The sequence below is a fragment of the Ferruginibacter paludis genome, assembly GCF_030409685.1.
Lineage (GTDB): Bacteria > Bacteroidota > Bacteroidia > Chitinophagales > Chitinophagaceae > Ferruginibacter > Ferruginibacter paludis.
Map to the genome: position 1 here is coordinate 346,030 of NZ_JAUFQJ010000004.1, position 115,343 is coordinate 461,372.

95 protein-coding genes (2 of these 95 only partly in view) are annotated in these 115,343 nt (G+C 42.1%); 48 read left to right on the forward strand and 47 right to left on the reverse strand.

Annotated elements, in window-relative coordinates:
- Positions 1-674, forward strand: partial view of an RloB family protein gene (locus QWZ08_RS07235; RefSeq protein ID WP_290336619.1) — the 3' portion only. Its footprint begins 388 nt before the window's first position; the window shows 674 of its 1,062 coding nt (coding positions 389-1,062); its start codon lies beyond the left edge, outside the window; it ends in the stop codon at positions 672-674.
- A 178-nt stretch (positions 675-852) separates the two neighbouring features.
- On the opposite strand, the gene QWZ08_RS07240 is transcribed toward QWZ08_RS07235, so the two are convergent.
- Positions 853-1,716, reverse strand: coding sequence for a DUF885 domain-containing protein (locus QWZ08_RS07240; protein WP_290336620.1), 864 nt, complete (start codon positions 1,714-1,716; stop codon positions 853-855).
- A gap of 493 nt (positions 1,717-2,209) precedes the next feature.
- On the opposite strand from QWZ08_RS07240, the gene QWZ08_RS07245 reads away from it, so the two are divergent.
- From QWZ08_RS07245 to QWZ08_RS07260, 4 genes are all read left to right on the forward strand, one after another.
- Positions 2,210-2,827, forward strand: a complete 618-nt coding sequence (locus QWZ08_RS07245; protein WP_290336621.1) for a fibronectin type III domain-containing protein — start codon at positions 2,210-2,212, stop codon at positions 2,825-2,827.
- A 695-nt stretch (positions 2,828-3,522) separates the two neighbouring features.
- Positions 3,523-3,789, forward strand: coding sequence for a helix-turn-helix domain-containing protein (locus tag QWZ08_RS07250; protein ID WP_290336622.1), 267 nt, complete (start codon positions 3,523-3,525; stop codon positions 3,787-3,789).
- A 772-nt stretch (positions 3,790-4,561) separates the two neighbouring features.
- The gene (locus tag QWZ08_RS07255; protein ID WP_290336623.1) at positions 4,562-4,891 is read left to right on the forward strand and encodes a hypothetical protein; all 330 of its coding nucleotides are present in this window, start codon (positions 4,562-4,564) and stop codon (positions 4,889-4,891) included.
- A 14-nt stretch (positions 4,892-4,905) separates the two neighbouring features.
- Positions 4,906-5,814 carry a hypothetical protein gene (locus QWZ08_RS07260; RefSeq protein WP_290336624.1) on the forward strand — a complete coding sequence of 303 codons (909 nt, stop codon included), beginning with the start codon at positions 4,906-4,908 and terminating at the stop codon, positions 5,812-5,814.
- 327 nt (positions 5,815-6,141) lie between these two features.
- Here QWZ08_RS07260 and QWZ08_RS07265 read toward each other — a convergent pair whose 3' ends face one another.
- Together QWZ08_RS07265 and QWZ08_RS07270 are read right to left on the reverse strand one after the other, a co-directional pair.
- Positions 6,142-6,429: a hypothetical protein gene (locus tag QWZ08_RS07265; protein WP_290336625.1), complete on the reverse strand. Its 288-nt coding sequence runs from the start codon at positions 6,427-6,429 to the stop codon at positions 6,142-6,144.
- A 454-nt stretch (positions 6,430-6,883) separates the two neighbouring features.
- Positions 6,884-7,834, reverse strand: coding sequence for an MBL fold metallo-hydrolase (locus QWZ08_RS07270; RefSeq protein WP_290336626.1), 951 nt, complete (start codon positions 7,832-7,834; stop codon positions 6,884-6,886).
- A 522-nt stretch (positions 7,835-8,356) separates the two neighbouring features.
- Here QWZ08_RS07270 and QWZ08_RS07275 point away from each other — a divergent pair.
- Positions 8,357-8,722 carry a hypothetical protein gene (locus tag QWZ08_RS07275; RefSeq protein WP_290336628.1) on the forward strand — a complete coding sequence of 122 codons (366 nt, stop codon included), beginning with the start codon at positions 8,357-8,359 and terminating at the stop codon, positions 8,720-8,722.
- A gap of 155 nt (positions 8,723-8,877) precedes the next feature.
- On the opposite strand, the gene QWZ08_RS07280 is transcribed toward QWZ08_RS07275, so the two are convergent.
- From QWZ08_RS07280 to QWZ08_RS07345, 14 genes are all read right to left on the reverse strand, one after another.
- Positions 8,878-10,167, reverse strand: a complete 1,290-nt coding sequence (locus QWZ08_RS07280; RefSeq protein WP_290336629.1) for a hypothetical protein — start codon at positions 10,165-10,167, stop codon at positions 8,878-8,880.
- Between the two features lie 44 nt (positions 10,168-10,211).
- Complete coding sequence (locus tag QWZ08_RS07285) at positions 10,212-11,723, reverse strand: FAD-binding protein (protein WP_290336630.1); 1,512 nt, start codon at positions 11,721-11,723, stop codon at positions 10,212-10,214.
- 12 nt (positions 11,724-11,735) lie between these two features.
- Positions 11,736-12,083, reverse strand: a complete 348-nt coding sequence (locus tag QWZ08_RS07290) for a hypothetical protein (RefSeq protein ID WP_290336631.1) — start codon at positions 12,081-12,083, stop codon at positions 11,736-11,738.
- Positions 12,084-12,391: 308 nt separating this feature from the next.
- The gene (locus QWZ08_RS07295) at positions 12,392-12,817 is read right to left on the reverse strand and encodes a GRAM domain-containing protein (protein ID WP_290336632.1); all 426 of its coding nucleotides are present in this window, start codon (positions 12,815-12,817) and stop codon (positions 12,392-12,394) included.
- Between the two features lie 169 nt (positions 12,818-12,986).
- Positions 12,987-14,147 carry a glycoside hydrolase family 172 protein gene (locus QWZ08_RS07300; protein ID WP_290336633.1) on the reverse strand — a complete coding sequence of 387 codons (1,161 nt, stop codon included), beginning with the start codon at positions 14,145-14,147 and terminating at the stop codon, positions 12,987-12,989.
- Positions 14,148-14,287: 140 nt separating this feature from the next.
- Positions 14,288-15,577 carry an L-fucose:H+ symporter permease gene (gene fucP / locus QWZ08_RS07305; protein WP_290336634.1) on the reverse strand — a complete coding sequence of 430 codons (1,290 nt, stop codon included), beginning with the start codon at positions 15,575-15,577 and terminating at the stop codon, positions 14,288-14,290.
- A gap of 111 nt (positions 15,578-15,688) precedes the next feature.
- Positions 15,689-16,537, reverse strand: a complete 849-nt coding sequence (locus tag QWZ08_RS07310) for a fumarylacetoacetate hydrolase family protein (RefSeq protein ID WP_290336635.1) — start codon at positions 16,535-16,537, stop codon at positions 15,689-15,691.
- Positions 16,538-16,543: 6 nt separating this feature from the next.
- Positions 16,544-17,776 carry a DUF6786 family protein gene (locus QWZ08_RS07315; protein WP_290336637.1) on the reverse strand — a complete coding sequence of 411 codons (1,233 nt, stop codon included), beginning with the start codon at positions 17,774-17,776 and terminating at the stop codon, positions 16,544-16,546.
- Positions 17,777-18,009: 233 nt separating this feature from the next.
- A complete protein-coding gene (locus QWZ08_RS07320; RefSeq protein WP_290336639.1) occupies positions 18,010-19,308 on the reverse strand; it encodes an MFS transporter in 1,299 nt (432 codons plus the stop codon).
- Positions 19,309-19,337: 29 nt separating this feature from the next.
- Entirely contained in the window at positions 19,338-20,012 is a 675-nt protein-coding gene (locus QWZ08_RS07325) for a bifunctional 4-hydroxy-2-oxoglutarate aldolase/2-dehydro-3-deoxy-phosphogluconate aldolase (protein ID WP_290336640.1), read from the reverse strand.
- A complete protein-coding gene (locus QWZ08_RS07330; protein ID WP_290336641.1) occupies positions 20,005-21,021 on the reverse strand; it encodes a sugar kinase in 1,017 nt (338 codons plus the stop codon). The genes QWZ08_RS07325 and QWZ08_RS07330 overlap by 8 nt, the downstream gene beginning before the upstream one ends.
- 164 nt (positions 21,022-21,185) lie before the next feature.
- Positions 21,186-21,908, reverse strand: a complete 723-nt coding sequence (locus QWZ08_RS07335) for a glucosamine-6-phosphate deaminase (RefSeq protein WP_290336642.1) — start codon at positions 21,906-21,908, stop codon at positions 21,186-21,188.
- A 120-nt stretch (positions 21,909-22,028) separates the two neighbouring features.
- Positions 22,029-22,571, reverse strand: coding sequence for an alpha/beta hydrolase family protein (locus tag QWZ08_RS07340; protein WP_290336644.1), 543 nt, complete (start codon positions 22,569-22,571; stop codon positions 22,029-22,031).
- The gene (locus QWZ08_RS07345) at positions 22,495-22,875 is read right to left on the reverse strand and encodes an alpha/beta hydrolase family protein (protein ID WP_290336646.1); all 381 of its coding nucleotides are present in this window, start codon (positions 22,873-22,875) and stop codon (positions 22,495-22,497) included. The genes QWZ08_RS07340 and QWZ08_RS07345 overlap by 77 nt, the downstream gene beginning before the upstream one ends.
- 956 nt (positions 22,876-23,831) lie before the next feature.
- On the opposite strand from QWZ08_RS07345, the gene QWZ08_RS07350 reads away from it, so the two are divergent.
- Positions 23,832-23,954 (forward strand): hypothetical protein, encoded by a 123-nt coding sequence (locus tag QWZ08_RS07350; protein ID WP_290336647.1) that lies wholly within the window; start codon positions 23,832-23,834, stop codon positions 23,952-23,954.
- 501 nt (positions 23,955-24,455) lie between these two features.
- On the opposite strand, the gene QWZ08_RS07355 is transcribed toward QWZ08_RS07350, so the two are convergent.
- On the reverse strand, positions 24,456-25,241 hold the full coding sequence (locus QWZ08_RS07355; RefSeq protein WP_290336648.1) for an SDR family NAD(P)-dependent oxidoreductase: 786 nt from the start codon (positions 25,239-25,241) through the stop codon (positions 24,456-24,458).
- Positions 25,242-25,549: 308 nt separating this feature from the next.
- Between QWZ08_RS07355 and QWZ08_RS07360 the strand changes: the two genes are divergently transcribed.
- The 8 genes from QWZ08_RS07360 (at position 25,550) to QWZ08_RS07395 (ending at position 38,375) form a co-directional block, all read left to right on the forward strand.
- Positions 25,550-25,774: a hypothetical protein gene (locus tag QWZ08_RS07360; protein ID WP_290336649.1), complete on the forward strand. Its 225-nt coding sequence runs from the start codon at positions 25,550-25,552 to the stop codon at positions 25,772-25,774.
- A gap of 1,545 nt (positions 25,775-27,319) precedes the next feature.
- Positions 27,320-30,547, forward strand: coding sequence for a SusC/RagA family TonB-linked outer membrane protein (locus tag QWZ08_RS07365; RefSeq protein WP_290336651.1), 3,228 nt, complete (start codon positions 27,320-27,322; stop codon positions 30,545-30,547).
- An 18-nt stretch (positions 30,548-30,565) separates the two neighbouring features.
- On the forward strand, positions 30,566-32,023 hold the full coding sequence (locus QWZ08_RS07370) for a SusD/RagB family nutrient-binding outer membrane lipoprotein (protein WP_290336653.1): 1,458 nt from the start codon (positions 30,566-30,568) through the stop codon (positions 32,021-32,023).
- A gap of 176 nt (positions 32,024-32,199) precedes the next feature.
- Positions 32,200-34,104 (forward strand): sensor histidine kinase, encoded by a 1,905-nt coding sequence (locus QWZ08_RS07375; protein ID WP_290336654.1) that lies wholly within the window; start codon positions 32,200-32,202, stop codon positions 34,102-34,104.
- Positions 34,105-34,142: 38 nt separating this feature from the next.
- A complete protein-coding gene (locus QWZ08_RS07380; RefSeq protein WP_290336655.1) occupies positions 34,143-34,577 on the forward strand; it encodes a response regulator in 435 nt (144 codons plus the stop codon).
- A 250-nt stretch (positions 34,578-34,827) separates the two neighbouring features.
- The gene (locus tag QWZ08_RS07385; RefSeq protein ID WP_290336656.1) at positions 34,828-35,439 is read left to right on the forward strand and encodes a DUF4142 domain-containing protein; all 612 of its coding nucleotides are present in this window, start codon (positions 34,828-34,830) and stop codon (positions 35,437-35,439) included.
- A gap of 282 nt (positions 35,440-35,721) precedes the next feature.
- Positions 35,722-35,886 carry a DUF1328 family protein gene (locus QWZ08_RS07390; RefSeq protein ID WP_290336657.1) on the forward strand — a complete coding sequence of 55 codons (165 nt, stop codon included), beginning with the start codon at positions 35,722-35,724 and terminating at the stop codon, positions 35,884-35,886.
- A 305-nt stretch (positions 35,887-36,191) separates the two neighbouring features.
- A complete protein-coding gene (locus QWZ08_RS07395; RefSeq protein ID WP_290336658.1) occupies positions 36,192-38,375 on the forward strand; it encodes a catalase in 2,184 nt (727 codons plus the stop codon).
- A gap of 143 nt (positions 38,376-38,518) precedes the next feature.
- Here QWZ08_RS07395 and QWZ08_RS07400 read toward each other — a convergent pair whose 3' ends face one another.
- A complete protein-coding gene (locus QWZ08_RS07400; RefSeq protein WP_290336659.1) occupies positions 38,519-38,854 on the reverse strand; it encodes a response regulator in 336 nt (111 codons plus the stop codon).
- A gap of 466 nt (positions 38,855-39,320) precedes the next feature.
- On the opposite strand from QWZ08_RS07400, the gene QWZ08_RS07405 reads away from it, so the two are divergent.
- Together QWZ08_RS07405 and QWZ08_RS07410 are read left to right on the forward strand one after the other, a co-directional pair.
- The gene (locus tag QWZ08_RS07405) at positions 39,321-40,760 is read left to right on the forward strand and encodes a hybrid sensor histidine kinase/response regulator (protein ID WP_290336661.1); all 1,440 of its coding nucleotides are present in this window, start codon (positions 39,321-39,323) and stop codon (positions 40,758-40,760) included.
- A 183-nt stretch (positions 40,761-40,943) separates the two neighbouring features.
- Entirely contained in the window at positions 40,944-44,216 is a 3,273-nt protein-coding gene (locus QWZ08_RS07410; RefSeq protein WP_290336663.1) for a two-component regulator propeller domain-containing protein, read from the forward strand.
- 96 nt (positions 44,217-44,312) lie between these two features.
- Here QWZ08_RS07410 and QWZ08_RS07415 read toward each other — a convergent pair whose 3' ends face one another.
- A complete protein-coding gene (locus tag QWZ08_RS07415; protein ID WP_290336665.1) occupies positions 44,313-45,209 on the reverse strand; it encodes a helix-turn-helix domain-containing protein in 897 nt (298 codons plus the stop codon).
- 195 nt (positions 45,210-45,404) lie between these two features.
- Here QWZ08_RS07415 and QWZ08_RS07420 point away from each other — a divergent pair, with 195 nt between their 5' ends.
- From QWZ08_RS07420 to QWZ08_RS07440, 5 genes are all read left to right on the forward strand, one after another.
- Positions 45,405-47,036, forward strand: a complete 1,632-nt coding sequence (locus tag QWZ08_RS07420) for a carboxylesterase/lipase family protein (RefSeq protein WP_290336666.1) — start codon at positions 45,405-45,407, stop codon at positions 47,034-47,036.
- Positions 47,037-47,230: 194 nt separating this feature from the next.
- Entirely contained in the window at positions 47,231-48,082 is an 852-nt protein-coding gene (locus QWZ08_RS07425) for an aldo/keto reductase (RefSeq protein ID WP_290336668.1), read from the forward strand.
- Between the two features lie 48 nt (positions 48,083-48,130).
- Complete coding sequence (locus QWZ08_RS07430; RefSeq protein ID WP_290336670.1) at positions 48,131-49,246, forward strand: alpha/beta hydrolase; 1,116 nt, start codon at positions 48,131-48,133, stop codon at positions 49,244-49,246.
- A gap of 80 nt (positions 49,247-49,326) precedes the next feature.
- Positions 49,327-50,337, forward strand: coding sequence for an alpha/beta hydrolase (locus QWZ08_RS07435; RefSeq protein ID WP_290336673.1), 1,011 nt, complete (start codon positions 49,327-49,329; stop codon positions 50,335-50,337).
- Positions 50,338-50,404: 67 nt separating this feature from the next.
- On the forward strand, positions 50,405-51,475 hold the full coding sequence (locus tag QWZ08_RS07440; protein WP_290336674.1) for a carboxymuconolactone decarboxylase family protein: 1,071 nt from the start codon (positions 50,405-50,407) through the stop codon (positions 51,473-51,475).
- A gap of 26 nt (positions 51,476-51,501) precedes the next feature.
- On the opposite strand, the gene QWZ08_RS07445 is transcribed toward QWZ08_RS07440, so the two are convergent.
- The gene (locus tag QWZ08_RS07445; RefSeq protein WP_290336675.1) at positions 51,502-52,413 is read right to left on the reverse strand and encodes a helix-turn-helix domain-containing protein; all 912 of its coding nucleotides are present in this window, start codon (positions 52,411-52,413) and stop codon (positions 51,502-51,504) included.
- Between the two features lie 347 nt (positions 52,414-52,760).
- Here QWZ08_RS07445 and QWZ08_RS07450 point away from each other — a divergent pair, with 347 nt between their 5' ends.
- The 16 genes from QWZ08_RS07450 to QWZ08_RS07525 all read left to right on the forward strand — a co-directional run bounded on the left by QWZ08_RS07450 (position 52,761) and on the right by QWZ08_RS07525 (position 68,707).
- Positions 52,761-54,722: an alpha/beta hydrolase-fold protein gene (locus QWZ08_RS07450; protein ID WP_290336676.1), complete on the forward strand. Its 1,962-nt coding sequence runs from the start codon at positions 52,761-52,763 to the stop codon at positions 54,720-54,722.
- A gap of 41 nt (positions 54,723-54,763) precedes the next feature.
- Positions 54,764-55,480 carry a LolA-like protein gene (locus QWZ08_RS07455; RefSeq protein ID WP_290336677.1) on the forward strand — a complete coding sequence of 239 codons (717 nt, stop codon included), beginning with the start codon at positions 54,764-54,766 and terminating at the stop codon, positions 55,478-55,480.
- A gap of 226 nt (positions 55,481-55,706) precedes the next feature.
- A complete protein-coding gene (locus tag QWZ08_RS07460; RefSeq protein WP_290336678.1) occupies positions 55,707-56,558 on the forward strand; it encodes an aldo/keto reductase in 852 nt (283 codons plus the stop codon).
- A 45-nt stretch (positions 56,559-56,603) separates the two neighbouring features.
- The gene (locus QWZ08_RS07465; RefSeq protein WP_290336679.1) at positions 56,604-57,005 is read left to right on the forward strand and encodes a nuclear transport factor 2 family protein; all 402 of its coding nucleotides are present in this window, start codon (positions 56,604-56,606) and stop codon (positions 57,003-57,005) included.
- A gap of 189 nt (positions 57,006-57,194) precedes the next feature.
- Positions 57,195-57,680 carry a nuclear transport factor 2 family protein gene (locus tag QWZ08_RS07470; RefSeq protein ID WP_290336680.1) on the forward strand — a complete coding sequence of 162 codons (486 nt, stop codon included), beginning with the start codon at positions 57,195-57,197 and terminating at the stop codon, positions 57,678-57,680.
- 32 nt (positions 57,681-57,712) lie between these two features.
- Positions 57,713-58,867: an aldo/keto reductase gene (locus QWZ08_RS07475; RefSeq protein ID WP_290336682.1), complete on the forward strand. Its 1,155-nt coding sequence runs from the start codon at positions 57,713-57,715 to the stop codon at positions 58,865-58,867.
- A gap of 6 nt (positions 58,868-58,873) precedes the next feature.
- Positions 58,874-59,479 (forward strand): flavodoxin, encoded by a 606-nt coding sequence (locus tag QWZ08_RS07480; protein ID WP_290336684.1) that lies wholly within the window; start codon positions 58,874-58,876, stop codon positions 59,477-59,479.
- A 29-nt stretch (positions 59,480-59,508) separates the two neighbouring features.
- Entirely contained in the window at positions 59,509-59,916 is a 408-nt protein-coding gene (locus QWZ08_RS07485; RefSeq protein ID WP_290336685.1) for a c-type cytochrome, read from the forward strand.
- A gap of 40 nt (positions 59,917-59,956) precedes the next feature.
- Positions 59,957-60,415, forward strand: a complete 459-nt coding sequence (locus QWZ08_RS07490) for a (2Fe-2S)-binding protein (protein WP_290336686.1) — start codon at positions 59,957-59,959, stop codon at positions 60,413-60,415.
- Between the two features lie 43 nt (positions 60,416-60,458).
- Positions 60,459-62,714, forward strand: a complete 2,256-nt coding sequence (locus QWZ08_RS07495) for a xanthine dehydrogenase family protein molybdopterin-binding subunit (RefSeq protein WP_290336687.1) — start codon at positions 60,459-60,461, stop codon at positions 62,712-62,714.
- A gap of 280 nt (positions 62,715-62,994) precedes the next feature.
- Positions 62,995-63,945, forward strand: a complete 951-nt coding sequence (locus tag QWZ08_RS07500) for a sugar phosphate isomerase/epimerase family protein (protein WP_290336688.1) — start codon at positions 62,995-62,997, stop codon at positions 63,943-63,945.
- Positions 63,946-63,992: 47 nt separating this feature from the next.
- Complete coding sequence (locus QWZ08_RS07505; RefSeq protein WP_290336690.1) at positions 63,993-64,376, forward strand: hypothetical protein; 384 nt, start codon at positions 63,993-63,995, stop codon at positions 64,374-64,376.
- 206 nt (positions 64,377-64,582) lie between these two features.
- Positions 64,583-64,984 carry a putative quinol monooxygenase gene (locus QWZ08_RS07510; protein WP_290336691.1) on the forward strand — a complete coding sequence of 134 codons (402 nt, stop codon included), beginning with the start codon at positions 64,583-64,585 and terminating at the stop codon, positions 64,982-64,984.
- 106 nt (positions 64,985-65,090) lie between these two features.
- The gene (locus tag QWZ08_RS07515) at positions 65,091-66,077 is read left to right on the forward strand and encodes an aldo/keto reductase (RefSeq protein ID WP_290336692.1); all 987 of its coding nucleotides are present in this window, start codon (positions 65,091-65,093) and stop codon (positions 66,075-66,077) included.
- A gap of 10 nt (positions 66,078-66,087) precedes the next feature.
- Positions 66,088-66,492 carry a (R)-mandelonitrile lyase gene (locus tag QWZ08_RS07520; RefSeq protein ID WP_290336693.1) on the forward strand — a complete coding sequence of 135 codons (405 nt, stop codon included), beginning with the start codon at positions 66,088-66,090 and terminating at the stop codon, positions 66,490-66,492.
- A gap of 370 nt (positions 66,493-66,862) precedes the next feature.
- Complete coding sequence (locus tag QWZ08_RS07525) at positions 66,863-68,707, forward strand: sensor histidine kinase (protein ID WP_290336694.1); 1,845 nt, start codon at positions 66,863-66,865, stop codon at positions 68,705-68,707.
- A 510-nt stretch (positions 68,708-69,217) separates the two neighbouring features.
- Here QWZ08_RS07525 and QWZ08_RS07530 read toward each other — a convergent pair.
- From QWZ08_RS07530 to QWZ08_RS07565, 8 genes are all read right to left on the reverse strand, one after another.
- Positions 69,218-71,953 (reverse strand): family 78 glycoside hydrolase catalytic domain, encoded by a 2,736-nt coding sequence (locus QWZ08_RS07530; protein ID WP_290336695.1) that lies wholly within the window; start codon positions 71,951-71,953, stop codon positions 69,218-69,220.
- Between the two features lie 122 nt (positions 71,954-72,075).
- Positions 72,076-73,611 carry an ADP-ribosylglycohydrolase family protein gene (locus tag QWZ08_RS07535; protein ID WP_290336696.1) on the reverse strand — a complete coding sequence of 512 codons (1,536 nt, stop codon included), beginning with the start codon at positions 73,609-73,611 and terminating at the stop codon, positions 72,076-72,078.
- Between the two features lie 90 nt (positions 73,612-73,701).
- Positions 73,702-74,385 carry a DUF2071 domain-containing protein gene (locus QWZ08_RS07540; protein WP_290336697.1) on the reverse strand — a complete coding sequence of 228 codons (684 nt, stop codon included), beginning with the start codon at positions 74,383-74,385 and terminating at the stop codon, positions 73,702-73,704.
- Positions 74,386-74,528: 143 nt separating this feature from the next.
- Positions 74,529-75,038: a hypothetical protein gene (locus QWZ08_RS07545; protein WP_290336699.1), complete on the reverse strand. Its 510-nt coding sequence runs from the start codon at positions 75,036-75,038 to the stop codon at positions 74,529-74,531.
- 70 nt (positions 75,039-75,108) lie between these two features.
- Positions 75,109-77,277, reverse strand: coding sequence for an outer membrane protein assembly factor BamB family protein (locus tag QWZ08_RS07550; protein ID WP_290336701.1), 2,169 nt, complete (start codon positions 77,275-77,277; stop codon positions 75,109-75,111).
- A gap of 54 nt (positions 77,278-77,331) precedes the next feature.
- Positions 77,332-78,390, reverse strand: a complete 1,059-nt coding sequence (locus QWZ08_RS07555) for a GTP-binding protein (RefSeq protein WP_290336703.1) — start codon at positions 78,388-78,390, stop codon at positions 77,332-77,334.
- Positions 78,387-78,749 carry an FKBP-type peptidyl-prolyl cis-trans isomerase gene (locus tag QWZ08_RS07560; protein ID WP_290336704.1) on the reverse strand — a complete coding sequence of 121 codons (363 nt, stop codon included), beginning with the start codon at positions 78,747-78,749 and terminating at the stop codon, positions 78,387-78,389. The genes QWZ08_RS07555 and QWZ08_RS07560 overlap by 4 nt, the downstream gene beginning before the upstream one ends.
- Entirely contained in the window at positions 78,749-81,376 is a 2,628-nt protein-coding gene (locus QWZ08_RS07565; protein ID WP_290336705.1) for a GH116 family glycosyl hydrolase, read from the reverse strand. The genes QWZ08_RS07560 and QWZ08_RS07565 overlap by 1 nt, the downstream gene beginning before the upstream one ends.
- Before the next feature lie 348 nt (positions 81,377-81,724).
- Here QWZ08_RS07565 and QWZ08_RS07570 point away from each other — a divergent pair, with 348 nt between their 5' ends.
- Positions 81,725-82,972, forward strand: coding sequence for a GAF domain-containing sensor histidine kinase (locus tag QWZ08_RS07570; RefSeq protein ID WP_290336707.1), 1,248 nt, complete (start codon positions 81,725-81,727; stop codon positions 82,970-82,972).
- Between the two features lie 192 nt (positions 82,973-83,164).
- Here QWZ08_RS07570 and QWZ08_RS07575 read toward each other — a convergent pair whose 3' ends face one another.
- Entirely contained in the window at positions 83,165-83,359 is a 195-nt protein-coding gene (locus QWZ08_RS07575; RefSeq protein WP_290336708.1) for a hypothetical protein, read from the reverse strand.
- A 474-nt stretch (positions 83,360-83,833) separates the two neighbouring features.
- On the opposite strand from QWZ08_RS07575, the gene QWZ08_RS07580 reads away from it, so the two are divergent.
- Together QWZ08_RS07580 and QWZ08_RS07585 are read left to right on the forward strand one after the other, a co-directional pair.
- Positions 83,834-84,268: a DUF6526 family protein gene (locus QWZ08_RS07580; protein WP_290336709.1), complete on the forward strand. Its 435-nt coding sequence runs from the start codon at positions 83,834-83,836 to the stop codon at positions 84,266-84,268.
- A 43-nt stretch (positions 84,269-84,311) separates the two neighbouring features.
- Positions 84,312-84,770: a DUF1810 domain-containing protein gene (locus QWZ08_RS07585; RefSeq protein ID WP_290336710.1), complete on the forward strand. Its 459-nt coding sequence runs from the start codon at positions 84,312-84,314 to the stop codon at positions 84,768-84,770.
- A gap of 13 nt (positions 84,771-84,783) precedes the next feature.
- Here the strand turns inward: QWZ08_RS07585 and QWZ08_RS07590 are convergent, their stop codons facing one another.
- The 3 genes from QWZ08_RS07590 to QWZ08_RS07600 form a co-directional block, all read right to left on the reverse strand.
- Positions 84,784-87,867: a PVC-type heme-binding CxxCH protein gene (locus tag QWZ08_RS07590; protein WP_290336711.1), complete on the reverse strand. Its 3,084-nt coding sequence runs from the start codon at positions 87,865-87,867 to the stop codon at positions 84,784-84,786.
- 216 nt (positions 87,868-88,083) lie between these two features.
- Positions 88,084-88,764 (reverse strand): (d)CMP kinase, encoded by a 681-nt coding sequence (cmk, locus tag QWZ08_RS07595; RefSeq protein WP_290336712.1) that lies wholly within the window; start codon positions 88,762-88,764, stop codon positions 88,084-88,086.
- Positions 88,765-88,903: 139 nt separating this feature from the next.
- Positions 88,904-91,456 carry an ATP-dependent Clp protease ATP-binding subunit gene (locus QWZ08_RS07600; protein WP_290336713.1) on the reverse strand — a complete coding sequence of 851 codons (2,553 nt, stop codon included), beginning with the start codon at positions 91,454-91,456 and terminating at the stop codon, positions 88,904-88,906.
- A gap of 256 nt (positions 91,457-91,712) precedes the next feature.
- On the opposite strand from QWZ08_RS07600, the gene QWZ08_RS07605 reads away from it, so the two are divergent.
- Together QWZ08_RS07605 and QWZ08_RS07610 are read left to right on the forward strand one after the other, a co-directional pair.
- Positions 91,713-92,087 (forward strand): STAS domain-containing protein, encoded by a 375-nt coding sequence (locus tag QWZ08_RS07605; protein WP_290336714.1) that lies wholly within the window; start codon positions 91,713-91,715, stop codon positions 92,085-92,087.
- 79 nt (positions 92,088-92,166) lie between these two features.
- Complete coding sequence (locus tag QWZ08_RS07610) at positions 92,167-93,069, forward strand: ribonuclease Z (RefSeq protein ID WP_290336715.1); 903 nt, start codon at positions 92,167-92,169, stop codon at positions 93,067-93,069.
- Positions 93,070-93,195: 126 nt separating this feature from the next.
- Here the strand turns inward: QWZ08_RS07610 and QWZ08_RS07615 are convergent, their stop codons facing one another.
- From QWZ08_RS07615 to tkt, 9 genes are all read right to left on the reverse strand, one after another.
- Positions 93,196-94,371 (reverse strand): alpha/beta hydrolase, encoded by a 1,176-nt coding sequence (locus tag QWZ08_RS07615; protein WP_290336716.1) that lies wholly within the window; start codon positions 94,369-94,371, stop codon positions 93,196-93,198.
- A gap of 27 nt (positions 94,372-94,398) precedes the next feature.
- A complete protein-coding gene (dapA, locus tag QWZ08_RS07620; protein WP_290336717.1) occupies positions 94,399-95,283 on the reverse strand; it encodes a 4-hydroxy-tetrahydrodipicolinate synthase in 885 nt (294 codons plus the stop codon).
- Positions 95,284-95,394: 111 nt separating this feature from the next.
- Entirely contained in the window at positions 95,395-96,198 is an 804-nt protein-coding gene (locus tag QWZ08_RS07625) for a murein L,D-transpeptidase catalytic domain family protein (protein ID WP_290336719.1), read from the reverse strand.
- 299 nt (positions 96,199-96,497) lie between these two features.
- On the reverse strand, positions 96,498-97,238 hold the full coding sequence (pgl, locus tag QWZ08_RS07630) for a 6-phosphogluconolactonase (RefSeq protein WP_290336721.1): 741 nt from the start codon (positions 97,236-97,238) through the stop codon (positions 96,498-96,500).
- Entirely contained in the window at positions 97,238-98,752 is a 1,515-nt protein-coding gene (zwf, locus tag QWZ08_RS07635) for a glucose-6-phosphate dehydrogenase (protein WP_290336723.1), read from the reverse strand. The genes pgl and zwf overlap by 1 nt, the downstream gene beginning before the upstream one ends.
- Positions 98,753-98,884: 132 nt before the next feature.
- Positions 98,885-100,345 carry an NADP-dependent phosphogluconate dehydrogenase gene (gene gnd, locus QWZ08_RS07640; protein ID WP_290336724.1) on the reverse strand — a complete coding sequence of 487 codons (1,461 nt, stop codon included), beginning with the start codon at positions 100,343-100,345 and terminating at the stop codon, positions 98,885-98,887.
- Positions 100,342-100,971 (reverse strand): HAD family hydrolase, encoded by a 630-nt coding sequence (locus tag QWZ08_RS07645; protein WP_290336725.1) that lies wholly within the window; start codon positions 100,969-100,971, stop codon positions 100,342-100,344. The genes gnd and QWZ08_RS07645 overlap by 4 nt, the downstream gene beginning before the upstream one ends.
- 9 nt (positions 100,972-100,980) lie before the next feature.
- Positions 100,981-101,424: an RpiB/LacA/LacB family sugar-phosphate isomerase gene (locus QWZ08_RS07650; protein ID WP_290336727.1), complete on the reverse strand. Its 444-nt coding sequence runs from the start codon at positions 101,422-101,424 to the stop codon at positions 100,981-100,983.
- Between the two features lie 252 nt (positions 101,425-101,676).
- On the reverse strand, positions 101,677-103,713 hold the full coding sequence (tkt, locus tag QWZ08_RS07655) for a transketolase (RefSeq protein WP_290336728.1): 2,037 nt from the start codon (positions 103,711-103,713) through the stop codon (positions 101,677-101,679).
- 507 nt (positions 103,714-104,220) lie between these two features.
- On the opposite strand from tkt, the gene QWZ08_RS07660 reads away from it, so the two are divergent.
- Positions 104,221-104,601 (forward strand): nuclear transport factor 2 family protein, encoded by a 381-nt coding sequence (locus QWZ08_RS07660; RefSeq protein ID WP_290336730.1) that lies wholly within the window; start codon positions 104,221-104,223, stop codon positions 104,599-104,601.
- A 19-nt stretch (positions 104,602-104,620) separates the two neighbouring features.
- Here QWZ08_RS07660 and panD read toward each other — a convergent pair whose 3' ends face one another.
- The 5 genes from panD to QWZ08_RS07685 form a co-directional block, all read right to left on the reverse strand.
- On the reverse strand, positions 104,621-104,965 hold the full coding sequence (panD, locus tag QWZ08_RS07665) for an aspartate 1-decarboxylase (RefSeq protein WP_290336731.1): 345 nt from the start codon (positions 104,963-104,965) through the stop codon (positions 104,621-104,623).
- Between the two features lie 109 nt (positions 104,966-105,074).
- Positions 105,075-105,788, reverse strand: coding sequence for a 3-keto-disaccharide hydrolase (locus tag QWZ08_RS07670; protein WP_290336732.1), 714 nt, complete (start codon positions 105,786-105,788; stop codon positions 105,075-105,077).
- A gap of 33 nt (positions 105,789-105,821) precedes the next feature.
- Complete coding sequence (locus QWZ08_RS07675; RefSeq protein ID WP_290336733.1) at positions 105,822-107,957, reverse strand: outer membrane protein assembly factor BamB family protein; 2,136 nt, start codon at positions 107,955-107,957, stop codon at positions 105,822-105,824.
- 93 nt (positions 107,958-108,050) lie between these two features.
- On the reverse strand, positions 108,051-108,938 hold the full coding sequence (locus QWZ08_RS07680; RefSeq protein WP_290336734.1) for a sugar phosphate isomerase/epimerase family protein: 888 nt from the start codon (positions 108,936-108,938) through the stop codon (positions 108,051-108,053).
- A 332-nt stretch (positions 108,939-109,270) separates the two neighbouring features.
- Positions 109,271-109,831: a hypothetical protein gene (locus QWZ08_RS07685; protein WP_290336735.1), complete on the reverse strand. Its 561-nt coding sequence runs from the start codon at positions 109,829-109,831 to the stop codon at positions 109,271-109,273.
- Between the two features lie 430 nt (positions 109,832-110,261).
- On the opposite strand from QWZ08_RS07685, the gene QWZ08_RS07690 reads away from it, so the two are divergent.
- The 4 genes in view from QWZ08_RS07690 to QWZ08_RS07705 are tightly spaced (at most 32 nt apart) and all read left to right on the forward strand, a layout consistent with a single transcriptional unit that may run on beyond the window.
- Positions 110,262-110,852 carry an RNA polymerase sigma factor gene (locus QWZ08_RS07690; RefSeq protein WP_290336736.1) on the forward strand — a complete coding sequence of 197 codons (591 nt, stop codon included), beginning with the start codon at positions 110,262-110,264 and terminating at the stop codon, positions 110,850-110,852.
- Between the two features lie 11 nt (positions 110,853-110,863).
- The gene (locus QWZ08_RS07695; protein WP_290336738.1) at positions 110,864-111,604 is read left to right on the forward strand and encodes a hypothetical protein; all 741 of its coding nucleotides are present in this window, start codon (positions 110,864-110,866) and stop codon (positions 111,602-111,604) included.
- A 32-nt stretch (positions 111,605-111,636) separates the two neighbouring features.
- Entirely contained in the window at positions 111,637-113,040 is a 1,404-nt protein-coding gene (locus tag QWZ08_RS07700) for a S8/S53 family peptidase (protein WP_290336739.1), read from the forward strand.
- A 1-nt stretch (position 113,041) separates the two neighbouring features.
- A protein-coding gene (locus QWZ08_RS07705) for a CHAT domain-containing protein (RefSeq protein WP_290336740.1) crosses the window boundary here: on the forward strand, positions 113,042-115,343 show its 5' portion. The gene runs 467 nt beyond the window's last position; only the first 2,302 of its 2,769 coding nucleotides appear in the window; the start codon lies at positions 113,042-113,044; its stop codon lies beyond the right edge, outside the window.

Below are 115,343 nucleotides of genomic sequence, written 5' to 3' on the forward strand. Positions count from 1 at the left end.
GAGGAAGAAAGGTCAATATTGCTTTTTCAAGTATGGCATTCGAATATTATTTACTCTTAAATTTTGAGCAAATTTATTTTCCGTTTAATAGAACTGAATGCAGGACTACAGGAAAAAATAAAAAATCAATAGAATGTGGGTCAAACCAAAATTCTCTGGATTGCCAGGGAAAGGAATGTATTAATGGTTATGCATCAAGCAAAGGGTATTGGAATAATTCTAAAGGGGTTACTTCTCTTTTTCCATTAATAAAAACCCGCCTTCAAACTGGCTTTGAGAATTCGGTTTGGCTACGAGCGCAGAGTAATGTTCGAGAAACAGGTATTGAAATTTATAACCGAAATCCGTATGTTAATTCAGACGAACTAATAAAAAGACTTACTGGTAATTCATGGACTTGGTTAAATATTGGTGAAAGCTATAATTTCAGACAAATAGAAATTTCATTAGACGCTGCACAGATGAAATTGGTAAACAATTCTAACGTAACTGAAATAATACCGGCGGCTGCTTTTACAAAGGTTTATTCAAATGGCAAACGTAAAACTTTTGGAGATCGAATGCTTTTATATCCAGGTGACACATTTGTTATAGATTTATTGACAGAAAAATCTTATGAACATCTATATTCTATCTTTTATTTTGAAAACAAAAATCTAATGTTTAGTATCTAATTTTTACTTTGCTAAACTAGTAAACCTAGAGCGATGGGGGGATGCTATTTTTGTTTTGATAACCTACAACCGCTTCCATAAAAGCCCAATAAAGTTATATAGTACAAGAGTGCGACGCCAATGCAGTTGATTAATGAATCAACTGCCCGGACAAAAAAATATTTATACCGCAAACAACCTACTGCTGTTGCTTTGACCAGTTGTCCATCTTTTTTTCCAGCAGGTCGAGCGGCAGGCAGCCGTCTTTGAGTAACTCGTCGTGGAAGTTGGCGAGCTTAAATTTTTCGCCTAACTGGCTTGCGTATTTTGCCCGGAGAGCGCTGATTTTTAAGGCACCGGTTTTGTAACTGAGGGCCTGCCCGGGATAGGCCATGTAGCGTTCTATTTCGGCGGTGGCGCCCTCGGTGCTGATGGCTTCGTTGGCCGTCATGTATTGGATGGCTTGCTCGCGGCTCATCTTACCGGTGTGCATGGCCACGTCTATCACCAGGCGGATGGCACGGTGTATCTCGTCGCCGAGGGCGCCCATGTGCTGGTAAGGGTCGGTATACAACCCCAGCTCCTTGCCGAGACTTTCGCAGTACAGGGCATAGCCCTCGCCATAAGCGCCGTACCAGATAAACTGCCTGAATTTGGGCAGGGCGGCATTTTCGGCCTGCAGCGAACCCTGGTAATGATGACCGGGAATGGCTTCGTGCAAAAACAGGCTTTCCATACCACTGGTGGTGTTAAACTTGGTAGCATCTAAAATGGGGATATAAAAAATACCGGGGCGGGTGCCGTTGGCCAAACCGGGGTAATACTCCGCACTGGCACTGGCGGCACGAAAGGCTTCGGTTTGCCGGATCTCGAATTTGGTTTTGCGCACGCGGCCAAACATGGTTTTTAACCGGAGTAAACGCACAACCGCTTCAATAAGCCCCTCAACGGTAAACAGTACAAGAGTGCGACGCCAATGAAGCTGCACATTGCAACAATGTTGGGACAATACTGTATTTAAAACCTCGCGGTTCGGCAATGATGGGCCGTTGTACGTGAGCAAAAGCTATTTGTATGCAGGATAAAGCCATTTGTTTGCGGGCATTGGCCTGTTGTTTGTCAGCAGAAGTGATTTGTTTGCTGTCAAAAACGTTTTGTACACCGTCAGCAGCTTTTTGTTGTATACTTTTTTTGTTTTGTTAGTATACAGCAGCCTTTTGTTTGTTGTACTTCGGGCTTTGTTAAACAACATAGCCGTTCTGTATGTTGTCAAAAGATTTTTGTTATACAACATAGCCGTTCTGTATGTTATCAAAAGAGTTTTGTTGTTGATCAATGGTCGATAGTAAACAGACAATGGCTAATATTTACTGTTGCGCCGGATTCTTCCGGCGTTCCGGGCGGGCATTCGGACGGTTTTTTACAGTTTGCCGCAAACTATTTTGCAGCAGTTTGTGGAAGTTTGCAGCAGTTTGTGACATGGCTACAATAAATAATACTTCGGCGGGTTATAGCTTATTCCACGCTTTTGTGGGCCTAACCTAAAACTTATTTTTATGAAAATGCCGGGTATTAACACGAGCTTTAGCCGTTTATCGGACGCGGATTTTGAAACCACTGCAAGGCACATTAACACGAGTATGCAGGGCAATGCGAACTTCCCCAACCCTAACCCATCGCTGGCCATTGTTGATGCGGCTGTTACCCGCTACAGCAACGCCCTTGTTGCGGCGAAAGACCTGGGTAAAAACAGTGTGGCGGAAAAAAATGAGAGTCGCCTGGCGCTGGAACAGGTGCAGCGCCTGCTGGGCCTGTACATTATGAATGTGAGCAACGGCAGTATTACGATGCTCACCAGCAGTGGCTACCCGCTGAGCAAGGAACCGGGTAAGGTTTACCTGGAGGCGCCGCAAAACGCGTCGCTCACCAACGGGGTAACAAGTGGCAGCCTGGTGAGCCAGGTGCAGGCGGTAAAGGGTGGCAAGGGCTACAATCATCAGCTGAGTACTGAACCTCCTACTGATGCTACCGTTTGGCAAAACAACCTGAGTACCACCAGCAAGTATGTGTTTACGGATCTGCTACCGGGCAAGCAATACTGGGTAAGGGTGGCGGTGAGCGGCAGCAGGAATCAACTGGTGTATAGTAGCGTGGTTAGTTTGTTTGCGCAGTAAGAAAGCTTAAGGCTTAAGGCGGAAAGCTTAAGGCTGATTTGAGCGGAGGTGTCTCTGCCTGGTTTGGGATTGGTTTGCTTGTTCAGGCTGCCCGCCTGTTTTTTTCTGCTTTGGCTGTTGCAGCTGCGGCTTTGCCTTTTTAATTTTTACTTTTTTCCTTTTTACTTTGCGTGTTGACTATTCAATGTCGTTTAATTTATTAGTCCGGAGAATGATTGAAGCGCCCATTGCAATTTGTTGCTGCTTTTCTATTTGCTGTTTTCGCCTCCTCAGCCGGCGGGCTGCGTAACTGGAACGCTGCTGCTTTTGCTTCTTTCAAAAAAATATGCTGCGCATTTTTTTGAATTCCGGCTGGCCGGAACCGAAGCAAAAGATGCAGCTTATCCAGTTACTGTTTTAAACTCGAAACAGGACTTGTAAACTTCATGCCTTTTTGTAAAGTATTACTATCGGGATAAATTTTAATGGTTTAAGTAAACGACATTGATTGACTATTGCCTACTGCATACTGCCTATTGACTATTGCCTACTGCTTTTTGCTTTCTGCCTTAAGCCTTCAGCTTTCCACCGTCAGTTTAAACATTTCTCTCATAAAGTTTGCATTTTACAAACAAATTAGCTTTATTTATACTTCATTCGTTACCTCTGGGCCGCTTTGCTGTTATTTTATCTAAACCTAAAAAACAATTTTGCGAATGCCTAAACCTTACAAAAAACGTATCCTTAAAACTATTCCTCCTGCTAACGATCCTGCGCCTGTGGCCGATGCGGCATTGCCGAATGATTTACTGACCAATAAAGAAGCTGCATTTTTTTTACGCATCAGCGAACGGTCGCTGAAAATAATCCGTGACGAGGGTAATATAAAATACATCCAGAAACGCCCGAATTGTAAAGTGTTTTTTGATCAGGCGGTGCTGCAACAATATCTCCGGGAAAACCAGCATCTGGGGCGGACCTGAATCCTGTCCCCACAAACGAGTACCCCTGGCCTCGCAGGGTTTGTTACTTTGATACGACGAGCGGGCGCTCTGCCACCTGTAAGGGTGTGGAGCGCCCTTTTTTTGTAGCGGAGATGGAACGCTGATTTTAGCGAAGGATGGAACGCGGATGACACGGATTGGGCGGATGAGGGCAGATTTTTAAGGTGATCATTTTTTTGTCTGAACTGTGATTTATTTGATTGTTGTGATTTTTATGATGTGCGAATTGGGGGAGACTGCATTTTAATCATGTGAATCATAAAATCATAAAAATCATGTTCAGACTGTTGTGGTGATTAGCGGATTGGGGAGGTACTGCATTTTAATCATATTAATCATAAAATCACAAAAATCATGTTCAGACTATTGTGGTGATTAGCGAATCAAGGTGCACTTCATCTTTAATCATGTGCCTCATTAGAAAATACAACACTACATCCCAAATTGGATGCGGATAAAAATAAACCCCGTGCGGAAGCGGGTGCCGGCTTGCATTTGTAGAATCTTTATTGTAAGTTTAAAGTAAGCTGGCTTTGCATTTTTAAAAACCTGGCTGTTCATTTTTTACAAACATTCCATCCTGGTTATTTGGTACTTAAGCCGGGTAAATTCCTTTAAAAAACCAGCCCTTAGTAAAGTATCGTTTCTTAAGTTGTTAAAACCCACTGCTCAACCATTTTACTGTACAAGCCATTGTATGAATCAAACCCCCGAAACAATATACCTCATTTCATTTTCAATGATTGTTGTTATGAAAATCATCTGCTTTATTTTGGGGTATAAAACAATTAAGCTTGGCTACAACCTTATCTCTGCCGGGGTTAAAGGTGAATTTAAATTTTCTTCCAGCTTTGCCGGTTTTAAAGCAGACCTCGCAAGTGTATCGCCCGGACTGTTGTTTGTAGCACTTGGCATTATGCTGATTACCATTGCCATTTACATTAACAAAACAGTAAGTTACTACAATACAAAAAGCAATACTACCATCACTAAAGACTCAACAGCCACGTCCAAAACTACAACGCCGGTGGTGCCTATGAAAAAGGTTGACAGCAATGAATTGAAATCTGTGTTTCACTAATTAAACCAACATGTATGAAACTGCAACACATTACAAAGCCGCTGTTATTTTTTGTTGTGCTGATTGTTTTATTCAGCAAAAACAAAGCGCTTGGCCAGGATACTGCCAGGGCTCAGGATTTTTTAGTTCAGGGAATAACCTCCTTTAACAACAATGATTTTGAAACTGCCTTAACCAGTTTTAAAAACAGTATACACGAAGTACCGGCGGCTTTTACGTATTTCATGCTGGCTGCTGCCAGTTTTAATACCGCCAGTTATCCCGATGCAAAAATGTACGCAAACAAAGCACTTGTTTTTACACCGCCGCCTTTAAAGCCGAACCGCCGGGGCGATGCACGTTATATAAGAAAAGCAGCCGACTCAATGCTGCACCTGCCGGTTGTCGTTGTGCAGGAAACGCATACTAACACAAGTACAGGTGTAACGAGCCAGCCAATGACAATGCGTCCGCGTATTGACATAAAGAGCCCGAAAGGCACTGAAAGCCCTTTAACGGTACATGCGCTTACAACGGGGGCTGCAATGTTGCATGAACCAATGTTAACTGAACGGCAAAATACAATCGTACATTCTACTTTCCATGCTGATTTAGAAAAAAGCGGCCAGGCGACCGAAGGCGATTTTTGGTGGAACGTTTATGATGCAAACACGGCAAGCATTGTTCCGCAAAATGGCGCCAGGTTTTACCTGTTGGGTACCTGCGCTTCGTGCTACGATAATGTAACTTTAGCGCAGCTAAAAGAAAATGAGGCAAAGGGATTGTTTACGGGCAACTCAATTGACAAGCGCTATGTAAATAGCGGAACGCTGATAGCATATATTACAAGAAACCATTTTTATGGCGTAATGAAAATTGAAAGTTTTATTGTGGGGCGTGGTGTAGATATGTCGTTATCATTTAAAACGTTTGCTGCTCAATGACGCCACTCACCACTCAACTCTCACCACTCACCTCTCCACTTACCGTCATAAAAAAGCCGCCTCATTTGTTGAGACGGCGCTTTTATACCATAATCCTGAATGACTATATCTTTGGGAAAACCCTTTTTAATTTTAACTGCGGTGATGTTGTTAGCTGCTTTTCGTTTTCCTCTCTTCGTTCATCATCGCTTGTACAGTATACAAGTCCTAAACTGTGCCAGTAACACAACACATTGATTGTAACTGCTGTATATTTTTTACAGGCGTGTTATTTTCCATTTTCGGGATGCAAATGGCACAAACCGGAATTGCATTCTTTGTTGCCGGCTAGTGTTTCATTCTGTGCGGCGTGTCTTTCGGTACATGACTGGTATCTCTGCCGGCGCTGCGATTGGTGCCTATGGCTGCAGTGTCTGTTAAGTTAGGGGCTGGATTGGATGTGCCTGCGGCCGTATTACCATTGCCGGATGTTGGGCCGGTTGGTTGCGTTTGCATGGTATCCATTTTACCGGTAGGCATGGTGTCGGTGGTAGTGTTTGTGTCTGACGTGCCGCCGTTGCTGCAGGCTGCCAGCACAACCATTGCTGAAATGGCGAGGATGGTGTTTCGTTTCATGTGTGTGTTTTTTAGTTCACAATACTGTCTGCAAATTAACGGCCATGAATGTTTTACTGTACACTGAGGAAGGTATTGCCCCGGCTGTTGGGTAACTATTACCTTGTGCGTGGAAGGGGTTGGATTGCGGTGATGTTGTAAGCACTGTGATTTGTTTGATTGGTGTGATTTTTAGGATCGGGGGGATTGCATTTTTAATCATGGCCATTTGCAGTTGTCTGAACACGATTTATTTGATTGCCATGATTTACACGATGGGCCAATTGGAGGGTTACTGCATTTTGTCATAGCTATCTGCATTTGTCTGAACTTTGATTTGTTTGATTGTTGTGATTTTTATGATGAGCGAATTGGGAAGGTGCTTTTTAATTATAGTAATCATTTTTTGTCTGAACTATGATTTGTTGAATTGTTGTGTTTGGATTACTAATGGTTGGTTACGCCAATGAGGGTTTTATTTTTCTCCCCATCGTTTTATAGTGACGGTATCGCCAACTGAGAAATTCATTAAGTCCTCACCTACTACAAACGGACCTGAATAATTCAATTGGGTAAGTTTAATTATTTCATCAGGTGAATGCCCATACAGGCGCACAATGTGATCATACACCGCAAGCTTTGGCTGAACAGCTTTAAAAACCCTGCACGCCTGTTCAGGTGTTGTGTGATGTGCCAGTATGTGATATTTGGGATCGGTTACTTTTAATGTGCCTGGAGCAATAACCACTTCATGCACTAACAAATCTGTTCCTTTTGCAAACCTGATAAGATTTGCTGAATAACGCGTATCTCCTGACAGCACAACAGCATGTCCGGCATATTCTATTCTATATCCAAAAGCCGGAATTACAGGGTAATGGTCTACTAAAAATGCAATCACTTTTACTCCATTTTTTTCATACACAATACCTTCCTTTATATCAGTGGTTACTAATTGGCCTCCTTCAATGGCTACGTTATCATCCTCCACCCTTATTTTCATATCAAATGCATACGCCTTCTGCAAGTAATCAGTCATTTGCCTGGCGCCGGCTGGCCCAAACACGGGCAAGGGCGTTTTTCGGTCGGTTATAAGCCACCCTGTAAGCCACAAGTCGGATAACCCTACAATATGATCGGAGTGAAGATGTGTAAGAAACAAGGCATCCAGGCTGTCATACTCTATCTTCAACTGTCGTAACCTTTGCAGGCATCCCCTGCCAGCATCAAATAATAAAACAGTGTTGCCTGCCTGAACAAGTGTGGAGGGTCCAAAGCGGTCCATCAGCGGTTGTGGTGTGCCAGTACCAAGTAGTGTAACTTTTATAGCAGTCCCGTTAAGGGAACTATCTTTATTTGTGTTGACTTGTGCGGAAGAAACAAGAAAAGATAGCAAAAGAACTGAGGTGAAGTAAAGTCTCGCCACTGTTTGTATAGTTTAGATGCGTTACCAAATTACCTCTCACGTAGCATATCTAAAAATCTGCAAATTGAACACGAGACGTATATTGATGCTATTATGAAAGTAAAACAAAAAAAGTGATAATGAAAATCAATTCGTCAATATTATTCAACTCCAATTGTCATTAGGGCAATCTCCCGTTGGGTGCAAACAACTCTTCAAAACATCTAAATTGTTGAATTATTGGTTGTTGGATTGTTGTGGTTGGTGAATTGATATGCTACTGTATCTTTAATCATGGCCATCATTGAATCACAAAAATCATGCTCCAACTTCTGTGCGATTTTCGCATTTGGTGAGGGCTTCGGATGGTCATGAAACACAACCCTGTTTCGGGGAATTGATGTATAGTATGAATAACAACGGAACGCCTGCAAAAGTGTACATTTGTTTCGGCTAAAAGATTGCGCAACATTTCTTCGCTGTGCATCGGCACACAATGACTTCAGACAAATAAATAAACTGTAACATCTAAATCTTACCACCGTGGACAAATTGCAGCAACATTATATAGCACACCAGGCAATATACCGGGTGTGTTGTGTATTTATTATACTCGTTGGCATGGGAGGTTTTTATGAAAATAAAATGCCTGTAGTTGGATTCTTTTGGGCAGGTTTTGTGGCTACTGTATATTGGCTCATTAAAACTGGAAAATTTAAAACATTTGCCACCAGGGGTTGTGTTATTGGCGTACTGATTGATTTTTTTTTGCTGTATACACTGCATAAAATCCATCCTGAAGAAGACATTGCAGGAATTGTGATTATTAGTTTACTGTTGAGCGGATTCCTTTTCGCATTGACAGGTTATTTGATTCAACATGTATTTTGGAAGAAGAAGATGGCCTAAAAATAAATGAACCATCCCCCATCAAGTTGACTGGTATCTTTTTTTCACTGCTGGTACGCATCTGATAACGTACATTTCCGGCAGGCCACCATTGCATCTCATCACCAGGACCGAAACCATATTCCGAAGCAATATTTTTTAAACTGCATGCCCCATCAATACATCAGCCGGCTAAAAGGTATACCTGCAGCAATACCTACCGTTGTTCGTTTGCCACGGCCCTGCAGGTTGGTAACAACATGCCCCATATCAAAAAAAGCCACGTAGCATTCAAAAGTAACAGCAGGTGTTTTTTTGCTGTTGATCAGCACAATGGGTACACCTACCCTTGCGTTGAGTAAATTGTCTTTGCCAATATGTTGTTCGGCCATTACACTAAAACCAACATGCGAATTGGTGGGATAATAAACAATGCGCCCAAGTATTGCCGGCGTAATAAAAGTTTGATACCGACCCATGTACACTTTCTCTTTCTTAGCCAGCGTAAGTGTATCCGTACCACCCATGTTTGTATAAGCAGCCGGATTTATTTTAGCAACGCCATAACTTAATTTGGAATTATTCAGCAGCAGGCTGCCGCCAAGCGTTACAAATAACCTGCCCCAATGGCTGCCTTCCCAAAGCCTGGTATGTGCCAGCATCAATTGAATAGGATAACTGTGTTTTTGCGTAAACGCAGCAGGAATGGCGGGCGCAACAGTGTAGGTGGGTGCAATGATAGGGATAGTGGCCGTAAAGCTGGTATAACCAAAATTGATGGTTTTAAAATAAGCTGTTTTGGTAAGCAGTTCCGCCTGTTGTGTAGCAAAGAGGGCCTGGTATTTTTCCTTTAAATCCGCATAAAAATTATTTTGTATCAATGCCCTGGCACTGTCCACATTTGCTCCATTGATATCAGCTGCTGCTACCCTGTTCAATGCTGTATTAAAACCAGCTGTCTCTTTCTCAATAGCTGATTCCAATGTATGAACAAGCCCGGCCCGCAATGCATTCATGAATTGCTGTTGGTAAGCATCAGACTTCGTTTTTACTTTTGCAAGCCATTTATAATTAATTGTAAGCCCCAGTTCATCATCGAATCGTCTATCTAAAAAACCAGCACCAATACTATTTACATTGGCGTTGAACCCCACGCTTAACAAGTTTTTCAACGGCTCGTCCCTGCCGCCGGGCGTTTGAAAATTATGGTTCACCGTAAAGATGCCATCGGTGGAATTGAAGGTTACATAATTGGTAAAGAAGGACAGTACATCGCTGCCCGCCAGATAGCCCGTTTTATCTGCCAGGAAAACATTCATGGCACGGTTGGAAATAACAGCACCGCCGGTTTGATTAACAACCTCCCTGTTGATCAGCCTTATTTCGGCAGCAATACTGTCGCCGTTTTGGCCGGCACACCTATACACTATCAAAAAAAACAACACAACAAAAAAAACACGGGGCATGCAACAATTTTAATGTACAAAATAAAGGCAGCTGGAGTGATTGCTTACATCACCTGGTCCAGCCCCCATTCAGTAAGCAATGGATTGGTAAATACTTTCAGGCTACCGGCACCGAGCAATTTATTCCTGCACTTCATCCAGGTGATTGCATTATCGCCATACATTTTTGCAATACGGTCACCATTCAGTTCATTCATTTTACCCCAGTGAAAAGTAAAAGGAATACCCTCATCCTCCAACCGTTGCCATACTGCTGTATAAAAGCTTTTGGTATCGTCGGAAAAAGCGGCATCCAGTTCCAGGATACAGGTATAATCAAAACGCGTAAATGCAAGTGTAGCTTTTGATTTTTTGATAAAGCGGTAAGCGTACAAGCCTACAAACGGCCCGTGCGTTTTATTCATTTCAAATAATATTTCTGTTACCCGGTTTACCTGGTTAAGCGGTATCCCAATGGCAGCGCTCAGTAGTTTTCCATGCAGGGTGGTATTACTAAAAATCTCAGCAAGCGTACCGTATTGCTTTTCGTACGGCTGGTACACACCTGCCAGCAGTTTATTCACTATTACCGGCACCAGTGCAGGCACAGCCGATGTGAGCTTGCCGATAAAACAGGGTGCATCATCGCCGGGCCCTATGCCATCTGCATTGCTGGCCGCTTTAACATAATCTGTGCGGTAAGGTCTTTTGTAAAAAGTAAATACATATGCACCATTATCCATATCATACGGGTTAAGCACTACCGAAAAATGGAACGGCCTTTCGTTACCGCAGGGCAGTGCAGCATTGCTGAAATCCAGGGTTGACATCAACCCTTTTAATGTGTCATCATAGGGCATCCGGCGCATGTAAGTCTCCAGTAAAAACAGCGGTTCAGTTTCCAGCAGCACGCCATGAATAAAACCAAAACTGCCAAAACTTACCAGGGCGCAATTAAACAAATCATCATCCTGCACCAGTGTGGTATTTAGTTTATTTAGAAATGATTGGGTAACAACCGGGGCTGACTTTCTTTCGAGCCAAACATGTTTATCCGGGCCGGTAATAATGTGCATGCCCACTACATAATCCTGCACCGCACCTACATCAATGGATGAGCCATGGGCCCCCGTAGACATAGCGCCCACAATGGTTTGACCATTGCTGGCACCGGAGGTTTTCAATGACAACCCTTCAGGCCGCAGGTCCCGGCTCAACTCCCAAACGCCGTTGCCGCACTGGGCAAAAATCAGGTTGTTGATATCCCCTTTATACGATTTTTTTACGCTCTGCCGGGTAAGGGTTAAGGTGGTGTTCAGCTGTTTGGTATCCAGCATAATACCATCTTTACAGGTGGCAATTTTTGTCCACGACCACCCGGCGCCGAGTGAGCGAAAAGGCGTTCCTGCCTGTATTGCATCTCCAATCATTTTTTGCAGCGCAATGGTGGCATCGTTGTAACTGTCCAGTGCGCCCATGTCAGGATCGTTGCCCGCAATATAGAGTTCTTTGATGTTCTCTGTAAAAATCTCATGCTTGTTTTGCCACTGCTGCTGGCCCATTGAAACTATTTTCATGCTAATTGATTTTTATAAGCTACCGGTTTTTTTACAAGGTTTACTGCATCTCCACTGCATTTTCACAGGGCACCAAATACCCAGGGTAACAACAGTAATGGCGGCATACCCGAGATTCGTTTTAACAATCACCTCCGACAGTCCGTTTACCCCCAGCGAATCGCAAACGGGCGTATGTATCTCTGCAGGTTTTTGTACCAGTCCCCAAAAAAAGGCATGTGCAGTAACGGGTTTGGAAAGTTCGGAACCTGCCTGTGCATTGGTGGCAACGCGGTAAGTGTAACAGCTGCTAAAAGAGAATGCCGCGGATAAAAGGCATACAGAAAGTATATTTCTGGCACAGGTAAAGTGTAATGGCATAATTAAAGTTTTGAACTTAAAAAATGATTTGCTTATTTCCTGTGGATAGAGTGGTGTTTCTTTGGCCGGATTAAATTACAGTTTATTATTCATTTTTTCAACAGGCAGGTTGTATTATTTAGTAACCAGTAGGTTTCTGTATGTCACCGGTATTTCATCAGCACCCGGCAATAAAAAAGCTGCTGCATTAGTGCAACAGCTTTATGAAAGACATTTATATTTTTATGACTCTGTGTTGAATTGACCAGCATTTAATTAAACTACAGTCGATATTGAGAATGGAATAAATTTTTAGATTATTTGTAATGTTATTGCAAATGCAGATATTGTGAATCGTTCTTTTTCGGCAGTTGGTTAATCCATTCATCTATTTGCTGAACTACAAATTTTTCAGTTTTATTGTGAAGTGTCGTTACCAATAAACCTTTATTGATTAATCCCCATATCTTATATCTTTCAACTTGCCCGATATCTGACAGATTGATTGAGCGTTCATGATTTTGTATATTGAACTTGTGAGATTTAAATACCAGTCGCTGGTTGGTCAGGTATAGCTTTCCACCTACGCCTTCGGCACCTTTGAAATGATTGGCACCCGTTTCAAACAAAATGCTTTCATCTGTAAGGGTGTTAATTTTTGTTCCCTTCAACAACAATTCAGAGTCTGCAAAAAATCCCATCATCCAGCCAAACAAAACTCCTGCTACAGCTCCACCCGCTAACCCCGATGCCATTGTTGTAAATATATTCGGGAACGTTAGACTGGGATGACCTAACAAGTCCTGGACAATGAACGAAACAGCCATTAAGACTCCGAAAAATAGTCCTGATTTAAATCGGTGTCTTTTATCCATTTTGTCAGATTATTGTTGAATTAATGCCTCTGCAATAAAATCAATCTTTCTAATTTACTTCCAGCTGATCTTTGGACGGTAGTTTCGGAAAAGGTGTATGCGGATCTGCCTGGTACCAGAAAACAGTGGATGCAATATCATCCTGCAATGGAAGGTAGCGGCCGTCATGTCGCCAGCCGAGGTCTTGTATGGTTACTTTCAAATCTTTTTCAAAACGAATGGGATCTTTGATGTGCCAGCGATATAAGCCAAACCGTTGCGCTACTTCATAATGCCCGTCGCCTTTTATTACCTGGTGCAAGCCTGCATAAGGTGTACAATACTCTGTATAGTTGGATTGCTCTACACCAGCTTCATTTTTTTTCTGTGTATCAAAATCATAAGAGCCGCAGAAATAATCTTCGGTACCCGTACCACAAATAGTAGGATAATTGGTATCGCCATCCATAAAAAATTTTATTTCTCCTTCGCCCCACCAGCCATTGTTTTTAGAGCCATAGGCAATGTAGGTACCAACGTACTGGCCTTTGCCTTTAATATTATCTACCAGCACATAATCCTGTTTGTAAGGCAGTGGATTGGTGCGGTTAAACTGTGCATGAAAATAGGCCGCATCCGACGGTACTTCAGTTAACGTATAATCTACCTGGTAGTACAATACCATATCGGCATCATCAATATTTTCCATGGTGATTTTACATTTTTTTCTGAACGGCATTGGCCAGTAACAGTTAAATGCACTGCCCGGGTTTACACAAACCGCCAGCGATTGCAAAGGCGAGTATTTACCCCAACCCATGCCAAAAAAGTCGCCCACCGGTACTTCCACCGAAGGCGTAGTTTCATCATCCCAATAAAAGCGGATAATAGAATAGCGCCAGTTACCGGTAGGCGTCATCCAGATATGTTGTATGGAACCAGGGCCCGTGATCTCCGCCACTGTAAAAGTAGTTTTAGATTTAATTACCACACTCGGACTAACTTTCCAGCCTTGCCCCAGATCCCTGCTTGCCCTGCTTCCGGTGCCCGTAGTGGCTTTGCCGCCTTCGCCTTTTGCACCATTAAAATTTTCAGGACTGACAGACCTTGTTTTAGCATCCGACATCCGGAACAAATTGCCCATACCGGTTTCGAGGCCATTGAATTTTTGCGCCTGCGCAGCAGCACAGACAATGACACAAAAAAACAAACAACTGGTAATCTTTTGCATGATGATTGGTTTTAAATATATAAAATTGCAAGAACCTGTTCGATTGCTATTAACCCATGTAACCGCATGCCGGTTTTGTTAATTTCATTGACCACTATCATTGAAGGCGTTGCTACTATAGCGCCGTTCTATCAAATCAATTAACTGGCAAGTGCCTTTTTAGGTTCAATTATTTTATATCCCTTCCAGCCAAAATACAACACGAACAAAAAGCAAACCAGCGGAACAATATAGGCCATCTGGATGCTGCCCGTTTTATCAGAAATTTGGCCCATGATGGGTGGAATAAAGGCGCCGCCAACAATGGACATCACCAGGAATGAAGAAGCTATCTTGCTTTCTTCGCCCAGCCCTTTTATACCCAGTGCAAAAATGGTAGGGAACATTATAGACATAAAGAAAGGCACTGCCAGCAAAGAATACGCTGCTACTTTGCCTGAAGCCAACAGCGCTACCGTGAGCAATACAACGTTTATAACTGCATACAAACTCAGTAATTTGGCGGGCTTTATATAACGCATAAAAAAGGTGCCTGCAAAACGCCCGAGCATAAAACCAACCATGGCTATAAAGCCCCAGTAATAGGCTGCTTCTTTTTCAGGCATGCCCATGGTATATCTTGAAAAACGAATGAAAAAGCTACCCACGCCCACCTGTGCACCTACATAAAAAAATTCGGCAATAACCGCCCATGTAACATGGCTGTGGCGAAATACGCTTAAGGAAAACGACTTGTGCCCATGTCCGTCATCCTCCGCATCTTCTTCCTTAATTTCCGGCAGGCGGGTAAAAACAAAAAACAATGCTACCAACAATACCACACCTGCAATAATCATATAGGGTACTTTAATTCCACTTGCTTCGAACGTGAGGTAGTTATTAAGCTGTTCGGGCGAGAACTGTTTTAACTCTTCCGGCGTATGCTCAATACCGGAAAGAATAAACTGTCCGCCAATAATAGGCGCTATAAATGCCCCCACGCCATTGAAAGATTGCGCAAAATTTAACCTTTGCTCAGAAGAAGCTTTGTCACCCAGTTTGGTGATGTAAGGATTGGCAACTGTTTCTAAAAACGTAGCGCCACTGGCGATGATAAAGAGCGCCACCAGGAAAAAATCGTAACTGCGGGCGGAAGCAGCCGGAATAAACAATGCCGCACCAATTGCATACAACAACAAACCAAAAAGAATTCCCTTTTTATAACCGTATTTGTGCATAAACCAACCTGCCGGTAAAGCCACGAAAAAATAACCCAGGTAAACAGCCGTATCAATAAACGACGATTGCAAATCTGACAACTGGCAGGCCTTTTTTAAATGCGGAATTAAAATGGGATTGATATTGTGTAAAAAAGCCCATAAAAAAAACAGGCTGGTAATTAAAGCAAAAGCTACCTTATAGCTTGCGGCTTGCGGTTGTTGATTCGGCATAGTGATCGTTAAAGATGTTTGTAAACCCTGGTAATTTTGTTTATAAATATACAGTACTGCTAATGATAAAAATCGCTTTTAAAAATAATGGATGTTTTGGTTAAAATAGTTCTACTTCTTAAGTGCAATGGTGTTGGTCATTGTACCAATACCTGAAATGCTGATGTTTACTACATCTCCGGCCTGCAGCGTAAAATCATTCGGCGGTACTACGCAGGTGCCGGTCATTAAAAAAGCCCCGTGTGCAAAATCCATTTCTTTATATAACCAGCCCGCCAATTCAGGCAACGACCGTTTCAGATTGGCCAGTGTAGTGGCATCATCAAACATTTTTTCGCCGTTGCGGTGAATGGTTATGGCTATTGAAGTGGATAAAGCAATGGGTTCATCCAGCACCAGCAAACAAGGCCCGAGTGCGGCACTTCTTTCATACATTTTTGCCTGTGGCAGGTACAGGGGGTTTTCGCCTTCAATGCTTCTTGAACTCATGTCGTTGCCAATGGTATACGCCTGTATTGCTCCCCGGGAATTGATATACAAAGCCAGCTCGGGTTCGGGCACATCCCATTTGGAATCTTTCCTGATATTTACCAGTTGCCCGTGACCTGAAACACGGTGTGGCAAAGACTTAAAAAACAATTCCGGTCTTTCTGCCTCATACACCCGCTGGTAACAATCCGCGGCGCCGGTATCTTCAGATTCTTCCATCCTCGCATCCCGGCTACGCAGGTAGGTAACGCCAGCCGCCCAAACTTCCTGGCTGCCAATGGGCGGTAAAATATTTTCTTTGATATTATTGGTTGCATCTTCATTTGCCATTGCTTCAGCACTGGCTGACAACTGTAACAAATGACTGTATAAGTTTTGCTGGTTAATCAACAGATCCCAGTCATCTTTTAATAAAAAATAATTATCCTGCAGTTGAAGGATATTTCCCTTTGAAGTTTTGTATAAATGCATGTATGTTTATTTTTTAATGGTGTTAAGATCTACACCCAGCAGTTGTTTGGCCAGGGTTTGCAATGTTGCGTAACTACCCTCAAAGTGACAGGTAGTTTGTTTGTATTCCCCGGTGGCACCTTTTTTTAATTCCAGTGCGGGGGAAGAAGATTCTACCTCGTAAAAAGGCCCCATCTGGGTTCCGTCAGCCAGGGGCCCATCGTTGTAAGAATTGATTACATCTCCTTTATAAGGTTCTTTCTGCAGTTCCCATTTACTGTTTACATATGCAGCGTCTTTATTCACCTGGGGTATAATGATGGTCAGCACATTTTTTTTAAAATCAAAACTGGCCGCGATTGGTTTCGCAATCAATGGAGATAACCCGATCTTACTGCGCAGCTTTCCATCGCAGGTAAAATACAAAACGCTGTCGGCCACCTGCAGCCGTTCTTTCGGGATGTCACCAAAATAATTATCCGTAATAAAACTCCTGGCATTGGGAATGGCATGAAAGGGAATAATGACCGTTGTTTCGGAGGAAGGTGTAAACATACCAAGCAGCCAAACAGATACCAATCCTTTATCTTTCGTCCAGTCATTGCTGCCGGTATTGGTTATTTTATTGCTGGTTTCAAACCCAACAAAATGAACATCCGCAGGAATGGAAACATGCAATTTTTGTGTGAGCTGATCTTTACTCAGTAAACTCACGGTTCTTTCGATGGCTATGTCGAAGCTGGTTCCGCTATAATTCTTTATGCTCGCCTTCTTTGAAAATACGGCCATCGATTTATCCGACTTTGTTACGTCATAACTTTCGGTATCAATAAAGGAAGGCACCTGCCAGTGCGCTATATTAAAAGAATCTCCGCCTTTAAAATACAAGGAATATTGGCCGCCTTCAGGTCCCATCCAAAAACGTTCTTCACCACCAACGGGGTTGAACTGTTTCTTTTTTTCAGTCGCCGAAATCAGATCATAGTTCAACCAGCCAAAACTGTTACCATTATCGCCCAGGGCGGTGCTGGTCATTACCCTTCCCTGGTAATCCGCTGATAACAGCACTTTTGCCGAACTGTCTCCGCTGGTTAATTCAATCACTTTGGCTGTGTGCTTTTTTAAAAAGGCAGCGTCATAAGCGTAGCTACCTTTGGCTGCGGAATCTTTTACTGCAGCCGCTTCCGGATGATTGGAGGCGGGGTTACACCCGGCAGCACCCAGTAACAAACAGGGGTAAAAAAACAGGTAATTTTTCATATCGCAAGCTTTATTTAATTTGATTCGCTCTACCGGAACGCTGTATTGTTGTGCTACAGAAACCATATGGCCGGTTGACAAATGGTATACAATCCATGCATACAATACTGCCCAATTTATACTATTAAACAATCCCCCGTTTCCACTAAAGGAATTTTTACTGGTACTATTTTACCTTTATCAAAGGCAATACAAATAGCCCCGGTAATTGCTGAGCCTGTAAGGGAGCGCATTTATTCGTCGCTGATATGTTTAAACTTCGGCACCAGCAAATGCATAATGCCCCAGGCAAGTACGTAAGCAAGTCCGCAAATAATAAACATAATATAATAGCCAGTTTCAATATGCCCCGCTGCTTTAAAGTGATCAAATAATTGTCCGGCGAGCCAGGCAATCAAAATACCGCCTGCAGCGCCCGCCATACCACCAATACCGGTAACAGACCCCACCATTTTTTTAGGAAACATATCGCTTACGGTAGTATATATATTCGCACTCCAGGCAGCATGGGCGCCGGCTGCAATGCCGATAATGATCACCGCATACCACTTATCAAAATGCCCCAGCCATTGGGAAAATACAACGGGCAAAGCACACAACGCATACAGCAGCATCGCCATTTTACGGGCTTTAAAAACAGGCCAGTTTCGCTTTATGAGGTTCATCGGTAACCAGCCGCCAAAAACACTACCCACAGCAGACAGCGAATACACAAGTGACACAGGTAAGGCCACAGCTGTGCCTTCCATATGGTATTGCTCTTTTAAAAAAGCCGGCAGCCAGAAAAGATAAAACCACCATACAGGATCGGTTAAAAATTTACCAAGGGCAACGGCCCAGGTTTGTTTATAGCCCAATAATTTTATCCAGGAAGTTTTTTCATCCACCATCGCCTGTTCATTATCAGATACGGTATCGCTGTGGATATAATCAAATTCTTCTTTTGACAAGCGATGCTGCCTGGCCGGTGTTTCATAAAAAGAATACCACAATACCAGCCAAATAAAGCCAATGGAGCCGGTTATAATAAATGCCCATTTCCACCCCATGGTTGCCGCTATAAACGGCACGGTGAGCGGCGCTACGATGGCGCCGATATTGGCTCCTGAATTAAAAATACCTGTAGCAAAAGCCCGCTCCTTTTTGGGAAACCATTCCGCCACCGTTTTAATAGCAGCGGGAAAATTACCCGATTCACTGATGCCTAAAAAAGCGCGGGCAACACCGAACCCGACTGTGCTGGTCACCAGCGCATGCGCTGCCGCAGCAAGGCTCCATAAAAAAGTGTACAATGCATAACCGGTTTTAGTGCCGGCCTTATCAATAAACCGTCCCGCCACCAGCATACCAAGTGCATACGCTAACTGAAAAGCAATTACAATGTTAGAGTAGTCCGATTCCGTCCAGTGAAATTCTTTGGTGAGATCAGATTTCAGCAGGCTGATCACCGCCCTGTCGAGATAATTAATAGTAGTGGCAAAGAAAATTAAGGAGCAGATCGTCCAGCGATAATTTCCGGCAGGCTGTTTCATAAACCGTTCTAGTTTTGTTGATAGCGTTATTATTTTCGCTGCTGATCTTTTATGTTTTTTACCAGTTGCAAAACATTGGCCGTTTGGCTGGTTAACTCAGCAAAGTCTTTTTCTTCCATCAATTTTTTGGTGATGAGTTTGCTTCCTAACCCTACCGCACACACGCCGTTTTTAAACCAGGCCAATAAATTTTCTGCCGTAGTATCCACACCACCTGTGGGCATAAAAGAGAGATTAGGAAATATTTCGCTTATAGCTGAAATATAGCCCGGCCCTACTACGCTGCCGGGAAATATTTTTACCAGCGTAGCTCCATTTACTTCAGCTGCATGTATTTCTGTTGTGGTCATGCAACCCGGCATCCATGCCAGTCCTGCATCGCGTACAACTGCCCCTACCGCAGGGTCAATAAGCGGGCAAACGACAAAAGCTGCCCCGGCGTCAATAAAAGCTTTTGCTGAAGCCGTTGTTTTGATTGTTCCAATACCCAGTTGCATGCCGGGCATATCTTTATCAATCGCTTCAATTAATAACTTAAAATTACCTAATGCATTATCACCGCGGTTAGTATATTCTACTGCACGGATGCCGGCATCAAACAATGCCTTTAAAACCGCGATGCTTATTTCGCTGCTGTCGTTATAATATAACGGCAATATCCCCTGTTGTGTAACCAGCTGCTGTATGCTTTCTTTTTTAGTCATGTGTTGGTATAAATGCATTTACTTCGGCTGCTGTTTTATTGGTAGCATCGCCTGTTATAAATAATTTTTGAAAAGCAGCTGCGGTAGCATACGCTACTGTTTGCTGCGGCGGCAAGCCGTTATAAAAACCATAAATCAAACCTGCCATAAAACAGTCACCGCTGCCTACCTTATCTTTTATAAAGCTGGTGCTATAGGTTGACGAAACATATAATTGTTGCTGGTGGTACAACGTGGTATAGTATTTCAATGCCTCGTCACCAAAGCGAAACGTATTGGCTACGCTTTTACAAACGGGGTATTGCTGCAATATTTTCTGAGAAGTAATGTTGCTTTGGCGAAGATAATTTTCCTGCTGGTTGATTGTTGCAACATCTTCCTCAAAGCCAATACCCAGCATGGTTTCAGCAGCCCAGATATTGCCCATTACCAGGTGGCAGTACTGTACCAGCGAAGGCATTATTTCAATCGGCTGCTTACCAAATTGCCAAAGCTTTGAGCGGTAATTAAGGTCAACAGAAATGAGTATCTTTTTTCCTGCGCAGGCTTCCAGGGCTTCTTTACAAACCAACGCTACATCAGCAGATAAAGCGGGGCAGATGGCGCTGAAATGAAACCATTCAACATCATCCAGCACTTTATCCCAGTCAATCATACCTGTTTTTAATTCAGCGAAAGATGAATGAGCACGGTCATAGATTACGCCGGCATTTTTTAAATCGGCACCCTGCGGTAAATAATACCCGCCTATTCTGTTACCAGCAAACTGTATAGAAGATGTGTCGATTTTGTTGGTGTTCAGCGAAGCCATAATGTCCCGGCTCAGGTAATTATCCGGCAGCGCTGTACAATACTTAACCGGTATATCCCAAAGGGCAAGCGCATTGGCGGCATTTAATTCGGCCCCGCCGATAAAAACCGGGATGGATTGCTGCCGTATCCATTCCCCTTCCAGTACAGGTGAAAACCGCATGAGCAACTCACCAAAACACAACACTTTTTTTTTCAAGAAATTACCTGTTAGTTAGTTGAAAAAATATCCCTGTATTAAAACAGGTTATAAAAATACATTCCAAATTGTTCTTTGCATGAAAAATAAAAGTAACAAAATAAAACTTGTTTGCACTCAATTAGTGGCAGCCCGCACAACAAACAATTGCCGCTTTGCCTGCATCAATCCAACTCTGTGGCTGCCGCAGCATCCAATAAAATGGATACACGGGGATGAGCCATCAACAGGCTTGCCGGAATGGTATTGGTTATCCTGCCTTGTATGGCTTCGCGGATAATGGCTGCCTTCTTTGGCCCGCTGGCTACCAATACTACTTCTCTTGCAGACATAATCTGCGCCATCCCCAGGGTGATGCCCTTTGCCAATGCAGCGCCGGATGCAAAATACTTTTGACCTACCGCTGTGGTTACTTCATCCAGCTCAACTACATGTGCATTCAAAGCTGCGTCCACACCCGGTTCATTAAAACCTATGTGACCGTTCATTCCAATACCAACGAGGGCAAGATCAAGACCACCCTGTTGTTCAATAGCCAGGTCAATACGGTTACAGTCCGCTTTCAGATCATTTGCCATGGCATCAAAAAAATAAATTTTATCTTTTTGTATATGGAGCGGCCCAAATATTTTTTGCTGTAAAAAGTAGTAGCAGCCGCCCGGCGTTGACGGCTGAATGCCTACCCATTCATCCAGGCCAATAAAGATAACGCCTGAAAAATCGACTCCTGCTTCCTGTGCTTTAGCTACTACCCTATCATAGGTTAACGCGGGCGTATCGCCACCGGCCAGGCAGAGCACAGCATCGGGCTTTTGCTGTACGAGCTGTATAATTTTATCTGCACCAAATGCAGACAATTCCTGGTAATTGGTAAACTTCGCAATCATCGTTTTCAATTTATCTGGTAAGCAATCGATTCAAAATTTAAGCCTTTATACTTGCTGCTTTTCCTCTTTGAAAAGCAATTTTCCACTGTCATCATTTTCACTTGTTGAAAGCAGCGCCAACTATAATAAAAATTGCAGGCTGGCATTTACAACTGCATCCATCGCTGCCGGCAATTGCTGTTCCGTCCAGGGATGTTTTCTGCCAAATACATGATCGGCATCTACCGTAAACACCTGCGCTGCAGGTTGCCAGCTTTTTAACATCATGGCATTTTCAATGGGCACTGCTGTATCGGCTGTTCCATGACAAATCAATACAGGGATGGCCAGGTGCTGCATGGCCTTGCTGATATCCAGTGCCTCCATATTGTTGCAGTAATCCAGATACAACTGGTAATACAAGGGCATTTGCTGTTTTGTACGGCTGTTGGTGTAGTACTGCACCCCGCTTTGCTCCCATGCTGTCATTTGCTGGAGGGGCCAGTTGCCCCATGGTGTTTTACACTCGCTGACGGACGCCCAGGTAACCAACTTTTTAATACGTTCATCCTTTGCTGCCTGCAGAATGGCGATGCCGCCACCCATGCTATGCCCTATTAAATAAAACACGGCTGCTGTCCATAGCCTGCCGGTAAGGGTTGCCTTTGCTGCACGTCCAATCAATCACATCCGTTAAATCCTTCAACTCTCTTGAGTAATTATTATTTCCGAATGCTTCCAAATCTGCAAACACTTCGGGTTGATCTGGCGTAGTTCCATTGTGAGAGAAATTAAACTTTACAAAAACAAATCCCCGCTTCGCAAATTCTTCCGCAATAAGGTCAAAATTACCCCAGTCTTTGAAGCCGTTAAACCCGTGTGCATAAATTACAACCGGCTTTTGTACCCCATCTTCTTTAAAAAAAATATCCAGCGTTACCGGGTAATTATTATGGTTACCAAGAACTATATTTTTGATTTTTCGCATCGTTTAAAATTACATGTTTTCTATCTTATCAGCTGAAGTTACCCGCTTAAAAATTAACCATGTCACTTTTAAAACAGCAATTCTATTTTTTCAGGTGCAGGTGTTGCAACAACATGCTACACAAAACCAATCCTCCACTTTATGAACAAGCAAACCTTCATTATTGGAATTGTTGAAGGAGTTCTTATAGGTGCTTCTTTTGGTATGCTTTACCTTTCTGGTTGCGGGATTGACTGAATGCATTTGGTATGGCAAAAGAAAGGAAAAACAGTCTTATTGACCAAATTGCTTTTCTTGTATAATAAATCTTACAACTGTTTTTTTACGATAAAATATAGCAACAACTAAGTAAACTTTTAATTTACCAGTAGCATCTTTCTATAGTTAACGAGCATAAATTTCTGGCACATATTTTACCTCTATACCAGTGGATCTCATAGGAATAAAAAAAAATAACGAGGCTGGATTTCTATCCGGCCTCCCTTTTTGATTTGGGCAGTGAACCGTTTTTCTTGTCCATGCCGGTCTCTTAACTGCCGGTATGCATTCTTTAGCAGTAAAACCTTCCAGGAAAAATTTCAGCCACAGCGAACGATAACTACTCATAGTACAGATAATTTTTTTTACAATTTTTTGACCTCCATGCTATCAAACATGTGTTAAAGGAAATGGAATGATTGTTAAAAGGTAAAATTGGGTAGTTATAATTAAATAGACGGTAAAAACTCATTAATATGAATATAAATATTCCTGGCTTATCTCAACTCAGATCAGACCAGGTAGTAGTACAGACCCTCGCACTGTATGAAAAAATAATTGCTATAAAAGGATATCTACAATTGAATGGACACAAAATATCAACCACCGAAACATTAATTCTGAAGCAGTAGCGGTTCAAGGGCCCGGTTAGCCCAATTGATGCGCTGGCCTGTTTAAACTATTTATAATATTTATGAATGATGAGGAACACAAATAACCTGGGCTTTGGGGTGGCGCTGGCATTTGCCAAACGATTTCATCAATCGCAGTTGTACACGCCGGTAATCAAGGTGTTTATTAATGTCATGTTTTCTGCCTAAGATGGCTGGTGGAATGACCTGCTGCAATCTGACAAATTATCTGTTCTGCACTCAAATTCATATTACCAGGTCAACGTACCGGCTATGCGTGTAATTCCGAATGTACAAACTGAAATTACCTTAATTCAAACCAAATCGTCTGAATATTTTCATGCAATAGATCCGCTGGCAGTATCGCTGGCCATGTTTTTAAATCAAAAAATATTTTTATCTTTATACCTACCTTATTAGTATCCATTTAAGTGTAAGCATAAACGAATGTCTTTTAATGAATGACATGTCAAAGGAAGAATTTAACTGGCTTTTTGTTAACAAGGTGAAACCGCTTCATCATGGGCAACGACTATTATCTAACCAGCGAATATATTGTACATCCTGACGGATCAACAAAGCCATAAGGTGCAATTTTTGGTTAATATATAATCACCAACCGGTAGTACAAACGCCACAAATTACCTGTCATGCCTACGGAAACAAATATTAATTTTCGTTTACAGCAGTTTAATCAATCTGTTGTTTATACATCGCATCTGCCACTGTTGCATCAGGTAAAATGTTGCTGATTTTGAATTGCACTTTATTTAAAAATCCTGCAATTACCATATCTTCTCCGTTCATCAAAGCCTCATACCCATCCATCGCGACATCAGTCGCTGTAGCCAGTTTTTTGTCCTTGATATTATTCGCCTGCAGCATTTTTGCCTTGTTAAAAAAGTCAGTAGCTGTAGCACCGGGTAGCAAAGAAGTAACTGTAACACCCGTATGCTTCACTTCTTCACGCACAGCTTCTGTAAAAGAATGTACAAATGCTTTTGTCCCCTGATAAACCGCCTGCAAAGATCCTGGCAATTTTCCTGCGACCGAGGCTACATTCAAAATCTTTCCTTCCCCGCGTACAACCATATCTCTTAAAAACAACTTGGTAAGGCTAATCAGGGTGCTGATGTTCTGTTGCACTATAACCAATTCTCTTTCTATGTCTGTATGTACAAATGCTCCATAATTGCTCTGGGAAGCGTCATTAACAAGTATGCTGATTACGATACCTGCCGACTGCATTTCTTCATAAATCTCGGTTGCTGCATTACGCTCAAAAATATTTTTGTAAAGCGTTACAACTTTTACCTGATACCTATCTGAAAGCTCATTGCCCGCGTTGCCAGGGGTCTCCTGGTCCCTCGCAATGATCACCAGGTTATATCCATCCCGGGCAAGCAGTTTTGCAAGTTCCAGCCCCACGCCACTGGTGGCACCGGTTAGTAATGCATAATGGTTTCTATTTGTCATACTTAAATTGTGAAAATTATTAAATGATGGCTTTTAAAATATGTCAAAAACGTTGCCACGACGGTATAGTTCTTAAATAGTAATTTATGTAGATAAAAATCATCACAGAAAGGGAGAAAAAGACACAGATTTAAATATTGGGATTTTCTTTCTCGCCACCTCAAAAAATCCGGCACTTATATTGCTATAAGTGGAGCATGCGGCTAAAAGAAAAATGTCATCTATACCCGTATTCGTGTGGTTATGCCATACTATAAAATCTGATATGATTATTTGCCTTTTCATTAACGACAGGAAAAATATTATTTATGAAACGACTAATTTTTTTATTACCCCCATTAATTTTTCTTTTAATTATTACAGATAATCTGATAATCAAAATATTGCTTTGTACTGCATTGGTATTTATAATCACGACGGTAGTTTTACAAGGCTTTAATAAATCGGGAGGCTCATCTTCCTTTAGAAAAATAAGAAATTCGAGGATTCACCTGATACGATTTGACGAAGAAAAGAAGCCTAACTTCGGGTAGTAGCTGTCAGCCCTCACTTTAATTTGGTCTTAGTCTCTGCCCTCAAACACCCCTCCGGCAATCATGATGAATAGAGATGAACTAAGTTTTTGCTTCAGGTTTTTTTCCTTTAAGAGACACTGCGTAGCCATTTGTTAATCCTGGGTCTGCTAACCAGGGCTATGATTCAACCATTGTTAGTATACCGTAAAGGTGTTATCGAAGCATTGTTATTAACCCTGGCGGAGCAAAAGATTCATTTTAGCAGATGCCACAGTGTAGAGTTTAACACGGCTTAAGGCACAGCAATCACTTATATAAAATGCAACAAAACTGTCGCCAGGATATATCGATGAATGTATAATTCTAATCTATTCCTTTCCACGGAAAACGAAGGGCATAAGATCCAATTGCTTGTCAGTTCAATTCAATCTGATATAATATTCGCCGGAATTAACAGCCATTTATAAAGATACCTGTAGCTAGACAATTGCCCATTGAAACGCTACAATCATTGACAAGGCAGATGCTTCTTTATGCATACATCAAAAAAGTGAAAGAATGCCCCTTGTTTTCTGTATGCTACGCTCACCCTATCGCTTTCGATGATTCACTCCCATTCGTCGTGCGCCTTGATCTCTTATTTTAATTATTTTGATGGTAAAAACCAGCGTATAACCTGTATTGAAATACGATTTAATTGGAACCTGCTACAATTACCGCGGAAAAAAATTGCGCAATAATATTTCGTTGCAGGGTCTACACCCCACAAAAGGAAAAGCGACCCTCATCAGGCAATGTTTCAGCAACCTGCAGCGTTGCGGACGCCGTTATTCCGATATGAAAGATTTCGCGTAGAAATTGCGGTTGCAATATGATGGGCCGGCTGAAGGATTTTGTTAGATTAAATATGTTCCCCGCACAGTAAACGTTTTTACTCCCGCATGTTTTGGCGGCAAGGTAAGGATTGTCATAAATTTTCAGCGTCCATTTTAGCCCGGGCATTTAATTGAGCATCCAAGAACAGCCATCAACGGCCCGTAACCTAAGGCCGTATAAATCAATTTGTCGGCGCTATACAGGTTCTGCCATCATAGATAGTATTCTCTCTCTGGTATGAAATGATTAAGACACTTTAACGGCCTATTAAGAAAGAAATATGGCTGCTCCACCGGAACATTGCAGCAGTTGTTAAAACATGAGATTATCATACCAATAATAAGGAAGCAGATTGTGTTTTACCCGCCGGGATTTATTTCTACACCTCATTTATCAATTATAATCAACACTGTAAAAATTCTTGACTACACCAATGGAATCCGTTAAAATAATCTTAAAATTACCTGCACTTTAATGCTAATGTTGAGGTATCTCTGCATTGCCATAAGTTATTGTTTACTATATGTAAAAGGCTATTGGCAGGCGTTATCAACCTGGTCAGTCCTTGTGCTTTCCTGCATCAATATTCTTTCGGGCATGATTTTTAATAGAATTTTTTGTTAAATAATTCGTGCATTTTTTATTCTTCACAAAAAACTAAATGCTTTCACAAAAAAACAAAGTCGCATGAGAAAAAGTATGCTATTGATGGGTGCGCTCATTTTTTGCAGCGTCCATTTTTTATTTGCCCAGCAGATAAAAGGAAAGGTAACAGATAATAGCGGTGTTGCTGTTGAAGGCGCATCAGTAAAAATTAAAAACTCCTCCACAGGAACGAGTACTGCTTCAGACGGTAGCTTTGCACTGGATGCCTCCGGACCAGTAACGTTGGAAGTTTCGAGTATTGGATTTACCCCTAAAACGGTTTCGGCATCACCGGGTCAAACAATTACCATTGCCCTGGTGAGCACCGATGGTAAAAATCTCAATGAAGTTGTAGTAACAGCTTTGGGTATTACAAGGTCTAAAAACACATTGCCTTATGCAGCCCAAAAAATCCAGGGAAGTGATGTGAGCCAGTCGCGTAATAACAATTTCGTCAGCACGCTCAGTGGTAAGGTCGCCGGACTTGAAATCAGGCAGAACAATACCATCGGCGGAAGTACCAACGTAACGTTGCGGGGTGCCAAATCGCTCACTGGCAGTAATCAGGCGTTGTTTGTAGTGGATGGAGTTCCGTACGATAACGCCAACAATAACACCAGCGACCAGGTTACGGGGCGTGGCGGTTACGACTATGGAAACTCTGCAGCTGATATCAATCCGGACAACATCGAAAACATTACGGTGTTGAAAGGTGCAGCCGCAAGTGCATTGTATGGATCAAGAGGTAGCAATGGCGTAATTCTTATCACCACCAAAAAAGGAAAAAAGGGATTGGGTATTACTGTTAACACCGGCGTTAGTGTGAGTTCAATTTTAAGAAATACCTTTCCAAAATACCAGACGAAATATGGTGAAGGATACGGATCTTATTTTGATGAAACAGATGTAAACGGCGATGGTGTACCGGATAAAACGGCACCCACACAGGATGACGCATCTTGGGGAACAGCATTCGATCCCAACCTGCAGGTGTATCAATGGGGGGCTTTTGTACCAGGTTCGCCTACTTTCGGCAAGGCAACACCGTGGGTAGCCGGAAAGCATGACCCCTCTTACTTTTTTGAAAAACCACTCTCCTACAATGGTAGCATATTGGTGGAGACAGGCAACGATAAAACTAATTTCTCCATGGGATATACGCGGAACGATGAGTACGGAGTATTGCCAAACAGCAATGTGGTAAAGGATCTGCTGAACTTTTCTGTGTCCTATAAACTAACCAGTAATCTAACGGCCGGGGCTGCCGCCAACTATTCAAAAATTGCAGGTAAAGGTCGTTTTGGTACAGGGTACGATGGCGCGAATGCGCTCAATTTAATGACCAACTTCAGGGAATGGTGGGCTGTAAATACTGACCTGAAAGAATTGAAGGATGCCTATTACAGGAATTATCAAAATGTAACATGGAATCCCCATTCGCCCACTACCGGCGAACTACAGCCGGAGTTTTGGGACAATCCCTATTTCACCCGTTTCCAGAGTTATGAAACCGATGGCAGAAACCGCATTTTTGGTAACATGTATTTAAATTATCAGCCATTGAAATGGCTTAATCTGCTAGGTCGGGTTTCACTGGATAACTATGCAGAAAATGAACAGGAAAGAAAAGCAGTGGGAAGTGTAGGTGTTCCATTTTACAGAAGGTTTAATCAAACCTACAATGAAATAAATTATGACCTGCTTGCAAATGCTACCTGGAAGCTGAATAGTGATGTTGAATTAAAAGCATTATTAGGTTCCAGCACCAGGGTGCAAAGCCGTTCCAGCATTGATCAAAGCACCAACGGAGGGTTGGCACTGGCAGGCTTGTACACCATTTCAAACTCAATTAATGCCCCTGCTCCACCTGTAGAACTGGATGGTACCCGTAGGATTGAAGGTGTTTTTGCCGGTGGTACGTTTGCCTATAAAAATACTTATGTGTTGGATGCAACTATCCGCCGCGACCGCTCCTCTACCCTGCCTGATAAAAACAATGTATTTTATTATCCGTCAGTGTCGGCAGGCTTTGTATTTTCCCAGCTTGTAAAACCGGATTGGCTGAACTATGGTAAAGTGAGAGCCAACTATGCAGAGGTTGGCGGCGACGCCCCCTTGTATACGGTAACCGATACTTATGTAAACGAGGTTGATCCCAACTCGGGCCAGCCAGTTGTTTCGTATAACGGAAACGCATTATTTTCCGTAAGCGGTACTAAAAATAATCCTGATTTAAAACCGGAACGGACCAAAAGTTTTGAGGTGGGTTTAGAGATGGCTTTCTTTAAATCAAGACTTGGTTTTGATGCCAGTTATTATGATGCCAAAACGGTTGACCAGATATTGCCATTGACTGTTTCAACAGCTACCGGCTATTCCCGGAAATATGTTAACTCAGGCACTATTCAAAATAAAGGGATAGAAATATCGCTATATGGCAGCCCAATAAAAACAAACGATTTTAGCTGGGACATTAATGTTAACTGGACAAGAAACCGCAGCAGGGTAACCAAGTTATTTGGCGATATTGATAACATCGTACTGGGATCGTTCCAGGGCAGCATCACACTGAATGCTTCGTTGAACGAGCCGTACGGAACCATTCATGGAACAGATTATGTGTACACCAACGGGCAAAAAACAGTGGATGCAGATGGTAATTATTTAATCACCCCTACCAACAATATAACCATCGGAAATATCAATCCCGACTGGATTGGAGGCATTAGCAATAAGTTTACCTACAAGGGATTCAGCCTTGGGTTCTTAATAGATGTACGGCAAGGCGGAACGGTATTCAGCACCGATATGTATTATGCACTTGCCGGCGGGCTATATGAAGAAACTGCCGTAAATAATGATCTCGGCAACCCGATACGTGATCCATTAACTTCAGACAGCAAAAGCGGTGGTATTATCAGGGAAGGCGTTACTGCAGATGGCAAGACTAATACAATAAGAGCCAGTATAAGTGATTATGGACAATTTGATAGCTATATTTCTTCTCCCGATAAAAGATTTGCTTACGATGCCAGTTATATAAAATTAAGAGAAGCATCCATCGGCTACTCCCTGCCATCCCGGCTATTTCACAAAGGGCTTAAAGGAATTGATATTGCCCTCGTAGGCCGCAACCTGGCCATTCTTCATAAAAACCTGCCTTATGCAGATCCGGAAGACGGCTTCAGTTCAGGTAACCTGCAGGGTATACAAACAGGATCTTATCCTGCAGTTAGAAATATGGGGATCAATATCAAGTTCAAATTTTAAACGCATCAATTACTTTATATGAAAAAGCTATTTTATTATATTTTTATACTGGGTGGGATACTGCTGGTCTCCTGCAAAAAAGACATCACCAACCTCAATATAAATCCTAATTTACCCTCCACGGTAAGTTCGGCTTCCCTGTTTTCGAACGCAACGGTTAACCTTGCCGATGCCATGGCGAGCACCAACGTAAACACCAACAATTTTCGTTTATTTGCCCAGTACTGGACAGAAACCATTTACCGGGATGAAACCCGTTATAATTTAAATGGCAGAAGTATATCTGACCGCTGGTGGGCCACTTTTTACAGGGATGTAATAAAGGATTTAACTGAGGCGAGCAAAGTGGTTTCCAAGGAAACGCTGAACCTGAGTGCAGCAACCATAAAAAACAGGCAGGCAATTAATGATATGCTGATTGTGTATAGTTATTATACGCTGATAACCAGTTTTGGCGACGTGCCCTATACAGATGCACTGAACATTGATCTATTGCAACCTAAGTATGACAAAGCTGCTGATATCTTTACAAAGATCAGCGCTACATTAGATGCATCCCTCTCTGCCCTCGATGAGTCGGCAAATGGGTATGGCAGTGCAGATTTCATTTTGGGCGGCGATATTGCCGGCTGGAAACGCTTCGGCAATTCGCTTAAAATGAGAATGGGTATGCTGGTAGCAGACGTTGACCCCGCCACTGCCAGTACCATGATTTTAGCTGCTGCACCCAATGTGATAACAGATAATTCAGAAAATATTAAAATGAATTACCTGTCTTCTCCACCCAATACTAACCCGGTTTGGGAAGATTTGATTCAAAGCGGCCGGCATGATTTCGTTGCAGCCAATACCATCATTGATATTATGAAGCCGTTAAATGACCCCAGGATTCCGTTGTATTTTGACCCGGCAATAACAGCTGGCCGCGGCTATATTGGTCAAAAACCCGGGGTCGGCGCCACTTTCAATGACTATTCAGCACCGTCAGCCACCCTTTCTGCCACCCAGTTTCCGCATACTTTTTTTAGCTACAGCGAAATGGAATTTTTTAAGGCCGAAGCGATTGAAAGAGGTATAAATGTAGGCGGAACAGCGGAGGGGCATTACAACAATGCCATCGATGCATCCATTGAAGAATGGGGAGGCACGGCGGCTCAGGCCTTAATTTATCGCACGCAGCCGGCAGTAAAATACACTACCGCGACCGGTACTTATAAGCAGAAAATCGGGCTTCAATCCTGGCTGGCTTTATACAACCGCGGATACGATGCGTGGACACAATGGAGAAGGCTGGATTATCCAACCCTTGTTATTCCATCCGGTGCATTTTTCAGTGATGGCGAAACACCTGCAGTTATTAAAAGACTCACCTACCCTGTTGTAGAACAAAACCTTAACAAAGCCAACTATACAGCCGCAGCAGCAGCTGTTGGTGGGGATTTAAAAACTCAGAAATTATGGTTCGATAAGTTTTAATTACACCCTTTACATGTGTTATATATTTTCCCGGCTGTTTCAGGCCGGGATTTTTTTTGTTATTGCCGTTCCGGACAGCCACAGTATTCGCACTTTTATTAATACAAATGCCCTATTTTTAGCTGACGGCACTCATCAAAAAATTACGAAAATAACACCAAACCAAAAATCTGCGAATGAACAAGAGACGTATCATGTTGCCTGATATATTTTTTACGGGTCTGCTTGTACTGTTATTTATCACCAGTTTTATTTCTTATCAACGCATTAACTCGCAAACTGAAACCAGCAATTTATTAAATACCAGTTACAGAATAAAAAACAGGGTCAACCAGGTGCTGAGTGACTTGTTAAATGCAGAGACCGGGGTACGCGGCTTTTTGCTTACTAAAAAACAAACCTTTTTGCAACCCTATTATGGGGCTTCGGATAAGGTGGAAACAAGCATCGATGTAGTTAAGGAACTGTTGGAAAACGATGCGCAACAACAAAAAAATGCAGATAGCCTGAGGATACTGTCAGTCAGGAGTTTTGAATTGTTAAGTTTGGTTTTAAAAGAAAATGAGACCGGGGTTACCTCAGCTGATTCGCTGGATATTTTTTTTGATAAAGGCAAATTTGTAATGGATAATGTTAGAAGCCTGGTTACACACATGCTGGAAATTGAAGATGATTTAATATCCCGGAGAAAATTACAACAGGAATATACCGCTTTTATAACACCCCTTTACTCACTGCTGTTTTCATTGATTGCCATCATTATTGTAACCATTGCTTTTTTCAGACTGAGAAACGAGATGCGTTTACGTGTGAGGGCAGAAGACAACGAAGCCATGGCGCAGCAGCTTCAGGAAACCGCAAAAAACTTTGCTGCCGAGCTGGAAATAAAAGTAGCAGAGCGTACCGAGCAATTGAAAAAACTGAATGAAGAACTAACCATCACAAATAATATTTATGCCCATGCAGAGGAAAACGCCTCCATCGGCAGTTATTCGTGGAATATGCAAAGCGGTGAGCTTAAATATTCTGACAACCTGTTTCGCCTGCTTGGATACGAACCCGGTGATTTTATGCCAACATTTGAATCCTTCCTCAGGTTTATTCACCCGGACGATAAAGAGCAGGTAATCAGGGATGGTAAAGAAACGTTTGAAACCAAAACCCTTGTTGAACATGACTACCGAATCATCACCAAACAGGGATCCATTCGCCATATGCGCTCCAGTGGCAGATTTATAGAAAACGAAAACAGTACCTTATTGATAGGTACGGTACAGGACGTGTCCAAAGACGTTTTACTCAGGGAAACACTGGCTGCAAAAAACCTGGAACTGGAACAGAATAATGAAGAGCTGGAATCTTTCACTTATATCGCCTCACATGATTTACAGGAGCCATTGAGAAAAATTCAATCCTTTAGTAAATTGATTCTTGCCAAAGAAACTGAACTGGCTTTTAGTGAGGCTGCTAAAGATTATTTTAACAGAATTGTTTCGGCGGCCGCCCGCATGCAAAATCTCATCAATGCATTGCTGAGTTATTCCAACGCCAGTAAGCAGGAAATACAGTTTAAGGCTACCAACCTCAATCTGGTAATAGAAGAAGTAAAAACAAACCTCACCGAATTACTGGACGAAAGAAAAGTAACTATTGAATGCGGCAAGCTGCCAACCGTGCCAGGTATACAAATGCAATTGGTGCAACTGTTTTCCAACCTTATTCACAATGCGGTGAAATACAGCAAAAAAGGTTCAGCGCCCCATATTATTATAAATGCTCAACTGCTTGCTGATGAAGCATCGAAAGCAGAAATACCCGGGGTAAAGGGTAAGTTCTGGAAGATAGCTATCGCTGACAATGGAATTGGATTTGACCAGCAGTATGAACATAAAATTTTTGAACTTTTTCAGCGACTGCACGGCAGGTCGGCCTACGAAGGCACTGGCATAGGGCTGGCTATTTGTAAAAAAATTATGCACAATCACAATGGCTTTATCACCGCGAGCGGACAAACAGGCATTGGAGCAATATTTAATTTATATTTGCCCTGCCAAGATGAATTGGTTGATATTAGCCAGTAATTCCGTAATTTGTAGACAGCCCGGTAACAAAGAAAACAATGACCCACAACGCACGGTACATTCTGATGGTAGATGATGATGAAGACGACCAGATGCTGTTCAGGGAAGCCCTGAAACAGGTGGACAATAGTGTAAGATGTGATACTGCCATAAATGGTGCTGACGCCCTGCAAAAATTACAGTCCTCTCCATCGCCCGACATGATTTTTCTGGACCTTAATATGCCGATTATGAACGGCTTTGAATGTTTACAAGCGTTAAAAAAAGAACAGTTTTACCAGGATATACCGGTTATTATTTTTACAACCGCCAATGATACAGCCACTATTGAAAAGAGCAGAAAATTGGGTGCTGCTGCTTTTTTTCATAAACCAATTGATTTTGATTTATTTCGTGCCAAACTCCGCCAGATCGTTGTCGGACTTCCACCTTCGGCCATGCACCCTTTTTCAATGAGAGACTTTATTATTTAAGGACTGACTGCCAACCAACGTTTGCACCTTTTCGTTTGTATGGTATTTGTTGTACCCATGCTTGTTACGATATGCTGCTGAAAATCAACTTATCTATCCTACGTTGAAATTACAGGGGAAATAAATCTACAAACCGCTTTTTGCAGTGTGATTTCCGCATATTTTTTCTCATACCTATACCGGCACAGCTATTATTCCATTTGGCTTAATGTTTGATTTTGCATGGTTTTAAAACTTAAAAACAAAAATTATGAAAAATGTAAAAAGTGCCTTATTTATTGCTGTAATAGCGATGGCCCAGGCATGTAACTCTGGTAGCAATACTGATAGTGTGAAAGCTGCAAATGAAGCCAATGATAACAAAGACAGTGCTTCCACAGCAGCTAAGATGGATACAGCAACATCTGCAACTAAAATGAATACTATGCCCGTAGATAAAGATGATGCAGACTTTGCAGTGAAAGCTGCCAATGGAGGTATGATGGAAGTTCAGTTGGGAAATTATGCGCAACAAAACGCTGTCAGCAAAAGAGTAAAAGATTTTGGCGCCATGATGGTTAAAGATCATACAAAAGCAAACGAAGAACTAAAAAGCATTGCCGCTTCAAAAAACATTACCCTGCCTTCCAGCATTGGTACAGATGCCCAAAAAGATATGGATGATCTAATGAAAAAGAAAGGAAATGATTTTGATAAAGCATACATGAATATGATGCTGGACGATCATAAAAATGATGTAAAAGAATTTGAAAAGGCAGCGAAGGATTGTAAAGATCCTGAAATAAAAACGTTTGCAGGTAAAACTTTACCAGTGTTACTCGCCCACCTGGACAGCACAAAAGCAATTACCGGAAAACATTAATTAACTCATTGGCATTAATTTATAAAAAGGGAAAGCATGTGCTTTCCCTTTTTGTTTACATTTTACCCGTTTTGAAGAATTATTTCTACAAATAAATCAGTTAAAAAAAAGGCGGCTCGCCATGTAAGCATTTATGGGTAAGGTTTTCAATACAAAGCAGCCTGAAAAGTAACTGCGATACCCCCATTAGTACTTATGAGTGTGGACCAGCTACATTTGGCATGATTGTTAATTTAATTATCACATATACATCTCATTTTTCATCAACTTAAATTTATTATTATGTTACGTTGGACAGTCACATTCCTGGTTATTGCAATTATTGCTGCCATCTTTGGTTTTGGCGGTATTGCAGCAGGAGCAGCCGGTATTGCAAAAATTTTATTCTATATTTTTCTTGTGTTGTTCGTTTTATCTTTCTTCCTGGGTAAGAGAACAGTGGAGTAAAATTTATTGCAACAACTGTATAATGCAGACCATTATTCAACACTGAAATATGGTCTGCATTTTTTATCTGGTAATTAATTGGGGTATCGCCTCTTACCTATCCCTTGCTTCCGGCAACTGCCGTCAACTCTTGTAACGTCCTATAGATTAAATTTCATTTCAAGTCATTCAAAGTTATAACATGGCATGTTCTGAATTAATTAGTCTACTCCAATGTAAACCTGCTATTGCCGGCAGTAAATTTCTACAAGCTGTTACATCAACATTTTTAAACCCACTCTTTCAACTATTAAAAAATTGGTACCATGGCCAAACAACAATCGCAAAACGGAAAATATAAAAGCAAAAAAACAGAAGACCTTGCAGGCGTTACAAAGAACGATGCAAATGAATTTTTAACTACCAACCACGGTGTAAGAATTAATGATAATCAAAATTCTTTAAAAGATGGCGAACGTGGCGGCACACTGATAGAAGATTTTATTCTTAGGGAAAAAATTCATCATTTCGATCATGAGCGGATTCCTGAACGGATTGTGCATGCACGTGGTTCAGCCGCACATGGTTATTTTGAACTGAATGAGTCACTGGAAAAATTTACGAAGGCAAAGCTATTTACTGAAACCGGCAAAAAAACACCCGTATTTGTACGCTTTTCAACAGTAGCCGGTTCAAGAGGATCAACAGACCTGGCAAGAGATGTACGCGGTTTTGCAGTAAAGTTTTACACAGACGAAGGAAACTACGACATAGTGGGCAATAATATACCAGTGTTTTTTATACAGGATGCCATTAAGTTTCCCGATTTGGTGCATGCTGTAAAGCCCGAGCCACATCACGAAATGCCGCAGGCAGCTTCGGCACATGATACCTTCTGGGATTTCATCAGCCTGATGCCCGAAAGCATGCACATGATTATGTGGGTAATGAGCGACCGTGCCATACCAAGAAGCCTCAGAATGATGGAAGGCTTTGGCGTACACACTTTCAGGTTGATCAACGCAGCCGGCGAATCGCATTTTGTTAAGTTTCACTGGAAACCTTTATTGGGAGTTCACTCCGTTGCGTGGGATGAGGCACAAAAAATTTCCGGAAAAAATTCAGATTTCCACCGGCAGGATTTGTGGGAAGCTATTGAGTCGGGCAATTTTCCGCAATGGGAACTTGGTGTGCAAATAATACCGGAAGCAGACGAACACAAATTTGAATTTGATCTGCTGGATGCAACCAAGTTAATACCTGAAGAAATTGTGCCCGTACAACGCATTGGCAAACTAACGCTCAATAAAAACCCGGATAACTTTTTTGCAGAAACAGAGCAGGTAGCATTTAGCCCTGCGCATTTAATACCCGGTATCGATATTACCAACGACCCGCTTTTGCAAGGCAGGTTATTTTCTTATATCGACACGCAATTGTCCCGCCTGGGCACCCATAATTTCCAGGAGCTGCCTATTAACCGGCCCTTAAGCCCGGTGCATAATAACCAGCGGGACGGGCACATGCGGCAAACAATTAACAAAGGCCGCGTAAGCTATGAGCCAAATAGTTTGGGCGGCGGATGTCCGTTCCAGGCAAAAGCTGCGGAAGGTGGTTTTACAAGCTATCCTGAAAGAATTGACAGTCAAAAAATTCGCAGCCGCAGTAAAAGTTTCCTGGACCATTTTAGCCAGGCTACCTTATTCTTTAACAGCCAGAGCGAGGCGGAAAAAAATCACATTATCGATGCGCTTAAATTTGAGCTGGGTAAGGTTGAAACAAAAGCTATCAGGGAAAGAGTATTGATGCTGCTGTCGTGCATTGATAAAGCCCTCGCTACTCCAATAGCAACTTACCTTGGTCTTTCTATCCCTTCTGCCGGCAAAGGTGCCCTGCTGAATGGCAGCTTTCCCGCGGATGCAAATCCTGAGGATTATCAGCCGGTAATGGTAAAAAGCTCTCTCGAAAAGTCGGATGCGCTGAGTATGGAGCATACCCCTAAAAATTCGGTTGCTACAAGGAAGATAGCCATCCTGGTGGCAGATGACGTGGATGAAAAAGCACTGCTGAACATGCAGCATGCGCTGGAAGCGGCCGGAGCAGTGGCAGAATTAATTGCACCTAAATTAGGCAGCATACAGTCAGCCAATAATACTGAATTTCCCATCATGAAAAGTTTTTTAACCACTGCTTCGGTGTTATATGATGCAGTATACGTACCCGGCGGTACCAATAGCGTAGCAACGCTGGCTGCAGAGCCCGATGCCATCCATTTTTTAAACGAGGCCTTTAAGCACTGCAAAGCCATTGCTGCCGACAAGGATGCGCTGCAGGTATTGGAAGAAACTGCATTTTACAACAGTTTAAATGAAGAAGATCCTGAAGACAATGGAATGAATACGGGAATCGTTATAGGCGCAGACGGTGCCGCAGACAGCAATATTTTTATTAAGGCAATTGCCCAACACCGTTTTTGGGACAGGGAAAAGCAGGTTAAGGTGCCTGCTTAACGAGTTTTTTAAAATGCCTCTTTTTTAAAAAAGTTTATCTCCGGATAAACTTTTTTATTTTTTTTCACAAAATTCATTTGTCGATATACCACAGTATTTTGTTTTTCGAGTACTTGTTTACCCGGCAATTTTTTCCAGTGTATTTAAATGTACTGTTCAATACTACTCAAAGAAACAGGCTTCTCGAGAATATTAAATTCCTTCAAATCATAATGGCACAATGCTTTATCCCGGTAGGCGCTTATCAGCGTAATAGAGATATCGGGATACTTTCGCTTTATATCAACGGCAGCTAACCATCCCTTGCCATCTGGCAGGTTATTATCCAACAGCAGTATATCAGGTTTACGGAGCTTCAGCTTATGATAGCCTTCGCTAAGGCTGTGTGCAATATCAACGTCACAATTTTTCTTTATTAAAAAATGCTTTATTATGGTGCACAAGTCTTTTTCGTCGTCAATGATTAGTATTCTTTTCATACCTTATATGTTTCTAACATTGTGCCATTCATTTAAATCATGACTGCGGTTTCATTGCCTGTGGCTGTTGGTAAATTATGGCACAGTATTACCCTAATATCGGCCTGTGTTTAATTAAAATAGTCAGGACTGTTAAGTGACCCTGTTGGAAAGTCCAATATTTTATTTTGAGAAGTGCCTGCAAATCAACGAAACCTTTTGTAGGAAATAAACAATTCGATTGCCCGGTCATTCATCCATTAGCATGTTGCATTTATTGAGTTTATTTTGTCAATACCAGGTGCCGGTAACAGCATTTTTGTAAACAGATCATTTCAAACGTTTTTGTGCGGGCAACAAATTATTTTTTTAAACACATTTGCACAGTCTGGTTTGTAGTTACAAAGGCACTATTTTTGCAAAAGCTGAAAACGGTATTGGTATAAGTTTTTCCACCGATCTGCATACAATCTCAATTACCCCAAATATGAACAGCAGCCAGCAGTTAGTAAAAGTTTTAGTGGTGGAAGATGATGAAGATGATTTTCTGTTAATCAGTACCTATTTTTCAAACATCCCTGTATGGACGTTTGAAATTAAATGGGTACAACGTTATGCCGATGCGTTGGATGAATTGTATGCGAACAATTACACCATTTGTTTTTGTGATTACAGCCTGGGAGCAAAAAACGGTATTGATCTTATAAAAGATGTAAAAACAAAAAAGATCCTTACCCCCCTTATTTTACTAACCGGTAAAGGCAATTACAATATAGATATAGAGGCTACCAAGGCCGGCGCCTTTGATTACCTGATAAAGGCAGAGTTGGATGCGGATAAACTCGAAAGGACCGTGCGATATAGCCTGGAGCGCCTGCATAGCCTGCAGATTATCCAGGAAAACGAACGCCGCTACCGTAACATTTTTGAAAAATCGAAAGATATTGTTTTCATTTCAAAACCTGATACAACCATTACCAACATTAACTATGCCGTTACAGATATCCTGGATTTCAGTATTGCTGATTGCCAGGGCAGACCACTGACTGCGTTTTTAAAAGATCCAGGCGGTATGGATTATTTTTTCAGCGCGGTACATACACACGGTGAAATTGAAAATTATGAAGCTGACTTTATCACTGCTGGTGGTGAAATTAAAACCTGCCTGATATCTGCCTCTGTGGAAGTAGACAGTGTGGAAGATACTTACCTGCAGGGGATTATACATGATATTACCGATTTAAAAAAAGCGGAAAAATCAAGTCTGCACGCAGAGAAACTGGCTGCTTCGGGCCGCTTTATACTTACCCTGGCTCATGAAGTAAGAAACCCTTTAAATAATATCAAACTGGCGGTAGAAAATTTACTGGATACCATTGATAACGAGGAAACTCACTTTTTTCTTGACATCATTCAACGCAACGGCCAGCGTATTAACGATCTTATAACGGAGCTGTTGCAAAGCTCCAGGCCTGCGGATATCAGTTTAAACGATGTGTCGCTTCACAGCTTGCTTAGAAATGTAGTTGCTACTGTCCAAGACAAACTCCTGCTCCGCAATATCACTTTACAATTTCACTTCGATCAGCAGGATGCCATCCTGAAAGCTGATGCGGCAAAACTGGAAATGGCTATTCTGAATATACTTGTAAATGCGATTGAAGCAGTGGAGGATACGACGGGCTTAATAGAAATAAGCACAAGTGTGCAAAATAACAGGGCTATTTTAATGATCAGCGACAATGGCTATGGCATCAGTGCTGAAAATAAGGACAAATTATTTGAGCCCTATTTTACTTCCAAAAGAAATGGCATCGGCCTGGGATTGGCTACCACATTCAATATCCTTCAAAGTCATAACGCGAAAATAGATGTAAAATCACAACTGAATGCGGGCACTTTATTCACGGTACAATTTGCTCTATAGCGACAGAAACTTGTCTGACCCATATTTGTAGAATTTTTTCTATAGCCCAACAAAGTAAATTCTACAACGTTTATCATGATTTATTGCTTTCTTCATTGCTTTCATCCTTTAATTCCAGGTTCACCTAATCAATTCAGTAATTGAAGTTAAACCTTGTTTTACCAGTAAATATCCTACAGCCGAATGCCGCATAATTCAAGATTATTTTTCTTCTGTTTGCTTCAACTTTGCTTTTTTTGCAGCAATGCGCAAAATCAACATTTACAATTTGACCATATCAGTGCTTCGGAAGGGCTTTCATTAAATAATGTAGAAGCTATTATACAGGACAATCGTGGCTTTATGTGGTTCGGCACACCGGATGGTTTAAATAAATACGACGGTTACCGCTTTACTGTTTTTAAAACCGATCCTGCAGACACAGGCAGTATCAGCAACAATTACATCAGAAGTATAGCAAAAAGTAAAAATGGTGACCTTTGGGTAGCCACTATGGGCGGTGGTGTTTGCCTTTATGACCACAATAAAGAACGTTTTATAAGATACAGGCACAATGCAAAAAACGGCAACAGTATAGCAGATGACAATGTAAATAGTATTTGGGAAGATGAAAATGAAAATGTGTGGATAGGTACCGTAAACGGGCTGGATGTACTAAACCGCAAACAGAACCACATTGAACATTTTAAAAAGATTAACGGCGACGCCTCCAGTCTCACCGACAACTATATCAGAGGCGTTTTTGAAGATGCCCGGCATAACTTATGGGTAGCCACCCTCAATGGTGGCGTGAACCTGTTTAATAAAAACAAGAGGACATTTACTCATTATCTGCACGACGAAAAAAATACCTTATCCATTGCCAGCAATAATATCATCACCCTGTTTGAAGACAGTGAAAAACGTTTGTGGATCGGCACCGACGGTGCTGGCATGGACTATTTCGACCGCCAGACAGGTATTTTTCATCATTACAAAAAAGATGAAAGCAATCCACATAGCCTGCAGGCAAATGCCGTGTACGCTTTTAGTGAAGATGATGAAAAAAACCTGTGGATAGGCACAGAAAATGGCGGACTATCCCTCTTAAATTTTGAACGCGGCTCAATGATTACATACAAAAATGACGCTGTAGATGGGGGGAGTATCAGCAACAATTCTATCAATGCCCTTTTCAGGGATGCAAAAAAAAATATGTGGCTGGGCAACTATTCAGGCGGAATTGATATGGTTAATAGTGACAAAGGCAGTTTTTTTCATTATAAACACAAGTTGGAAAAAAACAGCCTCAGCAATAACAATGTGCTTTCTATTTTTGAAGATAGCAAATTCAATATCTGGATTGGTACCGATGGTGGTGGGTTAAATTTATTTGATGCCCAAAGCGGTCATTTTAGTTATTTTAAACATGCCAGGGATAACAGCCAAAGCATTTGCGGCGATTATGTAATTTCTGTTACGGAAGACAGTAAAGAAAATATTTGGGTGGGTTGCTGGGCATCCGGAGTAACAGTATACAACCCTGTAAAAAAGACATACCAGCATTATATCCATAACCCCGGGGATACCACCAGCCTCAGCAGCAACAACGTATGGAAAATATTTGAAGACAGGGATAAAAATATCTGGATAGGTACTTATGGCGGCGGACTCAATTTGCTAAATGCGGATGGTAAAACCTTCACCCATTTTCCTTATAATCCAAACGACCCGAACGGCATTTCCAATGAAAATATTCAGAACATTTTCCAGGACCGAGATGGTAATATCTGGATATCAACGGACGGCGGCGGTTTGAACCTGTTCAATAAACAGACCCTCACTTTCAGGCATTTTTTGCACCATGATACAAAAAACAGTATCAGCAATAATAATGTGTATTCTATTTTTGAGGACCAGAATGGAACGCTCTGGATTTGCACCCGCAACGGTTTAAACCTCTATGATAAAAAAACAAATCGTTTTTCATTACTAACTGTAGCAGACGGTTTGCCCGCAAATTTAACCCTGGCTGTACTGGAAGATAATAAAAGTAATTACTGGATTAGTACCAACAAAGGGATAAGCCGCTTTAATCCATTTAGCAGGGTATTTACCAACTATAAGGTATCAGATGGGTTGCAATCAGATGAATTTAAAGAACAGGCATTTTGTAAAAGTCACACCGGTATGATGTACTTTGGCGGGGTGAATGGTTTTAACGAGTTTAATCCCGATAGTATCACTACCATAGCTTATGATCCCCCACTGCTGATCACCAACTTTCAAATCTTTAATAAAAAAGTGCCCATTGCCACAAATGAAAGCCAGCAATCCCCTTTAAAAAAAAGTATTACTGAAACAGACTTTATAACACTGCCCTCATCCAGCTCCGTTTTTTCTTTTGAATTTGCCTCCCTGAATTACACTTCTTCAGACAAAAAAAAATACGCTTACATGCTGGAAGGTTTTGATAAGGAGTGGAACGAATCGGGTAAAGAGAGGCTGGCTACCTATACCCACCTTGACCCGGGAGAATACACTTTTAAAGTAAGAGGATTGAACAATGAAGGGAAATGGTCGCCTAAAATTGTTTCCCTTAAACTGCTTATAAAACCTCCTTTTTATTTAACCTGGTGGTTTAAACTACTGGCCCTCGTAGTGCTTAGCGGCAGCATTGTTGCCTTGTATTTAAACCGTGTAAGCTCCATAAAAAAGCAACAGGAAAAATTACAACAGCAGGTAGATGAAAAAACCATGCAACTGGTACTTGCCAACAACGACCTGACCATGAAGAATAAAGAGCTGGAGCAATTTGCCTACGTAGCTTCACACGATTTGCAGGAGCCACTGAGAACTACCACCGGCTTTGTAAATTTATTGCAGCAACAGTACAAAGGTAAAATAGATGAAAGAGCTGATAAATACCTGTCCTTTCTTTCTGAAGCATCAAACAGAATGCGGGTGCTGATAGCTGACCTGCTGGACTTTTCGAGAATAGGAGAAAAAAGAGAATTTGAAAGAATTAATTGCAATGAGATATTAAAGAATGTAAAGCAGGATATAATGGCCGCGGTGACTGAAACCAATGCAGTGATTGAGGCTGATACATTGCCCGTTATTAATGGTCACGCTTTTGAGATGCAAATACTGTTTCAAAACCTGATACTGAATGCCATCAAATTCAGGAAGAAAAATATGGTACCACATATAACCATCAGTGTAAGTAAAGCACAGAAGTACTGGCAGTTTGCATTTAGAGACAATGGCATTGGCATAGAAGCCCAGTACACTGAAAGAATATTTGATATTTTTCAGCGGCTGCATACCCGTTCGGAATATGAGGGTTCCGGCATCGGTTTATCGCATTGCAAAAAAATTGTAGAACTGCATTATGGAAAAATATGGGTAGAGAGTATACCCGGAGAAGGCAGCACTTTTTATTTTACTATCCCTGATGCCAGGCCTGCCGCATAGCCTTGGTAGTTGTTCTATTATTGCCTCCTTGCCCTTCATCTCATCACGGTCGTGAACTTGATGAAATGCGGGAGTATTTCAGCAGATAAATCTTCATTAATTACTAAGCCGATATTCATTTGGCGTATAGCCGGAACGTTGTTTAAACAAGCGGGTAAAATGTTGGGGATATTTAAATCCGAGTTCGGAGGCAATTTGATTAACGGATTTATTATGGTCAAATATTCTTTCTTTAGCTACATCAATCACCTTGGTCTGTATATACTCCTGCGCTGTTTTGCCGGTTTCTTTTTTTATTAAATCGCCAAAATAGCCCGGGGATAAATTGAGTTCGCCGGCACACCAGGCAACAGATGGCAGGCCAATCGTTTGCGGCTTTTCTGACTGATAATATCCGTTTAGCAAGGTTTCAAATCTTTCTACAATGCCCTGGTGCACAATATCGCGGGTAATAAACTGGCGCTCATAAAAACGGCTGCAATAGTTCAGGAACAGTTCAATATTCGACACGATTAATTTCTTACTATGGTTGTCAATGGCATGTTCCAGTTCGTATTGAATCTTCGAAAAGCATTCCAGCACAATCTTTCTCTCCCGTTCAGACAGATGCAGCGCTTCGTTGGATTGATAGCAAAAAAAACTATAGTCTTTCATGTGGCGGCCAAGCGCCGTACCATGTATCAAATCTGGATGAAAAACCAGCGCATACCCTTTTGGCTGGTAAATCTCGCCGTTGCTGTTTATACCGGCTACTTGCCCGGGTGCCAGAAAAACCAATGTTCCCTCCTGGTAATCATAGGTATTCCTGCCATATACAAGATCACCACATTTTACATCTTTTAAAAAGATGGTGTAAAACCCAAAATACATCCTGGAACCTTGCCTTGGATCTGCCTTAGACAGGTCAACAACACTCACCAGCGGGTGCAGCGTTTCGTTTTTATTAAATGCGTTATAGTCGCTGACTGTTTCAAATCTCCTGATGTTATCCATAACCATTTTCTTTTACCGCTTTAAAATTACTGCTTTATTCTGCTCTGGCTTACAACCCATGAACGAATCAGCAATATTGGTAGAACAAACCGGAATTTGTATACCATTTTCGCAGGAAAATGCATTGACCTTTACGTACTGTTCAAACATGTCTTAAGCTATAAGAAGGCTAACCCATCGACTAAAAAGTTAATTATGAAAAAATTATTGTTCAGTTTTGTGCTGATCCTTTCCGCATGTTCCCTGCCTGCTCAGCAAACAGAAAGTAATGCATCGGCTAGCATGCTCACAGTTCATACCAACTACGGAGATTTGCGTGGCGTTACCGGGGGTGGAGTCTCCAGTTTCAAGGGAATACCTTATGCGGCGGCACCAGTTGGCGAATACCGCTGGCGTCCACCACAACCTGTTACTCCGTGGAAGGAAGTTCGTGATGCAACCAAGTTTGGTGCTGATTGTCCACAGCGAACCTGGCCGGGTTCTACAGCAACCATGTCCGAAGATTGCCTTTTTCTTAATGTATGGGCACCGGCTACTGCTACGAATAAATCAAAATTGCCAGTAATGGTTTGGATCCACGGAGGTGGTTTCACAGGGGGTAGCGGCTCCGGTCCGGGTTCGGCAGGAGATGCCTTTGCCAAACAAGGTGTCATCCTGGCGACTATCAATTACCGGCTTGGCCGCCTTGGTCATTTTGCGTTCCCGGCATTGAGCAACGAACATCCGGAAGAAATGAAAGGCAGCTACGCCTATATGGATCAGATTGCCGCTCTTAAGTGGATACAGGAAAACATTGCCGCATTTGGGGGCGATCCGAATAACATAACGATTTTTGGCTTTTCTGCAGGTGGCGTTTCTGTCCATTCATTGTTAACAATACCAGCAGCCAAAGGGCTTTTCCATAAAGCGATCAGTGAATCTGGTGGTGGCCGTGACGGTGTTCTTACCGGCAGGCCGATACGTCAGGAAAACGCTGATGCGCTGTACCCTGTTTCAGCGGAAACAATCGGGATAAACTTTGCCCGCAAACATAAGATCGGGAGCATCGATGCGGCCGGATTGGCCAAACTCCGCTCCCTAAGCGTGGAAGAAATTGTGGATGGAGGTCAGGAAAGTGATAGCTCCGGATTACGAACTTACTCAGGCCCGATCCTCGATGGCAAACTGGTGGTTGAAACAGCGGAGAGCGCATACAAGGCTGGCAGGCAGGCACATGTTCCGCTTATTATAGGAAATTGCAGTGCGGAAATCGGTGGAGCCTTTGTTAGTTCTGCCAGTTCGAAAGAAGCCCTGTTTTCACAATTTGGCGAATTAGATGCTGAGGCTAAAGCTGCCTTCGATCCCGATGGTAATAAAGCATTCGCTGAGGTACTCACAAAGTTTAATACCGACTGGGTGTGGGGTGAGCCAGCACGGATGACCGCAAGAAATTTTACAGCTAAACATAACCCAGCTTACATGTATCAATTTGGTTATGTCCCTACCACAATGAGGCAGCGTGCTCCCTATGGTGCCGGTCACGGATCTGAAGTTTCATTTGTATTCAATACGCTCAATGCCCGATGGGGAGCACCTGGTGAGGCAACACCAGAAGAGAAAGAATTAGCAAGGATCATGAATACCTATTGGACAAATTTCGCCAAAACGGGTAATCCTAATGGCAGCGGCCTACCGGTTTGGCCTCTTTACGACACTCAAAAAGAAGAGATCCTCGATATTGAGCTAGATGGTAAACCCGTGAGCAAGCCGGATCCCCGGAAAGCAAGATTTAATGTGATTGAAAAGGCATTTAAGAAGCGGACTCGCCTGCAGGCGCGTGGTGTTTAACCGCTGAAGTTGAATAGATGGATCTGGGGTAAATTAATAAGTGTAGAAAATGCCCCTCATCAGGGATAGATCTTCGATGCTGATGAATTAGAACTAAAGTCATCACTCAGCAATATTGGTAGATAAATCAGTAATCAGTATACCATTAAGTCAGGCAAATAATTAGAACTTTGCGGTAACAAAAATTAGAGAATATGCAGTATGTGAAATTGAATAACGGAGTCGAGATGCCCATACTCGGGTTTGGCGTTTTCCAGGTGACAGATTTGGCGGAGTGTGAAAGAAGTGTAGCGGATGCCATTGAAACCGGCTATCGCCTCATCGACACTGCTCAGTCTTATGGAAATGAAGAAGCAGTCGGAAAAGCAATTAAAAAGAGTGGAGTAAAAAGAGATGAACTATTTATCACCACAAAACTTTGGATTCAATCGAACGGCTATGAAGGCACAAAAAAATGGTTCGAAAATTCATTGAAAAAATTACAATTAGATTACCTGGATTTATACCTGATACATCAGCCTTACGGCGATGTGTACGGTGAATGGAGAGCCATAGAAGAATTGTACAAGGAAGGAAAAGCAAGGGCAATTGGTGTAAGCAATTTTCATCCGGACAGGTTGATGGATTTGATTGTTCACAACGAAATTGTTCCGGCAGTTAACCAGGTTGAAACACATCCATTTAACCAGCAAATTGAAACGCAAAAATTCCTGCAGGAAAACAATGTGCAAATAGAATCCTGGGGGCCATTTGCGGAAGGCAAAAACAATCTGTTTCACAATGAACTCCTGGCTTCCATCAGTAAAAAATACAACAAGACAATCGCACAGGTTGTTCTTCGCTGGCTCACGCAAAGAGGGGTGGTCGCTATTCCCAAATCGGTGAGAAAAGAAAGAATGGCAGAGAACTTCAACAGCCTCGATTTTGAATTAAGTGCTGATGATATGGAAGCCATCAAAACACTGGACACAAAGACGACCAGCTTCTTCGATCACCGTGATCCTGCAATGGTAAAATGGTTAGGAGAACGAAAGTTGAGCAATTAATCATCTCAGTTAAACAAACAAATATAGCCTGTTGAACATCTTCCAGCAATGGAATCAGGATATGGAATTGAAAATAACACTATGATTCAATCGGATAAAATAAACCTATTCTTGTCTGTTATAGCAGGCCTGGTATTGACATCATGCGCTACAAACAGGAAAAGTATTGACAGCAGCTTCATCACTATCCAGGAACAGGGAAGTTTTGCTGCTGGTGGTACAGTCATCACCAACACCGGAACATTCGATCCAAACAAACCGACACCTGATGGTCAAACTTACCATGGAGATCATGCCTATGTGTTTTACCAGGTTCCGGCCAATCCCCGTAAACTTCCTTTGGTAATGTGGCATGGCATCGGGCAATTTTCTAAAACATGGGAAACAACTCCGGATGGCCGGGAGGGTTATCAAAACATTTTTCTCCGTCGCCGATTTCCTGTTTACATACTTGATCAACCAAGAAGAGGCAATGCAGGCCGTAGCACCATTGGTGGAAACATTGCAGCCACACCAGATGAACAACAATGGTTCTGTACTTTTCGTGTAGGCATTTGGCCAACTTATTTTGAAGGTGTACAATTTGCCCGTGATACCAATACGCTCAATCAATACTTTAGGGCCATGACACCAAACATAGGCCCGATTGATATCAATGTTACAACAGATGCGGCTTCCGCACTTTTCAATAAAATTGGTCCGGCTATATTGGTAACGCACTCTCATTCCGGTGGCATGGGTTGGGTTACCGCGGTGAAAAATCAAAACGTAAAAGCAATAGTTTCATACGAACCCGGCAGTGGTTTTTTATTTCCTGAAGGTGAAGTTCCTGAACCGATCGCATTCACAGGCGGTTCTCTAACGCCTGTTGCTGTGCCGTTGCAAGATTTTTTAAAGCTCACCAAAATCCCTATCATCATTTATTATGGTGATAATATTCCTACAACACAATCACCCAATCCCGGTGTGGATGGCTGGCGGGCAAGGCTTGCCATGGCAAGAAAATGGCGGGACCTTATTAACAAACATGGTGGTGATGCAACGGTGGTTCATCTACCAGAAATAGGAATTAAGGGGAACACACACTTTCCATTTTCTGATTTAAACAATCTTGAAATTGCTGACCTCATGTCTAAATGGTTGAAAGAAAAAAAGCTGGATTAAATAAGCGGCATCAAAAAATTAAAATCATTCATAAAAACATAATGAAAAAATATTTTAAATACTTTATTTTTCTTCTCTTCATGTCAACAATCTTATCTGCAACAGCGCAAACAAAAATTACCAATCCGTTTGGTTTAGTGTATGGAGGAGCAATTACTGAAAATGTGCCGGGCAAAGTAAATATTCATCCTGTCAGTTACAAATTGAACGGCATTGCTGTTGCCGCCAATGTGTATACGCCTGCAAATTATGATGCATCAAAAAAATATCCCGCAGTGGTGGTAGCACACCCCAATGGCGGTATAAAAGAACAGACCGCAGGACTGTATGCACAGCGTTTGGCAGAAGCAGGCTATATCACCATTGCCGCCGACGCACTGTACCAGGGTGCTAGTGGCGGAGAGCCCCGTCATACGGATAAACCAACCTACCGCACGGAAGATATCCGTGGTATGGCTGACTATATTTCCAGTTACGCAGGGGTGGATGCTAACCGGTTGGGTGTATTGGGTATTTGTGGTGGCGGTGGTTATACATTGAAAGCGGCACAGGGGGATAAACGTTTTAAAGCTGTAGCCACTTTAAGTATGTTTAACTCAGGCGAAGTAAGACGCAACGGTTTTCAGAATTCCCAGTTAAATACCATCCAGGAGCGTTTAAAGAAAGCTTCGGATGCACGTGCGCAGGAAGCAGCCGGTGGTAAAATAATTTACGCAGGTGTGGCAAGTATAACAGATGAAGAAATTGCTAAAACCTCCACCGATTTATATCGTGAAGGATACACTTACTATTACAGAACACATGCTCATCCTAACTCCACTTTTCTATACACCATGAGCAGTCTACTGGATTTAATGACCTGGGATGCAACCACGAATATGGATATGATTGATCAGCCGCTGTTGATGATGGCCGGCAGCAAGGCCGATACGAAGTATATGACAGATGAAGCATTTGGCAAAGCGACCAACGCAAAAAGTAAAGAGCTGTTTGTAATTGATGGCGCTACACATATCCAGACTTATTGGAGACCTGAATACGTAGACCAGGCGATCAATAAACTCACCAGTTTTTTTGGTAAGAATTTATGAGCATTCAATCGATCAAAAAATGGGAAAGCGCAAAATATTCTACTGTTTATTATTAATGACTCAAAGCATGTTTGCACAAACAACCGCAGATACAGCTGTTGCATTAAATCAAAAGGAACGCAGCATAATACTTATTTCAGCATTCACCGCTCAGGGTAATATGCCTCAACTCAAAATTGCTTTAAACAATGGTTTGAGTGCAGGGCTAACTATTAGTGAAATAAAAGAAACGCTCGTGCAGTTGTATGCGTATGCCGGCTTTCCACGCAGCCTGAATGCTTTGCACAAGCTGATGGAAGTATTGGATGAAAGAAAAACAAAAGGAATCAATGATGTATTAGGCAAAGAGCCTGCTGAGTATTCTGTAAAGAAAACAATGCTGCAAACAGGAACAGAAAATCAAACAAAATTGGTGGGATCAAAGATTGCGGGCGGCGTGTATGAATTTGCTCCGGCTATTGACCAGTTTTTAAAAGAACATTTATTTGGCGCCATTTTCAGCAGGGACAATCTTGACTGGAAAACCCGTGAGTTAATCACGATTTCCGCATTAGCGGCAATGGAAGGCGTTACGCCTCAGCTTCGCTCACATTATGGCGTAGGAATGTACAATGGTCTTACTGCCGGTCAATTAGCTGAATTGTCAACGGTAATTGAAATGGGTGTCGATAATCAACGCGGAACCATTGCCCGGCAGGTGCTTCAATCCGTGATCGATAAAAAGCCTTATGTTGAATCTTCGCAACCCAACGATGAAATTTTTCCCATAGGAGAAAAAATAACCAACGATAATTTTATCGGTACTGCCTGGTTAAATCAGTTGATTCAAAGTGACAGCATCAATAACATACAGGTTGGCAATGTAACTTTTGAAAAGGGTGCAAGAACCAAATGGCATTATCATCCGGGCGGTCAGATTTTATTGGCATTGGATGGTGTGGGGTATTACCAGGAGAAAGGCCGTGCAAAGCGCATGCTTCATAAAGGCGATGTAGTAAAATGTGCTGCCAACGTTCCGCATTGGCACGGCGCAAGTCCGGGCGATAAATTTATCCAGGTGGCCATTACCGATCCAAAAAATGGGGCGACTGTTTGGTTAGAGGCGGTAGGCGAACCGGAATATAATAGTCCGCTTTAGAATTGGTATTCTTTCTTACATTTATTTCAATTAAGTGAATTTCTGTATTCCTTCGGTGTGGTGCCGACATGTTGTTTAAACAAGCGGGTAAAATGTTGCGGATATTTGAAGCCAAGTTCATAGGCTATTTCACTAACAGATTTGTTGTGGTCAAATATCCTTTCTTTAGCCACTTCTATCAGTTTCATTTGCAGGTATTCCTGGGCAGATTTGCCGGTTTCCTTTTTTATGACGTCACCAAAATAACCTGCAGATAAATGCAATTCACCTGCGCAGTAAGCTACAGAAGGTAAGCCAGCTGCTTGTGGTTTTTCTGTTTGAAAATATTCATTCAGCAATGTCTCATACCTTGCTACTATTCCCTGGTTCACCGTATCGCGGGTAATAAACTGCCGGTCGTAAAAACGGGTGCAATAATTCAGGAACAATTCAATATTGGTTACAATCAATCTTTTGCTGTGCTTATCAATCGGACGTTCCAGTTCGTATTCAATCTTCGATAAGCATTCCATCACAATTTTTCTTTCCCGTTCTGACAAATGAAGCGCCTCATTTGACTGATACCCGAAGAAGGTATATTCCTGTATGTGTTTTCCAAGATGTGTGCCATGTATTAAATCAGGATGGAATACCAGCGCATACCCTTTAGGCTGAACAGGTACTGCAGTGGTATCAAAACCAATTACCTGCCCCGGCGCAATGAACACCAACGTGCCTTCCTGGTAGTCGTAGGTGTTCTTTCCATACCGGAGGTCACCACATTTTACATCCTTCAAATACACTGAGTAAAAGCCAAAACTTACACCCGTCATATGTTGCGGAGGCGGACCAACGATTGATTTTGATACGTCAATAATACTCACCAGGGGGTGTAGTGTTTCATGATTGCCAATCGCATTGAAGGCACTGATCGTTTCAACCCGTATTATCTTTTCCATAAGTTTCCCGTATGCTGAAGTTCAAAATTATCACCTTATTTACTCAGTTTCAGATTAGCCCCCCATAATCAGCAACATTGGTAGGTAAAACAGTAATCTATATACATCTTAGTCAAAAAAAGCAAACATCTTTACAGCGCAAATATTTAAGTACAATACTTAAAAAATTTGCCGGTAAACGCTTCCAAATGAAAAAATCAAAATTTGCCTCCGGATTATTCCTGTCATGCGCAACGCATACACAACAAGATATCATTGAAACTTTTCAATTTAATAACGATGGCTGATTTCAAAAATTAAAGAAAAAAGCACTGCTTAATTTTTAATCATAAAATAATACGAACATAATGAAAACATGCATGATTGCATTGATTGCTTTAATAAGTACAACCACGCTTAAAGCACAGACCGCAGATGAGGTAATTGCAAAACATATTGCAGCGATCGGTGGCAAAGACAAGCAATCCCAGGTAAAGACTGTTTATATGGAGAACACCATGGAAGCTATGGGCAATCAATCTCCTAATAAAGTTTTTATTATTAACGGCAAAGCATACCGGAGCGAATCTGATATGATGGGTCAAACAATGGTGCAGGTTGTGAACGATAAAAGCGGTTGGGCAATCATGCCATTTGGCGGACCATCAACTCCAACAGCCATGACCAATGATGATTATAAAGCCCTTGCAGATGCAATTTATGCAGGTGATCCATTAATCACCTATTCAGCTAATGGTGGTAAAGTAGAATTATCAGGCCAGGAAAAAGTGAATGGTGTAAACGCTTATAAAATTAAATATACGAGCAAGCTCGGTTATGAAACCACGTATTATATTGACCCTACAAGCAATTACATTATTGAGTCTGTAAGGCAGGGCAATGCAATGGGGCAAACGGTGACTGTAACAACAACTTATTCTGATTACAAGAAAACGGATTTTGGTGTTTTTATGCCTTTTGCAACAAACACGGATATGGGTCAGTTTGCTTTTAAGCTGAACACAAAAAAAATTGAAATAAATAAAGATATTGATGCGAAGGTTTTTGAAATGCCGGGTCAATCCACCGCGGCAACATCAACGAGACCCGCTGCTCCTGCTGCTAACCCCCTACTGATGAGGGGGTCGGCCCTGGTGTCTCCCGAGGTGGGGCCAGATCACCGTGTGACCTTCCGCTTCGCAGCGCCTAACGCCACACAGGTAAGTGTAAACACGGGCTTTATGGGCGGCTTTCCGAGCATCACCATGCAGAAGGATGCACAGGGCGTTTGGACAGGAACCTCGGAACCGCTGCAACCGGAAATCTATCAATATAATTTCATCGTTGATGGCGCAAGGGTCACCGATCCTTCGAATACCAGGCTGATGACCTCCTATCACCGCAAGGATCTCAGCTACCTTTTGGTGCCCGGCGACAATGCGTGGACGCCTGTTCCTGAAGTACCTCATGGCGCAGTGGCGCAGCATGTTTATCATTCTGAGGTTACCAATGAGGATCGGGAGTTCTACGTCTACACGCCTCCGGGCTATGATCCGAAGCGTAGTCAGCCGTATCCGGTTCTTTTCCTTCAACATGGCCTTAGCGAAGATGCCATGAGCTGGATTCAACAGGGTGCCAACACCACGCTCGACAACTTGATTCACCAGGGCAAGGCTGTGCCAATGATCATGGTCGCAAGCCTGGGATACGGCACAGCAAATGGCCCTGCTGATATCGATGCGCCGGAAATGCAGCAGAACTTCGCACGTATGCTGATTGAAGAAGTGATGCCGGTCATCTACAAACAATACAATGCATCCACCAAGGCAGCCGATCATGCTATCGCAGGCCTTTCTATGGGCGGTGGGCAAACCATTTTTATGGGTCTGAACCGGCTCAATAAATTTGCGTGGTTCGGCGGTTTCAGCGCCGCTCTTGTCAACTGGGCACATAGCATTTCTGTTGCGCAGCCTCCTGCTCCAGCGGAGGTAGTGGCAGCGGCTAAAGCGGCTGAGACTGCAAACCCCGCCCCACAGCCGCCCAGATTTCAGGCTGGTACTATCATGCGCAACTTCGGTGCCGGGCCAGTGTTTGAAGCCCGCCTGCCAATGCTGTTACCTAATTTGAATGCACAGTCGGCTAAACAAATCAAATTGCTGTGGCTGGGCATCGGAGGCGACGACCCAAGTATCGAAACGCATAAGCAGCTCAAAGCATTTTTGGACGCCAAAGGAGTCAAATACACCTATTTAGAGACTCCCAACCTGGGTCACGTGTGGCCGCTGTGGCACCGGCACCTTGAAGCGTTTGCTCAGCTGATATTCAAATAGCTCCCTTTACTTAATTTTTAATCATAAATAATATGAACACAATGAAAGCATGCATTATTGGACTAATTGCTTTAATAAGCACCACTACACTTAAAGCACAAACAGCAGAAGACATAATTGCAAAACATATTGTTGCTATCGGCGGCAAAGACAAGCTATCCCAGTTAAAGACTGTTTATATGGAGAACACCATGGAGGCGATGGGCAATCAATCTCCTAATAAAGTTTTTATTATTAACGGTAAATCTTATCGGAGTGAATCTGATATGATGGGTCAAACAATGGTGCAGGTTGTGAACGATAAAAGCGGCTGGGCAATCATGCCATTTGGCGGATCATCAGACCCAACAGCAATGACCGATGATGACTATAAAGCCAGCGCAGATGCAATTTATGCAGGCGACGCTTTAATTAACTACCCAGCCAATGGTGGTAAAATAGAATTATCGGGCCAGGAAAAAGTGAATGGTGTAAACGCCTATAAAATAAAATATACCAGCAAGCTCGGTTATGAAACCACGTATTATATTGACCCTTCAAGCAATTACATTATTCAGTCTGTAAGGCAGGGCAATGCGATGGGGCAAACGGTGACTGTAACAACAACTTATTCTGATTATCAGAAAACGGATTTTGGCGTGTTTATGCCTTATGCAACCAATACGGATATGGGTCAGTTTGCCTTTAAGCTGAACACAAAAAAAATTGAAATAAATAAAGATATTGATGCGAAGATTTTTGACATGCCGGGTAAATAAACATGTTTGCTAAATACTATTTAATTAGCATATGCCATCCATATCACAGGCTTTTAAAATAATAGTTAAACGGCCAGCAAGTTATTTCACTATGTCAATTGAACGGGGTAGATACAATTCAATTTATTCTTCCATTAATCAGCAACATTGGTAAGTAAAACAGTAATGCATATACAGTCAGCGCCCTTTATTCATAGCACCTTTGCTGAATAAAAAATAAATGGTAATGGAAAAAGTAAAATTAAACAATGGTGTAGAAATGCCGGTGCTGGGATTCGGTGTAATGCAAATGATGGGTGCCGAATGTGAGGCGGCAGTAACTAATGCAATAGAAGCAGGATATCGTTTATTTGATACCGCTGAATTGTATGGCAATGAGCAGGCAGTAGGAAATGCTATTAAGAAAAGTAGTATTGCCAGGGAAGAATTATTTATAACAACCAAGTTTGGCAGTAAAGAAGCGGGCTATGAAAAGACTATCGCAGCTTTTCAAAAATCCCTTATGTTACTTCAGGTTGACTATATTGATCTTTACCTAATACACCAGCCGTTTGGAGACATCTTCGGCTCATGGCGTGCCATGCAGGATCTTTACCATGAAGGAAAGATCAAAGCAATTGGCGTATGTAACTTTTTGCCCGACAGGTTGATGGATTTAATAGTTAACAGTGGTTTCACGCCTGCTGTTAACCAGATTGAAACACACCCTTTCAACCAGCAAATTGAAACCCAGCAATTTTTAAAAGATAACAATGTTCAGATTGAAGCATGGGGACCGTTTGCTGAGGGAATGAATGGCGTGTTCACCAATGAAGTATTGACCGCTATTGCAGCAAAGTATAATAAAACCGTTGCCCAGGTTATCCTGCGTTGGTTAACGCAACGGGGCGTGGTTGCCATTCCAAAGTCGGCTCGTAAAGAAAGGATGATTGAAAACATCAGCATTTTTGATTTTAAATTATCAGATGAGGATATACAGCACATTCAAACTTTAGATACGGGTAAAAGCCTTCTTTTTAGTCACCGTGATCCGGCCATCGTAAAATGGATGAGCGAATATGGATGGTTAACAAGTTAATGGTGAGTTCACCTCAAAACGAAATAATTAAAAAATAAACAGGTTATGAGTAACACAAATACAGAGCAGGAAATTTTAAGTCTGTCGAAACATAAATGGCTTTGGATGGCAGAGAAAAATGCAGATCCGTTAATTACACTCTTCCATGAAAAATCTGTTTTCATTCACATGGGGGGCAGTTTTGAAAAAGACAAGGAAATTAATTTTATTAAAACCGGGGAGATTTGGTACAAAAAAGCTGAAGTTTACTCAGCTACAGTCAATATCATTGGCAATACAGCCATCCTGTTAAATGACATTGATTTGCTCGCAGTAGTCGGCCCAAACGAAGTGATCAATCCCTTTATGGTAACGGAGGTATATATCAATGAAAATGGAAAATGGAAGTTGGGCTCGCTCTCCTTCACAAAGCTAATGAGGCCCGTTAAAATGAATACTGGTCAATGATAAGAAATAAAAAATTTAGTCGCGAAAATATCGGCATTGGTCGCATTTGCAATTCTTTTGTTTTTATTAAAAGTAAATTTAAAGAAGATTGCAGGTTCTGACCCCCATTTTTCTTCACCGCCAGGGTAACTCAATTTTTTTTGATCTATCACAATTAAAAAATCAATTATCAACTTAAATAAAAACTATATGAAAGTAAAAATTATCGGGCTGTGTGTGGGTGTTTTAACCACGCTGTCCTCCTATGCGCAGCAGCCACCAACAGAAACAATTAAAACATCTACCAGTAACACACCGGAACAACAGGAAGTAATCAATCTTTCAAAAAAGAAATGGGATTGGATGGCTGATAAGAATGTCGATTCTTTGGGTGTTCTCTTTGATGAAAAATCTATGTTCATCCACATGGGTGGAACCTGGGGAAAAACACAGGAGTTGGGTACGATAAAAAGCGGTGGTATCTGGTATAAGAAAGCCGAAGTTTATTCAGTTGTAGTAAATATGTTTGGTAACACAGCCATCCTGCTCAATGACATTGACCTGGTAGCAGTAGTAGGCGGCAACGAAGTTGTCAACCCGTTTATGGTGACAGAAGTCTACATCAAAGAAAAAGGTAAATGGAAGATGGGCTCACTCACTTTTTCTCACTTACGCAGGCCGGTGCAACTGAAATAAATAGCCAGCTGCACAACACTAAAATTAAAAATATGGATCGTCGTAAATTATTTAAGAACGGATTGACATTGGCCGGAGGCACTTTGTTGGCTTCAGCTGCCGGAGCCCGGATACCAGGCCAGGAAACCGGTATTGGTGGTTTGGTACAACAGAACACTTCATCAACAACCCCCGGTAAGCGTAAGCTGGGCGCAAAATTAGAAGTTTCCTGCATTGGCCTTGGTGTACAGAATATGAGCCGGACTTACCAAACTACTATTCCTTCCAGAACTGAAATGCACAATATCATCCGGACAGCTTACGACAAGGGTGTAACGTTATTTGATGTTGCCGAAGCCTACGGGCCTTTGGAATGCGAAAAGATTTTAGGTGAAGCTGTGGCTCCCTTTCGGAATAAAATTGTAATTGAAACAAAATTCGGCTGGAACATCGACCCTGAAACGGGGCAATGGAGTCAGCCCGGATTGAACAGCAATCCTGAGCACATAAAAAAAGCCGTTGAAGGAATGTTGAAACGCCTTCGCACCGATCGTATTGATTTACTGTACCAGCACCGGGTAGACCCACAGGTTCCTATAGAAGATGTAGTAGGCGTCATCAAAGACCTGATCAAAGAAGGAAAGGTTTTGCATTATGGTCTTTCTGAGCCGGGCGTGCAAACTGTAAGGCGGGCACATGCTGTTCATCCTGTTACCGCTATCCAAAATGAGTATTCACTTTTATGGCGTGGGCCCGAAGAAAAAATTATTCCGCTTTGCGAAGAATTAGGTATCGGTTTCGTTCCCTGGAGTCCACTTGGTGTAGGATTTTTAACGGGTGCTATTGATGCCAATACGAAATTTGCACAGGGTGATATCCGTGGTGGTGAAACCAGGTTCTCGCCTGAGAACATAACGAATAACCTGGCCTTAGTGGAAGTATTGAAAAAATGGGCGGAGAAAAAACAGGCCACACCAGGCCAGATTTCACTTGCCTGGTTGCTGCACCAAAAGCCATGGATTGTGCCTATACCGGGTACTACACAGATGGCACATATGCTGGAAAATACCGCTGCTTATGAAGTAAAGTTTACGGCTGATGAATTGAAGCAGTTTAATACAGAGATAGCCGCTATTCAAATAAAGGGAGAACGATTGCCATCCTTTGTAGCATCCCTTTCGGGAGTGGAAGCGCCACCAAAAAAATAAAATATCATGAAAACTACGTTGATGCTGTCAATGGTGATTGGATTGGTTTTTAATTCAGTTTGCATGCATGCGCAACAAGTATCAACAAAAAATATTTTAATTGTTTATTTATCACGTACCGGCAACACAAAAGTGATCGCTGAAATCATCCAGCGAAATGTGGGTGGAAAATTGGTCGCAATTGAGTTGCAAAAACCTTATCCTGAGAATTACCGGCAAACAGTGCAACAGGTAGTGAACGAAAATGAAACAGGGTATCTGCCGCCGTTAAAAACCATCATCGACAGCATTGAAAAATATGATATGGTATTTGTCGGTTTCCCTACCTGGGATATGAAGATGCCGCCGCCGATGAAAAGTTTTTTGCATCAATATAACTTCGCCGGAAAAGCCGTGATTCCTTTTAATACCAATGCTGGGTATGGCGTAGGTAGCGGTTTTGAAACAGTAAAAGAATTGTGCCCCAATAGTAAGGTGCTGGAAGGTTTTGAAATAAAGGGTGGTATAGAACGAGATGGGATAAAGCTCGCCATCAAAGATGAAAAAGCAACAGCAGCTGCAATAAAAGTAAAGCAGTGGTTGCAAAAGATTAAAGTAACAGTAGTTGAATAGTTGTCATTAAAAAACGATAAATTTAACCGATGAAAAAAATTGTTACGATTGCCTTAGTAGCGCCTGCAATTTTTATGCTCAGCAGTTTCTTGCCCAATCAAAAGCTGAGTGAAAGCATTAAACGGGGCAAAGAAGTATATGCGTTGCAATGCCAGAATTGTCACATGGAAGATGGAAAGGGAATGCCTGAAGTAAATCCTCCTTTGGCTAAAGCAGATTACCTGAAAAAGCCAAACAAAACACTCATCAATATTATTCTAAAAGGGCAAACAGAAGAAATAACTGTGAATGGCAAAAAATACAGTATTGCGATGCCAGCGCAGGATTATTTAACGGATGAACAAATTGCTGACGTATTGAATTATAGTAAAAATAGCTGGGGCAATAAAATACCTGGTGCAGTTACACCTGCAATGATAAAAGCCCTCAGACAATAAAAAAACAAACTACTTTAGCTTCACCAATAAATTTTACACAATGGCTGTTTATAACTTAAAAATTAACGGGCAAACCAAACAGGTTGATGTAGACCCGGCAACACCCATGCTGTGGGTTTTAAGAGAGCACCTGGATATGCCGGGTACAAAATATGGTTGTGGCGTTGCCATGTGCGGCGCATGCACTGTACACGTCAATGGTGTTGCTGTGCGGTCTTGCCAATTGCCGGTAGTGGCTGTAGGTAATAAAGAAATTACCACCATTGAAGGCCTTTCTGAAAACGGAGATCATCCCGTACAAAAAGCCTGGCTGGAGCATGATGTGGCGCAATGTGGTTATTGCCAAACGGGGCAGATCATGACAGCGGCTGCCTTGTTAAAAGCAAACCCCCATCCAACAGAGGCGCAAATTGACACCGCGATGAGCGGTAATATCTGCCGGTGTGGTACTTACGTGCGCATCAGGGAAGCCATACAGACTGCGGCAAAACAACAATAAAATATTGTGTAAAATACTCTTCTTACAATTCAAAGCACTCAACATGGAAAACAATACAACAAACCATAGCAGGCGTTCATTTTTAAAATCGTCTTTGCTTGCAGGCGGCGGACTGATGATTCATTTTAGCGGGCTGGCAAAATTCAACTTTGATGGTAAAACAACCGGGGTGAATGGGTCAGAAGAATGGAGCGAAGTAACCGGCTACATAAAAATTACACCGGATAACCTCATAAAAATTCTGAACCCCAACCCGGAGTTTGGTCAGAATGTAATGACCTCGCTACCCATGATTATTGCAGAAGAACTGGATGTAGACTGGCAAAAAATAATGGTAGAAATGGGGCCGCATAACAACCTGAAATTAGGCCCTCAATTCACGGGTGGCAGTAACTCAGTGAGAATGTACTGGAAGCCACTGAGAGAAGCAGGCGCCGCCGCCCGCAATATGCTGATGCAGGCCGCGGCACAAACCTGGGGTGTGCCGATAGAAGAAATTACCACCAAGGCGGGAACGTTGTACCATGAAAAGAGCGGCAAGTCGGGAACGTATGGTTCGTTTGCATCAAAGGCTTCCGCCATTGCTATACCCAAAGGTGTAAAGCTGAAAGACATAAAGAGTTTTAATACCGTGCGCAACTCAAAGAAAAATGTTGAAGGGGTTAAAATTGTGACCGGTAAGCCACTGTTCGGTATGGATTACAAACAGGATGGAATGCTGGTTGCGATGATTGAGCATCCGCATGCATTCGGGATGAAATTAAAATCATTTGATGCAACAGACACGTTGAAGATGCCGGGCATTAAAGATGTATTTAGCATCAAAATGTTTGAAGATAATTACGAACAGGCTGGTTTTGATACCCGTACCTTTAATGATTTGCTGGTAGTAGTGGGCAACACCACCTGGCAAGTGATGAATGCACGCAAAAAACTAAAAGTAACCTGGGAGCCTATCAGCGAGCACAAAGAAACCATCGCAGGTTTTCGTGGCAAAAATGAAGTCACCATACCAGCTGGGCTTGAAAGCAGCACCACACAATTGGCAAAAATGGCACAAATGGCAAAGCAACCAGCCAAACAATTACGCAAAGATGGCGATCCGGAAACTGCCTTTAAAAATGCAGCTCATATTTTAGAAAGAACTTACACAGCCCCCTTCCTGGCACACAACTGCATGGAGCCAATGAATTTTTTCGCACATGTTACAGATGACAAAGCTTTATTGGTAGGGCCGCACCAGGCGCCGGGTTGGATAGAACCTACCGTATCAAAAATTTTAAATCTGCCTGCTGATAAAATTGACATACAAATGGCCCGCATGGGTGGCGGCTTTGGGCTGCGTGCATATGGACATTATGTGATAGAAGCAGCACTGATTTCTAAAAAAGTAAAAGCACCCATCAAACTGGTGTATAGCCGCGAAGATGATATGACGTACGGTATCTATCGCCCGATGTACACCGCTACCTATCGTGCAGCGTTGGATGCCAATAAAAATTTAATTGCCTTTCATGTAAAGGGCGGCGGCATTCCTGAGAATGCAGTTCATCCAAACAGGTTTCCAGCAGGCACGGTTGACAACTACCTCGCCGAAGGATGGGAAATCCCCTCCAACATTACCATCGGGGCATTCAGGGCACCGGGCTCTAATTTTAATGCAGCATCCGAACAATCCTTTTTAGATGAGCTGGCAGAATTCATGGGAAAAGATCCTATCGATTTCAGGCTGGAATTATTAAAAAGAGGAAAAGAAAATCCCGTAGGTAAAAACAATGAATACGATGCAGACCGTTATGCCGGCGTATTAAAACTGGTAAAAGAAAAATCAGGCTGGAATGCAGCGGAGAATAAAAAATACAGTCGTGGTGTAGCTGCTTATTTCTGCCATAACTCCTATGCGGCGCATGTGGTGGATATGGTAAAGAAAGATGGTCAGCCTTATGTGGAGCGGGTTTTCAGTGCATTGGATTGTGGTGTGGTGATTAACCCCGATGCAGCCATCAACATGGTACAAGGCGCGGTAGTGGATGGCATAGGCAATGCCTTGTACGGAGGTTTAACGCATAAAGACGGCGCGGCAGAACAGAACAATTTTAACCGCTACCGCATGATCCGGATGAAAGAAGCGCCGAAGAAAATTGAAGTGCATTTTGTAGAGAATGATATTGATCCAACCGGATTAGGCGAACCGCCATTTCCACCAGTTTTTGGTGCTGTGGCAAATGCTTTACATAAAAATATGGGCAAGCGATTTTATAACCAGCCTTTCTCAAAAGATTTTACAGCTAAAGGGTAGGCTTGCTACAGATGGAGACAGTGTCGGCGAGCCTGGCTTACTGCGTTTACCAATGGCATTTTTGAAACCGTCAAGCGGATAAGAAAACTGCCTTTTGGTTTGGATACGGGTTTAACAACTTTGAAAATATCTTTTTGCCAGCTGAATTACACCGTCCATTATTTAATCTGATAAAAGGGGTATATTTAACCAACGATTATAATGCCTTTTAAACAATCACCTCAGTTGCTTACAGCCATTAATTAATCACACAACTATCTACATTTAAAAACAACGATTCATGCAAAGAAGAAAATTTATTCAATCAGGTACCATGGCCGCAGCAGGTTTGCTGCTTGCACGTTCCGCCGCAGCAGGAATACTGACCGGTAAAAAAGCATTTCCATCACCCGGACTTCAATTATATACCCTCGGGGATATGATGACAAAAGATGCCAAAGGTACTTTGCTACAGCTGGCTGCTATCGGGTATAAAGAACTGGAAAGCGCCGGTTCGCAAAAAGGGAATTTTTATGGCTACAAACCAAAAGAACTGGCGGCCATGATAAAAGATGCCGGCATGACCTGGCGTTCAGCCCACGTAGGCGGTGCGGCTTTCACCATGGAATCGCTCATGAAAATGGCCAAGACAGCAGCAGATTCTGCCAGGATGGAAAAAATATGGGACCGGATGAAGAATATGCCCAAGTCACTTAACCTGAAAGAAAATCACCATGAATTGGCGGATGCCGCAGCAGAAGGCGGCATTGGTTACCTGGTGTGTTCCAGCATTCCCGTAAGTACTTTGGATGAGATAAAAACTGCGGTGGATGTTTTCAACAAGGCGGGAGAAGCCTGTAAAAAAGCAGGTGTACAATTCGCCTACCACAACCACACCAGCGAGTTTGATGATGTAGAAGGCCATCGCCCGTTTGATTATATTCTTGCCAACACCGATAAGAATTTAGTGAAGATGGAACTGGACCTTGCCTGGGCTACCAAGGCCAAACAAGATCCTGTAGCCTTGTTTAAAATGCACCCCGGCCGTTTCCCACTCTGGCATGTAAAAGACCTGGATAAAGCCACGATGAATCCTGCAGAAGTGGGCTCCGGAGTTGTTGACTTCAAACACATTTTTGACAATGCAAAGGAATCCGGTATGAAGTACTATTTTGTAGAGCAGGATGGTGCACCGCAACCGATTCAAAATGTCACCAATAGTTTAAACTATCTAAAGAAAACGCTGTATTGATTTAACCGCCTTCAGTTTCATCATAACCAACTGCTAAATACTACAAAATGAAAAAGCTACATTCAATATTAACTACAACACTTTTATTGGTTTTATCATTTTGCGCAAGTGCCCAAACTAAAACCGGCGCTGCCTACTTTGAGGGTAAATGGAATGTACTCGTAAAATCACTTCCACAGGGTGATACCAAAATGTTTTTTACACTCGACAAAAAAGATGCTTCATTGACCGGTGCGGTACAGGATAGTACGGGAAAAGAAATTGCAAAACTTGATAAGGTAGAGTTAGCAGACACGACTGTCACCGTTTATTTTTCTGCCCAGGGTTACGATGTAAACCTGGTGATGAACAAAAAAGATGACGACCATGTAACTGGTTCGCTTATGGGCATGTTTGATGCAGAAGGCGACCGTGTGAAAGTGGTCAAATAAACAACCCTTATATTATCTTACAACAGCCCTTTGTAATCACCAAAAGATGAAGAGGGCTGTTTTTTGTACTGGAGCAAATACAATCAGCCACATTAATCCAGGCATTGTGACTGGCATTTCTTTAAAAAACATACTGCTATTCTACTAAAACAAATACGGTAACTACGATCTCCTTTTTACCTGGAAATACAAAAAAATAACGAAAGATGAAAAATGATGTAAGGTGTTACTCACCACCGGCGTTTATTTTGTGTATCATAGCATTGTTGTTGAGTGCTCATGCCCTTGCACGGGAAAAAAGGCAGATGGTGCGGCTGGCAAAAATCGCGGTCGATTCTGCACACCTTGAAAGCTATAAGGATTTATTGACAGAAGAAATAGAAGCATCGGTTCGCCTGGAACCAGGCGTACTAACCTTATATGCAGTTGCTGAAAAAGAACATCCAACACATCTTACCATTTTGGAAATTTATGCTGACACAGCCGCCTACAAAACCCATTTACAAACACTGCACTTTATAAAATACAAAACGGGCACAAAAGAAATGGTCAAATCACTTGAGCTCATAGCAGCCGATCCCCTTGTGCCCGGGATGAAAATAAAATGATAAAAAGAAATACAACCTGTTTGATTTTTATAACAAGTTGTTTCTTTTTTATCATGCTATGGCTTTACGGCTTTGTAACTTTGCTTTATTATTTAAACGAATGATTATGAAAAAAAGAATACTGGGTAACACCGGCCTGCAGGTTTCTGCCATCGGCCTGGGTTGTATGGGCATGAGCTTTGGTTATGGACCTGCGGCTGATACAACGGAGATGATTGCACTGATCCGTTCCGCCGTAGAGCAGGGCGTTACCTTTTTTGACACTGCGGAAGTATATGGCCCTTTTACAAATGAGGCACTGGTTGGTGAAGCGCTGGAACCGTTTAAGGGTGAGGTTGTAATTGCCACTAAATTCGGGTTCAATATTGTGGATGGAAAAATGGCAGGCGTAAACAGTCGCCCGGAGAACATCCGCAAGGTGACTGAAGCGTCGCTGAAAAGGTTGCGGTTAGATGTGATTGATTTGTTGTACCAGCATCGGGTGGATCCCAATGTGCCGATTGAAGATGTGGCCGGTACAGTAAAAGACCTGATTCAGGAAGGCAAGGTAAAACACTTCGGTTTGTCAGAAGCTGGTGCCAGTACAATCCGCCGTGCGCATGCCGTTCAGCCCGTTACAGCGTTGCAGAGCGAATACTCACTGTGGACAAGACAGCATGAAAAAGAAATCATTCCTACGATAGAAGAATTAGGCATTGGTTTAGTGGCATTCAGTCCGCTGGGTAAAGGTTTTTTAGCCGGTAAAATAGATGAGACTACCCAATTTGCTGAAGGCGATATCCGTAATATGCTGCCACGTTATACAGAAGAAGCACGTGTTGCCAATAAAGTGTTACTGGATTTACTCGGTCAGTTTGCAGCCAAAAGAAATGCGACTACCGCCCAGATTGCATTGGCCTGGGTACTGGCGCAAAAGCCATGGATTGTACCTATTCCGGGAACAACAAAGCCACATCGCCTGGCAGAAAATAATGGCGCAGCTTCCATTGAATTAACAAAGGAAGAATTGCTGGAAATTGAAACAGCTTCTGTACAAATACAAATAACAGGTACCCGTTACACAGAAGCTATGGAAAAATCCACCGGCTTATAAAAATTAATTTATGAGTGAAAATGACAAGGCTATTTTCCCGAGAGGTGAAAAAACGCCTGTTGAATATTTTACCGGAACTGCCTGGCTGAATACCCTTGTTCCGAAAGATGAAACAGGCAGTTATGCCATTGGAAATGTAGCATTTGAACCCGGTTGCAGAAACAACTGGCACACCCATCCGGCCGGGCAAATTTTGCTGGTGACAAGCGACAAAGGATTTTACCAGGAAAAAGGAAAGCCGGCAAAGCCGCTCGCAACAGGCGATGTAGTGGTAATTCCATCCGGCGTTGAACACTGGCATGGTGCAACAAGGGATAGCTATTTTACCCATATTGCCATCACCAATATTAAAGCAGGCGTTGCAGTAAATTGGTTAACGCCGGTGCCCGATGAAGAATATAACCGTGTCCACTAAATCCATAATACTTACTCAACCGTTGCGCCGGTTACTGTATGGAATAGATGATTGGATCCCAAAAGAAAAATTGTCAATCTTTATTGCCGGTAATACCGCCTCTCCGGAAAATAAAATGCGGTCTGAACGCTTATTTTATATCCTCAGTAAGTTTAAATACTTCCGGGCAAAACCGGCTATAGCAGTTAAGCTATTGCGCTTTATTTTAAATCAGCCACCCTCCATACGGATAAATACGGTCCTGCTTCTTTTTAAAATAAGCAGGGCAAATACTAAAAGATGCTATTGATTTTTATCATCTTTGTACCTGCCCACTATCATACCTTAAACTATTACCTGGCCCTACTTTTAGTTAAAGCATTTATCTAAAATGAAATCAATCAACAAGGGCAAAGTTCCTTCCCCGGTACATCAGTCTGTTGAAATGGTACAAATGCTGTCGGCCTACCAGGCCGCTGTAAATGAAGCTGCTATTGTATCCATCACGGATATAAAGGGAGACATTGTATACGTCAACGAGATGTTTATCAGGGTATCAAAATATAGCGCTGAAGAGTTGTTGGGACAAAATCACCGGTTGGTCAACAGTGGTTATCACAAAAAGGAATTCTTCCGGCACATGTGGCAAATGATCGCCGCCGGCAAGGCCTGGCGTGGTGAAATAAAGAATAAAGCTAAAGACGGAACTTACTACTGGGTTGACACTGTCATTACACCTATCGTTGACCAAAACGGCATCATTTTTCAATACCTCTCTATCCGCAATTTGATTACGGCGCAAAAAGAAAATGAAGCAAGACTGCTGCAGGTTCAACACGAAATATTAAAGCGGACAAAACAATTGAAAGACGCACAACGGGTTGCTAAAACAGGCAGTTGGTACCTGGATGTATCCGGAGATAACCAGTTGGAATGGTCTGACGAAACTTATCATATTTTTGAAATAGCTCCCGGGACGAAAATGACTTATAATAAATTCCTGGAAGCGGTTCATCCTGACGATAGGAATTTGGTAGACAAAAAATGGGAACAGGCTTTGAAAACCGGGAGATATCATATTGAACATCGCATTATAACAAAAAGTGGTGAAAAATGGGTGAACGAAGAAGCCCGGATTGAATTTGATAAAAAAGCAAATCTTAAAAGAGCCCTCGGTACTGTGCAGGACATTACCGAAAAAAAGAAAATAGACCATTCGCTCCGGGAATCAGAGCATCTTTATAAAACACTTTTCAATACCAGCCCTTTTGCAGTTGGCATAGTAGATAAAAAAACGATGCAGTTTTTAGAGGTCAATAAAACTGCTATTAAACTGTATGGATATTCAAGAGCCGAATTCCTGAAATTATCCCTTTTTGACATCCGTGTGGAAGAGGAACATGCAAAACTAAAAAATCAATTGATTAACAATTATGCAGGTGACCGGTCGATACGGAGCCATAAAAGGAAGAATGGTGACATCATTCAGGTAGAACCCACCATCACTCCCATGACTTACAGGGGCCACAATGTGTATTTGATTACCATCACCGATATAACAGATAAACTGAGAATTGAAGATGAATTAAACCTGTCGAAATTAAACCGGCAAAAGGAAATTATTGAAGCGGAAGAACGCAGCCGTTCCCAAATTGGAATGGAATTACATGACAATGTGAACCAGTTGCTGGCAGCGTCACGGCTTTATATCCGGCAGGTGAAAACAAGCTCCGGTAAAAACGAAGGCTTTATTAAAACGGCATTGGATATACTTGGTGTTGCGCTTGAAGAAATCAGAAAATTATCTGCTTCGCTTGTTGCGCCTACACTCAGTAATAACAATTTAAAAGAATCCATTGAAGCACTTTCAAAAAGCTATCCGTCAGGGAATGCAAAGATTCAACTACATTTAGCACTGAACGAAGCTGCCATTCCCGAAGGTTTAAAAACCAATATTTATCGCATTGTACAAGAGCAATTCAGTAATATCATCAGGCATGCGGAAGCTACAAAAATCAGCATTACAGTCCAGCAGTCTGCTGATTCAATAGCCGTAGAAATAACGGATAACGGAAAAGGGTTTGATTTACAAACGGCCAAAAGAGGCATTGGGCTTAACAATATAACGCACCGTGCCGAAGCATATGGGGGCAGGGTATGCATTGATACCGGCATTGGACAGGGTTGTAAAATAAATATCTGGTTTGATATTTTGCCGGTGGGGGGAAATATATAAGTTGCCTTTTCTTCCGTTTCTGGTTTCCCCTTCTTCCCAAATTTTAAAGTTCCCAGGCGATATCTCTTCAAAGTCTAAACCAACAATCAGAAAGAATAGTTAAGAAGGACTCGCCATAGATTGGGAAGGGAAACACAAATATTATTAGACGAAATCATTAAAGTGCTGTCCCGTCTAAAGTGCAAGAGTTGTAAACAAATAAACTGCCCTGATAGGTGGCGAGTCCTGCAACTTGTGCTGGTTATAGGACTAAAATAACTTGTGCAGAGACTTCGCCTGAGAAGTTTTTGAATTGAAGACCGGGAACAAAAGAACTGAGCTACATTCTATATTGTTGCATTAGTAACGCCTGGCATCAGGACAGGAGTTCTGCGTCAGATTGAGATTGATAGATTTCTTTAAAAATACGCTATAATAATTAAGCATTTCTTTAAGCGCCTCACGCAGCGTATGCTCACACCTAACGACACTTTTTATAATGGATATATTGAATCAAAAATTTCTACATACTTACTCTCCCACCCTAAAAAAATACTCACCCGAACCTACCTCCACCACCGCACAGCCCTGCTCGTAACGTGCAACAGTTACTTTACTGGCACCTTCCATCACAACTGCATTTTCTTTACAGGGTACATAAACCAATGCGGTTGTATTGACGGGTATTACTGCATGCAATGCAAAGCCATTACTGCTTTTTTTCCAGTCACTTAAGATAGTGCCATACATGCATTGGTAGCTGCCCTTTGCCCGGGTAAGGTCGCTGACAGGTTGAGGATGGATAATAATTTTTTGAAAGCCGGGTGCGGCAGGATTAATGCCCAGCAGGGAACGGTAAAACCATTCATCTACCGAGCCAAACATAGGATGGTTTTGCGAATAGACGGTGCCGGTGGGCGCCCAGGTTTCCCATAATGTGGTGGCGCCATTGGCCAGCATAAAGCCCCAACCCGGAAAAGTTTTTTGATTGGCGATGGTATAGGCAACCTCATTGCGGTCGTTTTCCCTTAAAACATCAAACATCATTTTAGTAGAAAATATGCCGGTGGATAAATGCATGTTGTGCCTTGCATATTCGCTCATCAGCACCGCCAGCGCTGAATCTTTTTCAGGTGCCAGGCCATACCACAGCGCCAAAGTCTGGGCACTTTGCGTGGCATTGTCAAACCGGCCTGTGTTGCGCACATTGTATTTGCTGATGATGGCTTCTTTGATGTTGCGGGCCAGCTTTGCAAATTTCACCGAATCATCCTGTTCATGTAAAATGCCGGCAAATTCTTCGGCCAGTTTTGCATGGTGATAATAAAAACAGGAAGCGCTGAAGGCATCAGGTTTGGTATCGAGTGCTTCGTGATCGCCAATGTCCCAGTAAAATAAATCGTCTTTTGCTTTTGATTGCAGAAATTCCATTTGCTTCATAAAAGCCGGGTAATTATTTTCGATGACTTGTTTATCTCCATAAAAATCATACAACTGCTTTTGTAAAAAAGAATAACCCAGCTCCCATCCCATCGGGCCGGAGTCGCCGCCATAGCCCCTGTCTGCAATACCGGTAAACGGCGCTATCTCTGTAATGCCGCCATCAGGCTGTTGTTCATTGGCAAAATCCCTTACGGCTTTGGTATAAAAATTTGCCATGCCGTAATTATAAATAAATGCGTTGGAGCTTACCACCATATCGGCGCCATAGCCCATCTTCTCCCTCGCCGGGCAATCAGATTGCACACTGAATATATTGCTGAGAAATGTCCACTGAATTACTTTATGCAGTTGGTTAAACATTTCGTTGGAACAACTAAAATCGCCCTCCTGTGCTACATCGCTGTTCATGCGCATACCTTCAATATCCGCCAATGTTGGTTTGCCCGGCCAGCCGGCAATTTCCACATAGCGAAAGCCATGAAATGTAAATTGTGGTTGCCAGGTTTCCGTACCGCTTCCTTTTAGAATATAACCATCTTCCTGCCAGGCAATATCCGGCGCACCGGGGCCACCGGCGCCGGGGCTTTTTAACTGGGTCGCAACGGAGGTCATAAAATTCAATCTGCCGTCCGGCCACACATCTTCGCCAAGCCGCATCGTTATTTTGGTTCCCTTTGGCCCCTTTACTTTAATGCGTGCAACGCCGGCAAAATTCTGCCCCATGTCAACAATAAAAGTATCCTTACCCTGCTCATTAATCTTTACCGGCCGGATGATTTTTGTAATCCTGATGGGCGGCGCTATTTGCGCTGTTAATATGCCTGAAGGGCCTGTAGTAATACTTGCATTTTTCCAGCCGGCCTTTCCAGCGCCAATGGTATTCCAGTTTTTTTGTTCCAGCCTGGCGTCATACTTTTCACCGAGGTATACATTGTTGTGTATCACAGGGCCGGGCGCTGTCTGCCAACTATCATCAGTATTGATTGTTTGCTTTGTACCATCAGTATAGGTGATATGAATTTCTGCCAGTACGCATGGCCGGCCGGTCTGCTGAATTTTACGCAGATCGAATCGACCGAAGATGCGTAGCGGCAGAGGGTTCCACCAGCCGCTGCCAAGCATGATGCCTGCTACATTGTTTCCTTTTTCCAGCATCGCTGTAACATCGTACACCGAATATAGCACCTGCTTTTTATAAGTAGTAAAGCCGGGTTCCAGCACGTGATCGCCGATCTTTTTACCATTTAAAAATGCTTCATAATAACCCAGCCCGCTGATGTACAACCTGGCACTGGCAATTTTTTTGCCGGCCGCGAATTCTTTTCTCAGCAATGGCATGCGGTCTTCTTTATAATAGTCTTCATCCTTTGCCGGGTTCTTACTATCATCACTGATCCATTTGGCCGTCCAATCAGTTGCGCTGAGTATGGCTGTTTCAAAAGAATTGATGTCACTCCAGCCCGATGCTTCATTGTTTTGGTTGACCACTCTTACACGCCAGTAATATTTCGTAAAAGACTGCAGCCGCTTGCCGGCATACTCCACCTGCATACTTTGCGCCGAAATAATTTTGCCGGTTGACCATTGATCGCCTTTGCCCTGTTGTAATTCCTGCATCTGATCGCTTACAATAATTTCATAAGCTGACTGCAACTGGTTTCGTTCCGTGCTGTTCATTGTCCAGCTAAAGCGGGGTGTCTTTGTATCAATCCCCAATGGGTTGACCATGTATTCGCAGGTAAGTGTAGCTGGCTGTAAAGGCGTTGCATGGCTTGTTATCAGCAAAAGGCAACATAAGATTGTGAGGGTTAATACTTTTTTCAACTGCTTTATTTTATGCATCAAAATTTGAAAGATTAATTAAGGACCAGGCACGGGACGATTACTCTCAACTCATTACTGCCTATTCACTATTGGCTATTCACCACTCACCATTCACCACTCACTTATCTCTTATTAGCCAGCAATCCGTTCACAGGCTTATCAGAATACACTATTACCTCACCTGCATTAAAATTAAATTCCTTAGACGGGTTTACTATTTTCAACTGCACTTTGTGTTTTCCTTTTGGAAGATCGTATTTCCAGCAAAGTTCATGACGGCGTGTTGTGTAGTTGGCGGGCAGTTCCGGCGATTCCACCAGCTTGTCGTCAATAAATAATTGGGTAGAAAAAACGAAATCCGTTGTGCTTGCCCAGGCAGCGGTCTCTCCTTTTAAAACAAAGCCCGTTCCTTCAAATTCAAAGTTCAGTGCATCCTTAGCATCTGACCATTTTACCGGAATTTTTGTAACGGGGTAAATACCATCAAATGATTTTTCCATCTTTACCGGCTTCGGTGATTGCACTGCAATAGTAATATTGTCACCATTTATTTTACCGCCGTTTCTTTCTATATTCTGCAACGCATGTTTTAAGCCGGTGGTGTACACGTTCTCCAGGCTCATGGTAGTGTATTTAAACGGAATATTCTCCGCTTCCTTTAAACCCATTTTCCAGTAAGCTGGTATTTTATCATAACCCATGATGGCGCCTAAAATTCCGCCGGCTGTTGATGGATTACAATCCGCATCCTGTCCGCAACGGGTGGCTATTTCCAGTGTTTTTGTAAAGTCTTTTTCTCCATACAGTAATCCCATTACCACATAAGCCGCATTCACTTTTGCATCAATATTAAACGGTGCAAATACCCCATCCGGGCAACCGATATCATTGGCCCATTTCTTTTGTACTTCCAACCAGGTTTGTTTCCATTCTGCCGGATATTTTTTATGCCAGCCAATCACATCGTTGATGCACTGGTAAAATTCACTTTGTTTTGGAATGGTTTTTAACGCCTCACTCACCACATAATTAATATCGTTGGAGGTAAAGGCCATCGAATACATCGCACCAACGAATACACCGCCATACCAGCCATCTCCATAGTTCATGATGTGACCAATTTTATCGCTGATGGCAGAAGCGGTATTGGGCATACCCGGGCTCATCAGGCCCGCAAAATCTGCTTCAATCTGGTAGTCGATACAATCTGCATGCGGATTATTTTTCCATTGCCCGCACATGGGCGCCTTCATGCCATGCAGGATATTATAACGGCCGGCCTGGTTAGCATGCCACAGCGCATAACCGGCGTGGGCAAAGGCATTAGCAAAAGAATCTAGCGGTGCATCCAGCCCGTATTTTTCAAACACATCTACAAAGGTCAGGTCCATATACAGGTCATCATACAAACCGGGGTTGTTGAGCATGGTGTTTTTTAAATAGCCATCATACCATAACAGCGATTGATAATCGCCAATAAAAGTACCGTCAAAACGAAACTCATACGGTCCGCCGAAAGTTACACCAATTGTTTGTCCGGCCCAGCCGCCACGGATTTTATCATTCAGTTTTTCTTTTGAAAGGGTGATTGTTTTTATTTGAGCAAAAGACTGAATCAGCAATAAACAACAGCAGATAGCAAAGGCAATTTTTTTCATCTCATATTAATTTACTAATCGTTAAAAATATCGTATGGTTTAAATCACAAGCCATTAAACGCACTGACTTTTCTTTCCCAACGAATGCCATTAGTATTTCACCCGGGTCATCAAAAGCGCATTATCAAACTGAACCGCCCCTTCGGGAAAATTATTCCTATTTTCAAAATAACTTGATTGAACAGCTGAAACTTGCAGCGGTTCCACTTTCCAATTTAGTGTTTTAAGTTGAAGTCCGTCGTATTGATCCCCATTGGGAGAATACCCTGTATCACCACCTTGAAAAAAAGCGGATGCATTTTCAAGGCTTCCAAAAATTGAATCAGTATTAAATGCCTTTGCTTGCTTTGCATCAATTGAAAGAGAAGTGCCGTCCTCGCTTTTAAAAGCAACATGAAAATTACCGTTCGATTCTTTTACATCATATTGTGCATAAAAATGACGGCCCGGAAAAAGGCGGCCACCGGCAAAGCTGTTGATACGGGATGAAGTATCTCTTCTTGGGATAAATACACCTTCCTTCAAAACTGCATTGTCTGTCCATTCAACAGCAATTCTATGGGCGCCATTTTCTGAAGAGATACCCGTAAAATAAGGGAACCCTTTTGGCCGCATATGTTTAAGCCTGATCAGACAAATACCAACAATCGCTTTGCCCTTATATATTTTGGGGCTGAAAGGTGGCGGAATTATTTTGCCGATAATACCAGGGTCAACCGTAAAATTTACCAGTATTCTTCTTTCAATAATCCCTTCTACTGTTGGAATCTTCATTATTCAGATTTAAATGGTTTCAATTATTTATAAGATTTCCTTTTTAATCCGGTGTGATATTTATTGACCGTAAGGGAAGTCATTTTAAAATCCAATACCGAACTTACCTCCGGAAACTTCCAACTATTAAATGTATAGCTATTCTACTGTTTAATTGGTGGAAGATAATCGATGATTGTTCCAACTGGCTCCCCTTTTATAAAATTAAAAATGATTCCGTTAAATAGAATAATCAAAATGATGACAGCTGCAATATTTACCAACGTTGTTATTTTTACTATTTGTTTCCAGGTAGATCTTCGTTTTAGTAAAAGCAAGTTAATTGAGCCTTCAATTATTAAAGTCGCTAATAAAATTAAAGGAAAACTTACCAGATAATTAAATAAATCCTGCGTGCCAATTATTTTAACCCAGGGAATCCATACCAACATAATGTGCCCGCCATTCAATGCAACGGAAATAAAATATTCGATAAAGTATCCAATGATACTGGAGATAATAATAACACCAACTATCCTGGAGTCAAAAGTTACTTTTTTTAAAATCCTGGATGCAATACAACCTTTAAATATTGCGGTCATCAATAAAAATATAAATGGATAAGGTGTCCAGAAATAGTCCTTAAAGGTCACCCTAAAAACGTCTTCAATCATTGGTATTTACGTTGTTTTTAACCAAGGTTATACTTTAACTATTTTTGAGGGCTGGCAACCAGCGCCTATACTATTTGTCAGGCAATGCATAAGCCACATAACTATCGCCGGAGGCTGTATTCATTTTACCGCCCCCGCAGGCAATTACAATAAACTGTTTGCCGTTGATTGAATAAATGGCGGGTGTTGCGTATGCAGGAACAGGTAAATCGACTTGCCATAATAAATTGCCATCCCGCTTATTGTAAGCACGCAATTTGCCATCCTTTGCTGCGGCTATAAATAACAGTCCACCGGCGGTAACCACTGATGCACCATAGCTTTCAACGCCTGTAGGTTCTTTGGCGTTTGAAAAAGCAGGATCATTGCCAAAAGTTTTTTTCCATACATATTTACCAGTGGAAAGATCAACTGCATTTAAAGTTCCCCACGGTGGCGCAATGGCCGGCAGCCCCTCTTTACTTAAAAATTTATTGTACCCCGTAATTGTATAAGGCAGTTTAAAGGGATCATTCTTTTTAGCAGCTGCGGTATCCACAAACTTTTTATTTTGCTGTGGTTGCAGGTTCAATACAAAAGAGGCGATGGCATTTCTTTCCACCATGTCCAGTTGTTTAAATGCGGGCATCATCCTGCGGCCACTCTGTATGAGTGTATCGAAAGACGCTGCGGTGTATTTTTTTTCTACGTTGATAAGAGAAGGAAAATTGCCGGAGCCTTTTCTTTCCGGACCATGACAGGTCATACAGTTGGAGCGATACAATCTTGTGCCGGCTTCCAGGTAATTCTCTGCTTTGACAGGAATGTTTTTGATGTCTACCGCCTGAATTACCCAGGCCATTTCATTTGCATTTACGTACAATAAACCCGTGGTTGGATCAAAGGTTGGGCCGCCCCATTCTCCTCCACCATCAAGGCCTGGAAACACAATTGTTCCCTGCAAAGAAGGTGGGTTAAACATGTTATCATTTTTATAGGAAGCCCATCTTTTTTTAACCTCGTTGTAAGATGAATCGGGCAGCAATGGATTGAGGTCTTTTTCTGTTACGAGCTGGCGCATAAACGGCGCAGGTGATGACGGCACCGGTTGCGTAGGCGATAATTTTTCTCCTGCCAAATCGCTTTGATTAGGTACAGGTGTTTCAACAATTTCGTTAAGAGATTTTCCACTGACCCTGTCAAACAGAAATATAAAACCAGACTTTGTAGTGACAGCCAATGCATCTACTTTTTTACCTTCCCTTGTGATGGTTACCAGCATGGGCGGCGAACTTAAATCCCTGTCCCAAACATCATGGTGCAGCGTTTGAAAATGCCAGCGCAATTTGCCTGTTGCAGCATCCAGTGCTAATATAGAATTTGCATACAAATTATTGCCCGTTCTTCTGCCACCATAAAAATCATAGCTGGCTGAACCGGTGCAGGCGAAGACAATGCCTCTTTCTTTATCCATACTAAAACCGCTCCACACATTGGCGCCACCAATAAAATGATGTGCTGTACTGTCGTCCCAACTTTCATAACCAGCTTCCCCCGGGTGTGGTATGGTATGAAATATCCAGGCTCTTTTACCCGTCTTAATATTGAAGGCACGGATATGTCCCGGTGCAGCTGCGGCTCCTTCATCCACCCTTGATCCCATAATAATGAGATCATTAAAAACAATACCAGGCGTTGTGGAGGTGATAAAAAGATCCTTCACATCCCTGTCCAGCCCGTCATGCAGGTCTATCTTTCCATCTTGCCCGAAACTCTTTACCAGTTTGCCATTCAGCGCATTCACACTATAAAGGTTACTGCCTGCAGTGTACAAAATGCGCTTGTCTTCTTTTCCATCCGTCCAGTAAGTAACCCCGCGGCAGTTGTTCAAAATAAAAAACATGCGCCTGTCGCCATTCAACGAATCAAAGGGATTGAACTGCCATTTTTCTTTACCCGTAACCGCATCGATGGCAAACAATTTCATGTTGGGCGAAACGCCGTACAACAAACCATCAATCATAATCGGGTTGCATTGCATCTGCGAATGATTGGTCGTGTCTACGCCGCCGGCATGATACTCCCAGGCCAGTTTTAATTGCGTAACGTTGCTGGTGTCAACCTGTGTGAGTGAAGAATAATGAATGTTGGCATCAGAGCCTTTGTATTGCGGCCAGCCGCCATCGTTATTTTTTGTGTTACAACTAATGGCTGAAATTATTACCAGGCAATAAAACAGCTGCGCATTGATTTTTTTCATTTACAAAATATAGATTAAGAGAAATTTTTTTGTTAAGAAAAGTAGTCAGGCGTTTCACAATCTGTATAATGGTTTTGGATAACCCGGCTGAAAGGCAGACTGGCTACAAACAACTATTTTACATCCGTATATTTTTTCAATTTCCTTTATAGCCGCTGACACCTGTTGCAGGATATTTTCAGCATCTGTTTGTACCCTTGCGTTTATGAGTAGAGTGGCCAATGTTGATGGCGTTTTTTTTAATTTCACCGTAGGGTCCTTATCATTGGTAAAACTAATTTTATCTGTTGCATTGATAAGAAACTTTAAATGACCAATGGCATATTGTTGCCCGGTTATTTTTTTATTAATCAAATTGACCAGGTCTTCAGCCTGCTGCAATGCATTGTTATCACTGCTGTGAATTTCAAGTTCCTGGTCGAGCCAGCCAAGTTTTGCTTCACCAGCTGCATAGGTATCGTAACTGATATCCAGTGATGCCAGGCTGCCGGATGAATGATCATTATTTACCGTGCCGATCCATTGCCGGATATCATTTTCATCCAGTGAATTCTGATACAATATAATTTTAGCCGGATATTTTTGTTGCATCAAAACCTTTATTTCAGCAAGTGTTGTTTGATCAGTGAGATCAGTTTTATTAACCACAATAATGCCCGCTTCTTCCAGTTGTTTTAAATAAATGTAGTTTACCGTTTCATCAAACAAATTCGTTCCTCCATTCAGCATGAGCTGCAACAGCCGTACATCTGCAAAGGCAGAAATGGTTACCTGCGCTGCAGGATAAAATTGCAGTAAGGGCTTTACAACCGTGGCAACAATGTCGGTACAGGAACCAACCGACTCTGCAAAAATTACGGCTGTATTATTTGCGGTAACAAGCGATTGAATGCTGCTGTCCAGTGCAGCGAAATTACAGCAAAAGCATCCTCCTGTAACCTGGCGGCCCGGGATGCCGGTACTTTTAAAAGAATCTCCATCTACAAGTTTAATTCCCTGGTCGTTTGTAATAACACCTGTATGGATGTCGTGCTGCAGCAGCGCCTTCGCAGCTGCCTGCATGGCTGTAGTTTTTCCACCGCCCAAAAACCCGCTTAACAAATGAATTTTCATTGTACATTTTTATGTTGGTGTACTTCTGTATAACAGTCACAATCGGCATCACACAATGTAACCGGCAATTGGACCGGGTAGCCTAATAACAATTCTTCGCTGGATGCTGCATGCACATCATCCACTATTACTTCAAAAATAAAACTGCGCTCTGTTAAACCAGCTTCAGCAGATAAATGCACAGTTTTTTTATCGCCCGTCTTTAACCCTTCCAATTGCCGCTGCAGTATTTCCAAAATACCAGTACCGCCGTGCAAATAAGCAACAGGTTGGCCCTGCATGGTATTTTCCAATACTTCGCCTTCCTCATTTTCCATGATGTACCGGATAGATACCACGCAATTTGCTGCTACTTCCATTATGCATGCATTTGTTTACCGCTTACCATTATTTTGCTGACATCTATTTTTCCGAATACGACATCCACAGATACTTTGCCGGCTTTTAATGTGACTGTTCCAAAGCCGGTTTCAGTTGATAAGAAAGAAGTAAAGTCGCCTATTTTAGAATCTACAAACAAGGTTTTATCAACGCCATCATACCGAACGCCGGTGAGCGCCTGCAGGTAACCATAACTTGATAAGGCCCGTGCATACCAGTGCCCGCATTCGTACTCGTTGAAAGGGTTTCTTACACGGCCATCGTAGCGGTCGCGGGAGGCCCGCAAAACCTCCAATCCTTCTTTTACATGGCCCATCAGCATTAAGTGCGATGCAACCTGGTGCTCTATACCCGTCCATACTTCATCGCTGTATACGAAGGGCAAAGATAATTTTCCACCCTTGGGCCAGGTACATAACAACAAACCACCTTCCTCACCAGCCGCATAGGCGGGACGTTGCGGATTGGCATGTTCACTTAAATTATCTTTTAAATTGTATTTATGAATGGCTTTTAAATGGCTTGCAATTTTTGCCTGGTCAATCGTGTCTTCGAGGCCACACATACGGCCAATCCATGCACCCAATATGCCATCAGACAAACAACCTTTGCCATACTGGTATTTCGGACCTTCCTTATCCAGCAACTCTCTTGCTTCCGCCGAGTATTCGCCGCCAAATGATTTTTCCGTGGCTGGATTTTTTGCATTCAACCCCTCTACCTTTATCTGCTGGATAAAATATTCACCATCATACAAAGCGGTTTCCATCATTTTTTTGGCGCTGCTGTGTAACTGCTGGTAAGCTGCGGTATCTTTCCCTAAAAATTTCCCCATCTCAATGGTGGCCTGCAAGGCGCCCACATAAAAGCTGGTGTGCATGCCGTCGGGGCCCCAAAATTCTATGTCATAGGTATTGTGGTGCGGTTCTTCAATAACACCCACATGTCTCGGATCCCACGTAGCAATACAGTAGTCCATACTTTTTTGCACCATGGGAAATATTTTTTTAAGCCAGCCGGTATCACCACTTACCCGCCACTCCCTGTACACTTTCATAATGCCTCCCAACTGTCCATCGGCAGCCGAATGAAACTCATGGGTAGCAGGCTTGATGGGCAAGACTGCCCTGAAATTCTGATGGCCTTTTTCGTCCTGGCTTTCGCAGAATTCTGTGTTGCGTAAGCTTCTTTCGAGGGCAGGAAACAGATGGGCTACAGCCTGCGTATAATTCCATACATGCGTGCAGCTTCCATGGCAGCAGCCACCATCATCGCCACAGCCCTCCCAGTTCCATAAGCGGCCATCATACTGGCGCATCATGGTAGGTGATTTTAAAATAGTGAGGTTAGCTGCCACAGCTTCTATCACTTCCGGTGGCAATGTGCTTGCATAAAAAGCTTTTGTAAACAGCAATGAATTTTTTTTCAACGCTTCGTATTGCTGTAACCAGTGCGCAGCAACTTCCTCCACATTTTTAAACCGGCTGCTGTACCAGGGTTTGTAAAACTTACCATCAAAATCATGATCATATTTATCCAAACCTATATCAGCGGGTGAGTTACAGCAACCTGAGGCCGGATCGCAATTTTCTTTTCGTTTACCGACATCACCAAAAGTTAAATCAGAGTCGGGGGTGTACCAGGCCATCATCACCCGGATTGTTTTTTCTTTACCCGGTGCGATGGAAAAGGGCACATACAAAGAAGCTCCCGGCGCATCTTTTTCAACTGGTGCTACGGATTTCACCTCGCCTGTTTTCACCGTGTTCCAGGCCATGGTTAACGGATCCCACCAGCCACCCCTGAACCAGCAATGGTCAACTATTGTAGCAGCATCATCTGTAAAAATGGCAAAACTGGATGGTTGTGGCTTTTCTGTTGTGCCAGCTTCTGTTAAAGCAAATCCATGTTCCAAAGAATTGATCGCATTCCTGCCTTCATCTATCTTTAAAAAATTTTTTGAGTTAAAAGAAAAAACGGCCTCTGCCGTGGTTTTGCCTGTGTTTGTAAACTGGTATTCCATTGCGGCAACAGGCAAGCCCGATTGATCATCTTCCGTTGGAACGAAAGGACTCCAGCCAGTCAATTTTATTTTAAGCGGGACATCATTATCACTGAGATCAATATGACCAAATGGAAACCGGGTAGTAAAGCTGGCATGATGAAAATGAGGCAACCCGATGGTAGCGCCTTCTGAACCATTGCCCGCACTGCGCTGACCAAATTTCTTCCAATCGGGTACCGGCCCTTCCAACAATTTAGCGCCGTTTTTTAACCCCTTAACCGATATAGCTGCAAACATGCTGGGAGTATGAAATATTTCGGGCCTGTTGCGTACCGACATATGAGAGATAGCACCTGTACCTTCCATACAAAACATACCTGCACCGAGGCCGCCCAAAGGAAACGCCACCCTGTTAAGGTTTGCACCCTGGTACGCAGTGTTGTACGGCCTGCCATTTTTTTGCGGCGCTTGATTTTTGCCAGGTTCATTTTCGGGCTGTACGTCGCTGGCGGTAGCAAGACCTGCCGGCAGAATAGCAGCACTGATGCTGCCCATGCTTACATTTTTAATAAACGAGCGGCGCCCTGATTTTTCTTTCATATTTAGCAGTATCGTTTTTTGAAAATAAAAGTTAAGAATAAAATTGATTGCAGCATGCCGCTAATCGAATATAATTTGAATGAGCAGGTAATTTAATGGCTTTTAGCGAGTGAACAGAACTATGCTGTACTATGCTGCCTTATAAAATACAGGTCTACGCATAATTAGAGCATTCGTAACAACTTGTTTGAATTTAAAAAAGAAATTACTTAATACTTGCTTTGATAATTTGCACCATGAAATTTTTTCTTTCCGGGATGCGATAAGAAATAACAGGATGATTTCTGCGTCAGAATCCTCTGCGGATATAGTTTTCAACATATTCATTCTATTTTAAAAACAGTGATATTGGGAGTTTATTTGATGTATTTTGCAGCCAAAGAAAATCCAATGGTTACGACGAATCCCGGCGATGAGATTCAAAAAGATATTGATGCAATCGGGCGTATAGAAATTGTGCCTTCTTTACTGGAAGTTATTTGCCGTACCACGGGTATGGGCTTTGCCGCGATAGCACGGGTAACGGATGACAAATGGGTGGCCTGCAGCGTACGGGATGAAATACTGTTCGGGCTGGAACCCGGCGGCGAGTTGACTTTGGAAACAACCATCTGCAATGAAATAAGACAAAATAATCGGCCCGTGATAATCGATCACGTGGAGAAAGATGAGCATTTTTCCCGCCATCCCACACCGATGATGTACGGCTTCCAAAGTTATATTTCCGTACCTATTATCCGCAGAAATGGCTCTTTTTTCGGCACCCTTTGCGCCATTGATCCAAAACCGGCAAAGGTGAACAACACCGAAACCATCGGCATGTTTAACCTGTTTGCTGAACTGATTTCTTTTCATTTAAACGCGATAGAAGAACTTGCATTCAGTGAGGCTAAACTCAAAGAAGAACAATGCCTGGCGGAAGTGCGGGACCAGTTTATCGCCATCCTCGGGCACGATTTGCGCAACCCTATTTCAGCGATCATGATGAGTGCCGAATTACTGGCAGCATCCAAATCAGAAGAGCAAATAACAAAGTCTATCAGCATTGTAAAAAACAGTGCTTACCGCATGTCGGGCCTGGTATCCAATATCCTTGATTTCGCAAGGGGCCGCCTTGGGCCTGGTATTACGCTGGAATACAAAAAAGATGCACGCCTGGCAGACATACTTAGCCAGGTTATTTCCGAACTGCACACGGTTTATCCGGACAGCATCATTGAGACTAACTTTGATCTCAATCATTTTGTTGAATGTGATGGCAACCGCATTGCGCAATTGGTCTCTAATCTTTTGAGCAATGCCATCGCTTACGGCAGGGAACATACCCCCATCATTGTACATGCAACCAGTAATGAACAAAGTTTTACCCTGTCCGTTGAGAACTATGGCAATGAAATTCCGGCTGCAACTGTCAGCCAGATTTTTCAACCTTTCTACCGCGGTAACGACCATTCCGGCAAAAAAGGTTTGGGACTTGGTTTATATATTTCCGCCGAAATTGCAAAGGCACATGGAGGTAATTTATCCGTAACCTCTTCAAATGAAACTACTTTCTTCACCCTGCAAATGCCGGTAGAAAAGCCTGTTAGTAAATGATGGAGCAAACAGGATTTTTTTCCGGTCGCTTTTAAATCTCTCCAAAAAAATTTATAAGGTAGTTCCGGAAGAACGTTTGTCGGGTAGAAATTCACATGCTTTTACTCCATCCTCTTCAAACTAAAAACAGGCAAACAATTATCGTAAACCGCTTGCCTGTTTGGATGAAATTGTCATTTTAATACTACTTTGTTATCGCCGCATTGAACCGGTGTCCGTACTCATCTTATTCATTGATGTGTCGTGCATGGAAGTATCCATTTTGTTACTATTGGTTCCAATTGTTGTATCACCGTTACGTGTGTTGGCACTTGTACCGTTTGTGCACGCTGCCATGCCGATTGCAAGAATGCAACCCAGTAAACCTGTTTTCAAAATTTTCTTCATAAAATAATTTTTAGTTTTAAAGTTATTTGTTGAAGCTACCAATAACGATACCACAACCATCCCTGGCAGTACCCGCGATTTCCTGAAAACATGGTCCATTGTGTATGATCGCCTTTCAACAAAATATTTTACATCCAATGTCCGTGCGTCCGTTGTTGGTCACATTTTCCTCATTTGTGAAAATTCATTCGCATTCATTCACAATATTTAAAACGGTTTTAATCTTGCGTAATAATGGCTGATTGATGGATAACTGATTAAAGTATCCGCTTTAAAACATGCAACAATTTCAGCAGCATTACTTACCAGGTAGCAGAAAATTTGAGGTGAGAGAAAGGATACTGGCAGTGGTTTTGCATAGAATCTTTTAACATAAAAGAGATAATTGTAGTTAACCGCAAATGCCCGGTTGCTAACGGTGTAAAAAATGTTATTTTCGGTTGAAGCCGTTAATAACAAAGACGGTATTTATTTATGAAACAGCAATACAGCAATCACAAGAAATATTATATACCGCATCATTTTATTTTTTTACCGATGATGCTGGCATTTATCATTCTCGGCATTTGCCAGTCTTTTAAGGATGCGGTACATCAACTGGAATGGACACTCTTCAGTATCCTTTCTTTTTGCATTTTTTATTTAGCGATTATGCTGCGCCAGCATTATGCATTGGGCAATCAAAACAGGATTGTTCGGCTGGAGTTCCGGCTGCGTTACCTGGAATTATTTGGTGAACGTTCGAAGAAGGTAGAAGACCAACTTAGTTTCAGCCAGATAGCTGCATTACGTTTTGCAGCTGACGATGAATTTGCTGTTCTACTGGATCGTGCCCTTAAAGAAAAGCTCAGCGGAGATGAAATAAAAAAAGCGGTTAAAAACTGGCAGGCAGATAATATGCGGGTGTAATCCTGGCACCTATATTCTGTTCCGTACCTGACTATTTATAACTATGGAAGATACAAACAATTTTAAGCACGCAGATAAATTTGTCTTGAGTCGTTTTATAAGAGCACAGGCCCCTGTCTATGCCACTGTGTTGAAGGAATTGAAGGAGGCTAAAAAAGTCTCCCATTGGATGTGGTTTATCTTTCCACAGGTTGCAGGCTTGGGAAGCAGTGACACCTCCGTATTTTACTCAATAAAAAGTTTGGAGGAAGCCGCTGCTTACCTTGCCCATCCTGTACTTGGTAAAAGACTGATCGAATGCAGCACGATTCTTTCTGCGATAAAAAATAAAACCGCGTACCATATTTTTAGCAGCCCGGATGATCACAAACTGCGATCCTGCATGACCCTATTTTCTTTGTTACCAAATGCACCAGATGTATTTGATCAGGTATTAGGCATTTATTTTAAAGGCCAGAAAGATCAACTTACTGTTGGCATTGTACAACGTATGAAGGACTAACGAACTTCAACAACTATGCTTTCTTTTTCAACTGTGATAAATATTCAAGCAGGTTGGCCATATCCTGCGCCGACATGTTATTATATAAACCTTCTGTCATCATCGACTGCTTCATTTGAGTCCTGGTTTTTACATCGCTTGTTTTTAACTGCTGGTGACCGCCCCCCGGGAATTTGATGTCGATATCTGTTTCAGTTTTGCTGGCAATGATCCCGGATAAGGTAGAGCCATCTTTCATTTTCAGCTCCCACCCTTCATATCCAAAACCAATGCCCGCAGATGGATGCACAATAGCTTCCAGCAAGCCCTCTTTCGGAAGCTTTGATCCAATCTCACTTAGCTTAGGACCAAAATCGTAGCCTGTATTATTTACCTGGTGGCATACATTGCAGGTGGCAGTAAATATTTTTTTACCATCGTCTGCATTTGCTCTTAATGCAGTCAGCTGCTGCATGGTTGGTGCAGGTTTACTGGTAATGCTTTTACCATTATCAGGCAGGTAAGTGGCTGCTTCCGTACGCACGACTCCACGCCATGCGCCGCTTACACTGGCTACCACATCCGGTATTAATTCAGCAGGTACTTTCTTTGCTTTTAAGATAGCCAGCACCCGGTCTTCACCACTGCCACTGTTGCCAATTTTATGGGCAGCCTGTTGTCTTAATGCTAAAGAATATGTTTTAGATAAGGCAATTGTTTGAAGCATATCGATTGATTCTTTGCTACCCACGCCTGCCAGTGAAAACAATAAACTATTTTGCTGAACTGTATCGCTGCCGTTGATCACTTTCCATATCAGGGGGCTGCCTCCCAGTTTAACCAGGAGTCCTGCAGCGTTTCTCCCAACACCATCACCTGATTTATCAATGGCCAACTTAAGTAAATTATTGTTTTGAGATTTAACGGCATACCGGCTCACCAGTTCAATATATTCAGGTGTTCCATTGATAGATTGTAATACGCTGTCAAGTGCTTGTTTGGCAATGGTTGATTGCATGACAGTTTTGATGTCAAGCGCATGCAACACCAATTTATCCAGCGCCATGTCGTGCTCACTGTTATCTTTAATCATGGCAAGCAGCAAAGTGGATTTCGCCGGACCGGGATTAAAATCAAAGGCACGAAAATATCTTAACCTGCTGTTCAGTGGCTTTGTTTTATCAGCAGCAAGCGTAGCAATATAAGGCACCGCTTTTTCCGTACGTGCACGCCAAACAATATCCCTGGTTGCTTCGCTCTGCAATGGATCTTTTACTTTAGCAACCCAGGCTGTAAAGAAAGCATCCCATTGCCTGTCGGCACCGATGCCCAAAGCTTCCAGGTACCACCTGTCTTTGCCATCATACTTTTCAGCAAGCGTAGCCCAAAACTGGTCGGCCTCAGGAAGTTTAACATGGCGCAACGCCAATGCGCATTCCCTTCTCACCGCAGCGCTGGTATCATTTACCAAAGAACGTACAACACCAATGATATCCGCCTTAATTTCAATGGTTGCCCGAATGGCAGCAATACGCATGTCAGGATTGGCAGATGTTACAGCCTGCTGTATGTACTTCTCTCCTTCTCCGGGCATCTTTACCAACAACCAGAAAGCTCTTGCCCGCATCCGCTGATTGTCTGCAGAAGTCCAAAGCTTTTCTAAACCGGGAATGGCTGCTTTGCCCATTTGCTGCAGCGTTGTAAAAGCGTGATACCTGACTGATAAATTAGGATTTTGCAATCCAGTAAGTGCTCCCTCTGCAGTGCTGTAGTCCTGCTTTGGAATAGTGTACTTCGATGCCGGAGGAGCGACTCTGTATATTCTTCCTCTTGTCTGATCACCTGCTGCATGGCCGCCCACGCCAGGGTCATACCAGTCAGCAACAATCAGTGAACCATCGGGTGCCACAGTTAAATCTGCCGGGCGAAACCATTGGTCTTTATCTCCTTTTAATACATTTACAATTTCTGCTGTGTAGCCTGCACCATTTGTTTTAACCGGGTAAGCCCTTACCACATTCGGACCAGCATCCGTATGTATCATCTGGTTGCGGAACTGCGCAGGCAACAGTGCTCCTTCATAAATAACCATGCCTGTTGGCGATCCGGCAAATGTTTGCAACAGGTTGGGCACTTCTCCCGGATCATTGAGATGCCAGTGTTTCAACGGAATGGAGTCTTCCATATTGGTACGACTTGACTGCCAGCCGGCACCCGTCATCTCATCAGTATAGCCATAGTTACCATACTGCATCACATAATTAATGCGTGTGCCGCGGTTGCCATCATCATCATTGTCGCTCTGCCATAAAGTGCCATAGCTGTCAACAGCAACCTCATAGGGATTGCGAAAATTGTTACCTAAACATTCTACATGAGAACCATCCATATCGCATCGGAACACCATGCCCTGTTTGTATTTTTTCGGGCCGATTACATCGCCATCCTGGTCCATAACATCCTTACCATTTTTATCTTTTAAAGTATGCCCCTCATTGCCCATATTAAAATATAATTTTCCATCCGGTCCAAATGTAAAAGCATGCACGCCATGATCGTGCTGTTCACCGCCAATACCTTTGAACAACACTTCTTTTCTGTCGGCTTTATCATCGCCGTTGTCATCATACAATACCCATACATACGGGCTTTGAGAAACTATAACTTTATTACCCAGCACACAAATACCCAAAGGTGCATTTAAGGATGGATCCTGGTAAAATATCTTCGCTGTGTCTGCCTTGCCATCACCATCGTTGTCCTGCAAAATCATGATGCGGTCGCCCAATGGATTTGTCGGGTTGCCATTGATTGCCGGCCTGTAGTTATACGCTTCGCAAACCCATACCCTGCCCTTTTCATCCACGTCAATATTGGTTGGGTTTTTTAACATGGGCTCCGTTGCAAAAGCATGCACTTCCAAACCATCTACAATGGTGAGTCCTTTCAGCGCATTTTCAGGCAAATGTTTTTGTTCTTCTGTAAGTCCGGCTGTGTCTGCTTTAGCAGCTGGCTTTACTTCAGTAACAGGGCTGTTGTTATTGCAGGAGCTAAAGGCAATTATAAGTATGGATAAAAAAAGAAAATAAGCACTATGGCGCAGGTCGCTTTGTTTCATTGTTCAAATGGCTTTAATGGAGTGATGCAATTGTTGTGTAATCTAAGAAATGCAGGGCATTAAATGTTAAAAAGACAAAACATTTTGTAAAATTCAAACCTGGCAATTTCATAAAAGCATTTTAGAAACCATAATAGGTTTTATTTATCCTGACTTTTAAAAAAACTGCTGAACCCAAACGGACTCAGCAGTTTTTTTATTTTACTAAAATTTATTTTACTGGTGTTTTATCTTTTTCAATAAATCAAGCGCATGTTTTAATTGCTGCTCCATACTAATGTTGGTATTATCTATAATCACGGCATCATCTGCCTTTCTCAAAGGACTTACTTCCCTGTTGGAATCAATGTAGTCACGCATTTCAAGATTGTTCTTTACTTCTTCAATGGTGATGTTGGGATTTTTTTCATACATCTCTTTGAACCTTCGTTCAACACGTACGGCAATATCCGCCGTCATAAAAATCTTCAATGCGGCGTCCGGAAATACAGTTGTACCGATGTCTCTTCCATCCATTACGATGCCTTTCTTTTTACCCATTTTTTGTTGCTCTGCCACGGCAAATGAACGCACTTCTTTTATCGCTGCCACTTCACTTACCTTTTCTGCAATCACCAAATCCCGAATCAGGTATTCCACATTCTCTCCATTCAAAAATATTTCTGACTGACCTGATTTTTCATTGGGCTGAAACTCCAGTGAAATATTTTTCAACGCATCTTTTACTTCAGCTGTATCTGTCCAGTCGATGTGATGACGCAAAAAATACAAGGTGATGGCACGGTACATCGCACCACTGTCAATATACACATAGCCCAACTCTTTTGCCATTTGTTTTGCCAGCGTACTTTTTCCGCAGGATGACCAGCCGTCTATGGTTATCACAATCTTTTTCATTGCTGCAAAAGTCAGTCAAAAAACCGATCCTTCAAAAGAAAAATTGCATTTTGAAAGATAGCGACTGGTGTAATAAAAAAAATCACACTAACAAAAAAGCCATCCTTCCGGATGGCTTTACGTTTATGTTTTCAAAAAATTAAGCTTCTGATTTAGCCTCGATGCTGCTGCTCTCTGCAGGCTTTAAAGTAAAGAGAATTTTTTCTTTGGCTTCGTCCAGGTCAGCAATCAATGTATCGCCTTCCTTCACTGCCATATTTAAAATTTCTTCTGCTAAAGGATCTTCCAGGTATTTCTGGATGGCCCTGTGCAGAGGCCTAGCTCCAAACTGAGAGTCGTATCCTTTCTCTGCAATAAAATCTTTTGCTCTCGATGTTAATTCCATAGAAAAACCAAGATTTACCAGCCTTTTCATTACACCCTTCATCAGGATATCAATGATCTCGAAGATGTTTTCCTTGGTGAGAGAATTGAATATTACCACATCATCAATCCTGTTTAAAAACTCAGGACTAAATGTACGTTTCAATGCTTTTTCTATAACTGATTTATTATTTTCATCTGCATTTAAAACCCTTGCTGCGGTAGCAAAACCTACACCTTCCCCAAAATCTTTTAACTGGCGTGCACCAATATTAGACGTCATGATGATCAGCGTATTCTTAAAGTCAATCTTTCTTCCCAAACCATCTGTCAGCTGCCCATCATCCAATACCTGCAATAAAATATTGTAAATATCCGGATGCGCTTTTTCAATTTCATCCAGCAAAATAACGCTGTATGGTTTACGTCTAACTCTTTCCGTTAACTGACCACCTTCTTCATAACCAACATATCCGGGAGGTGCACCAATCAAACGGCTTACACTGAATTTTTCCATGTATTCACTCATGTCGATCCTTATTAAAGAATCGTCATTGTCAAACATGTATCTTGCCAGTGACCTTGCCAACTCAGTTTTACCCACCCCTGTAGGGCCAAGGAAAATAAATGTACCGATTGGTTTCTTCGGATCTTTCAATCCCACCCTGTTGCGCTGGATGGCTTTTACCACTTTTTGAATTCCATCTTCCTGTCCAACAACCGCGCCTTTCAGGTCTTCGGCCATGCGACGTAATTTTTCAGTTTCTGCCTGCACCATCCTCTTTACAGGTATGCCGGTCATCATGCTTATCACTTCCGCTATGTCTTCTTCTTCAATCGGGAAACGCTTGTGTTTACTTTCTTCTTCCCAATCGTTCTTTGCTTTTTCCAATTCTTCCTGTAATCTTTTTTCTGTATCTCTTAAAGAAGCAGCTTCTTCAAAACGCTGGCTTTTTACCACCTTGTTTTTTTCCAGCTTAATGTCTTCAATTTTCTTTTCCAGTTCAATTACTTCCTGCGGAACGTTGATGTTTTTAATGTGCTTTCTTGCACCTACTTCATCCATAACGTCTATCGCCTTGTCGGGCAATAACCTGTCGGTCATGTACCTTTCACTTAACTTAACACACGCATCGATGGCTTCCGCACTATACAAAACATTGTGGTAGTCTTCGTATTTGCTTTTGATGTTGGTTAAAATTTCAATTGTTTCTTCTACTGACGGTTGTTCAACAATTACCTTTTGAAAACGACGATCCAGTGCGCCATCTTTTTCAATATGCATACGATATTCATCCAAAGTAGAAGCACCGATGCACTGTAACTCACCTCTTGCAAGGGCTGGTTTAAATATGTTGGAAGCATCCAATGAACCGCTGGCACCACCGGCACCAACAATGGTATGAATTTCATCAATAAACAAAATCACATCCCTGTTTTTTTCCAGCTCATTCATGATAGCCTTCATTCTTTCTTCAAACTGGCCACGGTATTTTGTACCGGCAACCAATGCTGCCAAATCAAGCGATACTACTCTTTTATCAAACAATACCCGGCTCACTTTTCTTTGTACAATGCGTAAGGCCAAACCTTCCACAATGGCTGTTTTACCCACACCAGGTTCACCGATTAAAATGGGATTATTCTTTTTACGGCGGCTAAGAATTTGTGACACTCTTTCAATTTCTGTTTCCCTGCCAACGATCGGATCTAGTGAACCGCTTTCCGCTAAACGGGTAATGTCACGGCCGAAATTATCCAGTACAGGTGTCTTTGTTTTGGGCTGGTTAGCAGCACCGCCACGTTGTGCTTTTTGCTGCTGGCTGTATTGTTTCTTTTCCTCATCAAAGTCATCCTCATTTTCATCACTGAATTCTGCTGATGGGGGATTGCTGGTTACAAAGCCCAACTCGTTTTTAAAAATATCGTAATCCACATCAAACTGATTTAAAATCTGCGTAGCAATGTTTTCTTTATTTTTCAAAATAGACAGCATCAGGTGCTCACTCTCCACCATCACACTTTTATGTGCTTTGGCTTCCAGTACAGTGATACGAATGACTTTCTCCGCCTGCTTTGTAAGCGGAAGTGAATTAATGTTAGCAATGTTTTTTCCTGTCTTATCCTTCACAGCAACCTCTATCTCTTTACGCAATTCGTACAGATCTACATTCAGTGATTTGAGGATTTTGATGGCGGTATTTTCACCATCCCTTATCAATCCTAACACTAAATGTTCGGTGCCTATAAAATCATTTCCCAGGCGCAGTGCTTCTTCCCTGCTATAAGAAATAATTTCCTTTACTTGTGCTGAAAAATTGTTGTCCATCCGTATTGAATTTAGCTTGTACAATAATAACGATTATTTGTTAGATAAAGTTTGCTGAAAAGGTGAAATGTTAATATGTTAAAAAATTAAAAAATGCTTTGTGCAGGACCTGCGGCGGTACAGATATCATCCGTTTTGCAGAATTTTACAAGCTATCGAAATAGCGTCACAAGAATCAAACTCGTTTCCTGGAATTTTACTTCAAAATTTTCCTTTACTTTACAAATACCTAACGTCAAAAACTGAATCTTATTTAATGAATGTCAAAATAGATACCAAAGAGAAATTTACTGTTATTACGCCTGAAGAGGTGAGATTGACTGCTATATTGACAGGAGAATTAGTGGAAATGTTGCTTCACTATCAACAAAAAGATATCCCACACCTGGTGCTTAACATGCAACGGATAACAGAGATAGACGAAGCAAGCGGAGAATTACTTGCAAACTGCCAGCAACAGTTTTACGAGCATAATTGCTCCTTTGTTATCTGCGCTCTTCAGCCAGCCGTTGAAGCTTTACTTGATAAGGCAGAACTGCTGGAGGTAATGAATGTAACACCAACAGAAAGCGAAGCGTGGGACATTGTGCAAATGGAAGAAATAGAGCGGGAATTAATGGGAGACGAATAGGCCTTTCGACGGATAATTTTTTAATGTGCCAGCGATATATTAAATTTATTTTTTTACAATAAATTTTAACCCTTTTTAAATGTTGGCAATCACAATTTTAGGTAACAATTCCGCTATTCCTGCATGGGACAGAAACCCCACAGCGCAGATTCTGCAGTCGCTGGAAGAGTGCTACCTGATTGATTGCGGCGAGGGCACGCAAACCCAAATGTCCAAATATAAAATCCGCAGAAGCAGGATCAACCACATTTTTATTTCTCATTTACATGGCGATCATTATTTTGGCCTGATCGGATTGTTGACCAGCATGAGTTTACTCAGCCGTACGCAGGATCTTCATTTACATGCACCTGCGGCCCTGGAACAAATCATTCAGCTGCAATTATCTGTTGCCTCCGTTCAACTTTCTTACCGCTTGTATTTTCACCCCATTACTGCCAATGAAATCATTGTTGACGACAGTAAGATTACCGTGGAAAGTTTTGCTGTAAAACATCGTATCGAATGTTGGGGATTTTTGTTTACAGAAAAGAAAAACCCGCGAAAAATCGATCGCGTAAGAATTAAGGCCTATGAAATACCCGTTTCTTTTTACGACAAATTACAGAAAGGGGAAGACTACGTAACAAAAAAAGGCACCATTATTCCGAATGAGGAAGTTACTATACCCGGCCCTAAACCAAAAAAGTACGCCTACTGTGCGGATACCATTTATGATGAAACCCTGGTTGACAAAGTGAAGTTGGTTGATATGCTGTATCATGAAGCCACCTACCTGAAAGCTTTGCACAGCAGGGCTGCCGAGCGCTTTCACAGTACCACCATACAGGCAGCCGGCATTGCGCATAAAGGGCAGGTAAAGAAATTACTCATTGGCCATTTTTCCTCGAAGTATGAAGTGCTGGATGAATTTTTAACCGAAGCGACTGCCGTATTTGAAAATACTGAACTGGCTTTGCAGGGCGTTAGTTACCGCATTTAAAAGCAAACAATTGGTCCGGACCAGGAATCTTTGTGGGGCATCGTTGCATCGCCCTCTTATACTTTTGCAGCTTTACTGTACAATCAGTGTAAAAAAAAGCTTACATTTTTCAAGGATGAGATCGGATTATTTATCCAGCCTGATTGCATTATTAAATCCATCTGACATAATCCACCTGTAAAAATCGGCAAACCATTTATGCCAGGCTTGTTCGTTGTGTTGCCCTTCGGGGTCAATTACTTTATAAATCATGGCATCTGATTTTTTAGCCACGGTTTCAACCACTTCTTCCATGTCATTGACATAAGTACCACCTTCAAGTTCACCGATGTAAAAAAATAGCTTTCCGGTTAATTTGTTGCCTGCTGAATCAGTCAACTTTTTTATACCATCCGCCGTCCAGAATGCCGGCGAAAAAATGCCACCCCTGCCAAAAACATCCGGGTACTTTAACAGTGCGTAAAAGGAAATTAATCCCCCCATGGAACTGCCGCCAATAATCGTTCTATTTTTTGATCGCAAGGTTCTGTAATGTCCGTCAATAAAGGGCTTTAACGTCTGTACCAAAAAATCAACATACACTTCACCTTTCCCCTTCCCAAATTTTTCATTGTCAAACGGATTGTATTCCTGCATCCTTTCCACACCATTATCTATACCTACCACAATACAGGGCGGTGCGCCTTTTTTTACCATGCTGTCCAGTATTTCGTCTACACCCCATTCGCCAAAAGCCGCAGTGTATGCATCAAACAGGTTCTGCCCATCCTGGAGGTACATCACCGGATATTTTTCGTTACCGGTATGGTACCCCGGAGGCAAATAAATCCATATCCTTCGTTTGCTATTTAGCTGCGGGACTGCAAAAGCAGTATCCAAAATGTGCACATTTGGAGATACCGTATGTTGTTTAACAACAGGTGTAAAATCATCTTTCCATGCAGCGATGGAAATCTCAATGGTTGTATCGCCGGTTATGCTGATTACATGATTGCCAATGTCAGCTCCGGCTAAAGCGCTTTCTGTTTTTCCCCAATCGCCACGGGTACATTTAAATTCAACAACCGTGGCCGGAACATTTTTTATTTGAAGGGATAAATAACCATGTTGTTTTACAAAATAAAACCTGCCATCAGCAGGTTGCCAGTTATTAAAATTGCCAGCTGCAAAAATGGAATCCCCCGCATGTAACGCAGGCTGCTGCACTATATGAAGGGTGACTGTATACTGCGCAACCGTAACCGTAACTGCACATAAGCAGGCACACAAAAAAAGATACAACCGCTTGTGGTTATTGGGCATAAATCAAGAATTGATTTGTCAGATAAGCTATCCGCGGGCACAATAAGCTTTCACCTTTTGCTGGATGCCTTCACTCAATGATGTTACTGGCAGCCTTACTACATTTTTTATATGCCCCATTTCGTAAAGGAACCCTTTTACGCCGGCAGGGTTGTTTTCTGTAAACAATAAATTGTACACTTCCAGCAAAGGGTCATTTAGTTTTTTGGCAGCGGCAAAATCTGAAGCCAGTCCGGCCCTTACCATGTCAGAAAATTGTTTTGGATAACAATTGGCGGCAACACTGATCACGCCATCTATTCCACACGCCAGTTCAGGCAATACAAGGTCATCATCACCACTCACTACCAAAAAATCCGCTGGTCTGTCTTTCAAAATCTGGATGCACTGACTAATATTGTTACCGGCCTCTTTAATGCCAGCCACATTGGCCACTTCATGCGCCAAACGCAATGTAGTTGACGCTTCCATGTTACGGCCCGTTCTGCCCGGCACATTGTACAATATGATGGGTTTAGGTGATGCTTCGGCAATTGCTTTATAATGCTGAAAAATACCTTCCTGCGAAGGTTTGTTATAATAAGGACAGGCGCTCAAAACCGCCACTGCTTTATCAAGTGGGTAGCTCTGGACCTGCTCAACCACTTCCCTTGTATTATTGCCACCAATACCCACCACAACCGGTACCCGGCCATTTATCTTTTCAAATGTAAAATTGATAATATCCAGCTTCTCCTGTTTATCCAGCGTGGGTGTTTCACCGGTGGTGCCTAAAGTAACAATATATTCCACTCCATTTCCGATGATAAAATTGATCAACTTTTCCAGTGCTGCAAAATCCACTGTTTCATCCTGATTAAACGGCGTTACAATCGCTGCGCCCGTTCCTTTTAACTGCTCCCTGATGTTCATTACTACAATAATTTTTGGTGAAGGTATTATTATGCAGTGAAATTGTAAAAAACAAAAATCCCCCGCTATCAGCAGGGGATTTTTTATGGTAAATATAATTTTGAATTCGCTTTATTTATACGCCATCATCGGGCCTTGCGGATGGTTTAAAATACGGGAGTGACTCAGGTAATTCTGATCGGGACTAAAGATGAATAAACAAGTACCGTTTTTTATCACATCTATTATGGCTTTATGCAGCCGTTGTGGCAAAGCCGGGCAACCCCAGCTGCGGCCAAGATACCCCTGCGAATGGATAAAACTTTCATCTACATATTCGGCGCCGTGAATTACAATGGCTCTTCTGTTGGCATTATCGTTGATGCCTTTTTCCATGCCATTTAATTTTAATGAATATCCGTTTCCGCCAATATAAGTGCCCTGGGTTTCATAAAATCCAAGACTGCTTTTATTGCTTTCCGGTCTGTTGGAAAACTGTTTTGCGAACTCTTTGCCTGACTGCATGCCATGCGCTACATACGTATTGAACAGCAATTTATAGTTTGCAAGATCTATTACGAACAATCTCTTTTCCGATGAAGGTTTACTAAAATCAATAATAGAAATAATATGATCATTACTAACCTCTCCTATTGCCTTCATCACATTAAAACCTTTCATGGCATAATCAAATGCCTGGCGTGCCAGTCCCAGCGATCCAAGACGTAAGCTATCATACAAATTCATTTCTTCAGCTCGCACATTAATGTTGTTTACCAGGGGAGAATCTTTGGCCACAATAGGATGTACTGAGGCATTGTTATCAAAAAAACCAACGGCTGTTTTTGTTTTTGCAAATACAAAAGGCATGTGCAAAATGAAGATAAACAGTGAGGAGAAGAATAAGTATACTTTTTTGAAAGCAAATCTTTTCATAATCGTAACTGGATTTAAAAATTCGTAAAGGGGTTTGCAAATATCGTGCTTACAAACTTTCATTTTTGTTAAAAAATGAAAGTTTTATATATTGAATTTAATATATTCAAAAAAGTAAAACTTAATTGTATCCCTGTATAAAAAATTTGCAATCAACCTATTAGGAGATTTTAGAAAACCAGGTTTAACTAAAATCTTTTTGCAGGTAGGGGTACTGAAAAATAACGAACGAATAACGGGTTTATTATTTTATGTGGATAAGTGGGTCCGATCAATAGGGCCAGATTGGCAGGCCGGTCTTAAAAACTGACGTTTTCAAGTACGGACGCGGCAGATTCATCAAGAAACCAATCCAGCGTTCCTGTTACCGGGGCGATCAGTTGGGCTGGGAATTTGTCAATATTTTTAGTTGTCTCAAGAATATTTTTAACAGCGGCAGCTTTGGTTTGTCCATAAACCAAAAACGCAATATGATGCGCCAGGTTAATCAATGGTGCGGTAAAACTGATGCGGTAAACTTGTTGTTCCTCCAGGAAAACTGCTTTTACTGAGACGGTTCTGTCCTGCAGTATGGGTGTATGTGGAAACAAGGATGCAGTGTGCGCATTATCGCCGAGCCCCAATAACACCAAATCAAATTTCATTTCTTTCCCGGCAAAATACCTACTGATCGCATCGGTATAATGCCCTGCTGCCAGTTCAGGTTCAAGGTCGGTATTCACTGGAAAAATGTTTGCTTCATTTATTTGCAGCGGATCAAACAAAGTTTTCTTTGCCATTAAATAATTACTATCGGGATCAGTCTGCGGCACATTACGTTCATCGCCAAAAAAGAAAAATACTTTGGGCCACTGTACTTTCTCTTTATAAGCCGGCGAGCTTAATAATTCATATAATTTTTTAGGAGAATTGCCACCTGATAAAGCGACCGTAAATTTTCCATTTGCAGCAATGGCTTCATTTGCTATGGTAACAAAATAATTTGCAAGGCTGTTTAATACTTCGCCTTCTGTTTTATAAATATTTATTTTAACGCCCATTATTTTTTACCATTTAAGGGTAAGGTAAACCAATGAAATCCGTCTCTTGCAATTAAAGCTTCGGCCAGTTCAGGCCCCCAGCTGTCTGCTGAATAATTGGGAAAGTTTAAACTTTTTCTGCCTTCCCATGAAGTTAAAATAGGCATCAGCAAATCCCAGGCAACTTCCACCTGGTCGCCCCGCATAAATAAGGTTTGGTCGCCCGCCATGGTATCCAGCAACAATGTTTCGTAAGCTTCCGGCGCCTGGCTGGTATAAGTGCCTTTATAGTCAAAAACCATGTCCACAGTATTTAGAGCCATTTCAAGTCCGGGCCGTTTTGCCTGTACCTGTAAACGAATGCTCATTTCCGGTTGTATGCTGATGACAAGCCTGTTCTGCTGCCAGCTTTCACTTACTTCTGCCGGAAAAATCTGGTGCGGCACATCCCTGAATTGTATACTGATAACGGAGGCGGACTGGTGCATGCGTTTACCGGTACGTACATAAAACGGTACCCCTTTCCAGCGCCAGTTGTCTATAAAAAATTTAATGGCAGCAAAAGTTTCTGTATTTGATTCCGGATCTACTTTTGGTTCCTTGCGATAACCGGGCACTTCCTTTCCTTCCATCCAGCCATCTGAATATTGCCCTCTTACTGTAGACAAGCGTACATCTTCAGGCCCGAATTTTCGCATGGCGTTTAATACATCTACTTTTCGGTTTCTTACTTCATCCGCATTAAAATTATTGGGCGATTCCATGGCCACCAGGCAGAGCAGCTGCAATAAATGATTCTGAATCATGTCCCGTAATGCGCCTGATTTATCATAATAATCACCGCGTTCTTCAACACCCAATTGCTCCGTAACCGATATCTGGACATGTTCAATGTAGTTGCGGTTCCAGATGGGTTCCAGCAAGGCATTGGCAAAACGGAAGGCCATAATATTCTGCACGGTTTCTTTACCCAGGTAATGATCGATGCGGTAGATCTGGCATTCATTGAAAATTCCGCTGAGCAATTTGTTTAAAGAACGGGAAGTTTCAAGGTCATGACCAAATGGTTTTTCGATAACGATTCTTGATTTTTTAGTATCATCAGCCAGTTTACTTTTTGATAGATTCCCGGCGATGATGGGAAAGTATTCCGGCGAAACAGCCAGGTAAAAAATTACATTGGCCTCAGCTTTCCATTCCGTATTAAGCTTGTCTATCCTGGTGCCAAATTCTTTATAAGTCTTACTATCCTTGGCATCAGCAGACTGGTAAAACAGGTGTTTGTAAAACTCATCCCACTTGTCTTTTTTTACTTTGCCGCTGCGGGAATATTTGTTGATGCCATCCTGTATTTTTTCGGCAAATTGCTGATCGCTCAGTGGTGTTCTTCCTGTGCCGATGATGGCAAACTGATCAGGCATCCATCCATCAATGAAAAGATTATACAATGCCGGTGCCAGCTTGCGGGCATTCAAATCGCCCGTGCCACCGAAAATTATAAATATTACAGGTTGAGATTTTAGATTTGCGTACACCTTCTTTTAGTTATAAGTTATGAATTACGAGTTATAAGCGTTTTCAGGGCGAAGCGCTTTACTATTGAAATAAAAAGTAAAAAATTAAAATAAAAAATAGCTACAACTGGGAACCAGCGAATTCACAATTACTTACTGTTTTTCTTTAACGCCTGAGCCTTTAATGCTGATGCTTTTTTCGCCCCATTTGGTATGAAAAACACCTTCCTTGCCTATCAGCTCATACGTATGTGCTCCGAAATAATCACGTTGAGCCTGTATTAAATTACTGGGCATTTGTTTGTTGCGCAGGTTGTCAAAATAACCCAACGACGCAGCATACGCTGGCATAGCAATACCTGCAGTAATGGCTTTTGACAACACCGACCGGATGCCTGGCACATTTTCAACTGTTAATTTTTGAACGCCTTCATCCAGCAGTAAATGCTGCAGGTTGTTGTCTTTTTCGTAGGCGGTAAAAATTTCATTTAAAAAACCGGAACGGATGATACAACCACCGCGCCAGATTTTCGCTATTTCAGCCAGGTGCAAACCATATTTATATTCGGACGATGCCTTGCTTAACAGATGCATGCCCTGCGCATAAGACATGATCATGGTAAAATAAAATGCCTGTTCCAGTTCAACCAAAAAACTGTCTCTATCGACTGACAAAGGGGCATCATTAACGCTGTAGATTTGAGACAGCTGAACCCTTAAAGCTTTGTATTTGGAAAGGTCACGCATTTCTACCGCGGCATCTATGGTGGGTATCGGGCTTTCTAAATCCATTGCCACTTGTGAAGTCCATTTACCCGTTCCTTTTGCTCTTGCCTCATCCTTTATATTATCCAGCAGTAATTGATCGGAGCCTTGTTCTTTATATTGAAAAATATCGCTGGTGATTTCCATCAGAAAAGATTGCAACCTGCCTTCATTCCATTGGGTAAATATTTTGCCAATGGCTTCATCATCCATCTGCAATCCTTTTTTCATTACTTCGTAGGTTTCCGAAATCAGCTGCATCAGGCCATACTCAATTCCATTGTGCACCATCTTTACAAAATGCCCGGAGGCACCAGGACCGATATAAGTTACGCAAGGCACGCCATCTACCTTTGCGGCAATGGCTTCTAAAATTGGCTTCATTACATTGTAGGCTTCTTTGTCGCCCCCTGGCATCATGCTCGGACCACGACGGGCGCCTTCTTCGCCACCCGAAACACCCATTCCAAAAAAGTGAAATCCCTTTGTCTCCAGGTAAGCCACCCTGCGGTCTGTATCAGTAAAATGAGAGTTGCCCCCATCAATTAAAATATCGCCTTTATCAAGCAATGGCAACAGGTCTTCAATTACACTGTCTACAATTTTTCCTGCTGGAACCAGCATCATAATCGCCCTCGGACTTTTTAAACTGCCCACAAATTCGTTTACATCACTAAAGCCTTTGAGGTTGCCATTCTTATCTTCCTCTTCCAGCAACTGGCCTTTGCTTGCGTCCTTATCATATCCTGCACCTGCCACACCATGATCGCCCATGTTTAACAGAAGATTGCGCCCCATTGTACCCAATCCGATCATACCAAAATCGTACTTTCCTGCTGTATTACTCATTGGTTAAAATTTTCTTTTTTTAAGTTTTCTAATATTGATTTGGTCTCTTCAAAATTGGTGTGATGAAAAGACCGGATGCCTAATTTTTGTGCGGCATTGGCAAACATGGTTCTGTCGTCAAAATATACACACTGACTTGGGGATGCCTGGGCAATACCCAATGCCAGCTTGAATATCCGCGGATCAGGCTTGCGCATATTTACTTCGCAGGAAGATATGAATGCATCAAATGCCTGGTGCAGTTTAAATTTCTGTACCCGGTAATCATTTAGTTCTTTGCCCTCGTTGTTAATGGATATAATGCGAAAGCCGCAATCTTTTTTCCACTCTTTTAACCAGGCAAGCATATCAGGCAATTCCACCGATTGCGAATACATAAAATCTTTAAAATCCTGGCGCACAAAATCTCTTGGATAATTGAATATTACGGTGTCCAGGTATTCGTCCAGCGTGATGCTGCCGATTTCGTACACGTTGAAAATAAAATTGTGCAGGGCATCAATTTCTTCATAATCCAGTTTAAATATTTCTGCTGCTTTTTTTCTTGACTCATGGCCCCACCCGTTTGTCAGGAGAATGCCGCCTACATCAAAAAAGAGAATTTTAAGGTCGTTGATTTTTTGCATTGCTGGTGTTTATTTTTCGAGTAAATGTACTTTGTGCAAACGACGCATGTGGCGCTCGGCCCCGGTAAAACGGGCAGTTAAAAAAGCGGTGATCAGTTCCTGCGCTGCCATATAACCTGTTACCCTTCCGCCCAAACACAACATGTTGAGATCATCATCTTCCACGCCCTGGTGTGCAGAGAAATGGTCATTGATAAGTGCTGCACGTACACCTGCGATTTTATTGGCCGCCACTGACGCCCCTACCCCGCTTCCGCAAATGGCAATGGCCCGGTCCAGTTCCTTATCGGCGAGCGCCCTGCCCATGGGCACAACAAAATCAGGATAATCGTCTGTATTATCCAGTTCGAAAGCGCCGTAATCTGTTACTTCATAACCCAGTGATTCAAGGAAGGGGTGAATGATTTCTTTCAGTTCGTATCCGCCGTGGTCGGCTGCGATGCCTATTTTCATGCGAGATGTTATAAGTTATAAGTTATAGATTATAAGTTGAAAATACATGGGGACGTAACCAACCTCTTACCAATGTCTATTCCATCACGATTTACTTTTCAGCGTCTGAATTTAAAAACCTGCTACCTCACTATGCTTCAGTAAAAGTTGCCCATGACTTTAAAAGTACAAGAGCCGATAGCTATCGGCTGCGACGCCATTGAAGCTGCACATGACCGCTGTATTTGCCGGGACAAAATGATTTACACCTATTTAAATAACCGTGTTTGTTGTTGGTTGTTTATCCAGTAATTGCATTGCTTTTTCAACCACGTTGTCAACCGTAAATCCGAAAAGCTTATACAGATCTTCTGCCGGCGCTGACTCTCCAAAGCCTGTCATGCCGATCACCGCTCCTTCGTCGGTTACATACTTATGCCATCCCAATGCAGAGCCGGCTTCTACCGCCAGGCGCTTTTTGATGCTTTCGGGGAAAATCTTTTCCTTGTATTCTTCGTCCTGCTTTTCAAACAACTCCCATGAAGGCATGCTTACCACACGGCTGGAAAAACCTGCTTCCGCCAGCTTTGCCTGCGCCTGCAAAATCAAATCTACTTCAGAACCGGTCGCTATCAAAATTATCTGTGGATCCATAAAAGAATCTGATAAAATATAAGCTCCTTTTTCCAGCTCCACTGCTTTACCAAATTTAGTCTGATCAATGACAGGAAGGCCTTGCCTTGTTAAAACCAATACAACTGGTCCGCCGGAATGTTCGAGCGCTACCCGCCATGCCTGTGCGGTTTCGTTGGCATCAGCAGGTCGTATCAGGGTGATATTCGGGATAGAACGCAAAGAGATCAATTGCTCGACCGGCTGGTGGGTGGTGCCATCTTCGCCGAGGCCGATACTGTCGTGCGTATAAATAAAAATGGGGCGTATTTTCATGATAGCCGCAAGCCTGATCGGTGGCCGCATGTATTCTGAAAATATCAGGAAAGTGGCGCCATAAGGAATGATGCCTGGTGTTAAGGCCATTCCGTTTAAAGCCGAGCCCATGGCGTGTTCGCGGATACCAAAGTGAAAGTTTCGCCCTTCAAAACTGCCGGGTTCAAATGATTTATAGTCTTTAAGATTTGTTTCTGTTGACGGAGACAAATCGGCTGCACCACCGATCAACCCTGGAAGACTTGCTGCGATGGCATTCAACACTTTGCCAGATGCCTGGCGGGTGGCCATTTTTTTATCGGATGGTTCAAATAAGGGTAGTTTTTCCTGCCAGCCTTCGGGTAATTTACCGCTGAGCGCCTGTTCGTATTCTGCAGCCAGTTCAGGAAAAGATGTTTTATAGCGGCTGAATAATTCGTTCCATTCTTTTTCCAGTGCAGTTCCTTTTTCTCCGATTGCCCGGTAATAATTCAGCACTTCCTGCGGCACATCGAAGAATTTTTCGGGATCAAAACCAAAAAACTTTTTTACCAGTTTCACTTCCTCTTCTCCCAACGGCGAGCCATGGGCTCCAGCAGTATCTACCTTATTGGGACTTCCGTAAGCAATATGCGTACGCACTTTTATCAGTGATGGACGGGAGGTTTCTTCCTTTGCATTTTTTACCGCCGCTGCAATTGCTTCAATATCATTACCATCTTCTATCACTTGTACATGCCAGTCGTAGGCTTCAAAACGTTTGGCCACATCTTCAGTGAAAGCAATGCCTGTACTGCCTTCTATTGAAATATGATTGTCATCGTACAAATAAATAAGGTTGCCAAGTTTAAGGTGACCAGCCAGCGAAGCCGCTTCAGAGGTAACACCTTCCATCATATCGCCGTCACTGCAAATGGCGTATATGTTATAATTGAAAAGATCGAAGTCTGGCTTATTGAACCTTGCCGCCAAATGCTTTTGCGCAATGGCGAAACCAACGCCGTTTGCAAAACCCTGGCCGAGCGGACCTGTAGTTACATCAATGCCCGGCATTAATCCGTGCTCCGGATGGCCGGCTGCTTTGCTGTTTAACTGCCTGAATTGTTTAAGATCATCCAGCGTACAATCGTAGCCGGTTAAATATAAAAAACTGTATTGCAGCATGCAGCCGTGGCCTGCGGATAAAATAAAACGGTCGCGGTTTGGCCAGTTGGGATTTTTGGGACTGTACCGCATGTAATTGGCCCACAACACATGCCCCATTGGTGCGGCTCCCATCGGCATACCGGGGTGGCCTGAGTTGGCTTTTTGTACAGCATCAACTGATAATATCCTTACTGTGTTGATGCCTAGTTGTTCTAACTGTTTTGAATCGTCTGCCATTTAAAGCTGTTTATAAGATGACTAATATAAAATAAAAGTTGCTGTAATGCTTTGTCATCTCCGGTGCAATTTTCCTGTAACCGAAATTAAGATTATCTGGGTTTGCCATATGTTATACAATTGGTAACGATCACATCTACACAAAGCTACCCATTAAACAAAGCATTTTCAAATTGCCGCCAAATGCTGTGCCAGCAGCGACAGCGCGGCTGCTATTGGATAGAAAAAAGAACAAGCAGGATTTTTACAGCAAACTGTGCAATATATTGCTCAAAGCCGCCAGAGGATTGGTGTTGATAATTATTTATTGCGTCTGTTAAAATTGCTGATTAAAAAACCGGTGAAGGGATAAACCTATTACAGCTTGCTTGCCAGCCACTGAATACAACCCCTCTTAAAAAGAAAAAGTAGTACTATTTTTTCTTGACTTTTTTGGCATAATGGCTTGATTTATGTTCAATTTTTCAATTCATTATATTCATTCAAACACACTTAAATTTATTAATTATGACAACAGCAACAGCAAATATGACGACCAAACAAATTGCCAACCGGCTTAAATTGCTTTGCAGCAAAAGTAAGTTTGAGCAGGCGCAGCGTGAGTTATATGCTGAGGATGCAATAAGCATAGAACCACAGGCTTCGCCCATGTTTGATAAAGAAACACATGGTTTGGAAGCCATTATCGAAAAGGGACAAAAATTTGAGTCGATGGTTGAAAAAATGCATTCCAATACCCTCTCTGATCCGCTGATAGCTGGTAACTCCATTGCCATGACTGCTTTTATGGATGTTACCATGAAGGGCAGGCCAAGGGAAACAATGGGTGAACTTTGTGTATATACAGTAAAAGATGGTAAGATAGTTTCAGAGCAGTTTTTTATGTAGTCTGGAACGGTCTTAAATTTTATAGTTTGTTGCCTTCTTTCGGAAAAATGATGGATGGTTTGAAGCTTTTAGCTGCCTCAAAATCCATTGTGGCGTAAGAGATAATGATAATGATATCGCCTTCGGCACCGCGTCTTGCAGCCGGCCCGTTGAGGCAACAAACTCCTGTTCCGCGACCACCTTTAATTACATAAGTTTCAATGCGGCTACCATTGTTTACATTCACTACCTGCACTTTTTCATTCTCAATTAAGTTGGCCGCGTCCATCAGGTCCTGGTCGATGGTAATACTTCCGACATAGTTCAAATTCGCTTCTGTAATTACAGCCCTGTGTATTTTAGATTTTAAGATTTCTATCTGCATTTTTATTTTTTAGAAGGTGCAAATTAGACAAATTTTATTTAGCCGTAATCAACATGTATAACTGATTGACAAATGAAATGTTGCGCTTGGAAGTTGCTTAATACTACAACTATTTTTCCATCTCAGTGCTCAATTTCTTAATCGGTGTCAACTCCATTTTCCTGCATTCCACTTCGGCACCTTCAGCCTGGAAGGCAATCTGGCCATGATCTGCAGTACATCCGAAGCCATCATTCACCAAATCTCCATTTACCCAAACCCGGATGTTTCGTTTGTAACATTCCACCACCATCCTGTTCCACTGGCCCAATGGCTTTTCTGAACTGTCGGTTAAATTGATGATGCGGCGCCCCTTCCCTTCAGTAATGCCCCAATCTTTTTTAGGGCCACGACGTTGTTCCATATTTTTCACTTTGATATCCTGTACAATGCACCAAAAATCACCGGCATTGTCATGCATCATTTGTGCTTCTATGGATTTTGGAAACATTTTATACAAAGCTCTCGGCGTAGAAGCATGTAACAATATGCCGCAGTTTCCCGACTCGCCGGCGAAACGATACTCCAGCACCAGCCGGTAATTTTTATAGACAGAATCAGTGATCAGGTGTCCCTGCGGATTACCCATACTCACCAGCATGCCATTACGCACAATGAAAGGATTTTTTGCCAGGGCATTGGTATCCATTTCGGGCACATCCACATGCCAGCCGGTTAAATCTTTGCCATTAAAAAGTGAATGAGTCTGCGCAATGACAATAGATACAGACGCCTGAAAAAACAGCACGCAGAGGACGAAGTATTGTTTCATATTGATGATCATTAGATGAATTTTTAAATTATCCTTACGGGCAGATCACGGCAAAGCAAAAGCGATGACCTTATTTCCTTTGGGCGTGCCTAATTTTTCCCCGCCGCATGCCATTACTATAAACTGCTTACCATTCACACTGTACATGGCGGGCGTGGCAAAAGAGGCCGCAGGCAATTTTGTTTGCCATAATAATTTACCGGTGTATTTATTAAAAGCCCTGAACATGCCGTCTTTGGTAGCCGCTATAAAAAGCAATCCGTTTTCCGTAACAATGGGACCTCCATAATTTTCGCAGCCTGTCGGGTTGGTATCCTGGTTCGGAAGGCCCGGGGTTATTCCTAAAACAGATTGCCAAAGCTGCTGCCCCGTGTTTAGGTTGATGGCGGTAAGTGTGCCCCACGGAGGGGTGATGGCCGGTAATCCTTTGTCATCTAAAAACTTGGGATAGCCTGTGTGCAGATATTTATCCGGCGGTACTTTTGCAAGGTCTTTCGAGACCGCTTCCTTCTTTTCAACCCCAAATAAAAAATCGACCAGTGTTTGTTTTTCTTCCTTCGAGATGCCGGATACGCCGGGCATTTTGCCCTTTCCATTGCTCACAATTTGCAACGCGGTTTGCAGGTTTAATTTTTGTGCAACCGCAGTAAGGTTTGGATAACCGCTGGCAGCCTTGCCTTCCCTGTCTGCCCCATGGCATGTAGCGCAATGGGCGGTGTATATTTGTTCACCCGGTGATTTGAGTCCGCCTGCCGCATTTCTCGCCAAGCCATTCCTTTTTTCCTGTTCCTTTTTTGCAGCTTGTTCCGCCGTTTCCATTTTTAAAAACCAGGCCATTTCATTGGCATTTACATACAAAATGCCTTTGTAAGGATCGGCCGCAGCGCCGCCATATTCTGCCCCGCCATCATAGCCCGGCAGTAACAATACATTGCTTGTATCCGGCGGTGCCAATGGTCTTTTATCTGCAGCCAGGAATAATTTTTTAAGTTCTGCCTTGTTGTTGGCGAACGGACTGATATCGTTTTCTGTAAGACCTGTTATCTGCCTTGCAAAAGGCTTCGGCAGCTCAGGTACCGGTTGTGTGGGCCAGGCTTCTTCGCCCGTTAATTTGGATGGAAGTGCTGCTACTTCATTGACCGGGAATAATGACGCTCCTGTATTTCTGTCCAACACAAAAGTATAGCCCTGCTTGGTTACCTGCGCAACTGCGTCTATTTGTTTACCGCTTTTTGTAACGGTAATTAAATTTGGCGGTGCAGGCGGATCCCTGTCCCACAAATCGTGATGCATCATTTGGAAATGCCATTTATAAGTGCCGTTATCTGCATTCAATGCCAACAGACAATTTGCATACAGGTTGGCTCCTTTCCGGTTGGCTCCATAAAAATCCGGGGCGGCAGACCCCAAAGGTATAAAGATGGTGCCTGTCTTTACATCCACTGCTGTACCAGCCCAGTTATTTACTGCGCCAACGTTTAGATTCCTGTATGTTTCTTTGGGCCATGTATCATAGCCTCTTTCCCCGGGTTGCGGAATAGTATGAAATGTCCAAACCAGTTTGCCGGTGCGAACATCGAATGCCCTTACATAACCCGGAGCAGCACCTGCATCTTCTGCTACCCTTACCGGCATGATGATTAAATTTTTATAGATCGTACCGGGTGTAGTGCTGTTGATGTATTTGTCCTTTGCAGCATCCGGCAAGCCGGTATGCAAATCAACTTTACCAGACTCACCAAAGGTTAAAATGGGTTTTCCGTCTGCCGCATTTAAAGCAATCAGGTTAGATGCAACGGAAACAAAAATCCGCTTATCATTGCCATCTTCCCAATAGGCCACGCCCCTGCATGTTCCGTTCGATGCCAGCGAATCTTTGTACAGCCACAGTTCCCTGCCGGTAGCGGCATCCAGCGCAAATACTTTTAAGGCTGCGCTAACGCCATACACCACACCGTTTACCATCACCGGGTTCATCTGCATTTGCCCGCTGTCGGGTGCATCGTAAGTCCAGGCAATTTTTAATTGTTGTACGTTGCTGGTATCTACCTGGGCCAGTGTTGAATAATGATTTCTGTCCGGCCCGCCCATGTACTCGCTCCAGGAATCGTATTTGCTTTTTACGGATGATTTGCAACCTGCCAATAACAAAATGGCGCCCAGTAATCTAACGTATTTCATACAGCCGTTTGAGTTTTTTAAATAACTACGGCTTATCATTCAGCATGATAAGCCGTATATTTTTTGTGCTTACAAATCGTAATCCGGTTGCTTTTATTTTTTCAATTTGGCTACCTGGTCGTTGTAAAATTTGACCGTTTCAATTACATCAGGCACATTATTTTCCCAGTTAGATTCATGTTCGATAGAAAACATGCCTTTAAAATTTTGCCTGTTTAATTCTGCAAAAGCTGGTGCAAAATCAATTACGCCTTTTCCAACAACGGTATCGGCGGCATCTGTCTTATCAAATTTAACAATGTCTTTCAGGTGAACACCATAAATATGTCCTTCCAGCTTTTTCAAACAATCAACCAGGTTTAAACCATTGCGTGCCCAGTGACCCAGATCAGCACATGAACCAATGTTGTTATGGCCCTTAACCGCCGCCAATACTGAGTCTGGGTGCCAGTAAGCATTTGGTTTAGGATGATCGTGGATAGCGATTTTTATGCCATATACGCCGGCAAGACTATCGGCCAGGTCCCATTGGGTTTTGATTGGCTCTGAAGTAATATAACTCAATCCGAATTCTTTTGCCAGTTCAAAAGTTTTAATCCATTCGTCTTTGCCATTTGGTGTTGTTACGCCCATAGCCACCATTTGAATGTTATGTTGTTTCAGCACATCTTTCAATTTTTGTCTGCCGGCTGCGGACATACTGATACCAAAAGTATCTTTACTTGTTTTGTCAAAAGGCTGACCCAGGAAAGCCTCGATGTACCTTACTCCTGCACTGTCTGCCTTGGCGATGGCTTCGCTTTGTGTAAACAAACGGAACGTCCATAACTGCACACCAATTTTCCAGTCGGCGGTATTGTTTACGGCTGCTGTCGCACTATCTTTTGTTGCGGCATCTTCAGTTGAAGTAGAATTATTGTTGCAGGAGACAAAAATAAACAGCGCTGCAACGGCGCAAAAAAAGGAAATTTTGTTCGTCATTCTAGGCAAGTTTTAGATTTAATTTTTAACAATCAGCCTGTAATGTAACATTAACAGATAATGTTTTAAAATTTTATTCCTTTTTTCTTTCCCCATGTAAATATCCGTCGTGGTTAATTTTATTTTTCATTTTCCGCTGTTCGTAACAATGAGATTACAAAAAGTGTAAACCGGTGTGGCCCTCAAACTCAACTTAATAATGAAACTCAAATTGGAAAAAATTCCCGGATAAAAAGAGAATAAACAAAGGCCCCTCAAAAGTTGGGCTTTCTAAAAAAGAAAGCCAACAAGTTTGAAGGGCCCATTGCGCTGCAATGAATAACTGTCGCCGATCAATATTTAATAAAATTCTGCCACTCTTTAATTTCATTATCATACACCAGCAGTGTTTTGTAGCTCTTGTTATCTTCCATATAAATTACATAGGTTGGCAACATTTCCTGCGATTGCATTGTCAATATTTCCTGCACCTGGTAAATACTAAAATCAAAATACTCTCTTTTAATCATAGCCCGAAGGTCTTTCGACAACTTGCTTTCGTTGTATGTTTTTAAGCTCCCGGTCCAGTAACCTTTCTTGTTATAATAGATTGAATTTTTGACACCGTCATTATTAAACTGAACATTGAAGCCTTCATCAATAAAATACCACCGGGCATCCCCTGCGTTTTTATAGAATTTATTAAAATTCTTTATGGCTTTACTGTTGACGGTTGCAAGCGAAACCGTGTTTGATTTTACAGTTTCTGTTGCCAGGTCTGTCTTGTACATTTTTTCCATTTGTGCGTCATTGTGCAAAACAGCAACAGTGTTTGAGTTTTGTGCCACTGCGGTGTTGGTTGTTGCAAGGGCAGGAATAAAACCAGCCACTAAAGCAAAAAAATACTTTTTCATTTTGTTTAAAATTTAAGTTGTTTGGATGATTTGTTTTTGATTACCTGGTACCGGTACTTGTTCACCTATTGGTCGCAGAACAAAGAAGGATGGAAACAAAAAAATTTATTTTTTTTGTTTTTATTTTAAAAACGATCGGGTAAAGTCCACTTTCCAGTATAAGCCCGGCTTGCAGCCGATCAAAAAATCGGTAAAAAGAGAGTAACCTATTTGGTAATCCGACCGTGCCGAGCTGAGAATTTTTATTCTCAATTATTACTTGATGGCACTTGCCCTTTACCGGTTAACCTCCGATATACTGCTCAATATTTCAGCAGCAGTTAAAAAATTCCATGCTTTTATCAATTAGTTTATGACCTGTTTTTAATAATAATCAAAAGGCTTTTATTCTCATAATTATTTTATTATCTTTCTATAACACTTATCAGATATGCCTTTTGAGCAACATACGATTTCAACCGACGAAGATTTAATAGAAAATCTTCATCAGAATGCTTTGCTGAAGCGTAAAGCAGAAGACACCATTTTTACCCGCTATGCTTATTTCATAAAAGAAGGAATGCATAAATACACATTGCTGGAAGAGGATGCATTTGACGCCTATTCTGACGCTGTATTGCAAGCCATCAACAATATTGTCAGTGGTGTCTTTGAAAGAAAATCATCCCTTAAAACCTATCTCTACAGAATTTTTACAAATAAATGTGTTGACCTTATCCGAAAAAAAACGACTAATAAAAACAGCATACATCAAACATCCTCTTTAACTGACATGCTTTTTATGATTGCTGATTCAGCAAAAACGGTGGTGCAGCAACTGGTAGAAAAAACGGATGTGGATATGCTAAAAAACAAAATGAATGAACTGGGCGATAACTGCCGGCAACTGCTGACGTTGTTTGCAGACTGTTATACTGATAAGGAAATTGCTACAACAATGGACTATAAAAGTGCTGATGTGGTAAAAACAAGCCGCCTGCGGTGCCTTGAAAAATTGCGCCAGTTATACCTCAACAAATAAAAAACATTCAGATGAGCAACCTGGAATATATAGATGATTATTTTAACGGCTCCCCGGACGATCAGCAAAAACAACGGTTTGAGGAACTCATTAACAACGACGTTGCTTTTGCAGAAGAAGTGGCATTTTATGTAGCCGCCAAGACAACTTTGCAACAACATGCCCAGCAGGAAAAGAAAGAACGCTTCAACAATTTATATAGACAGCAACATGCCGTGCCTGTTGTACAATTAAAGCCGGCTAAACGGGTATGGCAATATTTTGCGGCGGCCAGCGTGTTGCTTTTTATATTCCTTTTAACCTGGTTTGTAAATAACAGAAAGACTTCCCCGGATCAACTGGCGGATACGTACATTCAACAAAATTTGCTAACCCTCCCGGTAACTATGGGAACGCAACAGGATAGTTTGCAAACAGGGCTTAATCTATATAAATCGGATAAACTTCCGGAAGCACTACAGTACTTTGAAACGATGTTAAAAAATAATGCGGCCGATGATGCCGCAAAAAAATACGCTGGCATTGTTTCCCTTCGCTTAAAAAATTACGACAAAGCCCTGACCTATTTTAAATCACTGGAATTGAATACTGCTTCGTTCAGTAATCCCGCTAAATTTTATCATGCGCTTACGTTGTTAAAACGCAACAATACCGGTGATAAAAACGCAGCCGTTTTAATATTGCAAGATGTGGTAGCGAAAGATTTGGAGGGGAAAGAAACAGCGGTGGGGTGGCTAAAAAAATTAGAGTAATTAACTATTATTAATTCATAAAAAACATTACGATGAAACTCTTTCATCCATTCTGCAACGCTGGAATTATTTTTTTTCTATTTGCTTCATCCCTGATTATGTCGCAATTATTTACTTCCTGCAAACCAACGAATTCGCCCAATGTTACTGGTTACCTGACACCGGATACAAGCACTTATGTGGAAAAGATTAGCTGGAATGTTTTATTCAAAGAAAATGTTAGTCAGCCAAAAAAAGAAAAGATTATTAACCAGATTAAGGATTCCGTTAGACTTTTTTATACTCGTTATAATCACGCATATGGTACACGTTTTATGCCGGTATTCGACAGCACATATTGGTGTCCATGTGATTCAACACTTTATAATTTGAATTTCCATAGTATAATCCCCTCACCAAATGGCGCCGGACAGTCGGTGTCTTCACCTCCTCCAGGAAAGGGACTGGGAGGTCAAGGAGATCTTGTTGATGTATTGTATGTCAGTGACAATGTCGTTATAAGTGAACCTTTCAATAAAGAAAATGCAACCTCACCTTTGCAACACAATGCTATAAAAATCGATGATAAACCAATTGATGGCAATAAAATTCTCTCAATAATAGATTCAGGATTAGATACTTCTTTATTTACCTCCTCAGTAAAAAAACTTATATGGCGCGACCAGATTAGCACAAAAACGTTATTCAATTTTTTGCCGGGCCAACCTGTTAAAGACTTTAACGATGCCGGGGCAGTGAAACATGGAAGCGCCGTAACTGCTATCGCACTTGATGCAATGCGCCAGGCCATATCCTATCCGCAAGTAATGATTCTAAAAGCGCTTGATAATAAAGATCAGGGTAGCATCTTTTCTGTTAGCTGTGCTTTAAGTTATGCAATTCAGAAAAAAGCAACTGTGGTAAATTTAAGCCTGGGATACTTGGGCAAAGCCGATTCTATAATGAGGCATTATATAGCTCTTAGCAATAAAAATGCTTTAAATCCTTTACAATTATTCGTCGCTGCCGGTAATACACCTTACCCTCATAAAGACTCTTTACTTTGCAGCAGTGCATTTGCTAATAATTTACTGATAAACAATCAGCTATTTTATCCTGCATGCTTTAGTAAATCATTTAACAACCTTACTAGTGTAACACAAATAAGATTGCCTGATAGCTATTGCTATTATCAGTATTATTCAAATGACTACATCACCCTGGGTGTTCTAAATAATGAAACCTGTTGTTCATTCAAGGTCAATTTCAGAGCATCTGTTCCCCAATTTTATGAAGGATCCTCATTTGCTACTCCTTTTGCAAGTGGGCTTAAAATGATGACAATTTTAAACCAAAGTTTGCCGGGACTTGCAAACATTGATTGGAATAATTTGCTACAAACCGAAATAACAAAAAGGGTAACCAGAGACGGTAAGTACATTGTTCATCAACGTTAAAATGAGAATACTGACATCTATACTAATTATCATCGCCGCAACCGGGGTTGTAGCCGGTCAATGCCCTGACAAAAACTTCCTTTGGCGCCGAATTGTAATTTTAAAAGATTCGACAAATATTGACCCTAAAAAGCAGCTGGATGAATTACTGGGCTATTCAACTAAATTAAATCAATGCGGGAGTATTATTGATTCAGGGTATGTTTTACTATTGCACCGCATTGGCTGGCTGCATGCTACTCAAAAAGACTATTTTTCCGCAATTCTCTCTACACAAAATGCAATTAAGCTTATATCCGGCAATATTGCGAACGAAGCCATCAATCCCCGGCAAATAATTAAGAGTTATTGGAACCTGCATATCTTTTATGATTCTTTAAAACTGGAGTCAAAAAAAATGGCCGCTATTGATAGTTGCATTGCAAATGCAATTAAACTTAATGGAGAATTCGATATTGCGCTCAATGCGCTTACTATAAAGGTTCGTCAGCTGTTTAACAATGGAGACTATTACAGTTGTATCTATTTTACAGATCTTGGTGAAAGTATAATAGCCAAAAATAAAAAGACCGTTATCTATGCAGAATATTTTGAGTCAAGAGCTTTTACGTGGAAAATCAACTCCCTTATTTTTTTAAACAAATACGATGATGCCGAAGAATTAGTAAACAGAAAAATTGAGGTATATGAAAGACAAAAGAATACAGCAATGTTAGCGACTTTATATGGATTAGTGGGGCAGATAAAAAGACATAAAGGAGATTTTGAAAAAGCAATCTATTTTTTTAGAAAGTCATTCGAATTTAATAAAAAAAACAACTATAGTCAAGGTTGCGCAGAAGCTCTAAATAATATAGGATTCGCTTATTATACTGATTTACATCTTAACACAAAAGCTATCACTTACCATTTCAAAGCTCTCAGCTATGCAGATGCAAATGAATCTCTGAATATTTTTGACAACATCGCTAATATCTATACCCACACTGGACGATATGATTCCGGTTTTTTTTACTTTCAAAAAGCTTTTGATCAATTGCGGCCAGGCTTCAATGAAGCCGACCTGTTAAAAAAAGAAAATGCTGAACTGGCTGGAACCATCACCGAGTATATCACCGGCATGGTGTTGGACAAAGCCTCCGCCTGCCTGCTCAAATATAAAACAACCGGTGATAAAAAATTCCTTGCAGAAGCTATCCGCATTTATGATATTACCGATCAATATTTTGAACAACTAAAAGCAACACAATCCGAAGTTCAGTCCAGGCTATTTTGGAGAACAAATAACCGAAGATTGTACGAACAAGCGATAGAAGCATGCTATGCCAGCAGTAATTCTGAAAAAGCATTTCATTTTTTTGAAAAAAGCAGGAGTGTTTTATTAAACGACCAGCTAAGGCAACAATACCAGATGAGCGACCGTGACATATCCAGGCAGGCACAATTAAAAAAGAACATATTGGATATTGAAAATGACTTGCAAAAACTTCAGGCAATACACCGGCAATCAGCTGAATTACAGCAACAATTATATGCCAATAAACAAGAGCTGAATTTATTGAATAAGCAAAGTGAAGCCATACTCCCTTCTTTTGATAAAAAAAATTTTGACACTGCGGCTCCCACTCTTGGCCAGGTAAGAAACAAAATCCTTACCAGCAATAAAATATTACTCGAAATTTTTGCAGGCGATAGCAACGTTTATATAATGGCAGCAGATTTTCAAAAAATATATTTAGTGCAACTAGATAAACAATTGTACGATAGCCTTACCAGTTTATACATTAAATTAATCTCTGGATCGCATTCATTGAATAACAATTTCACTCTTTTCACTACTATATCTAATGAACTCTATAAACTCATTTTTAAAAACTTGTTGTTGTCCACAGCAGAAAGTCTTATTATTTCACCAGACGGAAAAAGTTTTCCATTTGAGGCATTGGTTACCGGTTTTAAAAACGGACAACCAGATTATTTGCTGCATCGCTACGCAACAAGTTATACTTATTCAGCAAAGTATTTGATGAACGACTATTTACCGAATACTGAAAACAGTTATACGGTTTTAGGCATGGCACCTATAACATACAAAGCAGACACTGGTTTAAATGAATTGAACGGCAGCGATATTTCGCTTCAAAAAATAAAAGAACTGTTTCCAAATACAACAAACCTCCTCTTTGAAAAAGCAAGCAAGAAAAATTTCTTTGAACAGTTTCCAAGCTATACAATTATCCAATTATACACCCACGCATCAGATAGTAGTTCAGGCAATGATCCGATTATTTACTTTGCCGATT

Coding starts and splice junctions, on each gene's coding strand:
- QWZ08_RS07485 (WP_290336685.1), top strand. CDS start 59,509: ATGAAAAAAATTGTTACGATTGCCTTAGTAGCGCCTGCAATTTTTATG.
- QWZ08_RS07375 (WP_290336654.1), top strand. CDS start 32,200: ATGAACAAGAGACGTATCATGTTGCCTGATATATTTTTTACGGGTCTG.
- QWZ08_RS07435 (WP_290336673.1), top strand. CDS start 49,327: ATGTCAACAATCTTATCTGCAACAGCGCAAACAAAAATTACCAATCCG.
- QWZ08_RS07445 (WP_290336675.1), bottom strand. CDS start 52,413: ATGGAAAAGATAATACGGGTTGAAACGATCAGTGCCTTCAATGCGATT.
- QWZ08_RS07300 (WP_290336633.1), bottom strand. CDS start 14,147: ATGCAAAAGATTACCAGTTGTTTGTTTTTTTGTGTCATTGTCTGTGCT.
- QWZ08_RS07355 (WP_290336648.1), bottom strand. CDS start 25,241: ATGACAAATAGAAACCATTATGCATTACTAACCGGTGCCACCAGTGGC.
- QWZ08_RS07510 (WP_290336691.1), top strand. CDS start 64,583: ATGAAAAATGATGTAAGGTGTTACTCACCACCGGCGTTTATTTTGTGT.
- QWZ08_RS07410 (WP_290336663.1), top strand. CDS start 40,944: ATGCCGCATAATTCAAGATTATTTTTCTTCTGTTTGCTTCAACTTTGC.
- QWZ08_RS07615 (WP_290336716.1), bottom strand. CDS start 94,371: ATGCCCAATAACCACAAGCGGTTGTATCTTTTTTTGTGTGCCTGCTTA.
- QWZ08_RS07255 (WP_290336623.1), top strand. CDS start 4,562: ATGAAAATCATCTGCTTTATTTTGGGGTATAAAACAATTAAGCTTGGC.
- pgl (WP_290336721.1), bottom strand. CDS start 97,238: ATGGGCGTTAAAATAAATATTTATAAAACAGAAGGCGAAGTATTAAAC.
- QWZ08_RS07525 (WP_290336694.1), top strand. CDS start 66,863: ATGAAATCAATCAACAAGGGCAAAGTTCCTTCCCCGGTACATCAGTCT.
- QWZ08_RS07575 (WP_290336708.1), bottom strand. CDS start 83,359: ATGAAGAAAATTTTGAAAACAGGTTTACTGGGTTGCATTCTTGCAATC.
- panD (WP_290336731.1), bottom strand. CDS start 104,965: ATGCAGATAGAAATCTTAAAATCTAAAATACACAGGGCTGTAATTACA.
- QWZ08_RS07670 (WP_290336732.1), bottom strand. CDS start 105,788: ATGATCATCAATATGAAACAATACTTCGTCCTCTGCGTGCTGTTTTTT.
- QWZ08_RS07600 (WP_290336713.1), bottom strand. CDS start 91,456: ATGGACAACAATTTTTCAGCACAAGTAAAGGAAATTATTTCTTATAGC.
- QWZ08_RS07680 (WP_290336734.1), bottom strand. CDS start 108,938: ATGACGAACAAAATTTCCTTTTTTTGCGCCGTTGCAGCGCTGTTTATT.
- cmk (WP_290336712.1), bottom strand. CDS start 88,764: ATGAAAAAGATTGTGATAACCATAGACGGCTGGTCATCCTGCGGAAAA.
- QWZ08_RS07405 (WP_290336661.1), top strand. CDS start 39,321: ATGAACAGCAGCCAGCAGTTAGTAAAAGTTTTAGTGGTGGAAGATGAT.
- QWZ08_RS07450 (WP_290336676.1), top strand. CDS start 52,761: ATGAAAACATGCATGATTGCATTGATTGCTTTAATAAGTACAACCACG.
- tkt (WP_290336728.1), bottom strand. CDS start 103,713: ATGGCAGACGATTCAAAACAGTTAGAACAACTAGGCATCAACACAGTA.
- QWZ08_RS07455 (WP_290336677.1), top strand. CDS start 54,764: ATGAAAGCATGCATTATTGGACTAATTGCTTTAATAAGCACCACTACA.
- QWZ08_RS07690 (WP_290336736.1), top strand. CDS start 110,262: ATGCCTTTTGAGCAACATACGATTTCAACCGACGAAGATTTAATAGAA.
- QWZ08_RS07465 (WP_290336679.1), top strand. CDS start 56,604: ATGAGTAACACAAATACAGAGCAGGAAATTTTAAGTCTGTCGAAACAT.
- QWZ08_RS07685 (WP_290336735.1), bottom strand. CDS start 109,831: ATGAAAAAGTATTTTTTTGCTTTAGTGGCTGGTTTTATTCCTGCCCTT.
- QWZ08_RS07365 (WP_290336651.1), top strand. CDS start 27,320: ATGAGAAAAAGTATGCTATTGATGGGTGCGCTCATTTTTTGCAGCGTC.
- QWZ08_RS07610 (WP_290336715.1), top strand. CDS start 92,167: ATGTTGGCAATCACAATTTTAGGTAACAATTCCGCTATTCCTGCATGG.
- QWZ08_RS07290 (WP_290336631.1), bottom strand. CDS start 12,083: ATGCCATTACACTTTACCTGTGCCAGAAATATACTTTCTGTATGCCTT.
- QWZ08_RS07285 (WP_290336630.1), bottom strand. CDS start 11,723: ATGAAAATAGTTTCAATGGGCCAGCAGCAGTGGCAAAACAAGCATGAG.
- QWZ08_RS07265 (WP_290336625.1), bottom strand. CDS start 6,429: ATGAAACGAAACACCATCCTCGCCATTTCAGCAATGGTTGTGCTGGCA.
- QWZ08_RS07480 (WP_290336684.1), top strand. CDS start 58,874: ATGAAAACTACGTTGATGCTGTCAATGGTGATTGGATTGGTTTTTAAT.
- QWZ08_RS07660 (WP_290336730.1), top strand. CDS start 104,221: ATGACAACAGCAACAGCAAATATGACGACCAAACAAATTGCCAACCGG.
- QWZ08_RS07545 (WP_290336699.1), bottom strand. CDS start 75,038: ATGATTGAAGACGTTTTTAGGGTGACCTTTAAGGACTATTTCTGGACA.
- QWZ08_RS07550 (WP_290336701.1), bottom strand. CDS start 77,277: ATGAAAAAAATCAATGCGCAGCTGTTTTATTGCCTGGTAATAATTTCA.
- QWZ08_RS07500 (WP_290336688.1), top strand. CDS start 62,995: ATGCAAAGAAGAAAATTTATTCAATCAGGTACCATGGCCGCAGCAGGT.
- QWZ08_RS07675 (WP_290336733.1), bottom strand. CDS start 107,957: ATGAAATACGTTAGATTACTGGGCGCCATTTTGTTATTGGCAGGTTGC.
- QWZ08_RS07555 (WP_290336703.1), bottom strand. CDS start 78,390: ATGAAAATTCATTTGTTAAGCGGGTTTTTGGGCGGTGGAAAAACTACA.
- QWZ08_RS07440 (WP_290336674.1), top strand. CDS start 50,405: ATGTTTGCACAAACAACCGCAGATACAGCTGTTGCATTAAATCAAAAG.
- QWZ08_RS07245 (WP_290336621.1), top strand. CDS start 2,210: ATGAAAATGCCGGGTATTAACACGAGCTTTAGCCGTTTATCGGACGCG.
- QWZ08_RS07335 (WP_290336642.1), bottom strand. CDS start 21,908: ATGATTGCGAAGTTTACCAATTACCAGGAATTGTCTGCATTTGGTGCA.
- QWZ08_RS07295 (WP_290336632.1), bottom strand. CDS start 12,817: ATGGCATCGGGGTTAGCGGGTGGAGCTGTAGCAGGAGTTTTGTTTGGC.
- QWZ08_RS07460 (WP_290336678.1), top strand. CDS start 55,707: ATGGAAAAAGTAAAATTAAACAATGGTGTAGAAATGCCGGTGCTGGGA.
- QWZ08_RS07495 (WP_290336687.1), top strand. CDS start 60,459: ATGGAAAACAATACAACAAACCATAGCAGGCGTTCATTTTTAAAATCG.
- QWZ08_RS07345 (WP_290336646.1), bottom strand. CDS start 22,875: ATGCGAAAAATCAAAAATATAGTTCTTGGTAACCATAATAATTACCCG.
- QWZ08_RS07625 (WP_290336719.1), bottom strand. CDS start 96,198: ATGAAAAGATTTGCTTTCAAAAAAGTATACTTATTCTTCTCCTCACTG.
- QWZ08_RS07645 (WP_290336725.1), bottom strand. CDS start 100,971: ATGCAAAAAATCAACGACCTTAAAATTCTCTTTTTTGATGTAGGCGGC.
- QWZ08_RS07515 (WP_290336692.1), top strand. CDS start 65,091: ATGAAAAAAAGAATACTGGGTAACACCGGCCTGCAGGTTTCTGCCATC.
- QWZ08_RS07360 (WP_290336649.1), top strand. CDS start 25,550: ATGAAACGACTAATTTTTTTATTACCCCCATTAATTTTTCTTTTAATT.
- fucP (WP_290336634.1), bottom strand. CDS start 15,577: ATGCCGAATCAACAACCGCAAGCCGCAAGCTATAAGGTAGCTTTTGCT.
- QWZ08_RS07390 (WP_290336657.1), top strand. CDS start 35,722: ATGTTACGTTGGACAGTCACATTCCTGGTTATTGCAATTATTGCTGCC.
- QWZ08_RS07650 (WP_290336727.1), bottom strand. CDS start 101,424: ATGAAAATAGGCATCGCAGCCGACCACGGCGGATACGAACTGAAAGAA.
- QWZ08_RS07475 (WP_290336682.1), top strand. CDS start 57,713: ATGGATCGTCGTAAATTATTTAAGAACGGATTGACATTGGCCGGAGGC.
- QWZ08_RS07505 (WP_290336690.1), top strand. CDS start 63,993: ATGAAAAAGCTACATTCAATATTAACTACAACACTTTTATTGGTTTTA.
- QWZ08_RS07325 (WP_290336640.1), bottom strand. CDS start 20,012: ATGACTAAAAAAGAAAGCATACAGCAGCTGGTTACACAACAGGGGATA.
- QWZ08_RS07700 (WP_290336739.1), top strand. CDS start 111,637: ATGAAACTCTTTCATCCATTCTGCAACGCTGGAATTATTTTTTTTCTA.
- QWZ08_RS07540 (WP_290336697.1), bottom strand. CDS start 74,385: ATGAAGATTCCAACAGTAGAAGGGATTATTGAAAGAAGAATACTGGTA.
- QWZ08_RS07560 (WP_290336704.1), bottom strand. CDS start 78,749: ATGGAAGTAGCAGCAAATTGCGTGGTATCTATCCGGTACATCATGGAA.
- QWZ08_RS07260 (WP_290336624.1), top strand. CDS start 4,906: ATGAAACTGCAACACATTACAAAGCCGCTGTTATTTTTTGTTGTGCTG.
- QWZ08_RS07400 (WP_290336659.1), bottom strand. CDS start 38,854: ATGAAAAGAATACTAATCATTGACGACGAAAAAGACTTGTGCACCATA.
- QWZ08_RS07585 (WP_290336710.1), top strand. CDS start 84,312: ATGGAAGATACAAACAATTTTAAGCACGCAGATAAATTTGTCTTGAGT.
- QWZ08_RS07350 (WP_290336647.1), top strand. CDS start 23,832: ATGATGAGGAACACAAATAACCTGGGCTTTGGGGTGGCGCTGGCATTT.
- QWZ08_RS07605 (WP_290336714.1), top strand. CDS start 91,713: ATGAATGTCAAAATAGATACCAAAGAGAAATTTACTGTTATTACGCCT.
- QWZ08_RS07490 (WP_290336686.1), top strand. CDS start 59,957: ATGGCTGTTTATAACTTAAAAATTAACGGGCAAACCAAACAGGTTGAT.
- QWZ08_RS07310 (WP_290336635.1), bottom strand. CDS start 16,537: ATGCATTTATACAAAACTTCAAAGGGAAATATCCTTCAACTGCAGGAT.
- QWZ08_RS07415 (WP_290336665.1), bottom strand. CDS start 45,209: ATGGATAACATCAGGAGATTTGAAACAGTCAGCGACTATAACGCATTT.
- gnd (WP_290336724.1), bottom strand. CDS start 100,345: ATGAGTAATACAGCAGGAAAGTACGATTTTGGTATGATCGGATTGGGT.
- QWZ08_RS07470 (WP_290336680.1), top strand. CDS start 57,195: ATGAAAGTAAAAATTATCGGGCTGTGTGTGGGTGTTTTAACCACGCTG.
- QWZ08_RS07385 (WP_290336656.1), top strand. CDS start 34,828: ATGAAAAATGTAAAAAGTGCCTTATTTATTGCTGTAATAGCGATGGCC.
- QWZ08_RS07380 (WP_290336655.1), top strand. CDS start 34,143: ATGACCCACAACGCACGGTACATTCTGATGGTAGATGATGATGAAGAC.
- QWZ08_RS07395 (WP_290336658.1), top strand. CDS start 36,192: ATGGCCAAACAACAATCGCAAAACGGAAAATATAAAAGCAAAAAAACA.
- QWZ08_RS07370 (WP_290336653.1), top strand. CDS start 30,566: ATGAAAAAGCTATTTTATTATATTTTTATACTGGGTGGGATACTGCTG.
- QWZ08_RS07590 (WP_290336711.1), bottom strand. CDS start 87,867: ATGAAACAAAGCGACCTGCGCCATAGTGCTTATTTTCTTTTTTTATCC.
- QWZ08_RS07520 (WP_290336693.1), top strand. CDS start 66,088: ATGAGTGAAAATGACAAGGCTATTTTCCCGAGAGGTGAAAAAACGCCT.
- QWZ08_RS07320 (WP_290336639.1), bottom strand. CDS start 19,308: ATGAAACAGCCTGCCGGAAATTATCGCTGGACGATCTGCTCCTTAATT.
- QWZ08_RS07315 (WP_290336637.1), bottom strand. CDS start 17,776: ATGAAAAATTACCTGTTTTTTTACCCCTGTTTGTTACTGGGTGCTGCC.
- QWZ08_RS07565 (WP_290336705.1), bottom strand. CDS start 81,376: ATGAAAGAAAAATCAGGGCGCCGCTCGTTTATTAAAAATGTAAGCATG.
- QWZ08_RS07535 (WP_290336696.1), bottom strand. CDS start 73,611: ATGAAAAAAATTGCCTTTGCTATCTGCTGTTGTTTATTGCTGATTCAG.
- QWZ08_RS07430 (WP_290336670.1), top strand. CDS start 48,131: ATGGAATCAGGATATGGAATTGAAAATAACACTATGATTCAATCGGAT.
- dapA (WP_290336717.1), bottom strand. CDS start 95,283: ATGAACATCAGGGAGCAGTTAAAAGGAACGGGCGCAGCGATTGTAACG.
- QWZ08_RS07420 (WP_290336666.1), top strand. CDS start 45,405: ATGAAAAAATTATTGTTCAGTTTTGTGCTGATCCTTTCCGCATGTTCC.
- QWZ08_RS07425 (WP_290336668.1), top strand. CDS start 47,231: ATGCAGTATGTGAAATTGAATAACGGAGTCGAGATGCCCATACTCGGG.
- QWZ08_RS07695 (WP_290336738.1), top strand. CDS start 110,864: ATGAGCAACCTGGAATATATAGATGATTATTTTAACGGCTCCCCGGAC.
- QWZ08_RS07250 (WP_290336622.1), top strand. CDS start 3,523: ATGCCTAAACCTTACAAAAAACGTATCCTTAAAACTATTCCTCCTGCT.
- QWZ08_RS07280 (WP_290336629.1), bottom strand. CDS start 10,167: ATGCCCCGTGTTTTTTTTGTTGTGTTGTTTTTTTTGATAGTGTATAGG.
- QWZ08_RS07580 (WP_290336709.1), top strand. CDS start 83,834: ATGAAACAGCAATACAGCAATCACAAGAAATATTATATACCGCATCAT.